This is a genomic window from Bernardetia sp. Wsw4-3y2, from assembly GCF_037126295.1.
Lineage (GTDB): Bacteria > Bacteroidota > Bacteroidia > Cytophagales > Bernardetiaceae > Bernardetia.
This window is the reverse complement of record NZ_CP147017.1, coordinates 1,566,542-1,681,884: the sequence shown is the minus strand read 5'-3', so window position 1 is coordinate 1,681,884 and position 115,343 is coordinate 1,566,542. Positions and strand designations below refer to the sequence as shown.

Annotated in this window: 93 protein-coding genes and 4 tRNA genes (2 of these 97 running past the window's edge); 42 read left to right on the top strand and 55 right to left on the bottom strand. The window is 31.7% G+C overall.

Annotated elements, in window-relative coordinates; all coding sequences use genetic code 11:
• Positions 1 to 235, bottom strand: partial view of a hypothetical protein gene (locus V9L05_RS06630; RefSeq protein ID WP_338793979.1) — the start only. It extends 1,433 nt beyond the left edge of the window; the window shows 235 of its 1,668 coding nt (coding positions 1–235); the start codon lies at positions 233 to 235; the stop codon falls past the left edge of the window.
• Positions 236 to 684: 449 nt separating this feature from the next.
• Between V9L05_RS06630 and V9L05_RS06625 the strand changes: the two genes are divergently transcribed.
• Both V9L05_RS06625 and V9L05_RS06620 read left to right on the top strand, forming a co-directional pair.
• The gene (locus V9L05_RS06625) at positions 685 to 1,542 is read left to right on the top strand and encodes a universal stress protein (protein WP_338814866.1); all 858 of its coding nucleotides are present in this window, start codon (positions 685 to 687) and stop codon (positions 1,540 to 1,542) included.
• A 65-nt stretch (positions 1,543 to 1,607) separates the two neighbouring features.
• A complete protein-coding gene (locus V9L05_RS06620) occupies positions 1,608 to 2,660 on the top strand; it encodes an ABC transporter permease (protein ID WP_338793981.1) in 1,053 nt (350 codons plus the stop codon).
• 224 nt (positions 2,661 to 2,884) lie between these two features.
• On the opposite strand, the gene V9L05_RS06615 is transcribed toward V9L05_RS06620, so the two are convergent.
• Positions 2,885 to 5,056 carry a prolyl oligopeptidase family serine peptidase gene (locus V9L05_RS06615; RefSeq protein ID WP_338814865.1) on the bottom strand — a complete coding sequence of 724 codons (2,172 nt, stop codon included), beginning with the start codon at positions 5,054 to 5,056 and terminating at the stop codon, positions 2,885 to 2,887.
• 215 nt (positions 5,057 to 5,271) lie between these two features.
• Between V9L05_RS06615 and V9L05_RS06610 the strand changes: the two genes are divergently transcribed.
• Positions 5,272 to 6,819, top strand: a complete 1,548-nt coding sequence (locus tag V9L05_RS06610; protein WP_338814864.1) for an oligosaccharide flippase family protein — start codon at positions 5,272 to 5,274, stop codon at positions 6,817 to 6,819.
• A gap of 308 nt (positions 6,820 to 7,127) precedes the next feature.
• Positions 7,128 to 8,834 (top strand): von Willebrand factor type A domain-containing protein, encoded by a 1,707-nt coding sequence (locus V9L05_RS06605; RefSeq protein ID WP_338814863.1) that lies wholly within the window; start codon positions 7,128 to 7,130, stop codon positions 8,832 to 8,834.
• Positions 8,835 to 9,033: 199 nt separating this feature from the next.
• On the opposite strand, the gene V9L05_RS06600 is transcribed toward V9L05_RS06605, so the two are convergent.
• The 6 genes from V9L05_RS06600 to V9L05_RS06575 all read right to left on the bottom strand — a co-directional run bounded on the left by V9L05_RS06600 (position 9,034) and on the right by V9L05_RS06575 (position 17,093).
• Positions 9,034 to 9,723, bottom strand: coding sequence for a hypothetical protein (locus V9L05_RS06600; protein WP_338814862.1), 690 nt, complete (start codon positions 9,721 to 9,723; stop codon positions 9,034 to 9,036).
• A 97-nt stretch (positions 9,724 to 9,820) separates the two neighbouring features.
• On the bottom strand, positions 9,821 to 10,399 hold the full coding sequence (locus V9L05_RS06595) for a Crp/Fnr family transcriptional regulator (protein WP_338814861.1): 579 nt from the start codon (positions 10,397 to 10,399) through the stop codon (positions 9,821 to 9,823).
• Positions 10,400 to 11,283: 884 nt separating this feature from the next.
• Positions 11,284 to 11,871 (bottom strand): transposase, encoded by a 588-nt coding sequence (locus V9L05_RS06590; protein ID WP_338793988.1) that lies wholly within the window; start codon positions 11,869 to 11,871, stop codon positions 11,284 to 11,286.
• 175 nt (positions 11,872 to 12,046) lie between these two features.
• The gene (gene metH, locus V9L05_RS06585; protein ID WP_338814860.1) at positions 12,047 to 15,775 is read right to left on the bottom strand and encodes a methionine synthase; all 3,729 of its coding nucleotides are present in this window, start codon (positions 15,773 to 15,775) and stop codon (positions 12,047 to 12,049) included.
• 197 nt (positions 15,776 to 15,972) lie between these two features.
• Complete coding sequence (locus V9L05_RS06580; RefSeq protein ID WP_338814859.1) at positions 15,973 to 16,326, bottom strand: hypothetical protein; 354 nt, start codon at positions 16,324 to 16,326, stop codon at positions 15,973 to 15,975.
• A 56-nt stretch (positions 16,327 to 16,382) separates the two neighbouring features.
• The gene (locus tag V9L05_RS06575) at positions 16,383 to 17,093 is read right to left on the bottom strand and encodes a NeuD/PglB/VioB family sugar acetyltransferase (protein ID WP_338814858.1); all 711 of its coding nucleotides are present in this window, start codon (positions 17,091 to 17,093) and stop codon (positions 16,383 to 16,385) included.
• A 187-nt stretch (positions 17,094 to 17,280) separates the two neighbouring features.
• On the opposite strand from V9L05_RS06575, the gene V9L05_RS06570 reads away from it, so the two are divergent.
• A complete protein-coding gene (locus tag V9L05_RS06570; RefSeq protein ID WP_338811837.1) occupies positions 17,281 to 18,081 on the top strand; it encodes an IS5 family transposase in 801 nt (266 codons plus the stop codon).
• A 201-nt stretch (positions 18,082 to 18,282) separates the two neighbouring features.
• Positions 18,283 to 19,038 (top strand): outer membrane beta-barrel protein, encoded by a 756-nt coding sequence (locus V9L05_RS06565; RefSeq protein WP_338814857.1) that lies wholly within the window; start codon positions 18,283 to 18,285, stop codon positions 19,036 to 19,038.
• 39 nt (positions 19,039 to 19,077) lie between these two features.
• Here the strand turns inward: V9L05_RS06565 and V9L05_RS06560 are convergent, their stop codons facing one another.
• Positions 19,078 to 19,539 (bottom strand): hypothetical protein, encoded by a 462-nt coding sequence (locus V9L05_RS06560; RefSeq protein ID WP_338814856.1) that lies wholly within the window; start codon positions 19,537 to 19,539, stop codon positions 19,078 to 19,080.
• 83 nt (positions 19,540 to 19,622) lie between these two features.
• On the opposite strand from V9L05_RS06560, the gene V9L05_RS06555 reads away from it, so the two are divergent.
• Positions 19,623 to 20,972 carry an NAD(P)/FAD-dependent oxidoreductase gene (locus tag V9L05_RS06555; protein WP_338814855.1) on the top strand — a complete coding sequence of 450 codons (1,350 nt, stop codon included), beginning with the start codon at positions 19,623 to 19,625 and terminating at the stop codon, positions 20,970 to 20,972.
• Between the two features lie 16 nt (positions 20,973 to 20,988).
• The gene (locus tag V9L05_RS06550) at positions 20,989 to 21,555 is read left to right on the top strand and encodes a hypothetical protein (RefSeq protein WP_338814854.1); all 567 of its coding nucleotides are present in this window, start codon (positions 20,989 to 20,991) and stop codon (positions 21,553 to 21,555) included.
• A 15-nt stretch (positions 21,556 to 21,570) separates the two neighbouring features.
• Here the strand turns inward: V9L05_RS06550 and V9L05_RS06545 are convergent, their stop codons facing one another.
• The 3 genes from V9L05_RS06545 to V9L05_RS06535 all read right to left on the bottom strand — a co-directional run bounded on the left by V9L05_RS06545 (position 21,571) and on the right by V9L05_RS06535 (position 25,068).
• The gene (locus V9L05_RS06545; RefSeq protein ID WP_338814853.1) at positions 21,571 to 22,434 is read right to left on the bottom strand and encodes a GNAT family N-acetyltransferase; all 864 of its coding nucleotides are present in this window, start codon (positions 22,432 to 22,434) and stop codon (positions 21,571 to 21,573) included.
• 90 nt (positions 22,435 to 22,524) lie between these two features.
• On the bottom strand, positions 22,525 to 24,153 hold the full coding sequence (locus tag V9L05_RS06540; protein WP_338814852.1) for an NAD(P)H-hydrate dehydratase: 1,629 nt from the start codon (positions 24,151 to 24,153) through the stop codon (positions 22,525 to 22,527).
• A gap of 90 nt (positions 24,154 to 24,243) precedes the next feature.
• Positions 24,244 to 25,068 carry an IS5 family transposase gene (locus tag V9L05_RS06535; protein WP_338812380.1) on the bottom strand — a complete coding sequence of 275 codons (825 nt, stop codon included), beginning with the start codon at positions 25,066 to 25,068 and terminating at the stop codon, positions 24,244 to 24,246.
• Between the two features lie 135 nt (positions 25,069 to 25,203).
• Here V9L05_RS06535 and V9L05_RS06530 point away from each other — a divergent pair, with 135 nt between their 5' ends.
• The gene (locus tag V9L05_RS06530) at positions 25,204 to 25,686 is read left to right on the top strand and encodes a GyrI-like domain-containing protein (protein ID WP_338793997.1); all 483 of its coding nucleotides are present in this window, start codon (positions 25,204 to 25,206) and stop codon (positions 25,684 to 25,686) included.
• A 172-nt stretch (positions 25,687 to 25,858) separates the two neighbouring features.
• Here V9L05_RS06530 and V9L05_RS06525 read toward each other — a convergent pair whose 3' ends face one another.
• The 12 genes from V9L05_RS06525 to V9L05_RS06470 all read right to left on the bottom strand — a co-directional run bounded on the left by V9L05_RS06525 (position 25,859) and on the right by V9L05_RS06470 (position 37,354).
• Positions 25,859 to 26,650, bottom strand: a complete 792-nt coding sequence (locus V9L05_RS06525; RefSeq protein ID WP_338814851.1) for a phosphodiester glycosidase family protein — start codon at positions 26,648 to 26,650, stop codon at positions 25,859 to 25,861.
• 95 nt (positions 26,651 to 26,745) lie between these two features.
• A complete protein-coding gene (locus V9L05_RS06520) occupies positions 26,746 to 27,249 on the bottom strand; it encodes a cytochrome c (RefSeq protein WP_338814850.1) in 504 nt (167 codons plus the stop codon).
• Between the two features lie 137 nt (positions 27,250 to 27,386).
• Positions 27,387 to 28,130, bottom strand: a complete 744-nt coding sequence (locus tag V9L05_RS06515; RefSeq protein WP_338794001.1) for a hypothetical protein — start codon at positions 28,128 to 28,130, stop codon at positions 27,387 to 27,389.
• A gap of 149 nt (positions 28,131 to 28,279) precedes the next feature.
• Positions 28,280 to 29,047, bottom strand: a complete 768-nt coding sequence (locus V9L05_RS06510) for a L,D-transpeptidase family protein (protein WP_338814849.1) — start codon at positions 29,045 to 29,047, stop codon at positions 28,280 to 28,282.
• A 97-nt stretch (positions 29,048 to 29,144) separates the two neighbouring features.
• Positions 29,145 to 33,203 carry a response regulator gene (locus tag V9L05_RS06505; protein ID WP_338794003.1) on the bottom strand — a complete coding sequence of 1,353 codons (4,059 nt, stop codon included), beginning with the start codon at positions 33,201 to 33,203 and terminating at the stop codon, positions 29,145 to 29,147.
• A 239-nt stretch (positions 33,204 to 33,442) separates the two neighbouring features.
• Entirely contained in the window at positions 33,443 to 33,901 is a 459-nt protein-coding gene (locus V9L05_RS06500; RefSeq protein WP_338814848.1) for a hypothetical protein, read from the bottom strand.
• Positions 33,902 to 33,913: 12 nt separating this feature from the next.
• Positions 33,914 to 34,303 (bottom strand): hypothetical protein, encoded by a 390-nt coding sequence (locus tag V9L05_RS06495; RefSeq protein ID WP_338814847.1) that lies wholly within the window; start codon positions 34,301 to 34,303, stop codon positions 33,914 to 33,916.
• A 35-nt stretch (positions 34,304 to 34,338) separates the two neighbouring features.
• A complete protein-coding gene (locus V9L05_RS06490) occupies positions 34,339 to 35,019 on the bottom strand; it encodes a hypothetical protein (RefSeq protein ID WP_338814846.1) in 681 nt (226 codons plus the stop codon).
• A 125-nt stretch (positions 35,020 to 35,144) separates the two neighbouring features.
• Positions 35,145 to 35,603, bottom strand: coding sequence for a GNAT family N-acetyltransferase (locus tag V9L05_RS06485; protein WP_338814845.1), 459 nt, complete (start codon positions 35,601 to 35,603; stop codon positions 35,145 to 35,147).
• 194 nt (positions 35,604 to 35,797) lie between these two features.
• Positions 35,798 to 36,430, bottom strand: a complete 633-nt coding sequence (locus V9L05_RS06480; RefSeq protein ID WP_338814844.1) for a nitroreductase family protein — start codon at positions 36,428 to 36,430, stop codon at positions 35,798 to 35,800.
• 49 nt (positions 36,431 to 36,479) lie between these two features.
• Positions 36,480 to 36,929 (bottom strand): MarR family transcriptional regulator, encoded by a 450-nt coding sequence (locus V9L05_RS06475; protein WP_338814843.1) that lies wholly within the window; start codon positions 36,927 to 36,929, stop codon positions 36,480 to 36,482.
• On the bottom strand, positions 36,929 to 37,354 hold the full coding sequence (locus V9L05_RS06470) for a hypothetical protein (RefSeq protein ID WP_338794011.1): 426 nt from the start codon (positions 37,352 to 37,354) through the stop codon (positions 36,929 to 36,931). Before V9L05_RS06470 ends, V9L05_RS06475 begins: the two co-directional genes overlap by 1 nt.
• Before the next feature lie 615 nt (positions 37,355 to 37,969).
• On the opposite strand from V9L05_RS06470, the gene V9L05_RS06465 reads away from it, so the two are divergent.
• The 9 genes from V9L05_RS06465 to V9L05_RS06425 all read left to right on the top strand — a co-directional run bounded on the left by V9L05_RS06465 (position 37,970) and on the right by V9L05_RS06425 (position 47,412).
• Positions 37,970 to 38,611, top strand: a complete 642-nt coding sequence (locus V9L05_RS06465) for an Ezrin/radixin/moesin family protein (RefSeq protein ID WP_338814842.1) — start codon at positions 37,970 to 37,972, stop codon at positions 38,609 to 38,611.
• 101 nt (positions 38,612 to 38,712) lie between these two features.
• A tRNA-Leu gene (locus tag V9L05_RS06460) sits at positions 38,713 to 38,794 on the top strand.
• Between the two features lie 75 nt (positions 38,795 to 38,869).
• Positions 38,870 to 39,499, top strand: a complete 630-nt coding sequence (locus tag V9L05_RS06455; protein WP_338814841.1) for a hypothetical protein — start codon at positions 38,870 to 38,872, stop codon at positions 39,497 to 39,499.
• 310 nt (positions 39,500 to 39,809) lie between these two features.
• Positions 39,810 to 42,794: a DEAD/DEAH box helicase gene (locus V9L05_RS06450; protein WP_338814840.1), complete on the top strand. Its 2,985-nt coding sequence runs from the start codon at positions 39,810 to 39,812 to the stop codon at positions 42,792 to 42,794.
• 156 nt (positions 42,795 to 42,950) lie between these two features.
• Positions 42,951 to 43,259, top strand: coding sequence for a hypothetical protein (locus tag V9L05_RS06445; RefSeq protein WP_338814839.1), 309 nt, complete (start codon positions 42,951 to 42,953; stop codon positions 43,257 to 43,259).
• 213 nt (positions 43,260 to 43,472) lie between these two features.
• Positions 43,473 to 44,480: a polyprenyl synthetase family protein gene (locus tag V9L05_RS06440; protein WP_338814838.1), complete on the top strand. Its 1,008-nt coding sequence runs from the start codon at positions 43,473 to 43,475 to the stop codon at positions 44,478 to 44,480.
• Positions 44,481 to 44,604: 124 nt separating this feature from the next.
• Entirely contained in the window at positions 44,605 to 44,826 is a 222-nt protein-coding gene (locus V9L05_RS06435) for a twin-arginine translocase TatA/TatE family subunit (RefSeq protein ID WP_338794019.1), read from the top strand.
• A 255-nt stretch (positions 44,827 to 45,081) separates the two neighbouring features.
• Entirely contained in the window at positions 45,082 to 46,512 is a 1,431-nt protein-coding gene (gene gatA, locus V9L05_RS06430) for an Asp-tRNA(Asn)/Glu-tRNA(Gln) amidotransferase subunit GatA (RefSeq protein ID WP_338814837.1), read from the top strand.
• Positions 46,513 to 46,638: 126 nt separating this feature from the next.
• Complete coding sequence (locus V9L05_RS06425) at positions 46,639 to 47,412, top strand: hypothetical protein (protein ID WP_338814836.1); 774 nt, start codon at positions 46,639 to 46,641, stop codon at positions 47,410 to 47,412.
• A 70-nt stretch (positions 47,413 to 47,482) separates the two neighbouring features.
• On the opposite strand, the gene V9L05_RS06420 is transcribed toward V9L05_RS06425, so the two are convergent.
• Positions 47,483 to 48,571 (bottom strand): complex I subunit 1 family protein, encoded by a 1,089-nt coding sequence (locus V9L05_RS06420; RefSeq protein WP_338814835.1) that lies wholly within the window; start codon positions 48,569 to 48,571, stop codon positions 47,483 to 47,485.
• A 231-nt stretch (positions 48,572 to 48,802) separates the two neighbouring features.
• Between V9L05_RS06420 and V9L05_RS06415 the strand changes: the two genes are divergently transcribed.
• Together V9L05_RS06415 and V9L05_RS06410 are read left to right on the top strand one after the other, a co-directional pair.
• Positions 48,803 to 49,909, top strand: coding sequence for a DUF6268 family outer membrane beta-barrel protein (locus V9L05_RS06415; RefSeq protein WP_338814834.1), 1,107 nt, complete (start codon positions 48,803 to 48,805; stop codon positions 49,907 to 49,909).
• Positions 49,910 to 50,096: 187 nt separating this feature from the next.
• Positions 50,097 to 50,618, top strand: coding sequence for a DUF2147 domain-containing protein (locus tag V9L05_RS06410; RefSeq protein WP_338794026.1), 522 nt, complete (start codon positions 50,097 to 50,099; stop codon positions 50,616 to 50,618).
• Between the two features lie 392 nt (positions 50,619 to 51,010).
• Here the strand turns inward: V9L05_RS06410 and V9L05_RS06405 are convergent, their stop codons facing one another.
• The 5 genes from V9L05_RS06405 to V9L05_RS06385 form a co-directional block, all read right to left on the bottom strand.
• Complete coding sequence (locus tag V9L05_RS06405; RefSeq protein ID WP_338794028.1) at positions 51,011 to 51,466, bottom strand: biopolymer transporter ExbD; 456 nt, start codon at positions 51,464 to 51,466, stop codon at positions 51,011 to 51,013.
• 58 nt (positions 51,467 to 51,524) lie between these two features.
• Positions 51,525 to 52,106, bottom strand: coding sequence for a biopolymer transporter ExbD (locus V9L05_RS06400; RefSeq protein ID WP_338794030.1), 582 nt, complete (start codon positions 52,104 to 52,106; stop codon positions 51,525 to 51,527).
• Positions 52,107 to 52,118: 12 nt separating this feature from the next.
• Positions 52,119 to 52,646: a hypothetical protein gene (locus tag V9L05_RS06395; protein WP_338794032.1), complete on the bottom strand. Its 528-nt coding sequence runs from the start codon at positions 52,644 to 52,646 to the stop codon at positions 52,119 to 52,121.
• A 183-nt stretch (positions 52,647 to 52,829) separates the two neighbouring features.
• A complete protein-coding gene (locus V9L05_RS06390) occupies positions 52,830 to 53,675 on the bottom strand; it encodes a MotA/TolQ/ExbB proton channel family protein (RefSeq protein WP_338794034.1) in 846 nt (281 codons plus the stop codon).
• Positions 53,676 to 54,136: 461 nt separating this feature from the next.
• A tRNA-Ser gene (locus tag V9L05_RS06385) sits at positions 54,137 to 54,224 on the bottom strand.
• A gap of 336 nt (positions 54,225 to 54,560) precedes the next feature.
• On the opposite strand from V9L05_RS06385, the gene V9L05_RS06380 reads away from it, so the two are divergent.
• The gene (locus V9L05_RS06380) at positions 54,561 to 56,051 is read left to right on the top strand and encodes an MFS transporter (protein WP_338814833.1); all 1,491 of its coding nucleotides are present in this window, start codon (positions 54,561 to 54,563) and stop codon (positions 56,049 to 56,051) included.
• Between the two features lie 154 nt (positions 56,052 to 56,205).
• Positions 56,206 to 57,747 (top strand): long-chain fatty acid--CoA ligase, encoded by a 1,542-nt coding sequence (locus V9L05_RS06375; RefSeq protein WP_338814831.1) that lies wholly within the window; start codon positions 56,206 to 56,208, stop codon positions 57,745 to 57,747.
• 79 nt (positions 57,748 to 57,826) lie between these two features.
• Here V9L05_RS06375 and V9L05_RS06370 read toward each other — a convergent pair.
• From V9L05_RS06370 to V9L05_RS06355, 4 genes are all read right to left on the bottom strand, one after another.
• Positions 57,827 to 57,897: transfer RNA gene (locus V9L05_RS06370), tRNA-Cys, on the bottom strand.
• A gap of 117 nt (positions 57,898 to 58,014) precedes the next feature.
• Positions 58,015 to 59,340 carry a 30S ribosomal protein S12 methylthiotransferase RimO gene (gene rimO / locus V9L05_RS06365; protein WP_338814830.1) on the bottom strand — a complete coding sequence of 442 codons (1,326 nt, stop codon included), beginning with the start codon at positions 59,338 to 59,340 and terminating at the stop codon, positions 58,015 to 58,017.
• Positions 59,341 to 59,654: 314 nt separating this feature from the next.
• Positions 59,655 to 60,350 carry a type 1 glutamine amidotransferase domain-containing protein gene (locus V9L05_RS06360; RefSeq protein WP_338814829.1) on the bottom strand — a complete coding sequence of 232 codons (696 nt, stop codon included), beginning with the start codon at positions 60,348 to 60,350 and terminating at the stop codon, positions 59,655 to 59,657.
• Between the two features lie 23 nt (positions 60,351 to 60,373).
• Positions 60,374 to 61,174 (bottom strand): IS5 family transposase, encoded by an 801-nt coding sequence (locus V9L05_RS06355; RefSeq protein ID WP_338811837.1) that lies wholly within the window; start codon positions 61,172 to 61,174, stop codon positions 60,374 to 60,376.
• A 338-nt stretch (positions 61,175 to 61,512) separates the two neighbouring features.
• On the opposite strand from V9L05_RS06355, the gene V9L05_RS06350 reads away from it, so the two are divergent.
• Entirely contained in the window at positions 61,513 to 62,205 is a 693-nt protein-coding gene (locus V9L05_RS06350; protein WP_338814828.1) for a hypothetical protein, read from the top strand.
• Between the two features lie 9 nt (positions 62,206 to 62,214).
• Positions 62,215 to 63,081: a lysophospholipid acyltransferase family protein gene (locus V9L05_RS06345; RefSeq protein WP_338814827.1), complete on the top strand. Its 867-nt coding sequence runs from the start codon at positions 62,215 to 62,217 to the stop codon at positions 63,079 to 63,081.
• 211 nt (positions 63,082 to 63,292) lie between these two features.
• On the opposite strand, the gene V9L05_RS06340 is transcribed toward V9L05_RS06345, so the two are convergent.
• The 5 genes from V9L05_RS06340 to V9L05_RS06320 all read right to left on the bottom strand — a co-directional run bounded on the left by V9L05_RS06340 (position 63,293) and on the right by V9L05_RS06320 (position 70,794).
• Positions 63,293 to 64,501: an efflux RND transporter periplasmic adaptor subunit gene (locus V9L05_RS06340; protein ID WP_338814826.1), complete on the bottom strand. Its 1,209-nt coding sequence runs from the start codon at positions 64,499 to 64,501 to the stop codon at positions 63,293 to 63,295.
• A 92-nt stretch (positions 64,502 to 64,593) separates the two neighbouring features.
• Positions 64,594 to 65,871: a TolC family protein gene (locus tag V9L05_RS06335; RefSeq protein WP_338814825.1), complete on the bottom strand. Its 1,278-nt coding sequence runs from the start codon at positions 65,869 to 65,871 to the stop codon at positions 64,594 to 64,596.
• A gap of 67 nt (positions 65,872 to 65,938) precedes the next feature.
• On the bottom strand, positions 65,939 to 69,103 hold the full coding sequence (locus tag V9L05_RS06330; protein WP_338814824.1) for a CusA/CzcA family heavy metal efflux RND transporter: 3,165 nt from the start codon (positions 69,101 to 69,103) through the stop codon (positions 65,939 to 65,941).
• A gap of 122 nt (positions 69,104 to 69,225) precedes the next feature.
• Positions 69,226 to 69,672, bottom strand: a complete 447-nt coding sequence (locus V9L05_RS06325; RefSeq protein ID WP_338814823.1) for a hypothetical protein — start codon at positions 69,670 to 69,672, stop codon at positions 69,226 to 69,228.
• Positions 69,673 to 69,864: 192 nt separating this feature from the next.
• The gene (locus V9L05_RS06320) at positions 69,865 to 70,794 is read right to left on the bottom strand and encodes an arginine deiminase-related protein (protein ID WP_338814822.1); all 930 of its coding nucleotides are present in this window, start codon (positions 70,792 to 70,794) and stop codon (positions 69,865 to 69,867) included.
• 98 nt (positions 70,795 to 70,892) lie between these two features.
• On the opposite strand from V9L05_RS06320, the gene V9L05_RS06315 reads away from it, so the two are divergent.
• Positions 70,893 to 71,510 (top strand): Crp/Fnr family transcriptional regulator, encoded by a 618-nt coding sequence (locus V9L05_RS06315; protein WP_338814821.1) that lies wholly within the window; start codon positions 70,893 to 70,895, stop codon positions 71,508 to 71,510.
• A 329-nt stretch (positions 71,511 to 71,839) separates the two neighbouring features.
• The gene (locus V9L05_RS06310; protein WP_338814820.1) at positions 71,840 to 72,664 is read left to right on the top strand and encodes a sulfite exporter TauE/SafE family protein; all 825 of its coding nucleotides are present in this window, start codon (positions 71,840 to 71,842) and stop codon (positions 72,662 to 72,664) included.
• 181 nt (positions 72,665 to 72,845) lie between these two features.
• Here the strand turns inward: V9L05_RS06310 and V9L05_RS06305 are convergent, their stop codons facing one another.
• From V9L05_RS06305 to V9L05_RS06275, 7 genes are all read right to left on the bottom strand, one after another.
• A complete protein-coding gene (locus tag V9L05_RS06305) occupies positions 72,846 to 73,091 on the bottom strand; it encodes a hypothetical protein (protein ID WP_338814819.1) in 246 nt (81 codons plus the stop codon).
• A 123-nt stretch (positions 73,092 to 73,214) separates the two neighbouring features.
• Complete coding sequence (locus V9L05_RS06300; RefSeq protein WP_338814818.1) at positions 73,215 to 74,516, bottom strand: amidohydrolase; 1,302 nt, start codon at positions 74,514 to 74,516, stop codon at positions 73,215 to 73,217.
• Between the two features lie 78 nt (positions 74,517 to 74,594).
• Positions 74,595 to 75,185, bottom strand: a complete 591-nt coding sequence (locus tag V9L05_RS06295) for a Crp/Fnr family transcriptional regulator (protein ID WP_338814817.1) — start codon at positions 75,183 to 75,185, stop codon at positions 74,595 to 74,597.
• Positions 75,186 to 75,237: 52 nt separating this feature from the next.
• Entirely contained in the window at positions 75,238 to 76,431 is a 1,194-nt protein-coding gene (locus V9L05_RS06290; RefSeq protein WP_338812543.1) for an ISL3 family transposase, read from the bottom strand.
• 139 nt (positions 76,432 to 76,570) lie between these two features.
• Positions 76,571 to 80,515: a two-component regulator propeller domain-containing protein gene (locus V9L05_RS06285; protein ID WP_338814816.1), complete on the bottom strand. Its 3,945-nt coding sequence runs from the start codon at positions 80,513 to 80,515 to the stop codon at positions 76,571 to 76,573.
• Between the two features lie 241 nt (positions 80,516 to 80,756).
• Positions 80,757 to 82,973, bottom strand: a complete 2,217-nt coding sequence (locus V9L05_RS06280) for an ABC transporter ATP-binding protein (RefSeq protein WP_338814815.1) — start codon at positions 82,971 to 82,973, stop codon at positions 80,757 to 80,759.
• 204 nt (positions 82,974 to 83,177) lie between these two features.
• Complete coding sequence (locus tag V9L05_RS06275) at positions 83,178 to 83,948, bottom strand: DUF4290 domain-containing protein (RefSeq protein WP_338814814.1); 771 nt, start codon at positions 83,946 to 83,948, stop codon at positions 83,178 to 83,180.
• Positions 83,949 to 84,231: 283 nt separating this feature from the next.
• On the opposite strand from V9L05_RS06275, the gene V9L05_RS06270 reads away from it, so the two are divergent.
• The 4 genes from V9L05_RS06270 to V9L05_RS06255 all read left to right on the top strand — a co-directional run bounded on the left by V9L05_RS06270 (position 84,232) and on the right by V9L05_RS06255 (position 88,343).
• The gene (locus V9L05_RS06270) at positions 84,232 to 84,639 is read left to right on the top strand and encodes a DUF3276 family protein (protein WP_338794070.1); all 408 of its coding nucleotides are present in this window, start codon (positions 84,232 to 84,234) and stop codon (positions 84,637 to 84,639) included.
• 206 nt (positions 84,640 to 84,845) lie between these two features.
• The gene (locus V9L05_RS06265; protein WP_338814813.1) at positions 84,846 to 87,005 is read left to right on the top strand and encodes a dihydrofolate reductase; all 2,160 of its coding nucleotides are present in this window, start codon (positions 84,846 to 84,848) and stop codon (positions 87,003 to 87,005) included.
• A 177-nt stretch (positions 87,006 to 87,182) separates the two neighbouring features.
• Complete coding sequence (locus V9L05_RS06260) at positions 87,183 to 87,926, top strand: hypothetical protein (protein WP_338814812.1); 744 nt, start codon at positions 87,183 to 87,185, stop codon at positions 87,924 to 87,926.
• Entirely contained in the window at positions 87,927 to 88,343 is a 417-nt protein-coding gene (locus tag V9L05_RS06255) for a type II toxin-antitoxin system VapC family toxin (RefSeq protein WP_338814811.1), read from the top strand. It begins immediately after the preceding gene.
• Positions 88,344 to 88,477: 134 nt separating this feature from the next.
• Here V9L05_RS06255 and V9L05_RS06250 read toward each other — a convergent pair whose 3' ends face one another.
• Complete coding sequence (locus V9L05_RS06250) at positions 88,478 to 88,825, bottom strand: zinc ribbon domain-containing protein YjdM (protein WP_338814810.1); 348 nt, start codon at positions 88,823 to 88,825, stop codon at positions 88,478 to 88,480.
• Between the two features lie 175 nt (positions 88,826 to 89,000).
• Here V9L05_RS06250 and V9L05_RS06245 point away from each other — a divergent pair, with 175 nt between their 5' ends.
• From V9L05_RS06245 to V9L05_RS06235, 3 genes are all read left to right on the top strand, one after another.
• Positions 89,001 to 89,609 (top strand): Maf family nucleotide pyrophosphatase, encoded by a 609-nt coding sequence (locus tag V9L05_RS06245; protein ID WP_338794081.1) that lies wholly within the window; start codon positions 89,001 to 89,003, stop codon positions 89,607 to 89,609.
• A gap of 342 nt (positions 89,610 to 89,951) precedes the next feature.
• Positions 89,952 to 92,915, top strand: a complete 2,964-nt coding sequence (locus tag V9L05_RS06240; protein ID WP_338814809.1) for a tetratricopeptide repeat protein — start codon at positions 89,952 to 89,954, stop codon at positions 92,913 to 92,915.
• A 103-nt stretch (positions 92,916 to 93,018) separates the two neighbouring features.
• On the top strand, positions 93,019 to 94,752 hold the full coding sequence (locus tag V9L05_RS06235) for a TonB-dependent receptor (protein WP_338814808.1): 1,734 nt from the start codon (positions 93,019 to 93,021) through the stop codon (positions 94,750 to 94,752).
• A gap of 46 nt (positions 94,753 to 94,798) precedes the next feature.
• On the opposite strand, the gene V9L05_RS06230 is transcribed toward V9L05_RS06235, so the two are convergent.
• Positions 94,799 to 95,215, bottom strand: coding sequence for a hypothetical protein (locus V9L05_RS06230; protein WP_338814807.1), 417 nt, complete (start codon positions 95,213 to 95,215; stop codon positions 94,799 to 94,801).
• Between the two features lie 115 nt (positions 95,216 to 95,330).
• Complete coding sequence (locus V9L05_RS06225) at positions 95,331 to 95,894, bottom strand: DUF1697 domain-containing protein (RefSeq protein ID WP_338814806.1); 564 nt, start codon at positions 95,892 to 95,894, stop codon at positions 95,331 to 95,333.
• A gap of 104 nt (positions 95,895 to 95,998) precedes the next feature.
• Between V9L05_RS06225 and V9L05_RS06220 the strand changes: the two genes are divergently transcribed.
• On the top strand, positions 95,999 to 96,598 hold the full coding sequence (locus V9L05_RS06220) for a carboxymuconolactone decarboxylase family protein (protein WP_338794089.1): 600 nt from the start codon (positions 95,999 to 96,001) through the stop codon (positions 96,596 to 96,598).
• 64 nt (positions 96,599 to 96,662) lie between these two features.
• Here V9L05_RS06220 and V9L05_RS06215 read toward each other — a convergent pair whose 3' ends face one another.
• Positions 96,663 to 97,562: a hypothetical protein gene (locus V9L05_RS06215; RefSeq protein WP_338814805.1), complete on the bottom strand. Its 900-nt coding sequence runs from the start codon at positions 97,560 to 97,562 to the stop codon at positions 96,663 to 96,665.
• A 217-nt stretch (positions 97,563 to 97,779) separates the two neighbouring features.
• Positions 97,780 to 98,724: an AraC family transcriptional regulator gene (locus tag V9L05_RS06210; protein ID WP_338794195.1), complete on the bottom strand. Its 945-nt coding sequence runs from the start codon at positions 98,722 to 98,724 to the stop codon at positions 97,780 to 97,782.
• 492 nt (positions 98,725 to 99,216) lie between these two features.
• Between V9L05_RS06210 and V9L05_RS06205 the strand changes: the two genes are divergently transcribed.
• The 5 genes from V9L05_RS06205 (at position 99,217) to V9L05_RS06185 (ending at position 108,250) form a co-directional block, all read left to right on the top strand.
• Positions 99,217 to 99,543, top strand: a complete 327-nt coding sequence (locus tag V9L05_RS06205; RefSeq protein ID WP_338794092.1) for a DUF3467 domain-containing protein — start codon at positions 99,217 to 99,219, stop codon at positions 99,541 to 99,543.
• A gap of 93 nt (positions 99,544 to 99,636) precedes the next feature.
• Positions 99,637 to 101,037 carry a hypothetical protein gene (locus V9L05_RS06200; RefSeq protein ID WP_338814804.1) on the top strand — a complete coding sequence of 467 codons (1,401 nt, stop codon included), beginning with the start codon at positions 99,637 to 99,639 and terminating at the stop codon, positions 101,035 to 101,037.
• Positions 101,038 to 101,052: 15 nt separating this feature from the next.
• The gene (locus tag V9L05_RS06195; protein ID WP_338814803.1) at positions 101,053 to 101,466 is read left to right on the top strand and encodes a VOC family protein; all 414 of its coding nucleotides are present in this window, start codon (positions 101,053 to 101,055) and stop codon (positions 101,464 to 101,466) included.
• A 125-nt stretch (positions 101,467 to 101,591) separates the two neighbouring features.
• On the top strand, positions 101,592 to 107,738 hold the full coding sequence (locus tag V9L05_RS06190; protein ID WP_338814802.1) for an alpha-2-macroglobulin family protein: 6,147 nt from the start codon (positions 101,592 to 101,594) through the stop codon (positions 107,736 to 107,738).
• 59 nt (positions 107,739 to 107,797) lie between these two features.
• On the top strand, positions 107,798 to 108,250 hold the full coding sequence (locus V9L05_RS06185) for a hypothetical protein (RefSeq protein ID WP_338794100.1): 453 nt from the start codon (positions 107,798 to 107,800) through the stop codon (positions 108,248 to 108,250).
• A gap of 182 nt (positions 108,251 to 108,432) precedes the next feature.
• Here the strand turns inward: V9L05_RS06185 and trmB are convergent, their stop codons facing one another.
• Entirely contained in the window at positions 108,433 to 109,089 is a 657-nt protein-coding gene (trmB, locus tag V9L05_RS06180; RefSeq protein WP_338814801.1) for a tRNA (guanosine(46)-N7)-methyltransferase TrmB, read from the bottom strand.
• Between the two features lie 171 nt (positions 109,090 to 109,260).
• Between trmB and V9L05_RS06175 the strand changes: the two genes are divergently transcribed.
• Entirely contained in the window at positions 109,261 to 109,809 is a 549-nt protein-coding gene (locus tag V9L05_RS06175) for a PH domain-containing protein (protein ID WP_338814800.1), read from the top strand.
• A gap of 77 nt (positions 109,810 to 109,886) precedes the next feature.
• On the opposite strand, the gene rimK is transcribed toward V9L05_RS06175, so the two are convergent.
• Positions 109,887 to 110,786 (bottom strand): 30S ribosomal protein S6--L-glutamate ligase, encoded by a 900-nt coding sequence (rimK, locus tag V9L05_RS06170; RefSeq protein WP_338794107.1) that lies wholly within the window; start codon positions 110,784 to 110,786, stop codon positions 109,887 to 109,889.
• A 563-nt stretch (positions 110,787 to 111,349) separates the two neighbouring features.
• On the opposite strand from rimK, the gene recJ reads away from it, so the two are divergent.
• The gene (gene recJ, locus V9L05_RS06165; protein ID WP_338814799.1) at positions 111,350 to 113,077 is read left to right on the top strand and encodes a single-stranded-DNA-specific exonuclease RecJ; all 1,728 of its coding nucleotides are present in this window, start codon (positions 111,350 to 111,352) and stop codon (positions 113,075 to 113,077) included.
• 227 nt (positions 113,078 to 113,304) lie between these two features.
• Here the strand turns inward: recJ and V9L05_RS06160 are convergent, their stop codons facing one another.
• Positions 113,305 to 114,204 carry a flavin reductase family protein gene (locus V9L05_RS06160; protein WP_338814798.1) on the bottom strand — a complete coding sequence of 300 codons (900 nt, stop codon included), beginning with the start codon at positions 114,202 to 114,204 and terminating at the stop codon, positions 113,305 to 113,307.
• Between the two features lie 216 nt (positions 114,205 to 114,420).
• A tRNA-Phe gene (locus tag V9L05_RS06155) sits at positions 114,421 to 114,493 on the bottom strand.
• A 420-nt stretch (positions 114,494 to 114,913) separates the two neighbouring features.
• On the opposite strand from V9L05_RS06155, the gene V9L05_RS06150 reads away from it, so the two are divergent.
• Positions 114,914 to 115,343: the 5' end (the start) of a hypothetical protein gene (locus V9L05_RS06150; RefSeq protein WP_338814797.1), read on the top strand. It continues 434 nt past the right edge of the window; only the first 430 of its 864 coding nucleotides appear in the window; the start codon lies at positions 114,914 to 114,916; the stop codon falls past the right edge of the window.

Below are 115,343 nucleotides of genomic sequence, written 5' to 3'. Positions count from 1 at the left end.
GATTTTTTTCTGTTGAGCTAAAAGCTGCACCTGTTGCAGACCAAACAAAAGTTTCTGCGTCTGTACTTGTGTTAGTAAAAGTTACTGTTTCGCCAACTTTAGGGCTTGTAGGACTAAATGTAAAAGAGGCTACTGGAGCTTTTTTTGTGTCATCTTCATCATCTTTACAGCTTACTAATACAAGAGCTGCAAATAGAAAAATGAATGCTAATTGAAAGAAATTTTGTAATTTCATTGGATTAAATTAATTTAGATTAATCTTAGTGAATTGATTTTGAACAATAATATTTGTTCGGAAAGTTTTTAGTGCTTTTGTCTAAACTTGATGCAAAAGAACAACCTTATCTTTACTATGAAATTGCTTCAATATTAACATTACGTTACGTAACAAACTGTTCACATTTAATTTACAATGAGGTCTTTTACTCTTAGTGATTAGGAGCGATTTGCTTATAATTAACTTATACTTTTAATATTAGAAATCTTGAAATTAAATGTTCTAACAAAATTGCACTAGTATAAAATCTAAAATAGAGAAGAGTAGTTAATTTTAAATTTATTCTATATAATAAACCGACTGAGTTTTTAATTTAGTTTTTTGCTACAAAAAAAGTATATTGCCTTATAAAACAAAGTCAGGTTATTTATTCCTGTATTCTATTCTCTTATTTTTATAGGTTGGTTATGCAAAAAATTCTAGTTCCAGTTGATTTTTCTAAGCCTTCAGAGGCTGCTCTAAATTACGCATTACATTTTGCCCAAGTAATTGGGGCTGAAATTATTTTACTTCATGTAGCTTGCGCTCCTTTACCTTCTGCTACTAATTATCATCTTCATGTAGGCTTATTAAAAGAAGAAGTAGAAAAAGGAAAGGCAAAATTAGAAGAGTATATAAATCAATTTTCTGAATTATCTTATCTAGATGGTAGTGGAAAGCTCAAAATCACATCTATTTTGGAGAGTGAGGATGGAATAATTCCTTCTATTGAAAAAGTTTCGAAAGAGCAGGGAGCTTTTTTAGTTGTTATGGGAACTCATGGCATGACACGAGCAGAAGAAATTTTGTTAGGAAGTGTAACAGCTGATATTATTGCTTCTAAAGAAACTCCTGCTGTATTAGCTATTCCTAGTAATGCAACATTTTCAAATTGGGAACGCATTGTTTATGCTGCTGATTTTTCTGAAAAAGATGAGAAAGTAATTGATATTCTTTTAGAACTGGCGAATTATTTTCCAAATTCGAAAGTAGATTATTTACATATCAGTAATGATAAAGAGCGTATTGAAGATATTGATAGACTTCATCGTTTGAAAGCAGCTTTTAAGAAAATACCTGTTTCTATGTTGGACTTTAGATTCAGAGAAAATGATGATTTAGATAAAGGAATAGATAGTTATCTAGAAAGTTATGAAACAAGTATTTTGGTTATGCTTACTCATCATCGCAATTTCTTTGAGAGTTTATGGCATAGAAGTAAAGCAAAGGAAATAAGTTTTCATACTGATGTGCCTTTATTGGTATTGAAGACAAATTCAATTTGAAAATAGATTTAGATAATTAGAAGTAAAAATTTAGAAAGAGATTTTCTAGAATATTAATTTGTCAAATGATTGCATATTTTTTAAAAAAATTGGGATATGGTTTTCTAGTCATTTTTGGAGTGACTGTAGTGGTGTTTTTTATATTTCATGCACTACCTGGTGATCCTACAAAGATGATTGCAGGACCTCGTTCTACACCTGAAACTATTGCCATAATCAAAACTGATTTAGGTTTGGATAAGCCTTTAAGCACTCAATTTGCCTATTATCTGAATGATTTGTCTATTGTTTCTGTTCATGAAGACACAAAAAGCAATCAAGTAAAATATGATTACATCAAACTTTTTAGTATTTCAGATAAAGCATTTGTAGTCAAAAAACCGTATCTAAGAAAATCTTATTATAGTGATAGCCGAGTAGATGAAATGCTCTTCGACAGAGTAAGTGCAACTCTTGTTTTGTCAGTGGCTGCAATGATTTTTGCTACTTTTTTTGGAGTAATTTTTGGAATTATTTGTGCGCTCAAGCAAAACTCTTTTTTAGACCATGCCTTAGTTTCAATTTCAGTCTTGGGTATTTCTACACCTTCTTTTGTAGCAGCCATTTTTATAGCTCTCATTTTTGGATATTATTTAAGTGAATACACAGGACTTGACATGACAGGTTCACTTTGGATAATGAGTGTCTTTGATGGAAAGCAATTAGCTCTAAAAAATATTATTTTACCTGCTTTTACACTTGGTTTGCGTCCCTTGGCAATTATTACTCAACTCACACGCTCTTCGATGATAGAAGAACTTTCTAAAGATTATGTCAGAACAGCACGAGCAAAAGGATTGCCTCAATATATTGTTATTTTCAAACATACGCTCAAAAATGCTATCAATCCTGTTGTAACAGCTATCTCAAACTGGCTTGCTACACTTATAGCAGGTGCTTTTTTTGTAGAATATGTATTTAGTTGGAAAGGATTGGGCTGGCTTACAATTGATGCCGTTCAAAAACTTGACCTTCCTGTTGTGATGGGGGCAACACTTGTGGTAGCTGTCATTTTTGTAATTATTACGCTTATTGTAGATTTATTATATGCGTTACTTGACCCTCGTGTTAGGGCATAAAAAAAACGCCTATAAATTTATAAGCGTTTTTTGAATAACATAAGAGTAATTTACTTTTTTGTTATAATAAACGTTATCACGGTTGTTTACAGGTCTAATAATTAGCAAGTTATAGAAAAACAAACCAGTCTTATTTTTCCATAGCGCAGGGTTTGCAAACCCTGCGCTATGGAAAAATGAACATTACTAATTTAACCGTGATAACGTTTAATAACAATAACAAGTTATTTTTTCTCACTTACTTCATTTTTAGGAAGCGTTTCGAATCCCATATTATAAAGTGTAAAAGCAAAAATATCAGCATTTTCTTCAATTGTTTTGCTAGTTGGTTTTCCTGCACCATGACCAGCATCTGTTTCAATACGAATCATTACAGGATTACTTCCTTTGTGTTTGTCTTGTAACTCGGCAGCAAATTTAAAGGAGTGAGCAGGAACAACTCTATCGTCATGGTCGCCAGTAACAACAAGTGTTGCAGGATAAGAAACTCCTTCTTTTACATTATGAACAGGAGAATACCCTTTTATATATTCAAACATTTCTTTGTTCTGTTCAGAAGTTCCATAATCATACGCCCAACCTGCACCAGCTGTAAAGGTATGATAACGAAGCATATCCAAAACACCAACAGCAGGAATAGCTACTTTCATAAGGTCTGGACGTTGAGTCATAACTGCACCTACCAAAAGTCCTCCATTCGAACCTCCTTTTATTGCTAAATATTCACTAGAAGTGTATTTTTCTTTGATTAAAAATTCAGCAGCAGCAATAAAATCATCAAAAACATTTTGTTTTTTGAGTTGAGTTCCTGCATCATGCCACTCTTTTCCATATTCTCCTCCACCTCTAAGATTTGCAACAGCATAAACGCCTCCTTGCTCCAACCACACTGAATTAATTACACTAAAACTAGGAGTAAGGCTAATATTAAATCCACCATAACCATACAAAATAGTTGGATTTTTACCATTTAATTCTGTTCCCTTTTTATAAGTAATAATCATAGGAATCTTTGTTCCATCTTTTGAGTTATAAAAAACTTGCTTTGATTCGTAATTATCTGAATTGAAATCAATAGCAGGTTTCCAGTACGATTCGTATTCTCCAGTTTCTGCATCAAATTTATAAATGCTACTTGGTGTATTATAATTGGTGAAAGAAAAATACATTTCCTTATCTTCTTTTTTTCCACCAAAACCACCAGCACTTCCTACCCCTGGTAATTTTATTTCTCTGATTTCTTTTCCATTCATATCATACTGAACAACTTTAGAAATAGCATCTACCATATATTCAGCAAACAAATATCCACCACCTGAAGAAGCACTCAAAACGTTTTCTGTATGAGGAATTACATCTTTCCAGTTTTCAGGAGTTGGCTTTGAAGCATCTGTCATCACTACTTTCTGATTTGGCGCATCTAGGTTTGTAACCAAATAAAGTTTTGAACCTTCATTATCCATTAAATATGTATCACTATCTTCATTATCTACAATAGTAACCAAAGGAGAATTTGCTTTTGATAAATCTTTGATAAAAAGTTTATTACCAGAGGTTGCATTACTTCCAGAGATGAGCAAATAGTTTTCATCTTCTGTAACAGAGCCACCTACATATCTGTGTTTCTGGTCTGCTGTTGCTCCAAAGATAACTTTGTCTTCACTTTGAGGAGTTCCTACTTTATGAAAGTATAATTTATGTTGGTCTGTTTTGGCTGAAAGTTCACTTCCCTCTGGTTTATCATAGCTAGAATAATAAAAACCGTCGTTTCCTTTCCAACTTATACCACTAAATTTCACATTTTTGAGTGTGTCTTCAATTGCTTCTTTACTTTCTGTATCAATTACAATTACTTTTCTCCAATCGCTTCCACCTTCTGAAATTTGGTAGGCTGCACGAGAACCATCTTTTGAAAAATCAAGTCCTGCCATTGAAACAGTTCCATCTTTTGAAAATGTATTTGGGTCAATAAAAACTTGGTCTTTTTCTTCGCCTTCTTTTTTTCTATAAACGACATATTGATTTTGCAATCCATCATTTTTGTAGAAATAAGTATAATTTCCTTCTTTAAATGGACTAGATATTTTCTCATAATTCCAGACCTTCTCTAACTGATTTTTGAGCTGCTCACGGTAAGGAATAGATTTTAGGTAATCGAAAGTAACTTTGTTTTGAGCTTTTACCCAGCTTTCTGTTTCTGTGCTTCGGTCGTCTTCTAACCAACGATAAGGATCTTTGATAACCGTTTCAAAGTAAGTATCTTCTACTGTTCCTTTTTTTGTTTCAGGATATTCAAATGTAACAGGCATTTTTTCTTCTTGGGTTTCTTTTTTTTCTGTTCCACAAGCTGAAAGCAAAGTTGCAGCAATGGATAATTGTAAGACTATTTTTTTCATTGTGTGTATTTTGATATAAAATGAAATAATTGTGGTAAGACCGATAACTAATTATTCTGATTTGTACGATAAAATACAGAATAATTACAGGTTATTGTTGTAAAATTAGTTAATCAATCAAGAAAAACAAGTTTAATACTTCAAAAACTACTTTTTGATAATCCTTCATTTTATAACTACTTTTGATTCCTTAAACAGAATGCACAAAAAACGAAATGTATAAAAAATTTCTTTCTCAAACAGCTATTTACGGACTTACTGGAATAGTTGGTAGATTGCTCAATTATTTACTTACACCTTTCTATACAGGAATTTTCCTTCCTGATGAATATGGTGGTATGTCGGTTTTTTATGCTTATGCTGCACTTCTGAATGTCATTTACACACATGGAATGGAAACGACTTATTTTCGTTTCATATCTAAAAATAATGAGGTAAATAGTGAAGAGCAGAATAATCCATCCTCTAAAAATGGGAAGCCTTACAATCTTTCTCTAAGTTCTGTCATGTTTACTTCGCTCATTCTGAGTAGTTTGATGTGGATTTTTGCAGAGCCAATAGCTGTTTTTTTAGAATATCCCAATAATGCACAGTTTGTAAAGTGGTTTGCTGGTATTATTGCCATTGATTCTATCGTTGCGATTCCGTATGCACGATTGAGAGCAGAAGAAAAAGCAATGAAATTTGCTTCTCTTCGAATGACAGTTATTGTTCTTACTCTTTTTCTAAACTTTTTCTTTCTTTATTTTTGTAAACACAGTGTAGAAGGAACACAGTTTTTATTTTTTCAAGAGTATGCAAAACTAATTTATGACCCAGAAATTGCTTTAGGTTATGTTTTTTTAGCCACCTTGATTGCAAACTCTTCTGTTATTCCACTGCTTTGGAAAGAATTTAAAGATTTTCGTTTTACATTCAATTGGAAAAAGAACTGGAAAGATTTCAAACCTATGCTTTTATATGCCTATCCGTTACTTTTTGCAGGAATTGCCTATGCGATTAATGAAGTAATTGATAGAAGTTTATTGCAAAAATGGCTTCCTGATAATTTTTATCCAAATAAATCTCCAATGGATGCAGTAGGAATTTATTCAGCCTGTTACAAACTTTCTATTTTTATTACTTTAGCTGTTCAAGCCTTTAAATATGGTGCAGAGCCGTTTTTTTTCTCACAAGCTAGTCAGAAAGATTCTCCCAAAACGTTTGCTACCATTACTCATTTTTTTACGATTGTCTGTGTTTTGATGATGCTAGGAGTGAGTTTGAATATGGAATGGATAGCAAATATTTTTATCACAAATAAAGAATATCACGAAGGACTTTTTATTGTTCCGATTCTACTTTTAGCAAATATTTGTTTGGGATTATATTATAATTTTTCGGTTTGGTTTAAGGTTTCTGACCGTACACATTTTGGACTTTGGATAAGCCTTGCAGGTGCAGCTATTACAATTAGTTTCAATTTTATTCTGATTCCATTTTTAGGATATTTTGGAAGTGCGATTGCGACACTTTCTTGTTATTTTACGATGGCAGCTATGTGTTATCTTTTGGGAAGAAAATACCAACCTATTCCTTATCCAATTCTGAAAATGATTTTGTATTTAGGAATTTCTACAACACTTATTTTTATTTGTTTGAATATAGAATGGACAGGGTTTTGGCAAAAACATTTGATTCAAAATGGATTGCTTGTTTTGTTCTTGGCTGTTACAGTTTTGGTAGAATATCGAACTTTTAGGAAATTGAAGAAGTTAGAATAATTAATTATCAATGATGATTTTTTTAGTAATTGCTAAAAAAAAAATTTCTAAAACTAAACTTTTTTAAAGTCAAATCCGTTATATGGGTGTACTTTAAATTTATACCTTTCTCATTACTTGCAAAAAAGTACCTTTTCTAATCAGTGATAGTTTTCGTTTAAGTACAGGAAACTTGAGATATAGAAAAGGTATTTTTTTTGTCTAAATTTTAAATGCAGAAAAAAATAAAAATTTTTGTGTGGAATTTTGGTAAGTCTTGCATCTACTTACCAAACAAACAAATTTACCTCACTCTAATTTTTATGATTATGGAATCTTTAAAGAAATTATCTTCAATTACGAAAGTCGCTTTAGTGGCTACTTCTGCTTTATTTATTGTTTCATGTAGCACAAATAAGAATGCAAATTATGAATCAACTGATAGTTCTACTGCTGATGCACAAGGAAATATAGCTTCTTCTCCTAACAGAACGAGCAGTAATAAAGAGAAAAGAGATATTTCATACAATAACAATCAAGATGCAGATTATTCTATCTCTCTAGAAAGTGAATTATATAGAACTGATGACCAAATCCAACAAAATACAGAAGAATATCAAAAACAGATAGAAAATAAATTCATTCAATCTCTCAAAGAACCTCTATCTACTTTTTCGATTGATGTTGATAATGCTTCTTATTCAAATGCTCGTCGTTTTATTCAATCTGGTCAGCTTCCCAATGCTGATGCTGTTCGTATCGAAGAATTTATCAATTATTTTGATTACGATTATCAAAAACCTACAGGAAAACATCCTTTTTCAGTCAGTACAGAAATTTCTACAGCTCCTTGGAATGAAAAACATAAATTAGTTCACGTCGGAATTCAAGGAAAAGATTTGGATTATGATAATCTTGCGCCTTCAAATTTAGTTTTTTTGATTGATGCTTCTGGTTCAATGGAGGCACAAAACAAATTACCTCTTCTTCGTTCTTCGCTCAAACTTCTTCTTACAAAATTAAGCAAAAACGACCGTATTGCGATTGTTGCTTATGCAGGTGCAGCAGGTTTGGTTTTGGAATCTACACCAGCTACAGAAACAGACAAAATTATGAACGCCTTAGAAGCCGTTTCGGCAGGTGGAAGCACAGCAGGTGGCGCAGGAATCCAACTTGCTTACAGTTTAGCAAAAGATAATTTGATAAAAGAAGGAAACAACCGAGTTATTTTGTGTACCGATGGCGATTTTAATGTAGGTGTAAATTCTCCAAAAGAATTAGTAACTATGATTGAAAGCAAAAGAAATGACGGAATTTATTTGACTGTTTGTGGTTTTGGAATGGGAAATTATAAAGACCATCAAATGGAAGATTTGAGTAATGCAGGAAACGGAAATTACTTTTATATCGACAATATTCAAGAAGCAAAAAAGGTTTTTGTAACACAAATGAGAGCCACACTCTTTACAATTGCTAAAGATGTCAAAATTCAAATTGAGTTTAATCCTACAAAAGTAGCAGCCTATCGTTTGATTGGTTACGAAAACAGAATGCTTGCAAAAGAAGACTTTAACGATGATAAAAAAGATGCTGGTGAACTTGGAGCAGGACACACTGTAACAGCTCTTTACGAAATTATTCCAGTTGGTGTAAAAAGCGAGTTTTTTCCTTCAGTAGATGATTTGCGTTATCAGAAAGAAGAAAATAAAATAAAAGCATCTTATACGGCTGCTGCCTCTTCTGACGAGTTATTAAACTTAAAATTGCGTTACAAAAAGCCAAATGAAGATACAAGTAATTTGATTGTCAATCCATTGAAAGATGATAATATTGCTTTAGAAAAAACGTCTGATAATTTCCGTTTTTCGGCTGCCGTAGCAGAATTTGGAATGATTCTGAAAAACTCTGAATTTAAGTCGAATGCTTCTTATAATCAAGTTATTACACTTGCAAAAGCTGCAAAAGGAAAAGATACAGAAGGCTACCGTACAGAGTTTTTGAAATTGGTAGAAAGCTGTCAACTTATGTCCAAATAAGGTCTAAGTAAAACAATAAAATGCACTTATGAAAAACTAAAATTAATCACCAAATTTATCTAAAAAAGCCATTTCTAATTTAATTTAGGAATGGCTTTTTTGCGTTATGTTCCCCTAAAGACTTGGTTTTGCTGAGTGAGGGCTGTGGAGTGAAACTAAATACATTTGTAGGTTCGTAGCACACTACGAACAAGTGTGTTTATACATTGTTAGGTGCTTTTTTTCTTACTACCAATTGTCTAATACTAGCTAAGTGTGAAAACAAAACTATCGGAACTATCACTGTTGGAAGCCATACAAAAGGAAAGTAAGTTACTCCAATATTGGGTTGATCAAATGCTAATTGTTGAAAGGGAGTTTGTGCACTTAATACAGCTATTACCAATATATTAATCAATAACCCTAAACACACAATATTCCATAGTAGAAGACCTTTTTGTCCTATTATTTTTTTAACAAATACGAAATAATATACTATTGGAGCTGTAATTCCTGATATGATGTCATAATTATAGCCTTCAAAGGTCATTAAATCAGGAATTAACCCACCTAAAAAGATATGATAAAGAGTTATTTCCACAGGAATACGTACACTATGCACTATGATTAAATATTTTAGGCTAAGGCTATCAATAAACTTTTTGCCCTTTTTATTGGTAAAAAGTATCAAAATAAATAAAATAGCTGGAGCAAGTAATAAAGTAAACCTTGGTGGAAATGTTCCCAATTTTTGGTAAAATCCATTTATTCCTAATACACCTACAATAAGCATCCATATAATAATGCCGTAAAGAGTTTTTTTATGATTAGAAGCTTTAAAAAATACCCAAACAGAGATTAGGGTTGTTAGAATTAGCCCAAGAGATGTGAAAATTGAAATATCTGCCATTTTTTAATCTTTAATTGTGAATAATCTTTATTGTGAAATTCAAAGTTAGGCAGTCAAAAATGTAATCCACTTGACAAAAGGCAAGAAAAAGCTAGGATTATTTTTTCTTTCGTATTCTACTTAGTGTACTATCTGTAACTCCTATGTAAGAAGCTATATATTTTAAGGGTACATATTTTACTATTTCAGGTCTTGAAGTCAGTAAGTGGTGGTAGCGTTGTTCGGCAGTTTGATTAATCATTGCATAGTTTCTCTTTTTGGAAGCGATGAATTCTTTAACTAAAATAGCTCTTCCGAAATCTCTAAAGGCAGGTTTATGATGAAACAGTGTGTTTAATTCTTCGTAAGAAATGCGATAGCCCATACAATCAGTTAGAGCTTGAATATTTGTTTCAGATTTAACTCTATTGAAAAAAGAGGTAATTTCAAAAACGATATTATTTTCTGTGAAAATATCTGTAGTGATTTCATTTCCTTCTAAATCATAAAGAAAAACTCTCATTAATCCTTTTTGAAGAAAAAAATAGTCGTCACTAACTTTATTCTCTTCTAAAAAAAGTGAGTTCTTTTCAATTTTTGTAAAATGAAATGCATTAGCAATTTCTTCAGCTTCAATTTCATTTATTGGAATAATTTGTTTAATGAAATTTATTAATGAAGATCGACTTTTATCCATATTTCAAATTGCATCTAATTTATTTATAAACGCAACTGCGTTCAGTTATTTAAAAACACCACCAATTCCAAAAAAAGAATTAATGGTGTTTACAATATACAGAAGATAATGATTTTTTCTACTAAGTTTAAATTTTGATTATGAAATAAAAATGCTTGAACAACAAATACATGCTACAAGCCGAATACATATAAATCCCTCATTAAAAACGAGCAATAGCCTGTGGAGTCAAAATTGTTATTATTTGTTGTTTCATAATTAACCACTGTTTAAGCAACTTAAACACATTAAAGAATGAAGTCTGTAACCCCAAAAAGTTAAAATCACAGCGAAAATCAAGAGTAAAATAAAAATTTTATGTTGCTTTTGCCGAACCAGTCCATTAAGACCAAACAAAAATATTAGTCCTGAAATGAAGTACAATATTATTCCGAAAAAATGTCCACTATTCATATGACTGTTTGCTGTCTTTTGTGCATATGGTAAAAGCAAAAAATAGATCAATAAGTTAACCACTATAATTGTCGTCAATATATATGTGTCCTTTTTTCTCACTTTATTTTAGTCTGTCGCCGTGTCGTCATAGGGGTGACACATAACTTATTTATAAATTCAACTGCATTTGGTATTTGCAATATACAAAAAAGAACGATTCTTAATTTTAATTACTACCTAACCATCTTTCTATTTGTACTCTCAAAACGCAAGTCTAAGACTTGCCAATTAATAAATCGTAGTGAAACACTACGCTTAACAGAGGGATAGATTTAATTGTCCGATACCTATGAAGGTGTACTGACAATCCGTTTTTGTCAGACACTTTAACTTCGTTGAGAGCTAAAGTCGTTCACAAGTGTCAGTCAGCACAGTTGAGGACAAAACTTTCAGAATATAAATTTTAGCTTTTCCTCTGGAATCATTTGATACGACTCTTTCAAAAAATTATCTTTGTCAAAATCTATAAACTGATTTGCTAATTCCTTATTACACAATGTTCCGTTTCTAAGTTTAGCATAATCTTGAAAAGAGCAAAACTCCCAATTTTCTAACTTTGTTACTAAACCTGCTTTCAAAGGATTTTGATGAATATAGTAGAAACAAGTATCAGCATAATTTGCACTTCCTTCCTCCAAACTCTTCGCTGTGGTTTTGGGTTTGAAAAGTACATTTTGCCTTCCTCTTTCTGCATTCGAACCTTTTGCATAACTACTCAAAACAATTCGAAAAGCGTTTGAAAGTTTATTTGTAGTAATGTTTCCTAATTTCATTTCCTGTACTGAATATTCTGTTGTGGAAATCAAAAAATGAAAATGATTAGGCATTAAACAATAATTTATTATCTCACAATAAGGAGCAACGTGCTTTTTCACAAATCGCAAGAAATACAAATAGTTCTCCCTATTGAAAAATAACTGTTGTTTATTATTTCCTCTATTGTAGATATGGTATAGTTGTTCAGATTGAAGGTACATTTCGTATTTTGATTGAACTGTCAGGACACCTCAAAGGTGTCGGACAGTTAGGGTTAAGTTGTGATAAAGTATGTAATAATTGTCTGACACTTATGAAAGTGTACCGACAATACATAAGTTTGTATTTAAACTGTCAGATACTTTCACAAGTGTCGGTACAGTTTACGCTGTAAAATCAATAATTCAAATTACTACCTAACCATTTTTCTATTTCTTCTACTGACATATTTTTTCGTTTTGCGTAATCTTCTATTTGGTCTTTGCTGATTCTTCCTACTCCAAAATAAATAGATTCTGGGTGTGAAAAATACAAACCTGAAACGGCTGCCGTTGGTAACATGGCTAAACTTTCGGTAAGTTCAATTCCTGTTTTTTCGGTGGCTTTTAGTAAGTCAAATAAAAGTGTTTTTTCGGTGTGGTCGGGGTTGGCAGGATAACCGGGAGCAGGACGAATACCTACATATTTTTCTCTTACAATATCTTCTTTTGTTAGGTTTTCGTCTTTTTGATAACCCCAATATTGTGTACGAGTTTGTTTGTGCAATAACTCTGCAAAGGCTTCGGCTAATCTATCAGCTAAAGCTTGTAACATGATTTTGCTATAATCGTCGTTTTTTGCTTCAAACTCGGCTAGTTTTTTCTCAATTCCGATTCCTGTCGTTACTGCAAAAAGACCGATATAATCCTTTAAACCTGTTTCTTTTGGTGCAACAAAATCCGAAATACAAAGATTTGGCGTTTTACCTGTTTTTTCTTGTTGCTGACGAAGGTTTCTAAAATAAGTCAAAACTTCTGTACGCTCATCATTCGTATAAACCTCAATATCATCATCATTGACAACATTGGCAGGATAAAAACCAATTGCAGCATTAGCAGTCAGCCAACGACCAGAAATGATTTTGTCTAGCATTTTTTGAGCATCATCAAATAATTTTTTTGCTTCATTTCCATGATGTTTGTGGTTAAAAATACGTGGATATGCGCCTGTAAGTCCCCACGTCATGAAAAATGGACTCCAATCAATAAATTCTCTGATTTCAGAAAGATTATAATTATTGAAATAACGATTTCCTAAAAATGTAGGTTCTGTAAGTGTCGTTTTATTCCAATCAATTTTGAGTTTATTGCGTCTTGCTTCTTGAATGGGAATATATTTTGCTTCTGACTGTCGTTTTTTGTGGTCTTCTGCCAGTAATGTATATTCATCTCTTACTGTTTTTGAATACTTCTCTTTTGCTTCATCATTCAATAAATTTGTCATGACAGGAACTGCCTTTGAAGCATCCACGACATGAACCACTGAACCCGAATAGCTAGGTGCAACTTTTACAGCCGTATGAATACGTGAAGTAGTCGCTCCACCAATCAAAAGAGGAAGTTTTAAGCCTTGTTTTTCCATTTGCTGCGCCACAAAAACCATTTCATCAAGCGATGGCGTAATAAGTCCACTAAGTCCAATTACATCAACACCATGATTGACAGCTTCTTGCAAAATTTTATCAGCAGGAACCATTACACCCAAATCAACAACATCATAATTGTTACACGCCAACACAACACCTACAATGTTTTTTCCAATATCATGAACATCACCTTTTACGGTGGCTAAAAGAATTTTACCGTTTTTCTTTACTTCCTGTCCAGAATCACGCAATTTTTGTTTTTCTATTTCCAAGAAAGGCACTAAATGAGCAACAGCTTGTTTCATCACACGAGCCGATTTTACAACTTGTGGTAAAAACATTTTTCCTTCTCCAAACAAATCTCCTACTACATTCATTCCGTCCATTAAAGCACCTTCAATGACGTGCAAAGGATGGTCTACTTTCAAACGTGCTTCTTCTGTATCTTCAATGATATATTCTGTAATTCCGTTTACTAACGAATATTCAAGACGCTTTTCGACAGAATTTTCTCTCCATGTTTCGTCTTTTACTCGTTTTTTTCCTTCTCCTCTGTATTTTTCAGCAATATCTACTAGAAGTTCTGTTCCGTTTTCAGGATTTTTATTCAAAACTACATCTTCAACGTACTTCAAAAGTTCCTTATCAACATTATCATACACTTCTAACATTCCAGCATTTACGATTCCCATATCCATTCCTGCTTTTACAGCATGGTACAAGAAAACAGCATGAATTGCTTCACGAACTACATCATTTCCACGAAACGAAAACGAAACATTACTTACTCCACCACTTACTTTAGCATGGGGTAGGTTTTCTTTAATCCATCTTGTCGCATTGATAAAATCGACAGCATAATTATTATGCTCATCAATTCCTGTGGCGATAGCAAAAATATTAGGGTCAAAAATTACGTCTTCAGCAGGAAAACCAAGTTCATCTACCCAAATATCATAACTCCGTTTACAAATTTCTATTTTTCTTTCAAACGTATCTGCTTGTCCTTCCTCATCAAAAGCCATAATAATAACGGCAGCACCATAACGACGAACGAGCCGAGCTTGTTCGATAAACTTTTCTTTTCCTTCTTTGAGTGAAATTGAGTTTACAATTCCTTTTCCTTGCACACATTTCAAACCTGCTTCTATGATTTCCCACTTTGAAGAATCTATCATAATTGGAAGTTTGGCAATGTCTGGCTCTGAACCTACCAAATTCAAGAAATGAACCATTGCATTTTTTGAATCCAACATTCCCTCATCCATGTTGATGTCGATAACTTGCGCTCCACCTTCAACTTGTTGTTTGGCTACGTCTAAGGCTTCTTGAAATTTGCCTTCTTTTATAAGTCTAGCAAACATTTTTGAACCAGTAACATTGGTACGTTCTCCAACATTTACAAAATTAGTGCTTTTATCAACCGTAAAGGCTTCTAATCCTGACAAACGCATTGCAATTTTGCGCTCTGGAATCTTGCGAGGTTCATGTTTTGCTGCTTCTTCTGCAATGGCTTGAATATGGTCTGGCGTAGTTCCACAACAACCACCAACAATATTAAATAATCCTTCACTTGCAAAATCCTCTAAAAGACGAGCCATTTGTGATGCCGTTTCGTCGTACTGACCAAATTCGTTTGGAAGTCCTGCATTTGGATAACACGAAACATAGCAATTTGCAACTCGTGAAAGTTCACGCATATACGGTTTCATGAGTGCAGCACCCAAAGCACAATTCAGACCAACAGAAATAATATTGGAATGCGCTATTGAGTTATAAAATGCTTCTGTTGTTTGTCCAGATAAAGTACGTCCACTTGCATCTGTAATTGTTCCCGAAACCATAATCGGCAAACGGTCTGCTTGTGGAATATTTCTATCATCAAAATATTTTTCTACTGCAAAAAGTGCAGCCTTACAGTTTAATGTATCAAAAACGGTTTCTATCAAAATCAAATCAACTCCACCATCAACCAAGCCACGAACTTGTTCGTAATAAGCCTCTACCAAATCATCAAATGTAACAGCTCTGTAAGCTGGGTCGTTTACATCTGGCGAAATAGATGCTGTTCTGTTTGTAGGTCCTATTGCACCAGCTACAAAACGAGGTTTTGTTTCGTGATAAATTCCTCCAAATTCGGCTGCTGCTTCTTTGGCAAGTTTGGCAGACTCATAATTGAGTTCATAAGCTAACTCTTCCATTCCATAATCAGCCATGGCAATGGTAGTAGCACTAAACGTATTCGTTTCTACAATATCAGAACCTGCTGCAAAATATTTTTTATGAATATCTCTGATAATTTCAGGTTGAGTAAGTGATAAAAGGTCATTATTTCCTTTTACATCTTGTTTCCAATTTTTAAAACGCTCACTTCTGAAATCTTCTTCTGTAAGTGTATGGCGTTGAATCATTGTTCCCATTGCACCATCCAAGACTAAAATACGTTCTTGAAGATGTTTGGTAATTAATTGATGTATATTTATGCTAGTTGCTGTATTCATATCTGTAGAAGACACTTTTCAAGTGCCCTATGTTTTTAAATTTATATTCAAAAACAGCTTGGAAGCTGTTTGCTACTCTAATTTCATAAAATTACGAAATTGTAAGGTAATTCATTGTTAATCAAAAGAGTTTGAGAGATGAAAAAGTAATAGATAAGATTTTGATGCAATTGGTTGGGCAAATAATCTTTACTTGCCTACTTAATTGGTGACCAATCAAAAATTAAGAATTCGTCTAAATGTTTTCCAGTTAAATCAGTCCACTCCTCATAATAACCTACTGGTATATCATAATTCACTCCATAGAGTTTTTTTGAATAGATGTTGATTTTTGTGACAATTCGACAGTTTTCATGTTTATTAATTTGGAATTCATATCTGCCAAATTCATAAATAAATTCAGATCTGTCTTGTCCATCCAAAAAATCTACGCCAACTTCTTTGTCTGCTTCAATACACGCATCCATCACTTTATCTATGTGAGCTAATGCTTTCTCTTTGAGAGAATATTCATTAGCAAAATTGATTATTTGTTTTTTTATATCTTCCATTAAAAAAATAATTTTAATTAATAGAGTTCCTAATATCTAGCTAATTAGAAAATTAGTTACAAAGAAACAGCCTTTGCTGGATTACCTAAAACGGTTTCTTTTGCTTTTATGTTACTCAAAACTACACTTCCTGCTCCAATTCGTGCGCCTTTTCCTATCGTAACTCCTGCAATAATGGTTACACCATTTCCTACAAAAACTTCTTCTTCTATTTTCACTCCAGCACCTATATTTGTTCCGATTCCTATTTGAGTGAAATTTCCTATTTCTACTTCATAATCCAAAGTAGAATTTGCATTGATGATGCAACTTGTTCCAATTTTTACATCTGCGCCTATCATTGTTCCCATTCCTATCAAAGTTCCATAGCCCATAGTTGCATCATCAGCAATGTGAGCTGTTGAGTGAACAGCCACAGCAGGATATTTTTTTCTTTGTTTATAGATTTTTTTGATAAGCCTTTTTCTATCAGCTACATTTTCTACAGCTACAAAATAATCACACTTGTCATTGATAAGATTGAGCATATCATCATCATCAGAACTTCCCATTATCGAAACGTGATTTATTTCGTTTGGAAAAGTAGCAGTTTCAGAAACAGCAGCTTCTTCTTTATAATCCTCATCAAGGAAGCAATAAATGATATTATCTGTACTTTGTAAAACCTCCAAGGCAACCTTTCCAAGACCTTTTGCGCCTAGAATAATGAGTGGAAGAATGGGAGGAAGCTGGTTAGAATCAGTAGGGAGAGAATGAATAGAATCCATAAAAATAAAATGAGTTTTTTTGATAGAAAAATGAAATACGTTTAAACTACAAAGGTACTTTATTTTTATATATCAATGATTGCTTAAGCTGAGAGCCTGTTCGAGTTTAGATACATAAAAAAGAACATCAGATTTTTTTATTAGTTAAGTTATTGATTTTCAGTTACTAATTAAAATATCAATGACTATGTTTACTAATGAATATTTATCTGATGCTCTTTGGCAATATATGAAAAAATTTATACCTTTTTCGTACTTGGAAAGAAAACGCAAACACAGTTTGTATAATATCTTTTCAGGACTATTTTACATCACTCGTTCTGGCAGTAGTTGGCGTTTACTTCCCAGTAGTTATGGTATTCCTTGGAGTAGTTTGTATGACTACTTTAGCAAATGGCAGAAGATGGGTTGGTACAAAAAACTTTTGGACAAGTTGGTCACAAGAGAACGGTTGGCTCAAGGTAGAAATGCTAAACCCTCTTTGGGTTCTATAGACTCTCAAAGTGTACAAAGTGTATATGGAGGGGAAGCTATAGGTGTAGATGGTTACAAGCTCAAAAAAGGACGTAAACGGCATATACTGGTAGATACGCAAGGAAATTTACTAGAATTAGAGATTAGTCCAGCCAATGAAGCTGACGTGAATCAACTTGCTTATCTAGCTTATTTAGCTCAATTTAGAGGAAGAAAATTCTTTAAAATTCTTGCTGATGCAGGCTATAGAAGTGCTAGTTTGGCTGCTGAAATATTTAGTCAAACAGGAGTACAAATTGAGATTGTCAATAGTCCAAGAAGAGAAAAAAAAGAGGATAAAGCATTTGTACCTCAACCCAAAAGGTGGGTAGTAGAAAGAACTTTTGCTTGGCTTAATCAAAACAGAAGACTAAAAGTAGATTATGAGAAAACTGTAGATTCTGCTAAAGCATTTGTGTATTTAGCTATGATTTTAAACCTCATAAATAAAGGGGCTAGAAGAAAGAAAAAATAAAAACTCGAACAGGCTCTGAAGTTGTTATTAGAGAATGTAAAATATGTATTTTATAAGTAAATAGAATGTGTTTATAGACTAAAGGTTTTTTGACTAAACAAAACTATTTCATAAAAGTTAATCAAGTAGAATTCTATATTAAATGGAATTCTATTTTTTTGTATTAAATAGTTCAATCTAATTTTTTAAACTGTATTAATTATGAAATTTATTTTTCGTCTAAGTGCTTTTTTTTACCTTCTATTTTTTATTTCATTTTGTGCTTCTGCTCAATTTATGGCTGATGTTGAGTTTGATATTATCAAAACAGGCTATAATAAAATTCAAGTTTCAGGAACAGAAGGAACTCGTTTTAATGTAGTAGATGGAGGAAATGGCAATTTTGATAATAAGGCTTCCTTTGCATACCGTCTGCGTGCAGGTTATCGTTTCAATAATCGTCATAATGTCTTTGGGCTTTTTGCGCCGTTACAAGTTTCTTACAATGGAAATTTTGATAAACCTACCCGTTTTTATGAAGAAAACTTTTTGCCTTTGGTAGATACAAAAGTCAATTATAAATTTAACTCCTACCGTCTTACGTATCGTTATGACTTTGTAGTAACAGATAAAGTGCGTTTGGGTGCAGGTCTGACAGGAAAAATTCGTGATGCTTATATTGAAGTTGAGCAAAATGGAATTTCTTCAAAAAAAACAGATTTGGGTATTGTACCTCTCATTAATATTTATGCTTCTGTCAATGCAACAGATAAAATTGGCTTTTTATTAGAAGGCGATGGACTGGCTTCTCCACAAGGACGAGCATTTGATTTTGAGTTAGCTGCTTTTTATAGAATTGCTGAAGATACAAACCTTCGTTTTGGTTATCGTATTTTAGAAGGTGGCTCTGATATTGACGAAGTTTATAATTTTACACTTGTTAATTATGGACTTATGGGATTGAGTTATAATTTCTAAGAATACAAACTCATTGTAGGTCAAAGACTTGTCTTTGACTTATTTTATTTTTTTGATTGTAAAAATGAAATAGAAGAAGAATGAAATTTGAATAAAAATATAGAAAGCTAAAAGGGCAGTAAATAAACCATAAAAATCAGCAAATAAAGGCTTATATTCTTCATGAGAAAAATATCGTTTGGGAAAGTCTGTATCAATAAATATAAGTAAGAAAGAAGATAAGCAAAGAGCTATGAAAGTAGTTAGATAATAATGGATTTTTGCTGCTTTAGAGTTTACGCTTCGATTAATCAAAAACAAAATAAAGTAGAATAAAGAATAGATAAAAAAGAATTGCAAAATAGAGGCTGATAAATCAAAAACTCCTACCACAAAGTAAGTGTCATGAAATTGCATATCCAAAGCAATTCCAGTAGGTGTAGCAGTTAAAATAATAATAGATATGATACTATTTATCAAAAAACCAATTAAAACTGCACGGTTTGGATGTTTATTTTTCATAAATAATTAAAATCTAGTTTTTTTGTTTCTACATACAAATAAAGCTATTTTTACATTAAACCTAAACTAAAATAGCTATTTCTATGGAAACTCCTTCTTCAAAAATTCCAAACATAACTACTAATAAAAAACAAATTATTGTTGTTGGTGCAGGTGCAGCAGGACTTTATGCAGCCAGTTTATTGATAGAACAAGGACACGAAGTAACTTTATTAGAAGCCTCAAACCGAACAGGAGGAAGGGTTTGGACAAAAACAGAACGCTTTCCCTACAAGCTAGAAATGGGTGCAGAATTTGTCCATGGAAAAGGTACACTGTTTCATAAAATGGCAAAGAAAGCAGACAAATTACACAAAGAAGGCGATTCGTCTTTTCTGTGGCGAGATGAGTTATTTTCTAATAAAAAAATCAAAAAACTTGAAGATGCAAAACAGTATTTTGCTGATTATGAAGAGTTTTATGAAGGTCATCATCACTATGAAGGTGAAGATATTCCGTTGAGTAATTTTTTAGAGCAGCACGATATTACGCCTACTCGTCAGCCTGATGCCTATCGTTGGTATGAAGCCTTTGCAGGTGCTTTGGGAACAAATTTGAAGAACTTAGGAATGAAAGCCTTAGCTGTTGAAGCCTACCGATGGGAAGCTGGAGAGCAAAATTATAGAATGTGTGTAGGTTTTGAGAGCCTTTTGGAAGAATGGAAAGAAAAAACAAAACCCTTTTTGCAACTTGAAAAACCTGTTATTATGGTGCGTTCGTTTGCAGAAGGAGTAGAAATTATCACAAAAGATTTTCAAAATTATAGAGCTGATGCTGTTTTGATAACTGTTCCTCTTACGCAGTTAAAGCAAAATAAAATTATTTTCTTGCCCGAATTATCTCCCAAAAAACAAGAAGCGATTGATAAAATAGGAATGGATAATTATGCGATTAAATTTTTTCTAAACTTCTCAGAGAATTTTTGGTCAAAAAAGTACAATGATGGCGAAGAAACCGAATATTTAGTAGGAATGGATGCTGCAAACGAATATTGGGAAACTGTTCCCTACATTAAAAATCCTTCTACGTTTGGTTTGACAGCATTTATTATGGGCGATAAAGCCAAAAATTACACAGAAAATGGCTTTTCAAAAGGACAGATTTTAGAAAAACTAATTGATGAACTAGACAAACATTTTGACGGTAATGCGTCAGCTACTATTTTAGATTTTGAATATTTAGATTGGTCAAAAGTAGAATATATTGAAGGTGCATATTCGTATCCGTCAGTAGGTTCTCACAAACTTAGAAAGCAGTTGGCTCGTCCGATTGAGGACAAAATTTTCTTTGCAGGAGAAGCTACACATTACAACGGACATTTTGCAACTGTTCATGGTGCACTTGAAACGGCTGAAAGAGCTGTGGAGGAAATTAATGAAATTTATCATCAGTAATTAAAATTAAAAACCAATGAAAATCTTAATTATATCTTGTTTATTAATTTTGAGTTTTACAAAAATGTCTTTTTCTCAAAATACAGAATCACAAGAAGAAGAAATTATAAAAAATATTCGTCAAGAATATAATACTATACAAGAAAATAAATCTACTTATGATACTACAACAGTTGATATTATGGGAGAATCAACTGAAGGAGGACAGTTAGTAGGTTATTATGATATAAAAAACAACAGAGAATTAAAGGTAATAAATATGACTTGGCTTGGAGAAGCAGGAAAACATATATTTACTTTCTACTTGAAGAATGATAAATTATTTTTCATTTTTGAGCAGCATTTTGAATACAACACTAGCATTTATATGACTAAAGAAGTTGCTAAAGAAAATGAAATAGCAGCCTTTGACATCAGAAAATCAAAAATAGAAGAAAATAGGTATTATTTTGATAATGGGAAATTATTTCGATGGATAAATCCAAAGAGAGAAAAGGTAGATTTACAAATAGAAGAAAATATCACTAAAGAAAAGGAGCTTAAAAAAGAGTTTGTTAGACTGAGTAAGAAACTCAAAAAGTAGAATAAGTTAGGCTGTTTATTTTATATTCATTTCCATTTCATATTGGTCAATTATATTTTCAATGCCTATTGAATTAAGAAAATGGATTTTATCTTCAAATTTTGTATCAATATTATTGATTTTGATGAAGGGAGAAATTTCTTTTATAGCAGAAAAAAGTCTTTGATAGGCGAGTTGTTTAGATTTTTCATCATTTATCAAAACTTCAAATTGTGTGATATATCCCTCGTGTCTATTGATGGGATTTATGACAAAGAAAGATTCTAGATTATTTCCTGAGCCGTTTTGATTCCAAACTTGATAATATTCATAATTTCCATTTTTTATAATCTTGAAATGATTGTCCCAAGAATAAGCGTTTTGATTAGGCATTTCTGACCAGTTTATATCTGAATAATTTATCTTTTTGAGTTCAAAATTAGTTGTATCTCTATTTTCTAGGTTTACTTCTCCTACAAAGCATTTGTAATGTTTTATTATCTCAAAACCCACATTTTGATAGACTTTTATAGCCTTTTCATTTTCTGTAATTACTTCTAAAACCGATTTATCAATTCCATGTTGCAGCAAATCTGAAATAGCATATTGATAGATAGAAGGAATAATTTTTTGTCTTCTGTGAGAAGGAATTACGCCTGTTCCTGTATTGTAAGCTACTAATTTTCCATCTCGTTTATCAATAGCATGAAGGATAAAACCAACTAATTTTTCATTATCAAACATTCCATAAGAAAGGCGATAATCTACTTTTGCCGTTTGCCACCTCTGTTTGTAATACGCTATGTCAGTAGGCATTTTGACAAAATAATTCTCAAAAGAAAGTAAAAAACATTCTATCAAACTATCAAAATTGATTTCACTTAAATTTCTGATTTCCATAGAAAAATGTTTAATAGTAAATTAATTAGTAATTATTGTTTTCAGTTGTATTATCCTGCATTTTATCATATAAATCACTCGCTAATCAAGTTACAAAATCATCTTAAAAACATTCCCTAATTCTTCAATCAAATCAGAAGGAAGCATCGATTCACTAGATTTGTTTTTGGCTGCCAATTCTCCAGCTTTTCCATGTAAAAAAATACCAAGTAACAGACTTTCTTCTGAACTATAACCTTGCGCCAAAAGGGAAGTAAGTATTCCTGTCAGAACATCGCCACTTCCACCCGTTGCCATTCCAATATCGCCAAAAGAGCTGTGATAAATATCTCCATTTGGCAAAGCTAAAGCTGAAAAAGAACCTTTGAGTAAAATACAAAGTTGATATTCTTTAGCTAAATTTCTCAAAAGTCGGTGTCTTTCTTCGGGTGTTTGTGTTTTTCCAAAAAGACGTTCAAATTCTTTTGGGTGTGGTGTCAAGATTGAATTTTTGGGAACAAAATCTAACCAATCTTTATTCTCATTTTCATAATTTCTGTTTTTAGCCAAAATATTCAGCGCATCAGCATCAATAACGATTGGATAATCAATAGTTTTCAGAATCTGTAAAAATAATTTTTGTGTTTTTTCTTCTGTACCCATTCCACAACCGATTCCGATAGTTTTATAATCTTTCATTTTTTCTAATAGCTCATCGGAAAAAGTAGATAAAAATGTCTTGTTTTCTTTTTTACGTTTCTTATTTTTTTTATCAAAATCATCTACCAAAATCATTGCTTCTGGAACTGCACTTTGTAATGGGACAATTCCACATTTTGGCGTTCGGATAGACAAAAGACCAATTCCACTTCGAAGAGCAGCCTTTGATGAAAGCTGTGCAGCTCCCATTTTTCCATAACTTCCCACAATCAGTAGCGCATGTCCGAAACTTCCTTTGTGTCCTGTTCGTGTACGTGGTTTGTAGATTTGTTTTATTTTTTGAGTGGTAAGCCAGTAGTTTTGAGTATCTAATTTTTTAATGAAATCCTTATCTAATCCAATATCCAATACCTCAAAATTTCCTACAAACTCACTATACTCATCGAAGAAAAACGATAATTTTGGACTTTGAAAAGTAAGTGTGTGTGTGGCGTATACGGTCAGATTTTTATCAAAATGATGTTCCTTGCTTTGGTTTTCATCAGCAAAAAGTCCCGAAGGAATATCTATTGAAATTATATTTTTATTAGAGTTTTGATTAATAAATTCAATCGTTTTGGCTGCAATCTTTTCAGGAACTCTATTTAATCCATATCCAAAAATTGCATCAATAATCCATTCGTTTTGATTGTTTTGAGAGATAGACAATTTTTTTAAATCTTCTTCTGTCTTTATTTCTACAATCTTTATATTCGAAATCGTTTTTATTCTTTCAAAATTAGCTTCAAAATCTTTACTTCGTTTATCTGAAAAAGCTACTATATACACATTTATTTGGAAAGCAAAGTTTGAGAGAAGTCTAGCAATTACAAGTCCATCGCCACCATTGTTTCCAATTCCACAAAAAATATGAAATTCAGTATTGATTAAACCACTATTAATATTTTGAGCAAAATAATTCTGAATCCAATAAAAAGCCTTCTGTGATGCTTTTTCCATTAAATCTAAAGAAGAAATAGGCTCATTTTTGATGGTTTCTTGGTCGGCTAAAGCCATTTGATTGGCTAATAGAATTTTCATTTTTTGATTAATTTGGCTGTATGGAGGAATAATTTTAGATACTTATTAGTAACTTGATTTATCGAATTGAGTTTTTGATATTGAAGTTGTTTAAGAATGTTTTTTTCTAGTTCTGGCAAATATTAAAGTAAAGGCTAAATAGTGTAAACTTTGCCACGTATGAATTTTAGTTTCGTACCTCATAATTAAGGCTTTGAAAGCATCTAACCACGCATTAGTTCTTTCAATAACGAATCTCAATTCATACATTTCTTCATCTTTAAATGGTTGATTATCAAGGTCTTTTTTATTTCTTTTATTAAAATCTATATTATCTACAATATCTAAATGATTACAAAAAGAACGAAAGGCTTGTGTATCAAAGGCTGCATCAGCATTGAGAAAAATTCCTCCTTCTCTAATTTGAGAAGCATTCAAATCATCTATCATAGATTGCATATTTTTTTCAAGTTCAAAAGCATCGTGATGATTGCCTGCTCTTGGAACAGACATCGCTACTGGAATACCATTTTTATCCGTTAGAAAAAGTGCATTGGTTGTTTTTCCTGCTTTTCTTTTGGAATATCCAATACCTTCTCCTCCTCGTTTAGCTGAAGTGTGGCTGCCGTCTAGCTGACAAATAGAAAAATCTAATTCTCCACGATAATCTTCTAAATACTTGATCCATAATTTCTTCCAACTTCCTAATTTTGACCATTTATTATAATGGTAATATACTGTATTCCAGCGAATTGATAAGTTTCCGAAAAATTGTTTCATAGGAAGTTCTCGCCATTGACTCCCTGATTTTAAGCGATACACAATGGCTTGGATAATACGCCAAAGAGCTACTTTTATACGACGACCTTTTGTAAATTGATGTAAATAAGGTAAAATATTTTCGGTTATAAATTTTTTTGATAAGTTTACGTACATAGAGGGAAAAATAGTTAGATTGAAAATGTGATGATTTACAAGTATAACTATTTTGACCTCTTTTTAAAAAAATAAATCACCATTCTTAAACAAGTTCATTAGAAAAAATAATAATAATCGTAATTTAAAGAATAAATGAATCCAGAAATCAAAATCCTTCCTTCAAAAAAGCTAATTGGTAACTCTTTAAAAATGTCTTTATCAAATAATAAGACAATGGAGTTATGGCAGAGTTTTATGCCTCAGAAAAAAACTATCAAACATACTATTGGAACAGATTTATATTCCATTCAAATTTATAATGAATCATTAGATTTTAAAGATTTTAATCCAAAAACAGAGTTTACAAAATGTGCCATGATTGAAGTAGATTCTTTTGAAGTTATTCCCCAAGGTATGGAAAAAAGAGTTTTGGAAGGTGGACTATACGCTGTATTTTTATATAAAGGTTTGCCCAAAGATTTTCCAAAAATGGCACAATATATTTTTGAAAAATGGTTACCAAACTCAGATTATCAATTAGATAAAAGAGAGCATTTTGAGATTTTGGGAGAAAAATATAATCCAACAGATGAAAGCTCAGAAGAAGAAATTTGGATTCCAATAAAGTTAAAATAATCTGGAAAATTACTTCTTAAAAAGCTGAAAACCCCAAGCAATTACTAAAAAACCAATTCCAGTAAGAGGTGGAGGAAGTATTTTTGAGATAATTCCAATTGTAATCATGGCAACAGCTAAAAGAATGAGAATAATACTGATGAGGTTAATTTTTTGATTGTGTTTCGTGTGATTATTTAGTTTTCGTTTCTGCTATAATTACCCCAAAAATTCCATCTGTTTGTTGCCAGTTTTGGGAAGGTAAATAGACTTTGGAAACAAAGCCATCTAAATAAAGAGCATTTTTACAGCCTTTTTGTTTGAAAAAAGTAGCCAAATCATAAAAATTAATCTCTTCTTTTGACATTGCAAAGAGTATATTTCCATTTGGTAATATTCCTACACCATTTCTGATATTGAGATTTGATGAGCCTTTTCGAAATTTTGAATGAATATTTCCATCAATCAAAAGCATTGGTCCTGACTGAGTAGCATATTTTATGTTTTGTTTATCGTTTGTTTTGAGAAATTTATTTGTAGTAGAAACAATAGCTTTATTATCTTTTGTCAAATAAAAAATTCCGTTGGGTTGCATATAAAAATTGCCATAGCCTTTTTGAACAGTATCAACCTCAAAACGAGTAATTCCATTATCAATAAATAATCCTTGTGGCGATAAATCTCTTTTAAACATTCCCCCATTCATGGCAAAAACTAATTCTTTATTTTGTTTTTGAAATGACTTTTTCAGAATTCCAAAGTTTTCATAGTTTTTTCCTGCTTCATCTTTCCAATAAAAATCTAGTTGTTGTTCTTTTGGATTGAGTTCATAAACCAATAATCTAGCTTCATTTATTTTATAATTTTCGTCATCTTGTATTATCTCGTATGTAGAAGTTGTATCAATTTTTATTTTTTGATAAATGATAAAACTTGCAAAAAGAAGAACAGCAAAAATAGTTGAAAGCAAGATTCGTTTTTTCATAATGAATAAATTTAAGAAGAATAGATTAAAAAATATCTCTACCAAAATGTAAAAATTCTGATAGAGATAGAATAGAGGAAATTTATATTTAATTTTTATTTCATAGCGATTTCTTCTCCAGATTCAAACTTGACATAAGTAAGAATAGATTGTATTTGTTGATCACTAAAAAAATCATGATTTGGCATCATTTGCCCGTATTCTTCATACAATTTTGATGCATAATTGTTTTTGCCTCCTGTAATTACTTTTTCAGGATATTTGATAAAATTAATGATTTCAGATTCGTTTTCCCAACGAGCAGTTACGCCTTTAAGTGCAGGACCAACTACTTTTTTATCAATAGCATGGCATTGTGCACAATTCCCTTGGAAAAGTTCATTTCCTTGCAAAACGATAGCTTTTTGAGGTTCAGCAAGAGAGGCTACTTTTGTATTTATATCTTCCACAGGAGCTGAATTTGTAGCTGTATTCTGAGTAGTTTTACTTGTTGTAGTTTGGGCAGAGCCATTAAAAAGCATCACTACTGTAATAATCAAAACAAGACCAACTCCTAGAATGAGTCCAGAGAGTGTAAGGATTTCATTATTAGAACTCATAGCATTAAAATTTATTTTAGTTGAAATAAAAAAACGTTATTCTGTCCATTAAAAAACGGATTGAATAACGTTTAGGTTCTACATTTTTTGAAATTTCAAGCTCTATTTTAACTATAAATTCTTAGCTGAAAAACAAGTTATTTATCATCTTCATTTTCCACTTCAGCTTCCAAATCTACAATCCCAACTTCTTTAATAGTTCCGTTTGGTTGTACTTGATGTATAACGCCTGACTTAACTGTCATTTCTTTTTCTTCTCCTTCGGCTGCATAAGTCATACAACTTACTGTTTTGTCTTCATTGAGTTTACAAGTTACTTTTTCTTCTTGTGTAAAACCATCTTGTGAACCTTTGATATAATATTGCATATTTTGTTCTGCAATTGGATGTCCTGTTTCATCAAAAGTAACTAATTTTGTAAACTGAAAAATAGATCCATCATAACCATAAAAAAGAAGTGCAGTAATTCCTTCAGGCATATCAGCTAATTTTCCAATTAAATACAAACGATTATTTCCTTTTGGTTCTACCATAACTCTTTCGCCCAAACCATTAATGATATTGAAATATTTTTCATAAGTAGTGGTCGAAACTGGAGAAAATGCTTTTGCATTTGATTTTTCACTCAAATCATAAGGCGTTTTTACTTCCTTTATTTTTCCTACAAATTCAGCAAAATCTTCAGCAGGAATTGTGTCTTTTAGATGCAAAACTTTTCTGTCTTTGTCTTTGCTGGCATCATAGACATTTTTTTCATCTATAGCAATCGTTTTTGATTTGTCTTTGTATGGGTTTTTATTTCGCTGTGCAAAAGAAACAGTTGAAAAAAGACAAAAAGCAAAAGTAAAGACTAGCAATGAGTAAATATTAATGTTTTTCATTGTATTGAAATTAAGGTAATGAGATTAAAAAATAGCTAAAACAAGTTTTAGGAAGGATGGTGAAATTTAAATTATCCTTTATTACTAAACTGTTTCAAAGCTACTCTTGTTTTGATAAAATGAGTAATAGAATAAAAATTGAGATAAAATTAGTCAAAAATATAATTACCTTTTGCATCTATCTGAAAAGATAAATGTTGTTTGTTTTTCTCAAATTTTTCATATCCTATCTTTATGTTGTCCCAAAATCCTACCAGTTTTTGATATTTTGGATAAAATATTTCCTTATTTTCTTTTGTAAAACGAAACGGAAAAATATAAATTGGAATTTTGCTTTGCCCATTTGCTCGTGCCTGTACAGCCAAAACATAGACTTCTTTTATCAATTCATCTGTAATGGGAATACATCCAATGGTTACACAAGAACCATGTAGATAAATCGCTCCTCCTAAATCTTTTATTTTTCTTGTTGGATTTCGTTTTTTATCGGCTTGATTGGGATAACTAATTCCTAAAGATAGAAAATAGCTACTCATTGGATTGAAATGGTTGATATAATAAAAACCTTCAGGAACTTGATAATCTCCTTGTTGATTTTTTGCGCCTAAGCTGCCCGAACTACTACAAATGTCATAAGTCAGAAATTTTTGATAGGATGTTGCCGTTTTTGCTTTGACATATATTTCTAGCTCTCCTTCATCTTTATAGGCAACCATCAAAATATTGAGATTTTGAAGAGATAGATTGTTGTCAGCTAATTTTTTAGTCAGATATTTTTCTTTTTCTTGATACGCTGTACGCACTTTTTTGTATTTTTTCTGCTCCGAAATAAAATCCTCATATTTTTGATAGGCTACAAAAGAGAAGCAAAAAAGAGCTATAAAAATAAGTGTTGAGTGATATAATTTAGTTTTCATAAGTGATAGTGGTTTATTGAAAGAAAAAATCCTTTCCATTCTGAATTAAACTCAAATTGAAAAGGATTTTTTTATTTTAATTCTGAGGTAAATAGTATTAAACTCGCTTACCAATCCATTTACAAACTGTATAGACTAGTTGGTCGTAATCTACAGGCTTAACAATATAATCGTTTGCTCCTGCATCAAAACACTCTTGTTTGTCTTCTTCTTGTGCTTTTCCAGTAATGGCAACAATTGGATAATGCTTCAAATCTTCATCTTGACGAATAATTCGCATAGCATCAAGTCCATTCATCTCAGGCATAACCGAGTCCATCAAAACCAAATCTATATCTTCTTCACGAAGCATATCAATAGCTTGCTGACCATTCATGGCTTCCAAAATCTGAGCTTCATAAGTCTCTAAAGCAGATGCGATTACAAAAATATTACGAATATCATCATCGACTACTAAGATAGTTTTGTTTTTGATGAGCTTAATTGCTTCTTCCTTGCTCACTTCTTTTATAGATTCATTAGCAGATTTGTACTCTTCTTCTTCCTCATCATCATTTCCATCCATTTCTTCATTGATAGAATTACGAGTGAGCGAACGAGGAGGAACATCACCTTCTAGTTTTTCAGCATTTTTATCTTTTTTGCCTTTGTTATTCTTATTAGAATTTCCTCTTTTTGGAAGCAATTCTTCTAATTCTTTATCTACTTGAAGTTCGGCTAATAGAGATTCAGCAAGTTCGGCTGTACGTGTTTTTTGTTCATTTTCTTCTTGTTTAGGGGTTTCTTTCTCAACCTCTTCTTCCATTCTATGTAAAAATAAAGCGACTTCTTCTCGCAATTTTTCACCTGTATCTCTAGTCTTTAAGATGATACTTTGAGCTGCTTTTCGCAGATTTGTTTCTTCTTCAGGTGATAGGGTTTTGCCAGTATAAATAATGACAGGAATATTTGGATGATTTTCATTGATGTATTTACACACCTCTTGTCCACTTCCATCTTTTAAACCCAAATCTACAATTGCACCATCAAAAGTTCCATTCTCAATGGCTTCAATAGCTTCTGTCTGATTTTTTACACCTTTTACTTTTACATCGTTGCCAATGATAAGCTCTTTGATAGCTTCCATTTGTGATTCGTCATCTTCCACAACTAATAAATCTTTGACTTTTTTATGAGAAAGACGAAGCATATCAGTCATTGCTTTTTTCAAGACATTTTCATCTATTGGTTTTTGAAGGAAACCAAATGCCCCTGTGGAAAGCAAATCATTATCTTTATCTCTAGCCGAAATAATTTCGATAGGAATATGACGCAACTCTTTATAGGATTTTAGTTTTTTCAAAACATCTGTTCCATCAATATCAGGCAAGCCCAAGTCTAAAATAATTCCACTTGGTTTGTATTGCATTGCCAAATCAATTCCTTCTTCTCCACTCTGAGCAATCAGGGCTTTTATATTTTGAGAATGCAGTACTTCTGCCATACTTTCAGCAAACTGAACTTCATCTTCAATAATGAGAATAACATTATCATTCTTGTTAATATCATTTCTATCATCTTCAACATCTTCTCTTATCAGTTTTCTAGGCAAATATCTCTGAGTAGAAGATTTGTTTCTTCCCGTTTCTAGATTTTTTACTACCACTGTTACACGGTCTTCTTTTTCAGCTAGTTCTTCATCTAATCGTTTTGGTAAAATAATTGAAAATGTACTTCCTTTTCCTGCTTCTGAATCTAGCTCAATTTGTCCTTGCAGTAGCTTTGTAAGCTCTCTAGCAATTGAAAGTCCTAAACCTGTTCCTCCATATTCTCTTGAAGTAGTTCCGTCGGCTTGTTTGAAGGCTTCAAAAATGATTTGTTGTTTGTCTTTCGGAATTCCAATTCCTGTATCTGTAATGCTGTATCTGTAATGGTCTTCATCATGTTCAGCAATTGACAATTTGACTTCTCCTTTTTTTGTAAATTTAAAGGCATTTGATAAGAAGTTTCGTAAAATCTGAGCGAGTCTTTCCTTATCACTATATATATATGACTTGGTTTTGTCTTCTGTAAGAAATTGAATTCCTTTTTCTTGAGCAATTCCTTGAAACAAATCATTCATATCTGTAACAATTTCTTTGTTGGCAAACTCTACAGGATTGATAACCATTTTTCCTGCTTCAATTTTAGAAAGGTCAAGAATATCATTTATTAATCTTAAAAGCTCTCCACCTGATTTATAGATAATCTTAGCTTTTTTGACATCTTTTTCTACTAATGTATCCTTTTCATTTTTAGAAAGCATTTTAGAAAGCATGATAATCGAATTGAGTGGTGTTCGAAGTTCATGCGACATATTTGCCAAAAACTCTGATTTGTATTTGTTTGATAATTCTAATTGTTCGGCTCTTCTGTCTAGCTCTTCTTTCGCTGAAATCAGACTTTCATTTCTACGACGCAATTCTTCTGATTTTTCTTGTAATTCTCCTTGTTGAACTTCTAATCTTTCATTGGCTTGCTCAATCTCTTGCGCTCTTGCTTGTGCGCTTCTTGTAGCTTCTTCTGAAGTAGCTAAAAGTCCTTTGATTCTGTCAGTTTGAAGAACAGAATAAATATAAGTTACGATGGTGTTGGCAGCCTGTTGTAAAAATTCTTGTTTGAGTTGTGTGAAAGGCTCAAAAGAAGCTAATTCGATAACTCCATACAGTTCGTATTCAAAAACAAGAGGAAAAGCATAAACATGAGTTGGTGGCTCTTCTACTGTTCCTGTTGTGAGCGACATGTCTTGTCTTCTGATATTTTTTAGCAAAATCGGACTACGCTCTAAACCTACTTGTCCGACCAAACCTTCTCCAATTTTGTATTCATTTGAAAGACCAGAACGCTCTGTAAAGGCATACGAAGCATTTAGTTTTAATTTAGAAGAGTAACTATCCACCAAATACATCACACCTTGAGCCGATTCGGTATAACGAGAAATAAAATTGATTGCTTTTCGACTAAGTTCTAATGAAAGAAGGTTTCCAGAAAGCTGTTGAGCAAGTTGATTGATACCATCTTTAATCCAGTTCTGTTCGAAAGTTTCAATTTTGTTTGTTCTCAAACTTTCAGTCATTCGTTGTAGAGCTGCACTAAGTTCGTCCTCTTCGCCTCTTTCTTTTACATTTACGGTATAATCTCCCTTTGCAATAACTTGTGCCTGATTGATAATATTTTTAAAATTCTCAATCATTTGATTAATTGAAATAGCTAAAAGGTCACTTGAGCTTTTTACTTCAATTTGTCTTGATAAATCTCCTTTTGCAATATTGTTAGTAATGTTGGAAACTTCCCTTAAATTTTCTACTACTTTTTTTACAGAAGAATAAATACTGTCTTCTGACTCTGTATTTGTAAACTTCATTGTTAAATCTCCTGCCGAAACTCTACGAGCTACTTCTGCAATGTCAGAAGGTTCTCCCCCAATTTGTTTACGAGTATTTCTGACAATAAATAAGGCTACCAAAATACTTACAATAATTGAAATTAGGGTAAAGCCAATAATCAAACGACTAGAGTCTGTATAAATTTCTTCACTTCGTTTTGCTGCTTCTCTTGCATTTTCGAAGTTATCAAAGATGATTTGATTGAGTGTTTGATTACTTGATTCGAAAGCTAAAAATGAACGCTCACGTAGTTTTTCTTTTGCTTCTTCTTTGTTATTATATCTTGATAATTGTTTTATTTTTTCACTTTCTTCTAAATATTTTTTATAATCATCTTGAAAGAGTTTGAAATTATTTGCATTCTGTCTTAAATCTTTCAAATCTGGATCATCTTCTTCTTTTTGGTCTGCAATTCTATTAGTTAGAATATCTTCTCTTTCTTGAAGCAATTTTTTGTAGTTTTTTTCACTACGAGTAATATTTTCTTTATCTAATCGCATCAAACCTTCATATTCTGACATTTCAATTTCTGAAAGGGCAAAAATATGTTGCTGCTGACGTATCATGTGGTCAGAAGTATTGGCACTAATGGTCGATATCTCATAGATACTCGGCATCCAATTTTCACTAATCTCAAGGGCTACATTTTGTACCTGTGAGAGTTTGATAATTGCAAACACATTGACTGCAATAGACAAGATAAGAATAAGGGAGAAACCTCCAATCAGTTTCGTGGTTAAACGCTCAAACATTCGGATTACTGTTTTTATGGAAAAGGCTATTATAACAATCTATTCGTTTCGCTATATAATTTCTAGCTATAATTTACTACTAATTTAATCAAAATAGCAAACATAAAGCCTTTTATAGTCAGAATAAGATTAAAATAGCTTGCCTTTCGACGAAATGGAATTTTTAATCGGTTGGTTTTTACCAAATTCTTTTATCAAAAACAGTAATTAGATTGTATCTTTTAATTATAGAACTATTTTTAGGTCATATCTAAACTAATTTCGTACTTTATTGAATCTGATTGTTTGGCTATTTGATAGGCTTGAGTATTTTTTATCTCTTGTTCCCACTCTTGAATATCTGTATAATCCATACTCCAAAAACCATCTTCATCAGTTTCTAAAAAAATAGTTTTGTCATAACTTAATTTGATTCTAAGTTGATAAAACTCCTCATCATTTTCTAGCAAAATTTGTCTAACAATGTCAAATTCAAATCTTTCTTCTTCTTCTTCATTCCAACTATATATTCCATATTCTGCTAATAACTCATCAGCATCATCGTCAGGCTCAGCTGAACAGTTTATTATTTCGTAATTAGATTTAAACTCTACCATAGCATCAAGAGCAGATTCTATTAATGAATTTGCTTCAGAAGCCATTTTATTTTCAACTATCTGAGTTAAGATAGCTACTGAGTCTTCAATTTTAATTTTCATAGCTTAATTTTTTCAAAAAACACAATACAAAACAAATCCCCCAAAAAGCACAGAAAAAGGAAATAACAAACGAATATAAAGAGGTTTCAAAATATTGGCTGCCTGAGTTGCATAATTGTGATGGTATTTTCGTGGTACAAAGTAAAGTACAACAGAAGTTCCGAGCATAAACCAACCTAATAGCTTAAAAAACTCTGGATAACGACAAAAATCTGCATACAAAATCATTGCTATTGCAGGAATCATGCGAATAGTAATTTCAGCATAATTTATAAAATTAGTGCTTCCTGCTTTTCGTAAAGTTGCTCTAGCTATTTTTGGAGCAAAAAGCATTAAAAACCCTACTGAAATCAAAAATATTCCGAAAGCTATCACTGTCCATTTTGCAATAATTGTAATCATTTGAAAGTAGTTTGGAGTTTTTTATATAAAGAGTTCTATTCTAGGCACTCCATATTTGCTGTTTGATTTTTATATTTCAAAACTAACTCATAATCTTTCATCAATTCTGTAAGGTCTGAACAATTTACTTCTTTATTGGCTACTGTTTCCGAAGTAGGATTGTTTTTAACAGATGAACGAATTGTAAATTCTTTTTCAAGACATTTTATTAATTGATTATCAATAATATAAAAGCGTTTTTCTGTTATTTTATCTTTAGTTTGACTTTCTCCATTCATTGTTGTTCCATCAAAACTCCATGCTAGGGTATTATCAAATATAAAAAAGGGTGTGTTATCTTTTAAAAAATATTCTTTTGTGACTCCACCATGCTCCCAACCTTCATCATGTTTTATCATTCGCAGTTGTCCGTTTTCTAAAAAATAAATGACTTTACCTGATGATTCTTCATAACAACTATATTCAAAAGAGGTAGAATCCATTTTTCCATTCGTTATTTTAGACATAATACTTTGATATTCGGCTCTAATATCTTCAACTGTTTTCAATTCTGTTATTTCTTGATTTGTTTGAGTGGATGTATTTTCTGTAACAGTTTCATTTTCAGATGAAGTAGAATTGTGTTCTAAATCAGAAGATTCGGCCGTTTTGGTTTCTGAATTTCCATTACAAGAAATAAATGAAAAAATGAGAAGGGAATAAAATAGGTTTTTCATGATTTGGAAGTTAATTATTGAGTTTTTATATAAAATTTATAGTTAGAGAAATATAACATTATTTTTTATAATAAGGATAAAATAATTCAGAATCTCTATCCTAATTATTTGCGCTAAACCTAATTTTAGAATTTTTTTTCCAAAACTTTTTCAAAACACTTGCTGTTTTCCACCCCAATATATTGTCCATAATTCGGAATTACATCATAACCATTTTTTTTATAAAGTGCTATGGCTTCAGGTTGTTTGAGTCCTGTTTCTAAGACACACCTTTTATAAGATAATTCTTTTGCCCATTTTTCTAGTTCTGAAAGAATTTTTGAAGCAATTCCTTTTCCACGATTTTGAGATAAAGTATACATTCTTTTTATTTCCATTGAATCAGTATCAAATTCTTTTATTGCTCCACAGGCTAATGGAATGTCATTTTCATAAAGAACAACAGCATGTTTTATGGTGTCAATTTTATTAAACTGTGCATAAAAAGAATGGTCTTCTCCATCTCTTTGAGCTAAATCAGCGTCAAGGAGTTTCACTAAATCAATAAAATCTTTATTTTCAGAATTGGTTCTTATTGTTTTCATTATTTGGATTGTTTTTTTAGGTTGTTTTGATGGTCGTCGGTGGGGACACCGACAACGGCTATAACCTGTCGTTTTTGGTGTGACAGATAGAGTTAAGCATAATGATAGCTAAAATACAAACCAAATATTTAAACACAAAAAAGGTCATAACAAGATGTTACAACCTTTTACAATACTATGAAACGATGAAAAAACTAGTCAACTAATGTAACTAGATCTTTTTTAGGTTTTCTTACTTTTTTCAAGTTTACCAACCAGTCATTTTCAGTTTTTCTGTAACCAACAGGAAGAAGTACACAACTTCTGAGACCTTTTTCTTTTAATCCTAAAATCTCATCTACTGCATTTGGATCAAAACCTTCCATTGGCGTACAGTCTACTTCTTCGAAAGCACAAGCTGTTAGAGCTTCTGTAAAAGCAATATAGGCTTGTCTAGCAGCATGTTGAAAGTTTTCTTCTGCATCTTTTTGTGGATAGCTACTCAATAACATTTGACGGTAGTTTTCCCAACCTTCATTTTTAAATCCACGAACTTCATTTACCAAATCAAACATTTTATTGATTCTGTCGGCTGTATATGTATCCCAAGCAGCAAAAACAAACAAATGCGAACAGTCTGAAACTACAGATTGATTCCAAGCAACAGACTTAATTTTGTCTTTAATTTCTTGATTGGTAATAACAAATACCTCAAAAGGCTGTAATCCACTTGAAGTAGGTGCAAGCGAAATTGCTTCGATGATGTTATCGATTTTTGCTTGTGGTACTTTTTCGCCATTCATTGCTTTAGCAGCATATCGCCAGTTGAGTCTATCTAATAATTCCATTTTGGTAGTTTTTAATTGATTTTTGTATATAAATTTTTTCTAGCACAAATTATTCTTTGTCTTCTGAAAGTATTTTTATCCATTCATTCAGAACCTCTTTTAGGTTTATAATATCTGAAACATGGACATTTTCATTTACTAATACTTGTGCAAGCTGTTCTGGAACACAGGTAGCTTGTTTTTTTAGTTCTTTTCCCTTTTCTGTCAATTTTATAATGACGCTTCGCTCATCTTCTTCTGAACGATTACGCTCAATAATTTCCATTTTCTCCATACGTTTTAGCATAGGCGAAAGTGTATTTGTATTGAGAAGTAACTTTTCAGTAATTTGATTTACTGTAATCTCATCTTTTTCCCAAAGTACCATCAATACTAAATATTGAGGGTAAGTAATTCCCATTTTATCCAAAAAAGGCTTATAAGCCTTTGTGATAAGACGAGAAACTGAGTAAAGAGGAAAACAAATTTGATTGCTCAGTTTTAATTTTGATTCTTCCATTAGTCATTCTTTTTTTGCTTTGCTCTCCAAGCCTGCCATGCTCCACTAGACCACAATGCCCAAGCAATCAGAACAGGTTGAAAAAATAATCGTATTAATCTAGCTCTATCCGAATTTAATGCTCCAAAGGCATCTCTTCCTTCAAGATACTGTGAAATATTACCAGGGAAAATCAATATATAAAATATTGCCAATGCCCAGCCAAATTCAGTCCGTTTAGATTTCCAAAAAGCCAGTCCCAAACCCAATATCATTTCTACAATTCCTGATAAAATGACTACCATATCTTTACTAAAAAACGGTATCCAGTCAGGCACTTGTGCTTGAAACTCAATTCTATTAAAAGTCAGATGGCTAAAACCTGCATATATCATAAAGAGAGCTAACAGGATTCTAAATACATTTTGTAACGTTGATGTTTTCATTTTATGAATTTTTAAGTCGTTTAAGATTTTATTTAATACGATTAAATCGTGTGCGACACAAATGTACTTCTTTTTTTCGGAAAAACTAATTTTTTTAGAAAAATAAGTAATAGAGGTTTGTCAGATACTTCAAATAAGGAAAAATTAAAAAATACGACCTGTTAAAGCAGCGAAGCTAATTTAATTTATTGATTATCAATCAATTGAATGTTTTAAAATAGTAGTTTATTTAATTCTTATTCCTTATTTTGTTGTGCATTCAGTTCCTCAGAACTGAATGTTTCGCTTCCTCAGAAGCGTGATTTATTTACCTGAATCAGGCTTCTGAGGAAGCATTTCGTTCAACTCTGGGGAGTTGAATGCATAAAAAAAATAAAGCAAATTCAAAAAGAATATTAGTCTATAAAAACAGAATACTTAACTATACTTTAAGAGTGAGTTATCGAAGAAAAGCAATTGGTCAATAAAAATATAATTTTTAGGATTAGAATTTGCCTTATTTGTTGAAATAAACTTATCAAAATTCTTCCAATAACTATCAAATTTCACTTTTACTGTTTCTGACACTAGAAGTGAAAACATCAATATTTACCGTTTATAAAAAAATATAAAGTTATGTTTCGTTTTATTTTAGCAAGTCTTTGTTTTATTTTTCTGCTTTCTACACATTCTGTTTTTGCTCAAAAAATGAGTAAAGAACAAAAAAAAGTTTGGAAGAAAAAACAAAAATCGATGTCTGTAGAAGACTTTAAGAAAAAAGTAGAGGGCTACGAAACAGCTGTTGAAGAGGCTAGTAAATTGGAAAAACAGGTTGTTTCGACAAGCCAAACTCTGATGGAAAAAGAACGAATGGTTGATAGTTTGCAGCAAGCTTTAGCAGATGCACAACAAGCAGCAAAGTCAGAAACAGAAAATGCTGATGCTTCTTCTTCGGATGGAAAAGATGATTATTCTAAAGGAACAGTTTATAGAGTACAAGTAGGAGCATTTAGAAACAAAGACTTAATGAAATTTGTCGGACACAGACGTTTCCATGCTGAAGAAGATGAAGACGGAGTAAAAAAATATACCATTGCAGCTTTTAGAGACTATTGGGAAGCTGACTTATTCAAAAAATATTTGCGTGAAATGGGTGTAAATGATGCATGGATTGTTTCTTATAAAGATGGCGTTCGTGTTCAGATAGAAAGCGTTTTGTCAGCAGAAGACCAAAATATGGTAAAATCAGGAGATAGCAAGAACAATGACATTGATTAAGATAAAAATTATTTCATTTTTCTAAAAAAATGCTTGTACTATAAAAAATAAGTTGTACATTTGTACTCTCAAAACGAGTAACTACCAGCCTTTAAAATCTTGCCCAGATGGCGGAATCGGTAGACGCGCTGGTCTCAAACACCAGTGGAGCAATCCGTGCCGGTTCGACCCCGGCTCTGGGTACATTTATTGAAAACCTCTTTTCTAATTTTTGAAAAGAGGTTTTTTTTTGTTTCATAAATTCTATATTTCTTCTTTATGTCTTCTTCAATTATAAAATTAAGTAGTATTACAAATCTTCATGATGCTCGTTTCGGTGCAGGAATGGGAACAGTTTTAGATATGATGATTGGTTTTTCATTAAATCCAACTAGTAAAAACTACGTTTCTGAACAAGATTTTGTACAGATTTCGGGTTGGATAACAGGCTGTAAAATTGTGGCAGAACTAGAAGATGATACAATCAGTGAAGAAGCTCATAAAATTCTTTCAAATACAGACTATAAGATTGATTTTGTACAGATTTCTCAAAAAGCTATTTTTTCAGAGTTAAAATCAAAAAGCTATAATTTTCCTATTATATTTTCTACCAATTTAGAAGAACTAGAAAGTTTGAACATAAAAGATTTTAAGGTAGATTATTTTTTAATAGAATCTAATGAAGAAAGTTTATCTGAAAGAGAAATTCAAGTTCTCCAAAAATTATCTAAAGAACATCCGATTATTTTAGGTTTTGGAATAACAAGTGAGAATGTAACAGGTTTACTTTCTCAAACAGAACTAAAAGGAATTGCTTTCAAAGGACAAACTGAAATAGAAGTTGGAATGGGTGGCTATACCGATTTTGATGAAATTTCAGATATTTTGGAAAAGGTAGAAGAGTTATAGAAGTTGTTTAAGAATGGGATTTGTGGATATATTTGTTGGTGTCGCTACGCTAAAACACCAACAAAGGCTTTGTTATTTTTCCTTAGAACTGGATTTGCAAACTCAGTTCTAAGGAAAAATGAGTATTCTTAAACAACTTCATAAATAACTATGAGGGAGAAATCAGTTTAATTGAAACATTTTAGTTTAACTTTTCTTACTTAGATGCAATTTCCAAACTCAAAAAAAATCCGTATTTTTGAAGTTGTCTTAAATCTAAAAGAGTAACTAATTTTTAGTTTGCTGTATATCGTTTTATTTCTTGTTACTTATGAATGTTTCGCCTAACGAATCTTTTAAAGTCGTTTATTCGCTGTATGAGCATCAATTTTTGGGTTGTTTGTTTGAGTCTTTTGTGGTGCAAGTTCGACAGGGAAAACTAACACTAAAATATCAAAATATTTCTTCTCGCAATGCTCATGAGTTTGATAATGGACTTTCAGAGTCAGATTATGAACTGATAAAACTAATGGATTCGATTCAGCAAGATGCCATTATCAAAAAATTTAGTAATGTTTCTTCCAAAGTAGGAAAGAGTGGCAAAAAACTAACTATTTTCGATTTTGCAGATAAAATTTATGACGAGGAAAAAGGAGATAAAGTCACTCAAAAACTTATTGAAGACTATGTAGAAGGTAAAAAAATAAAAATTCTGAATCTTCTTTTAGAGAAAAATAAGCTCGTCTATACGATGCAAAGAGATGGAACACCAACAGGAGAATTTATCGAAATCCCAAAAATCCCTGCAACTATTCTCTTTCATGTTTATAAAAATCCAGAGAATACACAATATTATCCGACCATTCGACACAATGAAAAAACGATAGAATTTCGTCAGTCAGATGCCAAAATTGTCTGTAATTCTCCTGCTTGGCTACTGCATAAAAATATTTTATATCATTTTGATAGACCTTTAGAAGGCGCAAAACTAAAGCCTTTTTTACGCAAAAAATTTATTTTAGTCAATAAAAGCGTTGAAGAAACGTATTATAAAAAATTTGTCGCTTCTTTAATTTCATCCTATCATGTGATTCCAGTAGGTTTTGAAATAATTACAAAAAGAAACGACCCACAAGCAGAATTGCATTTCAAAATTTTGTCTTCTTCTACACAATCGCTTTTTGATACGCCTGTTTCTACAAAAGCAAATCAGAATGAGAGCGAAAACACAGTCGTTTTCGAACTCAATTTTAGGTATAATGATGAAGTTTACAAAGTTTCAGAATTGAATGAAAATCAAAATAGTCATGTAGTCTTTGAGAATAATGAAGATAAATTTATTTTTACAAAATTTATTAGGCAAGTTTTGTTAGAAAAAGCTGTCGTTTCAAAACTCAAAGAGTTAGGTTTGCCTATTCAAAAAGGAAAAATTACGCTTCCTCGTTCAAAGGCTTTTTCTTGGATAACCAAAAATGAAACTATTTTACAAGAATTAGGAGTAGAATTAAAGCAGCACCAAAGCGAAGAAGGAAAAAATTATTTCATTGGAAAATCTCAAATTAGTATTGCAATCAATGAAAATAAAGATTGGTTTGATATTAATGCAAAAGTATTTTTCGGAGAATATCAAATTCCGTTTATGCAAATTCGTCAGTATATTTTGAAAAGTCAACGTGAATTTACACTTCCTAATGGTGAAATTGCCGTTATTCCTGAAGAATGGTTTACAGAATATAGTGAGCTTTTTGAATTTATGCAGTCGAAAGATGAAAAATTTGCACTTAAAAAACATCATTTGGCATTAGTTCAAAACTTAGAACAAGGAAATCTTGCCAACGTAACAATGAACCGAAAACTTCAAAAATTATACGATGCTGATAATTTTGGAGAAATAGAAGACTTTGAACTTCCAAAAGGCTTTAAAGGACAACTTCGTCCCTATCAAAAGGCTGGTTATAATTGGCTTCGTTTTTTGCAAGAATTTAATTTTGGAGGTTGTTTGGCTGATGATATGGGACTTGGAAAAACGGTTCAAACACTCGCTTTGCTTCAAGCACAAAAGGAAAAAGAGGGAGAAGTTGCTCCTTCATTATTAATAATGCCGACTTCACTTTTGTACAACTGGGCAGTTGAAGCTAAAAAATTTGCGCCTGATTTGAAGGTTTGGCGTTATACAGGAACAGACCGAAATAAAGATATTACGACTTATTTTCCAAAGTATGATGTAATTCTGACTTCTTATGGAACAATGAGAATTGATGCTAATATTTTGAATGAATTTTATTTTAATTATGTAATCTTAGACGAGTCTCAAGCCATAAAAAATCCAAGTTCAGCAATTTCAAAGGCTGTCAAAACACTAAAATCTCGTTTCAAACTTATCTTGACAGGAACGCCAATTGAAAACTCTACGCTTGATTTGTGGTCGCAAATGTCCTTTGTAAATGGTGGACTTTTGGGCAATCAAAAATTCTTCAAAACGCATTATCAAATTCCGATAGAAAAGCAAAGTGATGTCGATAAAGCGAGAAAATTACAGACTATTATAAAACCGTTTATTCTTCGAAGAACCAAAAATCAAGTCGCAACAGAATTGCCACCAAAAGTAGAAAATATCATTTATGTAGAAATGAGTAAATCGCAAGAAAAAGTCTATGAAGAAGCAAAATCATATTACAGAAATGAAATTTTGAAGCATATCGAATTGCAAGGAATGGCAAAATCTCAAATTATGCTTTTGCAAGGTTTGACTAGGTTGCGACAACTTGCCAACCATCCCAAAATGGTTGATCCAGATTATGAAGGTGATTCAGGTAAATTTTCTGATTTGTGGGAAAAACTAAAATCTGTTTTGAGTGAAGGACACAAAGTTCTCATTTTTAGTCAGTTTGTAAGGCATTTGACTTTAGTTAGAAAAGAGTTAGACAAAGAAAAAGTTAAGTATTCGTATCTTGATGGAGGAACAAAAGACCGAAAAGCAGAAGTTGAGAATTTTCAAAACAATGAGAATATCAAAGTGTTTTTGTTGTCTTTAAAAGCTGGAGGTGTTGGTTTAAATTTGACGGCTGCCGATTATGTATTTATGTTAGACCCTTGGTGGAATCCTGCCATTGAAGCACAAGCTGTTGATAGAGCGCACCGAATTGGACAAGAAAACAAAGTTTTTATTTATAAATTCATTACTCAGAATTCAGTTGAAGAAAAAATATTAGCTTTACAACAACAAAAAATTGCGCTTTCACAAGATTTGATTACAACAGAATCTAGCTTTGTTAAAACGCTTTCTAAAAATGATATCGCTGATATTTTGAAGTAATCTTATTGTAGGGAAAAGACACACCTTTTCATAGATTAGTATTTTGGGTTCATAAATAAATGCTAACTTAATTAGCAAAATTAAAACAATATTTGCAATTTTTGGTTTATTTGTTAAAGAAAGATTAAAAAACATCTACTAAAACAAATAAAAAATATGGATTCGATAAACCAACTTATAGAATATATGAATGATTTTGTTCTTTTGAGTAAAGAAGAAATGGAAAGTCTATCAGACGAACAGCGTTCTTTATACCAAGAAAAAGAGAAAATTTATAAAGACAATAAACATTTTGTTGATTTTGCACAAGAACAATCAAAAGAAAAAACGAAATTTGGAAATGATATTTCAAGAGAGATTGCTAAAAACTTTCTTTTAGATGACCTTTCAGTTGAAATGGTAGCTAAGAATACAAAACTTTCTAGCGAAGAAGTACAACAAATAGCAGATTCTTTAGTAGAATAAATTTATGAAAAATTTTGTCATTTAACTTATTTCAAAAAGTTGAAAAAATAGTATAGAATTTCAATTATTTTGAAATTCTATATTATTCTTTTAGGTGTATAATTACAAAATTGGGAAACTCAAATTTACTTATCTATATTTGATTATTAAAAACTCTCCTCTGTTGTTGATGTTTTAGAGTAGCGACACTGACAACAAAATAAATTACCATTTATGCCACAAGAAACTACTATCAATCCTACATTCTCACTACAAGAAGCTCAAAAAGCTCTTGAAACTCATATCAAAAACCTAAATACAGAAGGCAAACCAGCCGATTTGTACGCACCTATCAAATATATTATGTCTTTGGGTGGAAAAAGAATGCGTCCTTTGCTTGTTCTTTTGGGGTATTCGTTGTATGATTCGGAATGGAAAAATGCTGTTTCTCCTGCAATTGTAACAGAGGTTTTTCATAATTTCACTTTGTTGCATGATGATATTATGGACAATGCTCCAATTCGTAGAGGACAACCTACAGCACACGAAAAATGGAATGAAAACACAGCACTTTTGTCAGGTGATTTGATGCTTATCAAAACCTATCAATGGTTTGGAGAATCTATTCCTTCTGATAAATTTCATTCTGTTTTGCAACTTTTCAATGCTTGTGCAATTGGAGTTTGTGAAGGACAACAGTTTGATATGGAATTTGAAAGTCGTAATGATGTAGAGATAAAAGAATATTTGGAAATGATAAAACTCAAAACAGCCGTTTTGTTAGGATTTTCATTAGAATTAGGAGCAATTTTGGGAGGTGCAAAACCTTATGAAGCACAGCAACTTAGAGAAGTAGGCATTTCGGCAGGAATTGGTTTTCAACTTCACGATGATATTTTGGATGTCTATGCAGACCCAAAAACATTTGGAAAACGAGTAGGAGGAGATATTATAGAAAATAAAAAAACTTATTTGATGCTGACAGCTTTACAAAAAGAAAAAGAAGCTGGAAAGAATGACCTTCAAAATTGGATTAATAAAACAGATTTTGATGAAGCCGAAAAAGTAAAATTAGTTACTCAAATTTATAACAATCTGAATATAAGACAGTTTGCAGAAGATAAAATGAATGAATATTTTGAAAAATCCTATCAAACCTTAGAAAATCTTTCTGTCAGACATGAAAATCAAAAACAGTTTTTAAAACAGTTTTTGATGCAAATACAGGAAAGGCAGAAGTAGAGAAAATAAATAAAACTTCTCTTAAATATTTGTATCAAAGTCATCAGAAATTCTTTTTTTATCAAAAAAACTGTATTTTTGCAGTATCAAATCTGTTTATCAGAACCTTTTAAATCAATCAACTATGTTAAATACACTTCTTTTCATCGGTGGACTTGGAGCTTGGGAAATTGCTCTTATTATGCTTATCGTCCTTGTCTTCTTTGGCGCAAAGCGCATTCCTGAACTTGCTCGTGGAGTAGGTCGTGGAATTCGTGAGTTTAAAGATGCAACCAGCGAAGTAAAAAATTCAATCGAAGCAGAAAGTAAAAAAGAAGATGTTTCTACAACTAAAAGAGAAGCATAATAAATAATTACGAATTACGAATTAAAAATTACGATTGTAAATTGCTCATTATTAGTAATTTATGTTTTCAAATTGTTTGATTCAATCAAATTCGTTTTTATTGAAAAATCAGAATATAAATTAATACGAAGGAAAATACAGAGTTTACAAAATTCTTATAATTTTCTTTCGTATTTTTGTTTTTATAAAAGCTATTAATTCAAGAGTTAAATCTTGAACAATAACGTAATTCGTAATTTTTAATTCGTAATTAAATTGAAAACTCATATAGATTCCTTTGCTTCTGTCCAAAAAGCCATTCAAAACAAAACGCTTACTTGTGTAGAGTTGGTAGAACATTATTTGAAAGTCATCCATGAAAAAAATCCTTCTTTGAATGCTTTTTTAGAAGTTTATGATGAAGAAGCTAAAGCACAGGCAAAACTTGTCGATGAAAAAATCCAAAACGGAACAGCAGGAAAACTAGCTGGAATGATTGTCGGATTGAAAGATGTTTTGTGTCATAAAGACCACAAATTAGGCGCAGCATCAAAAATGCTAGAAGGTTTTGAATCTCAATTTGATGGAACAGCTGTAGAACGTCTTTTGAAAGAAGATGCTATCGTTATTGGTCGCCAAAACTGTGACGAATTTGCGATGGGTTCTTCCAATGAAAATTCTGCTTTTGGAGCTGTAAAAAATGAAATTGGCACAAACCGAGTTCCGGGGGGAAGTTCTGGAGGTTCTGCTGTGGCAGTTCAGGCAGGAATGTGTATGGTTTCATTGGGTTCTGATACAGGTGGGTCTGTGCGTCAGCCTGCTGCTTTTTGTGGAATTGTTGGTTTGAAACCAACCTATTCACGTATTTCTCGTTATGGTTTGATTGCCTTTGCATCATCTTTTGATAGCATCGGAATTTTTGCAAATAATGCTGCTGATGTTGCTATTACGCTAGAAGTTATTGCTGGAAAAGATGATAATGACAGTACAGTTTCTCAAAGAGAAGTGCCAAAGTATTCAGAGTTATTAAATAAAAAATTAGATAGAAAGCCAAAAATAGCTTATATCAAAGAAACTTTGCATTCTGAAGGGTTAAGCGAAGAAATAAAAGCTGCAACAATTGCTAAAATAGAACAACTTAAAAGTGAAGGCTATGAAGTAGAAGAAGTAGATTTTTCTCTTCTCAAATATGCTTTACCTACTTATTATATTTTGATTACGGCAGAAGCAAGTACCAATCTTTCAAGATATGATGGTGTGCGTTATGGTTTCCGTAGTCCGAATGTTACCGATTTGGAATCGATGTATAAAAAAACACGTACAGAAGGATTTGGTAAGGAAGTCAAGCGCAGAATTATGTTAGGAACGTTTGTTTTGAGTGCAAGTTATTACGATGCTTATTTTACGAAAGCACAAAAAGTAAGACGTAAAATACAAGAAGCAATGAAGGAATTATTCTCCAACTATGATTTCATTATCTCTCCAACAACGCCTACAACAGCCTTTGAAATTGGAAAATATGAAGGCGAAACGGTAGAACTTTATTTAGCTGATTTGTTTACTGTTCCTGCTTCTGTGGTCGGAATTCCTGCGATTTCTATTCCAAACGGAACAGACAAAGAAGGTTTGCCTATTGGGTTACAAATAATGGGAAATTATTTTTCAGAAGATAAATTATTGGCTTTTGCTGATGAAATGATGAAGTAAATTTATAAATCCTCGTTGACGGTTCAGACCTCAACGACGGTTTACATATAATAGAATTTCTAAAAAATCGTTTGAGTAATTACTTGAACGATTTTTTTTACAATAGAATTGTCTAAAACCAAATAAATGAAAAATATATTTGTGCTTATAGTTTTCTTTTTTGTATGTGTTTCATCTTGCTTTGCTTGTTTAGAAACAAACCAACTCAAATTATTTCCTATTGGAATTTATAATAATTCCGTTATATCAATCGATATTCAAATACAAAGAAGAGATAGACTTGGAACAGAAGAAGAAGAGATGAATGAAGATTTTGAACCTGTAAGTTGGATAATACAGACTCGTTTATCTGTTTATGATTTGCATCAAAATCTGATTTCTTCAAAATTGATTGATTCTACAAATGCTATTGGAAGAAGTTATTTAAAGGAATTAAGTAAAAGTCATGACAAAACAGTAAAGTTGATTTTAGAAAAATATTCTACCATCGAACTTTTTGAGGTGAAATATCTTTCCTTTTGTGATTTTCAAGAAGAATGTAATAATTTGACAACTCAATATGATGAAAATACACAAACTAAAAAATTGACTTATGAAAATAAAGAGTTTGATTTAGCCGTATTTAAAGACAAAACCAACTATTTTCTAAAAGATGGTTATTTAGAAAACTCTGTGGTTTCTCTATCCATCAGCTCAATTAGAGTTTATGAAACCAAAAAAGTAAAATTAGTAATTGCTCACTTAGGAACGGGAGAATATTTACCTGTCTTAGCAAATCTTCCTAGAAAAGAATATAAAAATGAAGAAATTGATTATTCTTCTATCAAAAGATTTGTTTATCAAGAACCTGTCAATCATCATGGAAAAGGACTTGACGTATTTTTTTCTATTGTAAAATAATTTTATTTTTTATCATTATCTTGCCATTATCGGTGTCTCACCGATGACATAGAGCAACACACACAGAAATTTATGATAAGAAAACCTTCCAAAAAGCTGTCAAAACAAGCATACCTAAAGAAAAAGGAAGTAAATATTTCCAACACATTGTCATTAGTTGGTCGACACGAAGGCGAGGAAAACTCCAACGAATCCACATCTGAATAAGCATAAAAATAATAGTTTTGCTCATCAGCCAAAAGAAAGACCATAGATAAGACGAAAAATGTCCAATTTCTCCACTTGTATAATTAGCTAACTCAAAACTCCCAATATTAGGAAAAGGACTATTCCAACCTCCAAAAAATAAAATACTTGTCAGAAGTCCTATCAAAAGCATCATTCCATATTCTGCCAACATCAAAAATGCCCAACGCATTCCTGAATATTCCGTTTGAAAACCTGCTACGAGTTCAGATTCTGCTTCTGGAATGTCAAAAGGTGTTCGGTTGGCTTGTGCAAGTCCAGAAATAAAGAAAATCAGAAAGACAATAAAGAAAAATGGCATTGAAATGATATTCCAAGACAAAATTCCTCCAATAGTTTGAGTTTCTATATTTAAAAATGAAATACCAAATAAATAGGTCGTTTTTTCTGCAAAAATTCCTTGTGCCTGACTAATTTCTTGTAAATCTAAAGAACCATTCCAAACTACCACACACAAAATAGAAAGTCCTAGAGGAAGTTCATACGAAACCATTTGAGCCAACGAACGAACAGATCCATACAATGAAAATTTATTGCTAGAAGCCCAACCAGCCATCAAAATTCCTATTACATCTAAGGCTACAATACCTAGCCAAATCAAAATACCTAAAGGCATTTCAGTTTCAGAATTTGCTGTAAAGGGAACAAGCGCAAAACCTGCAAAAACAGCTATAAAAACTAGAACAGGGGCAAATTTGAATAAGAATTTATTTGTAGAAGAGGGAATAATATCTTCTTTAAAAAGTAGTTTGACTACATCAGCAAACGTTTGTAAAAGACCGTATTTTCCTGTTTCAGTAGGACCAATACGGTCTTGTATGAAAGCAGAAACTTTACGTTCTATATACACACCAACAAGTGTATTAAATAAAATTAGAGAAAGTGTAAGAAATATTAGGAAAGTAATAGTCATACTATTATATTTGATAGTAATATAAAGAAAGTGAATTGATTTATCTATATTTAGGTGATAATGTATATAATCAAAACTTTATTTCAAAAACGCTGTGTTTATCAGAATTTTATTCTTAGTAGTAGGTTTTTAAAGAAATGTTAATATATTAGTGATTCATTTATAAAATTATCAATTCTTATTTTACAGTAACTACAAAATTACACACAAACCTCCAAAAACTTTTATTTTATGAACAAAAGATACCGTTTATTTGCGATTGCCTTTTTATTTTGCTTTTGTCTTTTTGGTAATCTCTTCCTAGCCAAAGCACAAGTAGATACAGGTGATGTCATTGCACCTGATGAAGAAGAAGAATTTAGTATGGATGGCTTTGAAGAAGCTGATGATACAGTCATTAAAAAATATTGTAATAATAAAATCAATAACTTAAATCCTACTACACTTATTGGTTTGAGCTATGATTTTATGTTTGGCTCAGAACTAGAATCTATAAACCCAGATGATAGTGATAGCACTTTTAGTTACAAATCTCCTATCAGTCTAAATCATGGTATTCGTTTGGATGCTAATATTCCTTTAGTATCTAAGAGTAATATTATTTTCAATGCTACTTTTTCATATTGGGAAAGTCGTTATAATTTTGATCAAGTAGATACTAGAGATGCTTTAGCTCTTTCATTAAATAACAATCCACTTCGTACAGCTACATTAGGAATTTTAGCTTTCAAGCCTCTTGATGAAAAACATTTTCTTATATTTCAAGCTGCTACTTCACTCAATGGAAATTATAGTATTGGAACATATGATGCTGGAGAAGTAGAGCCAGATTTTGGAAAGATGAAATATACTGCTTCTCTACTTTATGGTTGGAAGAAAAGTGATAATCAAAACTTAGCTATTGGTGTTACTCGTACATATCGTGGTGGTAAACTTTTACATGTGCCTATCTTCATGTGGAATAAAACGTTTAATAATAAATGGGGAATGGAATTATTATTACCTGCTCGTGGCTCTCTACGTTATAATTTTTCTGCAAAATCGTCACTTAATTTTGGTTATGAGTTAGAGGGACAAAGCTATCTCTTACAAAATTCGCCTAACAATGATATATTTGCTACCAATAATTATGAACTAAGTAAATCTGAAATTCGTGGGCGTATCGAACTCAATAAAGCACTTTCTAGTTTTATTCGTCTGAATCTTCAAGCTGGTGTAGCTCCTGCATATCGTTTTGATTTGGCAAATGGAGCAAGTAATGATGCAAATGAAGTATCAATAGGAAGTCTTGGTTTGCCAATGTATTTTCGTATTGGACTTAATTTTGTAAGTCCTTAATTGCTAGATGATTAAACTCAAAAAAACTCTTGAAAATATATTTCATCGAAAAGGCATAGTTTTTGAATTTTTACTATATAAATAGTAAAACTATTGCTTTAAATAGCAAAACAATCTCTTGTATATAAAAGATTAATTGCAATTTTATTAAAACCTATTCAGACAACACTTTAATTTAAACTTCATTATGAAAACACTTCATATCTTATTTGTAGCTCTTTTTGCTTCTTTATTTGTTTTGACAAGCTGGACAGCAGCCGAATTTTACTCTCCTACACAAGATAGCCCAGGAGATATTTTGATAGGTGATTGGCAGCCAAGCGATAAACGTTCTGTTATTCGTATTTCTAAAGGAGAAGCTAGTAAAGGACAAGACGTAAATAAATACTATGGTCGCATTGTATGGCTAAAAGAAAAAGATAATCCAGACGGAACACCTCGTTTAGACATCAATAATCCAGATGAATCAAAGCATTCTGATAAAATATTAGGAATGACAAACATGAGAGATTTGGAATTTGTAGGTGATAAAGATGATTTAGTTTGGGAAAATGGAAATATCTATGATCCTAAAAATGGTTCTGATTACAGCTTTGAAATGACAATGAGTAAGAAAAATACAAATCTTGTCGATGGACGTGGTTATATTGGTGTTTCTATGTTTGGTCGTACTGATACATGGAAACGTTTAGTTAAGAAAGGAAAATAATTTTTTTATTGTCTAAGACAAAAAACTCTTTCTATATCGCTTAGAAAGAGTTTTTTTTGATTATATTAAAATAATAATTATTTTCCCTTAAACTTATTGTTCAAGCATTTTGCTTGGAGATGCCTTTTTGCCAGCATATGCTGATAGATAGATATAATATACAATCTTATGCCAGTATAAGGAAAATTCAATATCTCTATTGGTAGTATCTAAACTATAATCGAGACATTTATTGTGAATAAGAGTATTGAATTTGTAGTGAAACTCTTATCTCAAAATATATTTATACATTTTCAGGCAAGATAGCATAACAGTACAATATATTTTATATAAAAAAAGCCATTCTCAATAAATTGAAAATGGCTTTTTCTTTTGTATAAATTTCTCTGATATTATTCTTCTCCTTTAGAGGCTGCATAATAGATTTTGAGAGCTTCTGTTTCACGAAGTTCTTCACGAATATCTATTACAACTCCCATATCCAAACCAACATCGCCTTTTATAGCTACACGAAAACGATTTTTATCTACTTCGGGTACGTTTGCCATAGATTCCACTGCAAACTGTTGAATTTGATCTAAATTGATGAATACATCATTTACTTGAATACGAGGTGCTGTACCAAATTGATCTGCTTCTTTTGGTTTACCAATATAAATATTAGCTACCAAATTGGCTTTTTCCATTTTCTGCACTTGGTTTGCTTGTGGCAAAAGTACGTTTACTTTAAGCGTATTTTCTCTCATTACAGTCGAAACCATAAAGAAGAAAAGTAACATAAAGATAATGTCTGGCAGAGCAGAAGTAGGTATCTCTGGATTCGGTTTCGGTTTCTTTTTAAAAGGCATGCTATTTCTAGTTTAGAAATGGTATTTCTGTGTATTCTTTGGTTATTTATTAAGCTAGTTATTGTGCTCCTCCACTACCTGTTGGCTCTGCATCAGATACATTAAGAGGATACTTGTCTTTAGCTAATTTATAACGGTCTTTATTTACTTGTGTATCCTGTCTTGAAATTTCTAAGAAATCATCAACAGTAATTTTTTCACCTAATTCTTTGGTCAAATATTCTGCTCTAAGTTCATTATAGCCTTGTAAAATTTCATCCAAAACAGTTAAGTAAGTTGTATAATCTGTACCTCTGTCTGTTTTGATTGAGATAATGGCATCTTTTGGACTTACAGAAAGTTCAGGATCAACACCATAATTATTTACATGTGCTTTTATTTCCTTTTTTATCTGACTCATTTTGCCTTCTTCTCCTTCAATAAGCAATTCATTGCTAGAGTTAATAATAACTTTATATACATTTCGCTTATTGAGTTCAACTGGAGGAACTTCTCCTTCAGGCTTAGGTGCTAAATCTCTATAAACTCCTTTTTCGGAAGCAATACGTGTAGTTACTAAGAAAAAGATAAGTAATAGAAAGGCTATATCTGCCATCGAACTGGCATTTACGCCTACATCGTCACGTTTTTTCTTTCCCATAATAAAATTTTCTTATTTAAATGAACGGCTTACTTCTCCAAAAATAGCTCCTATAAAAGCGACTGCAATCATAACATAGGTCATAATGAGTACGCCTCCAATATATTTTGCACCTTCTGCACTCATTTCTTCATCTGTTGTTTTTACGGCTGTTGCATCAGCAAAAGCATAACAAATAAAGAATACAACGACTAAAACTCCTAATGAAATAGCAATTTTAACAAGTGCTTTTGGGTCTTGAGTAACTGTATAAACTAAAGGAAGTACAATAGCTGCAATCATTGCAAAACCAACAAGTACATAAGAGAGAGGAATAAACCAATCTGCAACTGCATTACCTGTAATTTGTTCTTCTACCTTTGTAGGTAGTTGTACTTTGTCCATAAGGTCATCAGTAATGTCTGTATAACCTTTTTCTTCTACAGCTTGCTTCTTTGCTAATTCTTTTTGTGCAGGATAGCCCGAACAGCCATATACACCAAAAGCAACAAATAAAACGACAACGATACCGTAGATGATTAAAGAAAGATATTTTTGCATAATTCTTTTTATCTAATTTTTATCTGAGTATTCTAGTAAATTGTTAATAAATTGATTTCTAAGTGATTTGATAGTTTTAAAAACTATTTATACAAAACCTTAAAATAGAATAGGTGTATTAGTTGTACAGAATATATACTAATAGTAACACACCTATTTTTACTTTAATTCTTTCTTAACTAATTACTTAGAAAGGTCATGTTTGATAAGCAAATCTACAAGAGAAATAGAAGCATCTTCCATATCTGTAACAATTGAGTCAATTTTAGAAACACAATAATTATAAAAGATTTGAAGAATTACGGCTACAATAAGACCACCTACTGTTGTAAGAAGTGCTACCTTGATACCACCTGCTACTAGTGAAGGTTGAATATCACCTGCTGCTTGGATAGCATCAAATGCACCAATCATACCGATTACTGTACCCATAAATCCAAGCATTGGAGCAAGAGCAATAAAGAGTGAAATCCAGATAAGTCCTTTTTCTAACTTGCTCATTTCTACTGAACCAGAAGACATAACTGTTTTTTCTACGATTTCAATACCACGATTAGCACTCATAAGACCTTGTGCAAAAATGTCAGCAATAGGACCACGAGTAGCAGCACAAACTTCTTGCGCTCTAGAAACACCACCTTCACGGAGAGCATCTTCTACTTTAGCCAATAATTTGTCTTTATTTGTACTAGCAAGGTTAAGAACAATAATACGTTCAATAGCAACTGCAAGACCAATAATTAAACAGATAAGTACCAATGACATAAATTGCCATCCACCTTCAATAAACTTTTCTTTGATAGCTTCGTGAGTTGTTTGTTCTGGAACAAGGGCAGCAGCAGCAGCGTCAGCATCTGCTTTTACTTTTGCAGCAGCAGCTTCTTCTTCCATTTTTTGCACATTGGCAATAGAATCATTTACTCTATCTATAGAGTCTTGATTTACCATCATTTCGCTGTCATCTTGAGCGTGCGTTGTACCAATAGCGAAAAAGCAGATTAGGGCAAGCAGAGAAAATAATTTTTTCATATTAGTCTGAGTGATTTACGGAGTAAATAATCTTATAGGTTAAGATATTAGGTTTAGCAGTTTGGGCTAAGGGTGTAAAATTAAAATTGACAATAAATTAAACTAAAATTAAATAGACTTTATTATTCATTTAGAATAGTGAGTGATTCAATTTTAACTTATTAATAAAACAATATTTGACAAAGTAATAAAATTTCAATCAAAAAAAATAATGTTTTCAGTGTCAACAAAGATTTTTGCTGAAAAATTATTTTAGAATTAACACAAACCATAAAATTCTATTACTACAAATGTTTCAGCGTTTTGTAATTTCACAAAATACAATTGAAACTAGCAATAGTAGATTAAGAATACATTTTATGTCCTAAAAGTAACATTTTAGTTTGAGATAATCAAAAAAAAATAATTCAAGTATAAATTAGTGTTCCTAATACGTCTATTCTATAGATTTTTTGTTTTTGCAGAGAGGAAGGGATTCGAACCCCCGATGCCCTTTTGGGGCATACTCGCTTTCCAAGCGAGCTCCTTAAGCCACTCGGACACCTCTCTAAAGTTTATCTATTTTTGAGTAAAGTATCTTTTATTCTTTATTCTATCTACAAATAAATTAAGAAAAAACACGTTATGCAAATTTTATTTCATTTTTTTTGATAATATATCCAAACTTATTTTAATAATATGCGTATAAGCATTTTTTATCTTCAAAAAATGTTCAAAATCAAAACTTTATCAAAAAAAATATCAATACATCTATATTTGCTGTTCTTTGAAGAGATACAAGGTTTGAGAATCTATCAAAATCATGTATTTTGTGCTTAATTAGGCTTTTCTACAAATCTATCAACACTTAGGAAATGATTTTATTTTCCTTTATATCAACTGCACTTGGAGAACAACTTAGATATACAAACCAACAAAATAGAAGATTCGATTAAGATTGATTTGAACACTTCGAAAAGTGGACAAGGCTCAAAGAGAATCTACAAACGCCCTGAACTTCCTATTACGGCTGTTTTGGGAAGTGCTTTTCTTATATACGGTATTCTTTACCATGCTGCTGCATTTGCTGTTTTGGGAGCTGTCTTTTCGTATGATAGAAGTAGTAGTGAAACAACTATTTTGATGAATATTCGGGATATTAGTTACATTGTTTTTACAATTGTAGGAGCTATCATTGTTCCTCGTTGGTCTGCTCGTAATATAATTGTTGCTTGTTTGTCATTAATGGCAATTTGTGCTATTGCTGTATCTTTCCAAACTCACAACTTTGCATTAGCTGAATTTTTATTTTTCTTAACAGGAGGCTCTTTTGCACTTGTTCGTTTGGCTGCATACTGGCTTCTTAGTTTAGAATCAAAGAAGAAAGGACAACATGCAAGGCGAATAATGCACTTAGAAGGAATGTACTTACTGGGAGTTGCTCTTAGTTATATTCTCTTTTTACCTTATATTCAAGATATTGATTCTTCTTGGACTCAAGCCTATTGGATTCTTTTGCCTTTTTTGGTTATTGCTATTGGTTTTCAGTTTTTACATTATCATTATCCTTTACGTTCTATTCCTGAGTCTTGGAAAAATGAGTTTCGTCATGCTCGTAAATCACTGAATGGTTTATTAATTAATTCTATTCTCTTACTTTCCATTTTTTGTGTATTTATTGCTTCTATTATTTATGTTCATTTTGAAGAATGGGCAAATGTTTTTGCAGTCAAACTTATAGATTTAAAAAACAGACAATTTTATGATTTAGGTGCTTTAGCTATTATTTTCTTAGTGATGGCAATTAGTCGTTTACTTATTGGGACTCTTTTACAACGAGCAGGGCGTTTTATGATTTTTGTTTTTTGTGTTGTAGGGTTTATATGTTTAGTGCTTTGGAATGGAGATATTTTTAGTAGTCAGACTATTTATCCTGCGTCTGTTTTCAATGATATTTCACCTTATTCATTGCTTCTCCCTGCAACAGCCTTTTTCTTAGCCCCTATTTTGCCTTTGATTTATGCTGTAGTGATTACACAAGCTTCAGAAAGACAGCAACCTCTTGTAATTGGACTTTTATTAGGAGTAACAATGTTAGGCAAACTTTTATTTACTTCTCTTTCTGCTAAATCGTATAAATATTTTGTAGATTATACAGCTTTTTATTTGATACTAATTCCTCTTGCATTGCTTTTAGTTTTGTTTTTCTTGGCATATTCGGATTTAAGTAGAGACTCAAGACTATTCCATAGAAAAAAAAGAAAATCAAATAAATCTAAAAAGACTAGAAGGACAATAAAACGTAGATTTAAAACTATCAAAAAGGAAGAAAAGAAAAATGAAGGTTTAGATGAAGATTTGGAATGGATAGATGAAGAAGAGAATGAAGATATATGATAATGTTCTCAATTTATTATGATACTATTTTTATAAAAAATGAGATTATTGTTAAAATTATTGTCTGGGGTATTTGTTATCTTGAAAGATATTTTTATTAAATATTAATTCGACAACATCAACATTCTTTCTTAAAGACCTAAATATATAAACTATGATTAACCTTTCTGTTATTTTAGAAGATAGTGCTAGAAAGTTTCCTAACAAGGACGCTTTTATTTTTATGGACAAACATTTCAGTTATAGCCAAATAAATGCTGCTGCTAATCAAGTGGCAAATGGTTTGGTGAGAAATGGAATAAAAAAAGGAGATAGAATAGCTCTAAGTTGTTTGAATTTACCTTTTTTTCCTATTGCTTATTTTGGTATTCTTAAAGCTGGAGCTATTGTAGTTCCACTTTCAGTGTTATTAAAAAGAGATGAAATTGAGTATCATTTGAAAGATTCTGGAGCGAAAGCCTATTTCTGTTTTGAAGGCACTGCTGAGCTACCTATGGCTGTTGAAGGTAAAACAGGATTTGATGCTACCACTAGTTGTGAACAATTCTATGTAATTACTGGAAATCCAGCTGCTCCTTCTCCTATTGAAAATACAAAAACTCTAGGTTCATTAATGGCTAATCAGTCACCGATTTTTGAAAACATACAAACTTTAGCAGATGATACAGCTTTAATTATTTATACTTCTGGTACTACTGGAAAGCCCAAAGGTGCTGAATTATCGCACTCCAATCTGATACATAATGCTATGCTTTCTTCAGATATTACAGACTTAAATCGTGATGACAAACAACTTATTGTTCTTCCATTGTTCCACATTTTTGCTATGACAGTATTGATGAATGCTGGATTGTATAAAGGGGCTACTAGCGTACTCTTACCTAGATTTGATGCCGAAACTGTATTAGAATTAATGCAGAAACATACTGTAACCGTTTTTGCAGGAGTTCCGACTATGTATTGGGGATTACTCAATTATGAAAATACTAACTTTGACTTAAAGGCAATAGCTAAAAATCTCAAAACATGTGTTTCTGGTGGTGCTGCATTACCAGTAAATGTATTAGAGGAATTTGAGGCAAAATTTGAAGTGCCAATATTAGAAGGGTATGGAATGTCAGAAGGTTCTCCAGTTGTTACTTTTAACCAAAAAACTGTTGGTAAAAAAGCTGGTTCTGTTGGTACTCCTGTCTGGGGTGTGGAAGTGAAAATAGTAGATGAAAATGATAACGAAATGCCAATCGGAGAAAAAGGAGAGCTTATTTACCGAGGACACAATGTAATGAAAGGTTATTTTAATAGACCTGAAGAAAATAAAGTAACACTGAAAAATGGTTGGTTATATTCTGGGGATGTTGCAATAAAAGATGAAGATGGCTTTTTCTTTATTGTTGATCGGACAAAAGAAATGATTATTCGCAAGGGACTAAATGTATATCCTAGAGAAGTTGAAGAGGTAATAATGAAACATCAGGCAGTATCAATGGTAGCAGTAATAGGTGTGCCAAATGATGAATCAGGAGAAGAGATAAAGGCATGTGTAGTAGTGCATAAAGGAAAAGAAGTTTCAGAAGAAGAACTAATAGCTTATACTAAAGAGCATATTGCAGCGTACAAATATCCACGCATTATTGAGTTTATGGAAACACTACCTATGAGTGCCACAGGAAAAATATTAAAGAAAGAATTGAGTTAATATTCACTATTCTAGGACTAAAATATTTTCCATAAAAAAAGACTTGCCAAACTGACAAGTCTTTTTTACAAGTGTTATGAGGTTGCGAGCGGATTCGAACCGCTGTACACGCTTTTGCAGAGCGTTGCCTAGCCGCTCGGCCACGCAACCTTTTTATTTTGCACTCTCTAAAGTTTGTGTTTTAGAGAGTGCAAACTTACGAATCTTAATTGATTTTGCAAAGTAAAAGTTCATTTTTATAGAAAAATCTAATAAAATTTTTTTTTCTTACTTGACTATTTCTCCAAACAAATCAAATTCTTCTACTTTATCTATCTTAACATTAGCAAAATCGCCTATTCGTAGATATACTTTTCTTGCATCTACCAAAACCTCATTATCTACTTCTGGCGAATCAAATTCAGTTCTGCCAATAAAATAATTGCCTTCTTTTCTATCAATAAGGGTTTTATAAATCTTGCCTATTTTTTCTTGATTGAGTTCTAAAGAAATGCCTTGTTGGATTTCCATAATCTCAGCAACACGTTCTTGTTTTTCTTCTTCACTTAAAGTATCAGGCATTGAATGCGAATGTGTGTCTTCTTCATGAGAATAAGAAAATACGCCCAATCTATCAAAACGCATTTTTTCTACAAAATCTAATGTTTCTTCGTGGTCTTCTTGTTCTTCATGGGGGTGTCCTGCAATAAGTGTTGTACGAATAGCAATTTCAGGCAATTTCTGACGGATAGAATCAATTAACTCCTCTGTTTTTTCTCTTTTAATTCCTCTACGCATTGCTTTCAAAACTTTGTTCGAACCACTTTGCAAAGGAATATCTAAATAATTACAGATTTTTTCATGCGCTTTCATTGTATCAATGATTTCTATCGGAAAGCCTGTTGGATATGCATAATGCAAACGAATCCATTCAATTCCTTCAATATCAGCTAATTTTTCTAAAAGCTCAGATAAAGCTCTTTTTCTATAAATATCAATTCCGTAATAGGTTAATTCTTGTGCAATCAACATAATTTCTTTTGTACCTCTTGCAGCCAAGTTTTTAGCTTCTTGTACTAATTCTTCCATCGGACGAGAAACATGTTTTCCACGCATCAAAGGAATGGCACAAAACGAACACGCTCTATCACAACCTTCTGAAATTTTGAGATAAGCAAAATGCTGAGATGTTGTGGTAAGGCGTTGCCCCAAAAGTTCGTGCTTATAATCGACATTGAATCTGTTGAGGATTAAAGGCATATCTAACGTACCAAACCAATCATCAACTTCTCCAATTTCGCTAGAAAGTTCGTCTTTATAACGATGCGACAAACAACCCATAACATATAATTTATCAATTTCGCCTCTTCCTTTTGCTGCTGCGTAATCTAAAATTGTATTGATAGATTCTTCTTTTGCTTTTTCTATAAAACCACACGTATTGATAATAATAACATTTGGCTCTTCAACTTTCTTTTTGGTTTCTAACTGATGATGAGCATCAATTTCATTTGCACGAAGTTGAGTAAGTATATTTTCAGAATCAACAAGATTTTTTGAGCAACCTAATGTGATTATATTTACTTTATCTTTTTTGATTGTACCCGTTTTCATTTACTGTTATATTTTGGAAGCTAGTTTTATTTTTAAAAATAAAAAAGCTAATGGATTTGTCTTCTTTAGAAATAAGGATGCAAAATTACACAAAAAATAACAGAAAACATAAGTTATAAATTTTAAAACAAAATAATAAACACTTGATTTTCAGTAAGATAAATTATCTCTTTATGAAGAGACTTTCTTAAAAGCTTTTTAGTAGTTTGTACAGTAAATGAACAAAATAATACTTCAGCAAATAATTTATTGAAAGAAAAAAGGCAGGACAAAATGCCCTGCCCCTTAGTTTTCTTTAAACGATCTTTCATAACTTAGACAACTTCAACTTCTTTGAGTTCTCTTTTTAGTGTTTGTCCAAGAGGAGTTGCTGAAGCTGGATTTTGTCCTGTAATCAGTCTTCCATCAACTACTACTTTTGCTTCACTATTTGCAGCCTGATGAAACTTTGCGCCACGCTCACGAAGTTTTGATTCTACCAAAAATGGAACTACATCTTCTAATCCTTGTTCTTTTTCTTCTGAATCAGTAAATGAATTGACATCTTTTCCATCTACTAAATAAGAGCCATCACTTAATTTTAGATTTACAAGAGCTGCTGCACCATGACAAATTGAAGAAACAATTCCTCCACTTTCATAAATAGTAGCTGCAATTTTTTGAAGTTCTTTGTTTTCTGGAAAATCCCAAACTGTTCCATGTCCACCTGCAAAAAATATTGCTTTGTAATCAGATGGTTTTATTTCAGACGGTTTTTTTGTGTTTTCTACTCGGTTTCGGTATTTTTCATTGTGCCAAAACTCTTTATTTATTTCGTCATCTAAATCAAAAGCTGTCACAGGTGCATGTCCACCTTTCGGACTTACAAAATTGATTTCATAACCTGCATCATGCAATACCTTCCAAGGATGTGATACTTCGCTCAAATGATAACCTGTTTCTTTTCCTGTATCGCCAAGTTTGTTGTGGCTAGTAAGGACAAATAAAATTTTTTCTTTTTGCTCTGCCATAATCTAAGAGCCTGTTCGAGTTTTTATTTTTTCTTTCTTCTAGCCCCTTTATTTATGAGGTTTAAAATCATAGCTAAATACACAAATGCTTTAGCAGAATCTACAGTTTTCTCATAATCTACTTTTAGTCTTCTGTTTTGATTAAGCCAAGCAAAAGTTCTTTCTACTACCCACCTTTTGGGTTGAGGTACAAATGCTTTATCCTCTTTTTTTTCTCTTCTTGGACTATTGACAATCTCAATTTGTACTCCTGTTTGACTAAATATTTCAGCAGCCAAACTAGCACTTCTATAGCCTGCATCAGCAAGAATTTTAAAGAATTTTCTTCCTCTAAATTGAGCTAAATAAGCTAGATAAGCAAGTTGATTCACGTCAGCTTCATTGGCTGGACTAATCTCTAATTCTAGTAAATTTCCTTGCGTATCTACCAGTATATGCCGTTTACGTCCTTTTTTGAGCTTGTAACCATCTACACCTATAGCTTCCCCTCCATATACACTTTGTACACTTTGAGAGTCTATAGAACCCAAAGAGGGTTTAGCATTTCTACCTTGAGCCAACCGTTCTCTTGTGACCAACTTGTCCAAAAGTTTTTTGTACCAACCCATCTTCTGCCATTTGCTAAAGTAGTCATACAAACTACTCCAAGGAATACCATAACTACTGGGAAGTAAACGCCAACTACTGCCAGAACGAGTGATGTAAAATAGTCCTGAAAAGATATTATACAAACTGTGTTTGCGTTTTCTTTCCAAGTACGAAAAAGGTATAAATTTTTTCATATATTGCCAAAGAGCATCAGATAAATATTCATTAGTAAACATAGTCATTGATATTTTAATTAGTAACTGAAAATCAATAACTTAACTAATAAAAAAATCTGATGTTCTTTTTTATGTATCTAAACTCGAACAGGCTCTAATAAGTTGTTTAAAAAATGAATATTAAAAAATAGTTTAGATAAAAATAAATATTTTATGAATCATAAAACAAGTTCTAAACTGCATTATAAAACACCTTTCTTATTGAATTGTTTAGATTTTTTAAATATTGAATATAATCTTATCATTTTTTAAAATTTATCATCTTTACCAAAAAACTGCTCTTATTTATGTAATTTTGAATATCCTTTTGATATAAACCTACAAACTAACTAGCCCCAATGAAAAAAAAACTACAAAAATTTACTTTAGTGCTACTTTCTGTTTTTACTCTAACTTCTTGTTTTGAGCTTCGTGAAGAAGTGTATATAAAGAAAGATGGTTCAGGAACTTACTCACTTACTGTCGATTTAAGTGGACGCAAACAAGAAATTGCTATCACTACTTCGCTTACAGATTCCACACAAGAAGAAAAAAACTTTGTTGCCAATATTGAAAATGTAATTCAGAAAAGTAGTGAGAGTTTTTCTGAGATTGGAGGAATTACACACGTTGAATATACAACTGATTATGAAAATTATTTGACAGGTTTTAGCTTTGATTTTGATAACGTAGAATCACTTACGGCAGCACTTAATCAACTCAATACCGAACCTGCTCCTTCAAAACCTGCTTTTGAATTCTCTAAGAGAACTTTTGAAAGAAATAATACACATTATCTCCAACCTCTTTTGGATAGAGCAAAAGAGAGACAGCAAACACCAGAAGACGAAGCAACAAAACGTTTCCAAGATTATGTCTTTGAGTCTGCTAACTATGTTTTTATTGTCAGAACAGAAGGTAAAATCAAAAAGTATTCGAATAAAAAAGCAATATATTCATCTGATGATAAAAATGAAGTAGTTCTTAATTACAGCTTTTCAGACCTTCTTTCTGGAAGAGCTAATTTGGATAATAAAATGAAAATTAGATAAAAACTTACTATGATTCCATTTTTTATAAAATTTCTTGCTCGTTTTCCTTTTTGGTTTTTATATAGAATTTCAGATATTCTTTTTGTGGTCGTTTATTATGGAAAATTATATCGAAAGCAAGTAGTTTTGGATAATCTGTATCGTGCATTTCCTGAAAAAACACAGAAAGAGAGAGAACAAATTGCACGAGCTTTTTATAGAAATTTTTGTGATTTTATTATCGAAACGCTAAAATCTTTTCATATTTCAAAAGAGCAAGTTGTTAGGCGAACTCGTCCGACTCCTGAGTCTTTAGAAATAGCTAAAACAGTTGCTAAAGACAAACAATCTATTATTGTTTTGGCAACACATCACTTGAGTTGGGAGTGGGTCAGTTTGTCGTGTTCAGTAGAATTGGAAACAATTGTGAAGCCTATTTATAAAAAATTAACCAATAAAAAGATGGATGAACTGATTTATGAAATGCGTTCACAGTTTGGAGCAGTTCCATTAGAAATGAGAATTTCAAATAGAGAGATTATTAAGCCAACAGATGTTTCGGTAGGTTATGTTTTGGTAGGAGATCAAACACCAGCAGGAAATAATAGACAGTATTGGACTACTTTTTTTGGAAAGGAAGTGCCTTTTTTCGTGGGTGTGGCTCGTCTTGCTCCCCAATCTAATTTGCCAGTTTATTTTTTGAGAATAACAAAGCCAAAACGAGGACATTATTTATATTCCTTAGAACTCATGCGAGAACCTCCTTATAATACTGATGAGAGTGGGACAGATTTTTCTATTTTGGATGAGTATTCACAAAGAATAGAAGAAGCTGTTCGCAATTCTCCTGAAAATTGGCTCTGGACGCATAAGCGTTGGAAGAGAGTGAAGGAATAAAGTATGAATCTTTATAAATCAAATTACCACAAGATTTTGTAGCAATACAGTGTAACATAAGTTTGTTTGTGTTTTACTATCGTCGGTGGGGACACCGACAATGGCAGAATTATAAATTGAACAGGGTTTTAACTCTGTTTTACATGCAAAGAAATACAAAATAATTTATGTTACACAGTAGTAATTTGATTTATCAAATTTAGTTACATTTTTAATGCGAATGCCCAACAGTTTCAGCCGAAGAAGCATTCAAATAATATGCTCCTTTACTTACAAAAAGAAGTTCATAAATTGATTTTTGAATTGAATTATCTTTAATTAAAAATTGAAATTCATTTTCATTTTGTGCATAGACTTCAATTTCTACTTTATCAAACTCAATTCCTTTTTCTACTTTTTCTTTTTGAATGAATACAAAAAACTGTTCTCCTTCTTGAATTAAGGCATCTTTTGGCAAAGTAGGACGGTCTTGTCCTTCACTTTCAATCGTTATTTTACCAAGTGTTCCATCTCTAAGAATGGTAGAGAGTTTTTGTTTGATTTCTGCGTGTATGCTTACCGTTTTGGTAACTGCATCAATCGTATTCGAAATGGAATAAACAACTGCTTCAACAGGTTTTGAATTGGGAGAATTGTAAGGAATAAAATTTACTTTTTGTCCTTCTTTAATAGCATCAATATCTTTTTCATAGACCAAAATTTCGATATGCAAATGCTCTTCGTTCAAAATTTCTACCATTGATTTATTTGCATCTATAAACTCCCCAAGCTGTCCGACAATATTGTGGGTCATTCCTGAAATAGGCGCAAGAACAGAAAAGGTAGAATGAATAGAATTAGCAGAAAGTGACTTAGTAGATAAATTAATGAGATTTAGTTGAGCTTGTAAACTTGCTTTTTGAGCCTTTGCCATGTCTAATTCTGCTTGAGCTTGTTGTACAATTTTTTGAGTAGTGGCATCTTGACTTTGTAGATTTTTTTGGCGTTCCAAATCAGCTTCCAACATTATCAGACGAGCCGAAACAGTCAAATATTCTTGTTGCATCTTTAATGCTTCTGGATTTTCAAGAATAGCAATTATTTGTCCTTTTTTGACATAATCGCCTTCATGAATCATAATTTGTTTTATTTTTCCTCCTAAAACGCTCCCTACTAAAGCCTTGTTTTGTGGTGGCAAATGTATTGTTCCTGTTGCTTCAATTATTGTTGGAATTGATTTGAGAGAAGATTTATTTATTTCAATTCCTAATTTTTTGATTTGCTCACCTGTAAAAATAGGATGAGTTTGTTCGTTTGATTGGTGTTCATTGGTTGTGCTTTTTTCAGTATGGTCGTGTGCATGTGTTGCATCTTTTTCACAACTCCAAAAAAGAAGAATAAAACAAGCAAGCAAGGCTGAATATATGATTTTAGTTTTCATTTTTTTTATATTTATATTTTGCACCACAGACTTCCCAGTCTGTGAAGAATATTTTATTTTTTGCACAGACTGGGAAGTCTGTGATACATTTTTTAATTATTGAGAAATTCCCACATCGCTAATGTGCTATTGAAATTTTCTTGCGTTTCAAGATAAGAAAGTGAAGTTTGCAGCGTCTGTTGTTGAATTTGAACAAGTTGCAAAACTGATATTTCACCTTCTTTATATCTAATTTGAGCTAAATTAGTAAGTTCTTCAGCTTGTGGAAGTTGCTGTTTCTGATAGCTTTCTAAAATCGTTTGAAGGTTTTGTAATTTCATCAAAACTGCCTTTTTTTTTTCTGAAATTGCATTTTTTTGATAAGAGAGTTCATTTTGAGCTTGTACTTCTTTGATTTTGGCAACTTGAATTTTTGAATTATATTCTCTCCAAACCAAAGGCACAGAAAATCCTGCTTGAAAAGCATTATAAACACCAACTTCGCCATCAAAAGTTGGAGAAGAGTAACCCAAATGTAATTCTGGCATTGCTTTACTGCGTTCGACTGCAATTTGTCTTTGAGCTAGATTTGTTTGTGCTTCAAAGTAAGTAAGCATTGAATTGGAAGAATCAGAATTAGCTAAATTCAACATTGATTTATCTAAAGATTCAGAATTTACATTCTGACTAACATTTTCTAAAAAAAACAGTTCATTTTGAGCTAATTTTTGTAAATCATGAAAAGTCATTTTTAACTCGTTTTCATTAATAGATTTTTGTTGTAGCAGTTGTAAACGCTGATTTTGTGCTGTCAGAAGTTCCATTTTATTAGTTTGTCCTGCCTGTGTTTGTGCTTTTGTGATTCTTTCAACTGTTTTCCACAAGCTATCTTGTTTTTGTAAAAGAGCATTTTTTTGAGAAAAAAAGACAAATTTGTAATACAACTGACTAATCTGATTTTTGAGTGCATTTTTTTGATACTTCAGATTTGCTTCTGCACTCATTTCTTGTGCTTGAAAGGCTTTTTTAGTTGCCGAAATTGAACCAATAGGATTAAAATTTTGAGTAATAGTAATCATTACATCCCGATTATAACTACTCTGAACATTTCCGTATTGAAGGGAAATATTCGTTTTGGGAACAGAAAAAGCTCCTTTTTGCTGACTAATTGCACTTTCAATGTCTAGTTTATTATTTTGTAATAAGCCATTGTTTGAAAAGGCAATTTCAATGATTTTATCTAAAGTAGATGTTTCTGAAATATTTTCTAAGGAATCCGTTTGTGAAAAAACAGGAAATTGAATCAGTAGAAAAAATAGAACTAGAAAGAGTTGTTGGTATCGTTTCACTAAAACACCAATAACGGCATTTATTATTTTTGATGGTTTCATTTTTTTGAGAATTTATGTATGTATTTACCTCAACGACGGCAAAGCCTCGTTGACGGTTGTGATAGAATTATTTACGTTTTTCCAAAAATCCATACAAAATAGGAAGAACAATAAGTGTCAAAACAGTTGCTGTTATAAGTCCACCAATCACAACAGTTGCAAGAGGTTTCTGAACTTCTGCACCTGCTGCTGTGGAAATTGCCATTGGTAAAAAGCCCAATGCAGCCGTTAGGGCAGTCATCAAAACAGGTCTTAAACGGTCTTTTGTGCCTTGAATGATTCGTGTTTTTATGCGTTCTTTTAATGATAAATTGTTTGTTGTTTCCTCCTTTTTCAAGTCATTAAAACGAGCTATCAATACAATTCCATTCAAAACAGCTACACCAAAAAGAGCAATAAAACCTACTCCAGCCGAAATACTGAACGGCATATCACGCAAGTACAACGCCCAAACACCACCAATGGCAGAAAGTGGAATGGCAGTAAAAATCAAAGTGGCTTGCTGAAACGAACCAAACGTAATAAAAAGAAGAGCAAAAATAAGAAGCAACGCCACAGGGACAGCAATTTGCAGACGAGCTTTTGCAGCTTGTAGGTTTTCAAATTGTCCTCCATACGTAACCAAATAACCAGTCGGTAATTTGATTTGAGTATCAATTTTTTCAGAAAGTTCATTCACTAATGATTCTACATCTCGTCCTCTGACATTGATTCCTACAGTAAGTTTTCGCTGTGTATTTTCTCTTGAAATCTGTGCTGCGCCTTCAATTCGCTTGATTTTGGCAACTGTATTTAATGGAATTTGTTGATTTGTAAGGTTTATAGTAGAAGGAATTGCAATGAAAAGATTTTCCAACGTCGAAGGGTCATTTCTATCTTTTTCAGACAAACGCACCACCAAATCAAAACGCTTTTCTCCTTCGTAAATCGTACCTGCATATCCACCTGCAAAAGCCGTTTCGACTAGCTTATTTGCTTCATCAATCGTAATTCCGTACTGTGCTAATTTTTGTCTATCGTACTCAACAACAAATTGAGGAAGTCCGACAATTTGCTCTACTCTTACATCTCCAACACCTTCTATATTTTCGGAAAGTACGCCTATTTGTTGTCCATATTTGAAAAGTGTATCCAAATTTTCCCCAAAAATACGAATGGCAATATCTGATTTATCGCCTGTAATAAGTTCATTAAAACGAAGTTGAATAGGCTGTGAAAACTCAAATTGTGCATGAGGTAAAATCTCTAAAGCCGTTTTCATTTTTTCTACTAATTCTTCTTGGTCTTGTGTTGTTGTCCATTCTGATTTTGGGTGTAATAAAATCATAATATCGCCAGTTTCGATAGACATTGGGTCAGTCGGAATTTCTGCTGTTCCAATTTTTGAAACTACATCACGCACTTCATTAGGGAAGTTTTTTATCAAAATTTGTTCGGCTGCCGTAGTGGTTTTTATGCTTTCTTCCAAAGAGCTTCCTGCTGGAAGAGTGAGTTGCATTGCAAAATCGCCTTCTTCTAAAGTAGGAATAAATTCGCCTCCCATTTGTAAAAAAACATACAAACTCACTCCAAAAACAAGCACAAAAATACCTACAATACTTTTTCCGAATTGCAATGATTTTTCAAGAATAGGAATGTAAAAATTTTCGGCAGCTTCCATAATTGCATTTGAAATTCGTTCTGCAAAACTGTGTTTTTCTTTAATATTCTTAGATAAAAGCCAAGCCGACATCATCGGAACATACGTCAATGACAAAATAAATGCTCCCAAAATGGCAAAAATAACGGTTTCTGCCATCGGTTTAAACATTTTTCCCTCAACGCCTGTAAGTGCCAAAATTGGTAAGTAAACCATCAAAATAATGATTTCTCCAAAGGCTGCCGATTGTCGGATTTGGAGAGAAGAATCCAAAACGGCATTATCCATTTGCTGCGCTGTCAGTTTCTGACCTTTATACTTTTTGTATAATTGATGGACAACATTTTCAACAATAATAACCGAACCATCTACAATCAAACCAAAATCAATCGCTCCCAAACTCATCAGATTTGCCGAAACTCCAAAAAGATTCATCATTCCAAAAGCAAACATCAATGCCAACGGAATTACAGAAGCGACAATAAAACCAGCTCTAAAATTGCCTAAAAGCAAAACCAAAACAAAAATTACAATTAATGCGCCTTCTGCTAAGTTTTTCGAAACGGTATCAATCGCTCTTCCAATCAAATCGGAACGCTCTAAATAGGGAACAATACTGATTCCTTCGGGCAATGCTTTTTGAACTAATTTTACACGCTCTTCGATATTTGCGATGACTTCTGAAGAATTTGCACCTTTTAACATCAAGACAATTCCACCGACTGATTCGCCTGTTCCTGCTTGTGTCATTGCACCTAATCGTGGTGCATAGCCTTCTTTTACTTCGGCAATTTCTCCAATCAAAATAGGTTTTGAATTTCTGACTTTGATAGGAATTTGACGAATTTGTTCTAATGAATTTTCAGCATTAATCAATCCTTCCGTTCTTACATAATATCTATAATGCGTTTTTTCGATATAACTTCCTCCTCCATTGGCATTATTTGAAGCCAAAGCATCATAAATATCATTCAATGTAATTCCCAAACCTTGCAACGTTGCAGGATTGACAGAAACTTCATATTGTTTGAGATTTCCACCAAAAGAACTCACTTCGACAATTCCTTCCACGCCTGCCATTTGCCTTTTTACAATCCAATCTTGAATAGTTCGTAGGTCAGTAATGGAATATTTATTTTTGAATTTTTCTTCTACTTTGAGTGTATATTGATACACCTCGCCCAACCCTGTTGTAATGGGCATTAAAGAAGGCGTTCCCAAATGAGAAGGAATTTCGGCAGAAATAGCCGTTAATTGTTCGCTAACAAGCTGACGAGCATTCAAAAGTTCAGTTTCTTCTTTGAAAACAATCGTAACCACCGAAAGACCATATTTTGAAACCGAACGCACCTCAACAACATTTGGCAAATTTGCCATAGAGAGTTCGACAGGCGTAGTGATAAAACGCTCCACTTCTTGAGGAGCTAAAGTAGGCGATTGCGTAACAATCTGAACTTGATTATTTGTAATATCAGGGACGGCATCTAAAGGCAAATTGAGGAGAGAATATGTTCCCCAGCCAATAAGAGCCAAAACTCCCATAAAGACAATGAATTTATTACGGATAGAAAATCCGATTAGGTTGTCTAACATAAAATTTTTGATTTGACCTCCCCCAGACCCTCTGAAGAAGGGTAGGAATACGGTATAATGTATTAACTAGTTCAAGCGTCGACGCTTGAACTAGTAATTTCAAGAAAAAATAAATCGAAAGATTATGCTAAAATTGGGGGCGCACGAAGAGGAATATTCTTAAAAAGAATATCTTGTATAGTATGAGCAAAAAAACAAATGTATGTATTTTTGCTAGAAACTACTGCTTGTTTTGTGTGATTTTGAGCAGTAGAAAAATCTGTCAAAATAGCCTTAAAATTAGATTTTATATCTTGTTTGACTATTTTTTGAAGCTGAGTAGAAACAGAGTTACCTTCTTCTGTAAAATTATGCAAATGTTCTTCTCCAACGTTAGGAGAATATAGTAAAGCAAAAAAGTTTGAAGGTGTTGCTTTGTGTGTATGAATTGTATTTGATTTACAAACTACATGCTGATGATGACAGTGAGGCGTAAATGAATGTCCGACAAGCAAAAACAAACTCATGGTTATCCAAAAAAATGGAAAACGAGTTTTTATGTTTTGTGATATATTTGGAAAATTATTCATTTTTATTTTAAACCTCGTTGACGGCTTCATTTGAGTCTCAACGACGGTTCATTGTTTTGAATTTAACCGTCAACGAGGCTAAAGCCGTCGTTTAGGTTTTTTATACTTACTACAAAAGTGAGAAATTTGTTGTCATTTTTCCAAATAAACTTTCTTAAAAGGCTAATTTGGAAAGATTTTAATTTAAAAGAATTAAAAAACTTCACAAAGCATACAACGAACACTTCCACCACCATATTTTTCAATGGTAGGGATAGGACTAGAAATAATCTTACTTTCTTTTTGTAAAATATCTATCTGATTTTGAGAAAGAATTTTGTGAGCAGCTTCTGACATAACCCAAAATTTTTCATCTTTTGTATTTTTGACTTGCAACATATTGCCTGCAAAGTGATGTTTTTGTTCAAGACTTATTTCTAAAATGTTTTTTCCTGCTTCTTCTAGTTTTTGAATTAAATAAGCCCTTTCTACTTTATCTCTAATGGAATCTAGACAGACAACAGCTATATTTTCACCTATTGACATCATTACGTTGGTGTGATAAATTAATTTCCAACCTTCACTAGTTTCTTGTTCAGAATAAAAAAAGACAGATTCATAATCCATTTTTTTACAAAATAAATAAATTAAATCTTTATCTGTTCGCTGTGAAAGACAGGCATAAACCATTCGATTTTTTCTATCTAAAACAAGACTTCCTGTACCTTCTAAGAAATTATTTTGATTCTCAAAGTTAGTCAAGTCTATAATTTCATCAATCTGAAAACCTAATTTCTGTGCTTCTTCAATGGCATCGTTTCTGCGTTCTTGTCTTCTGTTTTCTCCACACATAGGATATAAAATAGCCTTTTTATGTGTATCAGAATGAAAAGAAATCCAGTTATTTGGAAAAAGTGCATCTGGTGTAATGGGTTCTTTTCCATCTTTTCTTTTTGCTGGTAAAACGATTGTTTTTATGTCGTTTTTTTGGAGTTCTTTTACTAACAAATCAAATTCTTGTTTGGCAAGTTTTTGAGTGTCAATATTATCTGTTATTTTTTCTTGATAAAAATTTGTAGCAATCGTATCAGGATTTGCTGTAAAATGATTGGGTTCTATTAAAAGGAGTGTATCTGTAAGCATAGGTTTTCAATTAAGTATTTTCATATTTCAAACAAAGATAACAGGATTTGACTTTACTACTTGCAAAATAATAGTTGTCATTTATCAATTAAAAAATAATGCTTCAAACCTTCACAGAATTCAAAACTTCGCCAGAGCTGACTCAAAAACTTTACGATAATAGTATCATCAAAAACTATAAAGCAGGTGATGTTATTTTGGAAGAAGAATCTTCTATTCGTTCTATTCCAATTATTGCAAAGGGAAGTATTAGAGTTCTTCGAACAGAAGAAGATGGCAGAGAAATTTTCCTTTATTACATCAAATCTGGTGAAAGTTGTATTATGTCTTTTTTGGGTGGAATGCACAATGAAGCCAGTAAAGTGCGTGCAGAAGTAGAAGAAGATGCAGAGATTTTATTTTTGCCAATTGATAAAGTAATGCTCTTCATAAAAGAATATCCCGAATGGTTAGATTATATTTTTAGGTTGTATCACAAGCGTTTTGAAGAGCTTTTAGATGTCGTCAATGCGATGGCGTTTAAGAAAGTAGATGAAAGGCTTTTGCATCTTTTACAGAAAAAAGTAGAACTGACAGGCTCAAAAACTATTTCTATTACTCACGAACAACTCGCTAACGAACTCGCTACAGCTAGAGTAGTCGTTTCAAGACTTTTAAAACAGCTTGAAAATAATGGAGTAGTAGAATTAGGCAGAAATAAAATTACGATTCTGTAACAAAAGTAGCTGATAAGTTATTTTAAAATCCTCATTTTTGTAAGAAAAAATATATTGTTAGAACAAGAATTAAATAAGTTACTATTTTTGATTTAATAATTAATTGAAAAATCGGTGGTGTTGTAAAAAGTATGATAAGTTATTTGGTTGTTGGTGTCGCTTCGCTAAAACACCAACAACGGCATTGTGGGCAATTTTTAGTTACATAATTTTGCTATTCTAAAACACTTTTAAAAAATCATACTTTGTGTAACACCAGCGAAAAATCAATATAATTTGAAATCGTAATTCGTAATTTTTAATTCGTAATTGTTACTTATTTTACAATGATGATAGAATTTATAGGTTATTTTGCTGCCATTTTTATTGGAATTTCACTTGGACTTATTGGAGGAGGTGGAAGTATTCTGACTGTTCCTGTTTTGGTTTATTTGTTTAGTATTGAGCCTATTGTGGCGACGGCTTACTCGCTTTTTGTAGTTGGTCTGACGAGTAGTGTAGGTGCGTTTACGTATTTCAAACAAGGTTTGGTCAGAATGAAAACGGCTTTAGTTTTTGGGATTCCGTCTATTTTTTCGGTTTTCTTGACTAGACAATATTTAGTTCCTTTTATTCCTGATGAGATTTTTAGTGTAGGAAATTTTGTTCTTACAAAAGGAATTTTCTTAATGGCTTTATTTGCCATTTTGATGATTTTAGCTTCTTATAAGATGATAAACTCGGGTTCTACATCTGTCGTTGGTGAGGACACCGACAATGGCTTAGATGTAGACGCAGAAAAAAAATCGTTCAATTATCCAATGGTAATTTTACAAGGTTTGGTAGTTGGTCTTATTACAGGTCTTGTGGGTGCTGGAGGTGGATTTATTATTATTCCTGCTTTAGTTTTTCTCTTGGGTTTGGAAATGAAAGAAGCCATTGGTACTTCGCTTACTATTATTACACTCAATTCTTTCTTTGGTTTTTTGGTTTCTCAAAATCAAATGCAAACCGATTGGAAACTCCTTTTGATTCTTTCTACTATGTCTATTTTAGGAATTTTTATAGGAATGGCACTTTCAAAACGCATAGATGGAAAAAAACTCAAACCTCTTTTTGGGTGGTTTGTGCTGATAATGGGAAGTTATATTTTGATGAAGGAATTGTTTTTTTGAAATGAGTCGTCGGTGGGGACACCGACAATGGTCTAGAGATTATTAGTAAACCAAACTACATAATCATATAAGGCTTGATTTTTTGGTGTGATAGTTACAGGTTCTACTTCGCATAATGGAAAATTAATAGTTTGACGATTAAATTTCCCAGCTCCTATTACACCATAATGCTCCTCACTATCTACAAAATCATTTCTGTTCCTGATTTCAATTCATCTCTAGAATATCCATTATAAATTACTTTACAAGGTAACTCTACATTATTTTCTAAATATTCTAGCCATATTTCTATCAATTCAAAATTATCTTCACATTCAGAAATTACAGATTCAATTCTTTTTTCTTGTTCTTCCAAATTTGTCAAATTTGAGTCTGTAATCTCTTTTTCCACTTTATTGTTATCTTCAGTTTGAATTTTCTTTTTCATTATTTTTTTAAGTTGTTTAATATTTAAAACAAATTTCCAATTTATAGAAATCGGATAATTTTGTTTTTTTGTCTTCAAGAATAGAAACTCATTCTCTAACCTCTTTTTGGGGAATAATGGCTTTTATTCTTTCAATCTTTCTATAATCATGGATGAAAAATAGTTTACTCCAGTTTTTATGCTGTTTTCGTCTGCTGCAAAGTTGGGTGAGTGAGGCATAGAAATTACACCATTTTTATAATCTGAAGCACCTATTAAAAAATAAACACTAGGAGCATACTCTTTATAATAGGCAAAATCATCACTACGTCCATCTGGTATTACACCTTGTAATGAGATTGCACTTTGCTTTCCATAAATATCGCTAATACTATTGGTAACTAAAGGGGTTAATTTCTCATCGTTTAGAACAAGGGCTATTTCATAAGAATAGGCAATATCAACTAAATTTTTTGAGTAGTTAGACAGTAAGAATTTTTGCTTTAGACTTGATAAAACTGAATCTAATTTGTATTCATTACTAGCACTTAGATAAGCTTTTATCACAATTTCATTCTCTTTTTCTTCAATACGAAAATTTGAATTTACTGTAACATAGTCTTTAAAGATAGTTTTTGGATTTGCTAAACCTATCTCCTCATCCATTAAATTTCTAACATCCCAAAATTTACTATCAGGGGCAACATTTTGAAAACTAGATATTAGTTCTTTTGTGTAGTTAATTATTTCATCTTTGTCTTCTGTCTTTTTAAGAACAACTTTTAAATCTTTATAATCTGCAAACAAATTTCTACTTCTGGCAGCAATAACTCCTTGAGGCATAGGGGAAACGTGTAAGGCATATATTTCATCTGGATTGATAATATCAAATAAACCATCATCAATCATTGCCTTTGCACCTTTCCAATTTTCTTCTGAAGGTTGAAATACAAAATAAATAGTACCTGTAAGACTGTCTTTCAAATTTGTCAATATATTAGCAATCCCAAGACCTATGGTTGTGTGTATATCGTGTCCACAAATATGTCTTACCCCTTTATTTTTTGATGAAAACTCTACTACATCAGGAAATTCTGATGAGAGAGCATCAATGTCTGCTCGCCAAGCAATTCGTTTTCCTTTTTTATTTATTTTGAGAATTCCAACGACTCCATATCCACCAATATTTGTATGAACTTCTAACCCAAGCGATTTTAAGTAATGTGCTATTTTTTGGGAAGTTCTTTTTTCTTGCTCAGCTAATTCGGGATAAGTATGCAAATCTCTACGTACTTTGATTAGACTATCAAAAATTTTATCAGTGTGTTGTTGTACAGCTTTATGAATTGTGTGGTCAGTCTTTGAGTTTTGTCCGAATAAGGAAAACGAAAGAAAGATAAATTGTACTGATAATGCTATTGTAATAAGTTTATTATTTGAAATCATTTTTACGATATTTAGTTGGTTATTTCTTACAAAGATGCAGAATAACAATACTATCTACCTGACACATTTGTGACAAAATCATTTTTTGCTCATTTTATTTCTTATTCTACTCAAAGATTGCCTTTTAATACCTAAAAAAGAAGATAAATCTGTCAAACTCACTCTCTGCATAAGATCAGGATTTTCAGCTATAAATTTTAGATACCTTTCTTCTGCTGTATTGAATAAAAAACTCTCAACTCTATCACTCAAAACTGTCAAAACCATTTCTGCAATAAATCGCCCCTGCATTTCACTATTTTTAAATTTCTTATAACTTTCCTGAATCGTATTGTAAGGTAGTTTGATAATAATGCAAGGCTCTAAACATTGTAAAAAATACTTGGTAGGTTTCTGTCTGATAAAAGCTGGGTAGTCAGTAATATATTGATTTTCCTTGGTAAAACCTGTTGTTATTTCATTACCCTGGTCATTTATAAAATATCTGCGTATAAGTCCTTGACAAATAAAACCCATTTCTTTTTGAATTTCTCCACTTTCTAAAAAGAATTCTCCTTTATCTAATTTTTGTATTGTCAAATGGTTTTTAATGAAATTTTTCTCTTCAGAAGTTGAATGGCTAAGTTGTTCTAAATATAATGCGTAATATTTTTTGTTTTCTATGGTCATCTTAGACTAAAAACTAGAGATATATTTATGGTTGTCTGACAATTTTTGTGTTTTAGTTTGAAATAGCTAATGCTCTCCATCTTAGATGCTCAAAGTTAGGCATTCCGAATGCGACTCTTCTTATACTTCTAATTAGATTATTTAATCCCTCTGTTACAGCATTTGATAATGAATTTTTGACATAATTGGCTACATATTCCATTGTACTATTTAAAGTATTTGTAAACGATTTAAAGATGTTTTTCAGCTCCTCATTCATACTTCCTACCCATTCCTCTATTTTTTGTAGTACTATTTCTATTTTTTGGTTATTATCAAGAATATGATGAAACTGTTCTCTTTTCCAATAGACTTCTTTTAACAAGGGACAATCTTCAAAACAAAGTTGTAAGTTAATTAATTCCTTGTCTGATAAGTTATGATATTGTTTATATAAAATCCACTTTAAACGGCGATAATTTAGGTTATCAGTTTCTGACTTTCTGAGCAGTTTACGAAATTTATCAACACAACTATTGAGTAAGTTAGTCACATGAAATCTATCTAAAACGATAGTTGCACTAGGAAAACAGTGTTGAGCTACACTAATATAACCTCTCCAATAATCACAAGAAACATCTGTAATTTGCTCACAGAAGGAACTACCTAACGACTCAAAATGAGCAATCAAATCTTCTTTTTTGCGACTTTTTAGTATATCTACTAGTGTTCCTCTATCTAAATCTGTTAAAACACATAGATAATCTTTCTTACCTTTTCTATGGCTTTGTTCATCAATTCCTAAACGTTTTACTTGAGCATAACGTTGGGCTAAATCAACTCGTTCTTTACAAAGAGACAAAACTGTACGCTCAACCGTTTTAGGATGAACATTTAAAATGACTGCACTTTCTGAATAGCTTTGTTTCCGAGCCACCATAAACATAAAATCTTCTTGACGATGAGTATGAGATTTATTCGCATCTGCAAAATCAAGTGACTCAGTAAAATAACTAGTACAGGTTTTACAGTAAAATTGACGTATTTTTATGGATAAATAAACCTCTCTTGAAATTAAATTTAAATCACGAACAATGCGTTTATAACTCTGATGAACTTGAGAACTAACTTGACCACAAGTAGGACAAATACAAGAACTCGTTGATAATTTACAAGAAATAGTAACTTTGTCTTTTGTCAATTCAACAGCTTCTACTTTTACAGAAGACAAATTGAGTAAGTGTTCATATAATTCTAAATTTTCCATTGCTAAATATAAATACTTTTTGTGTTTCCACAAAAATTGTCAGACAACCATATTTATTTTGATATTTTACACATAAAAACTCATTTATTAAAAATAAACTAAAACCTCTCTTTGGTTGGTTTGCGTTTAGTATGAGGAGTTACATTTTAAGACCAATAAGTGTTATATCGTCACGCTGTTCTTCTTCTCCCATGTGATTTCTCATTTCTTCTAATAGAACTTCTTTTTGGTCGTGTAAAGACATTCCTGTAAAAGAAGCTAATACTTTTTTGAAACGAAGTGTACCATATTTTACACGGTCAAAGTCGTTTTGATCAACATAGCCATCAGTGGTAAGATAAAGAATATCTCCAGGGTGTAATAAAAGCTGACGTTGTTCGTAATCTGCATCTGTTTTTTGTCTTCCTCCAATAGATTTTCTACTTCCTTTGACTTCTATAAGTTTATCATTCTTTAGGATAAATAGAGGTCTCTTTGCTCCTGCAAAATTTACTACACGCATGTTAAGTTCGTCTGCATCTTGTATTACACACAAACAAATATCCATTCCGTCTAAGTTTTGATAATCTTCTTGATGGAGTGCTTCCCAAATGCCTTGATTTAAGTTTTCTAAGATTTGTGCTGGTTCTGTTACATTTTGTAATGTAACAATCTCATTCAAGATTGTATTTCCTATCATAGACATAAATGCACCAGGAACACCATGTCCTGTACAATCCACAACAGCTACAAAGGTTTTATTTCCTGTACGAATAGACCAATAAAAATCTCCTGAAACTACTGCTTGAGGCTTAAAAATAATAAAGTGATCTTCAAAATTTCTAATAAAATCTTGAGGGTCTGGAAGAATAGCATGTTGAATAGTTTCTCCATAACGGATACTATCCATAATAGCTTGATTTTTGGTCTTGATAAGATCATTTGCTCCTTCTAATTGTGTATAAGTACGAGCATTATCTAAAGCAATTGAAATATAAGAAGCTAAAGTACGAAGAATAGTAAGGTCATTTCTAGAATAAGCATTTGTAGAATGACTTTGTACAGTCAGCACACCTACAATTTTTCCTTCTAAAAGTAGAGGTAAATAAATGATAGATTGATATGTATCTCCTACTCTATCTAAGGAAACTTCGCTGATATATTGAGTATGTTCTTTTGCAAAATCATTAATGATAATATCTTCATTACGAGTAAGACAAACTACTGATAGTTTATTTTCATTTGTAATCTTATCAAAACTATCTGGAATACGCTGACCATTTTCTATGAAACCTCTAAAATCTATACGCTCCTTTTCAGCATTGTAAATACCAATACCAAAAGCTGTTGCATCAGTAAGTTCATTTACATATTCATAAACAGCACTAATAACAGCATCTAAGTCAAGAATAGAAGTAATTTTTTGTCCAATTTCACTAAGCACACGAATATTACTATACGAACGCTCAATTTCTGTTTTTTGATTTTCTAGTAATACATTTTGCTGACCTATTTCAGCAGTTCTTTCTCCTACTAAACGTTCTAGCTTATCATTTTGGCGTTTTACTACATTCATTCTATTAGTATAAAAACCTATCGATGCTCCAACAACAAATATACTAGCAATAGTCAGAAACCACCAAGATTTCCACCAAGGAGGTAACACTTTTATTGTTATAGTTATGGCTTCATTATTTTCGATTCCATCACTATTAGAAGCCTTTACTTTGAATGTATAATTTCCTGCTGGAAGATTACTATAGGTAGCAAAACGACGATTTCCAACTTCATTCCATTCTTTATCAAAGCCTTCTAAAATATAAGAGTAATTAGTTTTTTCAGGTCTCCTATAATTAATTGCAGCAAATTCAAAAGTAATTACTTTATCTTCGTAAGTAAGAGTTATTTCTTTAGTTTGAGAAATATCAACAGTTAAAGGAGATTCTGGATTACCCAAGTTTTTGATACCTACAGAACGGTTAAGTATTTTGAAATCTGTCATAACAACAGGTGGAACATAAATACTAGGTCTGATGTCTTGAGGATAGAAAGCATTTAAGCCCTGAATACCTCCAAAAAACATTTCTCCATCTTCTGCTTTAAAAAATGCTCCTGAATTAAATTCACTACTTTGTAAACCATCTTTTGGATTATAGTTAGTCATTCGTTTAGAATCATCTATACTATCATCTCCTAAAAGACGCATGAGTCCAAAGTTTGTACTTATCCAAAGGTTATCTTTTTCATCTACCAAAATTCCATAAATAGCATAATTAGCAAGTTCGTTTCTTTCTCCCCAATGTTCAAACTCTCCTGTTTCACGATTCATTAAGTTCAGACCATTTGTCGTTCCTACCCAAAAATTACCTTTTGAATCTTCTGCAAGAGCTCGTATAGTATTATGACTAACTGATTTTAGATTTTCAGGGTCATTTTTATAGTATTTAAAATCAATAGGGGTATTGTTTTCATCTCGGGTTACTTTTATGAGTCCTTGATTTGATCCTAACCAAAGAATTCCATTTTTATCTTCGTAGCTAGTCCAGATTGCAACTTCCTTTAGGAAGCGTTCTCCTTCATATCCAAATTCTTTTTTAAAAGAAGGGTTCATTTTATAGATACCACTAAAAGTACCTATCCAAATACTTCCTTGTTTATCTTGTAATATATTTAAAGTAGGAGATTGAAGTGTAGTAGAGTCATTACTATCACGTTTTAAACTTACAAATTTAGCTCCTTTTTCTTTTGAAAAACTTGTCATACGAGAAAGTGTATAACCACCAGCTACCCATAATTCTCCTTCTCTTGTCTGAAAAACTTCTGTAACACTTTCTATTGGAAAATCATATTTACCCTCTCCTTTTTTGATATGATAATATTCAGAAATAGCTCCCGTTCTATCTATACGAGAAAGTCCTTCATCTGTACCTACCCATACAATACCTTGTGCATCTTTTATGGCAGTCCAGACATTTCTATGAGGAAGAGAGTTTTTGTTACCAACTTCAGTATAATAATATTTGAATTGACTTGTCAGAGGATCATACTTTAAAGCTCCTAAATTACGAGAAGATATCCAAATAACCCCTTCTTTAGTTCTGACAATAGAAGGCATAGAACCCAAGTCATCTAAAGAGGTTCTGTAACGAATAACATTTTTTGAGTCAACTTCTAATTTATATATATAGTCATTTCCTGCCCCCCACAAAATGCCATTAGAACCTTCTGTAAGAGACTCAATGTACATTGGTCTCTTATTATAAATAAAACGTTCAAAGTTATCTGTTTGTGGTTTGTAGAGATTGAATCCTCCTGCTGTACCTATCCATACATCTCCACTTTGTGTTACATGTATATCTGATATATTGTCTCCAAATAATTTGGTTGAATCAGTATAATAAGTATAGTAATAACGATATAATTGCTGTGGTTTGCGTTCGCTATTCCATTTATTTAACCCTTTAGTAGTACCTATCCATAAATTATTATTGTTATCTACCTCTAAAGCATTTATAGTATTGCTTCCCAATACAAGACTATCATTTTCAGATGCTACATAGTTAGTAAATGAATTGTTATTGTAATCATACCTACTCAATCCATTTTCAGTACCTAACCAAATAAAACCTTCCTTATCTTCTTTTATGGCTGTGACCTTATTATCTACTAATGTATTTTTTTTATTTTCTTTTTTATAAAAAGACTTGAATGTTTGAGTTTTTCTATCAAAAATGGAGACACCTGCTATTGTTCCTACCCAAATATTATGATTGGTATCTTCATAGATAGATTCTATCTGATTATCTATAATAGAAAGTGAGTCCTCTCTTTTATGTCTAAAAGTTGTAATGTCGTATGCATTGTATCGATTAAGTCCATCATCAGTTCCTATCCACAAATAACCTTCACTATCTTGTAACATAGCTTTTATACTATTTTGGGACAGACCTTGTTCTATACTAAGCTGCTCAACTATTAACTTAGGTAATTTTAGTTCATCATTTTCTTGAGCAAATACAAAAACAGTATTACTTACTATAAAAAGTAAGAATAGAGTAGATAAAAAGAAACCTCTAAACAAGGTGTTTATTATTTTGTATTGCATTTATGCGAGGCTGATTTAATAAATTACTGTTGGTTTGCTAATTTGTGTAATTATTTATCGTGAATTTTGCTTTCTAGCTATGATAATATTTTTCACTACGATTCAAAAATACAATAAAAAAACAAATTATTCTACTATCGGAAATGTTAATTATCACTTTTAGCAACATTTTTTACAAAAAAAAGAGTGGTATTGCTTTCTAAGCTACTCTATTTTCTTGTTTTCTGATTAATTAGAATATTTATTTTTCAAAAATACCTGCAATCAAATCATCAAAATACTCATCTTTCAAAAGGTCATTAAAAGTACCTTCTTTAATAATTGTTCCATCTTTCATTAAATAAATCTTGTCCATTTTTTCTAATAAAATAGGGTCATGACTAGCTGCAAAAATAGACCAAGGATATTTATCTTTTTGTAAGATTTTATCTAAAACTCTACGTTTATAGCTACCTTCTAGGTTGTAGAAAAAATCATCAAAAACAATTAAGTTGGGATGTGTTAGCATACTTCTTGCAAAAACTACTTTCTTTTGGAAGGTAGAAGAAAAACCTTGTCCAGAAGGTAACATCTGTGTTTGTAGACCATCTTTAAGAGATTGAATGTCATCAATTAGTTCTACTATATCCAAAACGTGATTGAGATATTCCATATTAAAACCTTCTCTTCCTACTGTGATATTTTCTAAAAGTGTTCCTTCAAAAACATCTTCATGAGAAAGATTGTCTCCAATGTAATCTTGTAAATTTTTGATATTTAAATCTCGCAGTGTAAAACCATTGAAAGTAATATGTCCTTTGTATTCGTCATAAAGTCCAGTAATGATTTTCATTAGAGTAGATTTTCCAGCCCCTTCGTTTCCAATAATTCCTACATATTCTTGAGGTTTTATTTCTAAATCTACATTTTTGAGAGTTGGAGTATCATTTCCTTGATAAGTATAAGAAACTCCATGTGCTTTGATATGAAAACCTTTTCTATTAAAATTATCAAACGTATTTGTTTTTTCTAATTTCAAATCAGTTACATTCCCAATTTTTTCTACTGCTGTAAGTGTGTCATAAATTACATCTAAATTCAAAATCATTTTTTCTACTGCTGTAATAACTGAAATGATTACAATTTCAGAAGCTACAAATTGACCTAAAGTAATATCTCTTTCGATAACCAAAAGGCTACCCAAAATCAAAACACCTCCAGTAATAATTGTTTTAAAGGCTACAAAAGCTGAATATTGAATTACTAAAATACGGAAATGTGATTTTCTTTTATATAAATACCCTGTAAGTAGCTTTTGCATTTTCTTTAAAGGAAGAAGTGTATTTCCTGCTATTTTAAAAACACTCTGATTTCTACCCAATTCTTCTAACCAATATGCTACTTTATACTTATATTTTGATTCATAAAGACTTGTATCTAAACCTCTTTTTCCTGTAAAGTAAAATATCAGACCCAAAACAGCCACTAAAAACAAACCAAAAAATACAAAAAATGGATGATAAAAAGCCAAAAGCATCAACCCAAAAAGAACTTGTAAAAGAGCTGTAATAACACTAGTAAGTAATTTAGCTAAACCTTTTTGAAGTGTTAGAATATCAAAAAAACGATTGGCAAGTTCTGGAGCATATTGCGTAAGGATCGATTCTAAACGAATACGAGGAATGCGATAAGCAAACTCAAAGGCTGCACGAGTAAAAAGTCGTTGTTGAAGTGTCTCTACAATACTCATCTGCATAATTTGCATGATTCCACTAATAAGTGTACCTGCTACCACAAAGGCAATCAAAACAACAATGGAATTGATAATAAGACCACCTGAAATAAGTCCGATAATAGCTTGAACACCTAAAGGTAAGGTAAGACTAAGCAAACCTACAATCATTGCATAAATATAGGTGTAAGAAATATCACGTTTTTCAGTCAGGAGTAAATGCCACAAACGCTGTGCAGGAGTTCGGTCTTTACCTTTTGTCTCTTCTGGTGTAGCAATAGGATCAATAAGCATCGGAACAAGACAATAAATAGTGTTGGGCTGGCATAATTCACTATCTCCATACAAATCAGCTTTACAAGCAAGCGTACTGATGAGTTCATTATGATTGACAATATCATTTTCTTTCCAGTTCTCACCATCTTCTTGCATAGTATGGATGGTATCCTTTTTTCCATGCCAGGCCAAAATAGGGTTCGCATTTCCTTCATTAGATTGAAAAAGAACTAAAGGAAGCGCAGTAACAGAAAGAACTTCATCTAACTCTTCTCTTGAAATTTCTTTTTCAATGAAATGTAAATGTGCTTCACGTCCAACATCTTGTAAATGTCCGACCCATTGACGCATTTCTCTTCTGCTAGAAATTCCTTCTGATGTAGCAACAGGAGAAAATTTATAGTGTGCTTCGTCTGGTTTCCAACGTTTTATGATTTGAAAGACAATGTTTCTAGCTATTTCGTACTGCATAAGTGATGATAATTTCTTTTTGGCTTTTTGTAGACTTAAAAACTACAAAACGTATTGGCTATTTTTTGACAAAGTTATGAACTAATAAAGTTGAAAAAGGTTTACTAACTTTTTTAATAGCTTTACTTTTAATATTTTTTAAAATAAAATCACTATTTGAAATAAAGGTTGGATAGTGATTTTAATTTATAGTTGATAAGAAGATTATTTTCTTCTTTTCTTGTTTCTTCTATTTTTCTTAGCTCCTTGCGTTCTTCTTCTATTGCTTGCATTATTTGAAGCAGTAGGACGTGAAGAGTTAGAGTTGCGATTAGAGCGAGAACGATTATCACTAGAACTTTGTCTTTGAGGACGTTGTCGTGGTGCGCTTCCGAGTTCAAAAAGATTATCTTCTTTAATGATTTCTATATCAATATCTATTTTTCCACCAGAAAGGCGTTTAATGTCTTTTAAAATTACTTCATCTTCTACACTATCTCTATTCCAAGTAAGGTAAAAAGATTTCATTAATTTTCCAATATCAGCGACAGCATCAATGATTTCTTGCTCATCTTCTAATTCAGCTGCTTTTGCAATTACTAATTCTACATTTCTACCATAATGACGATACTTAACAGGAGTTTCGGTGTAACCAATATGGTCAGGTTTTTTGGTGCGTTCTTCTTCTGTTTGTGGCAAAAACTCATTATTAAACTCAATTTCTCCATCAGCCATAATATATAAGTGATCCCAAATTCGATGGATATTATCACTATTTTCTCTTACACTTGGGTTGAGCTGCTTCATCAAATTGATGAGTGTTTCGGCTGCACGAGTACGTTCCTCTACATCTTCAATGGTTTTGAGATGACGCACCATATTTTGCATATTTCTTCCATACTCTTTCAAAACAAGAGCATCTCTTTGTGTATTGTAATCTAAATTTTTGAGTTTGGCTGAACTTTGTGTGCCATCTGGATTTTCTATTTGTTCCAAGTCTATATTTAATTTATATGTTTTTTTAGGCTATTTTCTAGTTGAGAATATTTTACAAAGAACTTGAATGCTATCCCAACTTCTTTATTCTAATGTAAAATTTGGTTGTAAATATAGCAAATCTTTACTTGAAAATGGAACTCTGATTTGCTAAACCCTTATTTTTCAGGTCTTGATTTTTCAAAAAGAAATAGTTTTTAATATATTTGAAGTCTTAAAGCGTATTTCTATTCTAAAGATTTAATCAAAAAGAGTTTCATAACCATTTAAAAAATAAATAAAAATGAGCGAGTATTTTGACGATGAGCAGGAAAAAAACAACGATTATTCCAAGCCTAACTATCACAATGAAACCGTTTTTTCAAAAAAAGTCCGTGCTGGAAAACGTACTTATTTTATAGACGTAAAGCCTACTCGTTGGGAAGAAGATTATTATATTACACTAACAGAGAGCAAAAAAGTATTCCGTAATAATGGAAGTCATTTTTTTGAAAAACATAAAGTTTTCTTATATAAAGAAGATTTTAATAAAATAATAGCAGGACTTACAGAAGTTGTTGAACATGTAAAAAGCGATTTGATGCCAAATTATGACTTTACACAGTTTGATAGAGAAGAAGACGACGAAAACCTTATCAAAAAAACTAATTCAGAAGATGACGAAGTCAGAAGTCATTTGAAATGGGATTAAATTGATAACATACTGATAACCTAAAAAACGCTTTATTATAAGAAATGAAGCGTTTTTTTATGTAAAGTTTTTTAAGGCACTTATATTTTTTCAAAAAATACAGAAAAACACTAACTTACCTCAAATTTAAAGCTCATTTGATTTATTAAATAGCTATACAACAACGGCTTTAGCCCTCAGCGAAGCTAAACTAACCCTTATAAAAAATGAATTTAGTCCAATTAAAATCCAAAATTTCCTATTATGGACTTTTGGCAGCCTTTTGTACAGGCGTAGTGTTTTTGCCTGCTTGTGGTGATAAAAAACCAACTGACACAACAGAAGTAAAAGCAGATTCTGTTGCTACAACTACTGAAAAAGAAGAAATTCCTCCTTATGATGGGGAGCGTTTTGCTGATATAAAAATCTTGCGTTACGAAGTAAAAGGTTTTGATGAGCTTCCTCTTTCTCAAAAGAAACTTCTTTATTATCTTTCAGAAGCTGGGCGTAGTGGACGTGATATTACGTATGACCAAAATTACAAACACAATCTTTTGGTCAGAAAAACATTAGAGAATATCTATAAAACTTACAACGGAGATAAATCTGGCGAAGAGTGGCAACAATTCGAAACCTATTTAAAAAGAGTTTGGTTTTCTAACGGAATTCACCATCATTATTCAGAAAAAAAATTAATGCCTGAATTTTCGTATGAGTTTTTTGAAAATTTAGTTACTAACTCAGAAGAAGCTGGTTTTGAAATGAAAGAAGGACAAGATGTAACGGCATTTTTAGCCATGTTAAAGCCTGTTATTTTTGATGCAAACGTCGATGGAAAGAAAGTAAACAAAACGAAAGGACAAGATTTAGTCAAAACTTCGGCAGCTAATTTCTATGAAAATCTTTCTCAAAAAGAAGTAGAAAATTTCTATAAAAGTTTTGCCAATCCGAATGATGAAACGCCTATTTCGTATGGTCTGAATTCTCAACTTATAAAAGGAACTACTCCTGATAATGCACTTGTAGGACTACAAAAAGACGGCGTTTACGAATACAAATATGGAATCGGAACAGCCGAAAAACGTGGACAATACGCAGCAGCATTAGAAAAAATGGTTTATTGGTTAGAAAAAGCCTCAACAGTTGCCGAATCTGCTAACCAAAAGAAAGTAATTGATTTGCTTGTTCAGTATTACAAAACAGGTGATTTGAAAACATTTGATGAAATGTCTATCGCTTGGGTAGAAACAACAGACACAAATATTGATTTTATTAATGGATTTATTGAAGTCTATGGAGACCCACTTGGCTATCGTGCAAATTACGAATCTGTGATTTTTATGGATGATAAAGAAGCCTCAAAACGTATGGCTGTTTTGTCAGAAAATGCACAATATTTTGAAGATAATTCTTCCATTATGGACGAACACAAAAAGAAAGAAGTAAAAGGTGTTACATATAGAATCATTACAGTTGTCAATGAAGCTGGAGATGCTGCCCCTTCTACGCCTATCGGAATCAATCTTCCAAATGCAAACTGGATTAGAAAACAGTATGGTTCGAAGTCGGTTTCTTTAGGAAATATTGAAGATGCCTATAATCACGCATCGGGAGGAAAAACGACTGCCGAATTTTATCCAACCGAAGAACTACAAAATCGTCAGAAAGAATATGGAGATGTAGGTGGAAAAATGCACACAGCACTTCACGAAGTAATCGGACACGCTTCTGGACAAATCAATAAAGGAGTAGGAACACCAAAAGAAACACTCAAAAACTACTCTTCTACTTTGGAAGAAGCTCGTGCTGATTTGGTGGCTTTGTATTATCTTTTAGACCCAAAATTAGTTGAGCTAGGTCTTTTGCCTTCTGTTGAAGCTGGAAAAGCTGAGTACGATTCTTATATCATGAATGGAATGATGTTACAACTTCGTCGTCTTGATGAAGGTGCAGATATTGAAGAAGACCACATGCGTAACCGTCAATTAGTTGCAAAATGGGCATTCGAAAAAGGACAAGCCGAAAACGTAATTGAGAAAAAAGTAATCGATGGCAAAACGTATTTCTTAGTCAATGATTATGATAAATTACGTGTTATTTTTGGAGAGCTTTTGAGAGAAATTCAGCGACTCAAATCAGAAGGTGATTATGCATCAGCCGAAAAATTAGTAGAAGGATATGGCGTAAAAGTAGATGCAGCAATGCTTAAAGAAGTAAAAGAGCGTTATGCACAGTTTGATCTAGCACCTTATTCTGGATTTTTACAACCTGTTCTTGAGCCTGTCATGGAAGGTGATGAAATCACAGATGTAAAGATTCGCTATTCCACTTCTTTTGCAGAACAAATGATAAACTTTAGCGAAAATTATAGCTTTTTGAAACCATAATAAATGTAGCTTATTTTTCAGAATAAGAAGCAATTTATTTTTTATAAACTCAAAAAACCTATTTAGATTAATCTGAATAGGTTTCTTCTTTTTATAAATTATTGTGATTGATTTGTTACTTTGAATTAACTATTTTTCTAATTAGATTGCTATCTATTCACACTTAACTTTCTTACTATGAAAAATTTTAAGCTACTCTTTTTTGTTACATTTCTGTTTTTGGGAGCTTGTCAATCTGTCAAAATAGTTGATGGTAAAATTACTTATGATAGAGAATTTGGATGGTATCAAGAATCAATCGAAAACTCTATGTCGCCTTCTGTGGAAAAAGTCTATACTAATTTAGTTTCTATTACTCCTCAAAATACTAATTTGATTCGAAAAACAATTAATGATGAAGAGTATATCTTAATGGTTACTTGGAAACAAAATGTTTCATACTATGAAAAATATTTAGATTCTGCTCATTATAATACTGGAAATTATCCAATATGGGTTACAACTGCGCCAGAGTTGGTAGAGAGAATGAAAAAAGAAAAGACTAAAAATGTGAATCTAAGACTCAAACAATTATTAGGATTGCCCCCAAATGCTACTTATAGTTATTTTGTCGAACTTTGGGTAAAGCCTCAAGATTTATTTCGCCCTTGCCCTGATAGTGAAATTACAGATAATAAATGTGATTTATGCTTCCCTGAAAATACAGATACTTCGTATATGAGTTGGGTAAACGAGAATAGAGTTAGTCGTTATTATCAATGCCGAATAGATGAAAAATATCCTTGGACACAGCTCGGTTATACGTATGATTGGAATCCTAAAAACAAATCTCATGTCGGATTGAGTGAGTTTGTAATAGGCGAAAATAAAAATATTGTAATTAATGCAATTTATACAACAGAAGACTATTTAAAAAAATAGATGAAACCTATTTTATTAGACACCGATACACTGTCCTTTTTTTTGAGAAATGAGAAAAAGAATGAAAAAAAAGTAACTCAAAAAGTAAATGAATACTTGAAAGAACATCAAAAAATCAACATCAGTATTATTACCTATTATGAGCTTTTGAATGGACTTTATTTTGGAGATACAAAAGAACGAACAGCCGAAATTGAAGTGTTTTTGAATAATCATACTATTCTACCAATCAGCAAAAAAGTAGCACAGAAAGCAGCACAAATTTATACACAACTAAGAAGTGAAGGAAATAGTATTGCTCACAACGATATTTTGATTGCTGCAACAGCTATCGTTGAAAATTTTGTTCTGATAACCAATAACAACAAGCATTTTGGTAGAATAGATGAATTAAAAACAGAGAACTGGACGAAGTAGGTATTGGATATTATTTGGTTGTTGGTGTCGCTTCGCTAAAATACCAACAACGGCATTGGAAAAAAGAAATTTGAAGTTATCTTCATCAATCATATAAATTATTTACCAATCCTACCCTACCATAATTCAAAAACCTAAGCCTTTTTTACAAATTCAGATTTGAGAGCCATACTTCCAAATCCTGTAATTTTACAATCAATATTATGGTCGCCATCTGTAATTCTGATATTTTTGACTTTTGTACCCGCTTTTATAGGTTTGGGTGCGCCTTTTACGGGTAAATCTTTTACAATGACAACATCATCACCATCTTGTAGAGGATTTCCATTTGCATCGATAACTATATTTTCTTCACTACTTTCTTCATTTTTTGCTGTTTCTGTGTCATTCGGATTCCATTCAAACGAACATTCAGGACAGTTGTATAAATCATCACTTACAGCATATCCATACGGACAATCACAACTTGGACATTTTTGCATATTTTGAGGCTTTTAAAAAGTTAACTAATTTTTAATAAACCCAAATGTACGCCATTTTTAAGGTTAAAGGTAACAAACCTATCAAAAATTCATAGACTCAAGTTTTTATTTTCACTAAAATTTATTTCCTTTGAGTTGATTAACTCCTTGAGTATAACATTCTATTCCAAAAAATATGCTTCTAAATCATCTTTTACATCACTATAAAATCATTTTGGGTTCGCAGTCGCCACGTCGCAAACAACTTTTATCTTCTATGGATATAGAGTTTGAACAGCGTGTAAAAGACGTAAACGAGGATATTTTACCCAGTTGGAAGACAAAAGAGGTAGCCCAAAAACTAGCTGAACGAAAAGCAGTAGCACAACAAGAAGAATTAAAAGAAAATGATGTAGATTTTCTGAATGAAGTCTTAATTACTTCTGATACAATTGTAGTAATTGAAGATAAGATTTTAAATAAACCTCAAAATGTAGTTGAAGCTAGAGAAATGCTTAATCTTCTTTCAGGAAAAAAACATTTAGTAATTACAGGGGTTTGCATTTGTACAAAATCCAAATTACATAGCTTTTCAGATGAAACAGAAGTGTTTTTTAAAGAATTAAGCCAAAATGAAATAGACTATTATATCCAAAAATACAAACCTTTTGATAAAGCAGGTTCGTATGGAGCGCAAGAATGGCTTGGAATGATAGGTATAGAAAAAATAAATGGAAGTTATTTTAATGTAATGGGGCTACCTGTGCAGAAACTATACAAAGAATGGATAGATTTCTTAACTTAAGTGATAAGTAACTTTATTTTTTTTCTGTTTTTCTTAATTAGTTAGTATATTCATAAATTTTAACATCAAATTAATGGTTAAGATTATTCATTATTTCGTATAAAAAAACATTATTATTACTTAACTAGATTTGAATAAAAAAATATTTTATATATTTAAAATTATTTAAATAGCATTTTTGTTAAATAATAAATTTCTTATAATTAAAATTTTATCTACATCAAATAAATAAATAAGATTTGCAAAAATTAAGAAAATAGACGAATTTGCAGTATAAAGAACTGTCCCAAATACGACATTCTTAAAAATATCCTATTCCTGTTACTTTATAATAATTCAAATATGCCTTTCCAAAACCTACTAAAAAGTGTGGTAGGAATGTGTGTGTCCCTTTTTTTAGTATTCTTTTTGCCATGTTCGTATGTTTTTCCCCAACATCATACAGGTATCGGTTCAAACCCACTAGAAAACACCTTCCAAAATGCACTTAATCTCTTTGAACAGCAACATTATGAAGCTGCACAAAAAACTTTTTCGTCTTATCTCACCTCTGAGAATTCTTCTGTTGTCCCCCAGACCGAATCTACTAAAACAGTAGAAGCTATTTATTATCTACGATTGTGTGAACTCTACCTCAAAAAATCATATTCAGAGGCAAATAGTATTGAGTTTATCAATCAATATGAACAAACTCTGTATGCTGATAATCTTAAACTCGCTTTAGCAAACTCTTTTTATGAAGAAGGAAATTATCGACGAGCAGTTTATTATTTTGCCCCTTTAGAAAAATCTCGCCCTACTGAAAAAGAAGAACTAGAAATTAATTTCCGTTTGGCATATTCTTATTTCAAAATTAGAAGAAAAAGAGAAGCCTTACAGACATTTTCATCTCTACAATCTAAAAATAATGAGTATTATGCTCAAGCTAGTTATTATATAGGGTTTATAAATTATGAGTTAGGAAGTTTTGAACAAGCTATAAAATACCTAAATCAAGCAAAATTAGATGCAAAATATACAGAAAGTGCAAACAAGCTGATTGCTAAATCTTATTATAGCTTAGAAGAATGTCAAGGTTTGAGTGATTTTCTTTCTTCTATTGCAAACGAAAAACATGATATAGAACTTTTTTATTATGCTGCTCAATGTGCATATCTCAATAAGGAATTTGACTTGGCTTATGAATGGTTTGGACGTTATAAACGCAATAGTAAACAGCTTTCAGATTCAGTAGCTTATCAATATCTCAATACACTTTATGAGACAGAAAAATATGACGAATTTTTAGATTATCAAACTTCTTCTCTTGCTGGTGGTACTTTTTATTCGCCCATTTTACTTATGAAAGCAAGCATTTATGAGAAACAAAATAATTATAAAAAAGCAGCTTCTACTTATGATGAGTTAGCTGCCTACAATCCGTCTGATGCTGAAAAAGCATATTACTCTAAACTAAAGAATCTCTATTTATCAGAAGAGTATGATTTCTTGATTACAGAAAGTGCAAAATTTGAAAAGAAATTTTCTCAAAGTATTTATTTGCCAGAAGTAGTTCTATTTACAGCTAATGCTTTAGCAGCTATGCAGAGTTCTACAACAGCTATGGCATACTTGAAAGACAAAAAAACTACTGTAAACCAAGAGCAAATTAAAGAAATGTATGTTCATTTGGCTTTACAATCTATCAAAGAACTTTTCAATCAGTCTTCTTATAATGAGATGAATGAAATGATGAATCAGTTCAAAAATGAGGTACAACTCAATGATTCTCTTCAAAACTTTATTGATTTTTATACAGCAGAAGCTTTTTTACATACTCAAAAAGTAAGTGAAGCTGAATCTTATTACAAAAAAATTCCTTCTTCAAGTCGTTTTTATGCTGATGCAAAATACGGAATGGGAGTTATCAATTTTAATAAAGCAAGTTATAGTAGTGCAGCCAAACAACAATCACTTGTTTTGTTGGAAGAATATTTGTCTACTCCGACAGGAATTGTAAAAGAAAAAGCTGTAGATGCACTTACTCGTGTAGCAACTATTTATGCTGCCAATAAACATTATAAAGAAGCAGAAATTAATTTTATGAAAGCTCTAAATTTGGGCGATTCTGAAACAGAGTATATTAATTTTTCTTTAGGTCAGATTTATTTTGTTCAAAACGATTATTCAAAAGCAATGCATCAGTTTGATAAAGTAATGCAAACACCTAACTCTTTATATGCCCAATATTCACAGATTATGAAGGCTAAAATGTATGAAAGCCAAGGAAAGCGTGAAGAAGTGATAGCTCTTCTGAACGATTTTATTAAACGTTATCCTCAAAGTGAAAAATTAAGTGAAGCTTTATTTAGTCGTGGAAATGCACAAGCAGAACTCAAAAGGTATAAAAATGCAATTAATGATTATACCACATTGATTACAAACTATCCTACTACTAAAGATGCAAATTCTGCTTTGAGTTCTTTAGGAAATTTTCCAGAATTTTATGGAGTTGAAGTTGCAAATTTGCAAGAACTTAGAAATATCTATGCAAGCCATAATCCCAATTATAATCCTAATACTACAACAAATACTATTTCTAACCCTACCAACTCAAATGCTACTGCTGCCCTTGAGAAAGAGTTTGATACAGGGTTTAAACTTTATGAAAATAATCAGTTATCAGCTGCCATAGCTCAATTTAGAAGTATTGTTAGTAATAACGAAATTGCAGGAACGGTTTATTATGATCGTATTTATTATTATTTAGGTAAAAGTTACCAAAAATATGGCGATAATCCTCAAGCGATAAGTAATTTGCAAAGAGTAGGAGGAAAGCTTCAAACAGGTGCGCTTTCTGATATAGGAGATATTGAGTTTGAAAGAGAAAACTACAATAGTGCTATCACAAATTATAAAAGTTTGGCAAAAATAGCTCCTACTGATGCGATACGGGTAATGGCATGGGAAAAACTAACCAAAACGTATTGTATGCAAGAAGACTACGCAACAGCAAATGATTATTTGGCTATTATTCGTAATAAAAAAGCAAATGCAAATGGTGACTTTATTCGTTTGTATGAAAACAAAATTTTGGCAGGACAACAGCAAGTAGATGAGGCTATTGAAGGTTTTTCAAAATTAGGAAACGATAGGCAAGCAAGTCCAAAATATGCTTCTGAAGCTCTCTATGAACTAGCAAAACTGATGCACACGATTGGAGATAATCAAAGCGCAAAATCAATTTTGAAAGATTTGAGAAATCAATTTGCAGAACAGAAAGAAACACAACAGAAAGCAAATAAACTAGCTTTGTTATTGAACTAAAAATACCCTACAATAATAATTAAATAATTTGTTGTTGGTGTTATAACTAACAACAAATTAACTTGAAAATTCTATCCCAACCAAAAAATAGCTTAATTCCAGCATGAAAAAAACAGCTACAAAAATATTTACCGTTTACTTTTTTATTCCTTTACTGACCGTTTTTTCATTGATTTTTGGTCAAGAAGTTTTGGCTCAAGGTCAAGCTGAACTAGAGGAAGAAAATGTTGAGGTGCGTAAAACCAATGAATTCGAATTGATTGCAAAACCTCCTATCAAAACAAATGCTGAAATTACTCCTCTTCCAACTCTACAAGTTTCGAAGGATGCAGAGATTGATTTTAGCGAGACAATGACTTTTAATAGACTTACTTTTAGAGAAATTCCGAACGAACTTGCACCAACAATTCCGAAAGAGCTTTTGGGAAACTATGTAAAGGCTGGTTTGGGAAATTATATAACCCCTTATTTTGAAGGATTTTATAGTCATGATTTTAATGAGAGGAATAAATTAGGCGTTTTTGCTCATCATCTTTCATCTATGAATGGCGTTGTTGATGGTCAAAATTCAGGTTATGGAAATACAAACCTATTGCTTTTTTCAGAACATAAAAAAGAGAAATTTGTCTTAGCTTCTTCTATCAATTATAATTTGGAAAGAGTGCATTATTATGGTTATGACCAAAATATAGAAGCTCCAGACAAAAGAGATATTAGACAAACTTATCACAGACTAGAAACTAAAATTGATGTGTCATCGCTTCCCAAAAAAGATGAATTTGGAGATTCTAGTGCTGATAAATTAGCTTATAAAGTTTCTGTAGGATTTAATTATTTTGCTGCAAGAGATAATGTAAGCGAATGGCAAATACCTATTTTAGGTAAAGTTTTGTATTCTATTTCTGAAAAATCAAAATTAAAGATAGAAGCAGAGTTTCATCAAACTGGGCAAAAAAGCAATTTTTTAAACATAGACAATCAGACTATCAAACTAAAGAATGATAGAACACTAGTTAGTTTTGTGCCTTCTTATAATTTTTCTGTTGAAAATTTGACATTAAATGTAGGGGCTGGAATAGCATATAGTTCAGATTCTTTACTGGAAAACTCAACTGGAAATACTCTTTTTTTCTATCCAAACATTGATTTTTCTTATCAAATTACTAAAGATAAACTTTGGGTTTTAGGGGAGATAAGTGGAGGTGTGAAACCTCAATTTTTGCGAATGCTAACTGTTCAAAATCCTTTTTTAGCTTCTGTTCAACCACTTAGTCATACTTTTTCGCAAATTGATGCAAACTTAGCCATTCAAGCAAAAATCAATAAAAATCTAAAAGCAAATGCAGAAATTGGTTTTGCCCTGTATGATAATATGCCATTTTTTGCACCTTCTGTATCAGATTCTTCACAATTTGGTTTGTTGTATGATAAAGTAAATGTTTTACGTTTGGGAGTTTCGTCTGAATATCAAAAAAATAGTTTGAATGCTCGTTTGTCAGCTAATTATTTTGGTTACTCACTTACTGATTTGGATGTTGCTCATCACCGTCCTAGTTTTCAAACAAGTTTGAGTGTGGGTTATACGTTTATAGAAAAACTCAAAACAGAGCTTACATTACAACAGCTGTTTGGAATCAAAACTCAAAACCCTGTTTCTGAAACAACTTATGATTTGAAACCAATAAATGATTTGAGTATTTCGGTTTCTTATAAATTTACTGACCAAATTTCTGCTTTTGCAAATGGATATAATTTGATTGGACAGAATTATCAACGCTTTGTTTATTATCCAAATAACGGAATTACAGTTGTTGTGGGAGGAAAGTATATCTTCTAGAAATAAATTGAACGGTTTGTTCTAAACTAACCGTTCAATATTTTATTTAGTCTTTCTTAATTTTAGAATTAGCACGAACACGAAAGAATATATAAATAGGAACTAATAAAAGAATTGTATAGACTTGCCAACCCAAATCAGCTCCTCCACTTCCTAAATTAGCAAAAATATAAGTTGCTCCACCTAACAAGACAATCAAAACAGCTACTGACATGTTGCCAAAAAGTGTTTTGCGTTTTTCTTTTGCTCTCCCAAAAGAACCTCTCAATACAGAGTTCTCTTGATTGTAGTTGCTTAATTCTTCTACTTCTTGTTGTGCTTCCTCTTTTTCTAATTTTTTTAGTCTTTCTTCTGCTTCTGTCCAGCGTTTGCGTTTCTCAAAATCTTCTTTATCTGGATTATAAAAGCGAGGCTGAAACTCAAATTTTTTATGTTTGGGAAGACGTGCTGATTTTTTGAACATACTATTTCGGATTTTAATTAATCATTCTACTACAAAACACTTTTAAACCTAAAAAGTAACAGAATATTGTAAAATTACTAGATTTTTGATAAAATTGAAAGAATATGACATCCTCTCATTTATCACTTATCATTAATTCAGTTAGTTTCTCTATTGTCTTCCAGTTTCTTGTTGTGGCTTTTGTTTTTAATTTTTTCTCAAAGAAATTATTTGTCAGTTTTGAAGTATGGTATTTTCCTTCACAAAAAATAAAGATATTATTTTCTACAATCTCAAATTTATCATCTGTTTTTGCTTCAATTTCCTTTGTCTTTTCTATATTTTGGGTTGTCGGTACTTCTTCTAAAAAAGTCAGGTGAAGATTATTTATGATTTTCTCTTTATTTCTATTTTCCTTTGATTCAATAAATGGATTTGAAGACTGAATGTTTTGTAATTCTTCTTTTGTTCTGATAATTACAGGAACTTCAAAGCCATACTTTTCAAAGACAGCTTTTTCTATTTGTATAGAAATTTCGTTTTTATCTAGACTTGAATTAAAGATTACATTTCCACTTTGGATATACGTTTGAACATTTTCAAATCCCAAACTCTGATATAACTCTTTTAAATCACTCATCAGAATTTTTCGTTTTCCTCCTACATTTATTCCTCTCAAAATAGAAATATACTTCTGCATCTTTATTTGTGTTAAAAATAGACTAAAATTATGGTTTTGTAAAAGCGTTTTTGGTTATATTGGAATTCAATTTATCAAAATATAATTCTCAAAACAACTTAAAAATGAAACAACCCTTAGTTCATCCAAAATCATCAGAAGGTGATGCACAACTTCAAGAACTCATCGAATTTTATGAAGAAACACTAGGTTTTTGTCCCAACAGTGTTAAAACTATGCACATCAGACCACGTATTGCTTATGCTTTTATAGAAATGAATAAAGCTGTAATGGAAAATCAAGGCAGAGTTACGAGTGCTTTAAAACGACTTATTGGTTATATCAGTAGCCACGCAGCAGGTTGTCGTTATTGCCAAGCTCATACTATTCGTGCAGCCGAAAGATATGGTGCAGAACAAGCTCAACTAGAAAATATTTGGAGTTATAGAACACACAAAGCCTTTTCAGAAGCTGAAAGAGCAGCCTTAGACTTTGCTTTGGCAAGTTCACAGATTCCAAATGCAGTAACTGATGAAGTAGCTGATAATCTGAGAAAATATTGGAACGAGGGCGAAATTGTAGAAATGTTAGGTGTAGTTGCTCTCTTTGGTTATCTCAATCGTTGGAATGATTCTATGGGAACAGAAATGGAAAGTCCAGCAGTAGAATCAGGAGAACAGTATCTAAAAAGTGATGGCTGGAATGTAGGAAAACACAAGTATTGAATTGTGAATTATGAGTTATGAATTGTGAAAGAATAAAATTCACAATTCATAACTCATAATTTCATTAGAAGAAGCTCGTTTTAGAAAGAATAGCTAAATATTTACTTTCCCAAAACTTCTCAGAATTAGTAATTTCTAAATATACATTTCCACCTCTTTCTTCCACTCTAAAAGAACCAGAAGGGCGTAAAGGTAATAGTTTTACATTCTTTACTTTTACATCGCTTGTACTTCCAATTACAATAGAACTTGTAGTACGGATGTCGATAGCTGTAAATTTACTTTTTGTACGTCCATCTGGCTCAAAACCTTTTTTATCATTTATGATAATATCTTGTTTTTTGAGTTCTTTTTCAGTTCCAATTACGTAGTATGCTGTATTTGCAGCTGTGCGAGTATCTTCCAAAACAACATTTGTAGAGTCAAGCTCGTCAATTTTTCCAGAATAACGAGACTTCCATCCTTCTACTTCTGTTTCAAGTTGAGCAATTTGCCCTCTCATTTGTGTAATTTGAGCCTCTTTATCTTCTAAAGAACTCTTCAACATAGCAATAGTATTTGCAAGCGCAGAGTTTTGTTGCCCTGATTCTTTCAATTTACGTTCTAATTCTGCTACTTTAGCACGGTTGGCTTGCATCTGACGCTCAATCTGTTGCATTCCTTGGTCGATGCTCATTCCACCTGTTGATGGGTCAATGTCACCTCCACGCATATCTGAAGTCAAGCGACGAATTTTGTCTTCTACTTGACGCATAGAATCCAAACGAACATAAATAACATTCATTTCTTGCTGTAAATCAGCTTGATACAAACTATCTTTTTCTCTAGCACGGCGTAAGTCCTCTACTTCCATAGCTAATTTTTTCTCATTTTCACTAGGTCCTTTATCACATGAGGATATAAAAAGAACACTAAAAAAGAGTGTAGCACAAAGAACTACATTATTAAGATTCGATGTAAACATAATTTAAAGGTTTTTTAGGGTTGATAATTGTTCTATTTTAAATAAACAATAAAAAAATTCCAAACAAAATTAACATAAAATTGGACTAAAAGCATTTTTCAGAATTTATTTTTTTGATGGTTTGTAAAAATAGTTATAAAAGACAAAACCAAATGAAATTAATTGAACTTCATTTGGTTTTGATTAAGCACTAGTTCTTTACTAAAAAAGTTATGTTTTATAAGGCTTCTTGTTCTGCTTCTTGTTGCTGTACATTTAAGAGAGAATCACGTTTACGCATCTTTCCAGCAGGAATACCAAACATCATTTTGAAACGACGACAGAAATAAGCTGTATCTTTATAACCTACTTCAACACCAATACTACGAACACTCTTTTTAGAAGTACGAAGAAGCTCAACAGCTTTATCCATACGCTGATATTCGATATAATCTTGTGGATTGATTCCTGTCAAGAGTTTAAAATACTGACCTACATAATCTTCTGAAACATTAGCAATACTTGCCAAAACTTTGTTTGAAAGATCTGTATCTAAATTTTCTCTAATATAAGTAAACAAATGAATAAGACGAGGGTCTTTGAAATAGGTGCTATTTGTAGCTAATTTTTCTACAAACAAACGCTCTGTCAAAACAAAACGAATCATTTCTACTACTAATTTTTCTGTATTCAAGACAAGCATTCTTGAGCTACCTATATTTTCTTTTATTTCCTCCTCTACAATTTCTTGAATCAAATCATTGATTTTTGTTGCCTTTTTAAATACAAAAGGAGGTAAATCAAGCGAAGTAAAAAAACTTACAGAACCAAAAACACGAGCATCTAAAACAACTTGAGAAAAAATAGCTTCGCCTTCTTGATTGTGATAGGTTTGAAGGTGAACAGCATTTTTTTGTAAAAGATCATCTGGAGAAATAATATCATACTTTTCAGCTTCTCCAAAGGTAATTGTTGTATAATTACCTGCTGGTAAGAAAAGTGTTTCTCCTTCTTTTACTAACTCATTTTTAGCTCCAAAACGCATAATTCCTTTATGAAGGAAAATTAATGAATTATCAATATCATAAAAATGCTTGATACGCATCGGAATTGTAGCGACCGTTTTTTTGGCACGTACATATCGAATACTAAGCGATTCGATAATTTTGTTATAATCTTCCATTAACATAAGTAAAGAGGTTTGTAAATGTTAGTCCGTTAAATAAGAAAACCTAAACTGGACATAAATGATTAAAATGTAATTATAATTAATTCTTTGATTAAATGTATAAAAAAGCTAAGATATAGTTGTCTAATTTAAAGTAACTTTAAACTAATTAATTAACTAAAAATAGTATTTTGCTTTTTAAAAATAGGAATAAATCAGTAACTTTCAAAATTTGATACTGCAATATACTATAATATTTCTGTAAATAATCAAATTTTAAGCCTAAAAATTGGATTTTTCTGTGAGTATGTACTTTGTTTAGTTGTTTTTTTTGTTTTCTGGCAAAACCTCTTGGCTTTTCTATTTGTGTCTAAGTTTCTTAGAGACTTTTGATTTAGGTAGATTTAGTAGTATTTTTATCAAAAAATTCATTTAGGCTAGATTTATATTTTGCAAATCAAAAATTTATATCAAAAAAAAACTATTATTTAAAACAACTCAAAAATTATGGATAATCCAACAAACAAAAATAATCAAGAACAACAGATAAACATAGAATTGACAGAAGAAATGGCAGAGGGAACTTATGCCAACTTGGTTATGATAGCACATTCTCAGAGTGAGTTTTTTTTAGATTTTGTAAGACTTGTTCCAGGTGCGCCAAAAGCAAAGGTTCAGTCAAGAATTATTCTTACTCCTGACCATGCCAAACGCTTGTTACACGTTTTGAAAGATAGTGTTGAGAAATTTGAGGCTAATGTAGGCAAAATTTCGGTTCAAGAAGAAGCCAATCACTTTCCCCTAAATTTTGGTGGAACAGTAGGAGAAGCGTAAAGTTAAACTTAGAATTAAGAACTCAGAATTACACAATAAACTACTGTCTGATTACTATTTTCCATTTCCTAATCTCTATTTTCCCTATAAGTTGTGCTTCAATTTTTTCGTACTTACGACCCTTTTCGTCTTTTGACGGTACTTCTTTTTTTATTAGCACTTCGCTTGCCTTTACTTTTGAATGTCTTTTTTACAGATGTTCCACTATTGAGTCCAATCTTGGATTTTATGTTGATAGGTGAGCGTGTCGCTGATGGAAATGCTATTTATAAAGAAGTTTTTGCAGGAATTGCACCTTTTTCAGCTTGGTTTTATGCAGGTTTGGATCTGCTTTTTGGTCGTTCTACTTTTGGGTATGCGCTTGTCGGAACTGGACTTTTGTTTGTACAGGCAATTATCTTTAATACTTTACTTTTAAGAAGAGATTTTTTATTAGATAGAGGCTATGTTCCTGCAATGCTGTATGTTTTTTTTGGTTCGATTAGCTTTGATTATCTGAATATTTCGCCTGTACTTTTATCGCTTACTTTTTTGCTTCTCGTATTACGTGAAATATTTACACTTACTGAAAATACACATGACCAAACTCTTTTTACGATTGGTTTTTATTTGGGGATAGCCACTCTTTTTCATTTGCCTTCTAGCATTTTTCTTTTTTGGGTAAGTGTTGGTTTGGGAGTTTTTCGTTCTACTTCATTTCGTCAGCATTTGCTTGTTTTGTTTGGTTTTGCATTTCCTATTTTACTGCTTTCTTTGTATTTCTTTTGGAATGAAAGTCTGATTGATTTTGTAGTACAATATATCAATTCGATTTCTTTTGCCCCCAAATTTTATCTTTCTATTCAGGATTTTATTATCATCTTGGCTTTTCCTATTCTATTTTTGGTATTGTCTATTCTGAATATGTTTTCTGGTCGTAGTCTTACCAATTATCAATCTTACTGTCGTCAGATGATGATTTTTTGGCTTGTAGCTTCTAGTTTTAGTTTGTTATTATGTAAATATTGGCTTCCTTTTCAGTTTGCGTTTTTCTTGCCACCCCTTGCTTTTTTTGGAACTTATTATCTATTTTCTATTCAAAGAAAATGGATATCTGAACTTCTTTTTTTGTCTGTTTTGGGTGGAATAGCTTTACAACTTTGGGCTACTCGCACAACCATTTTTTATCCATTAGATTACACAAAAGCCATTGTAGAAAAACCTTCTGGTTTTGATTTGAAAAATGAAAAAATTTGGGTCTTTGGAGAAAATCATAGTTATTATATCGATAACAAACCTGTTACGCCTTACTTAGATTGGAAATTGACACAAAATAGAATTGAAGAATTAGATAACTACCAAGCACTTCTATTATTCTATAATCAAATCGAAAAGGATAAACCTCATTTTATTATTGATAATGAAAAACAACTTCCACCACTTTTTGAACGTATTCCGTTGTTATCTGAAAAGTATTCTACCAAAGACTCTTTAATTTACGAATTGAAAGAGTAGTTTAATTCTACAAACATGAGTAAACAAGAATTTGAAATTGATTTTTTAGACCATGTCGCAATTCGTGTAAAAGATATTGAAGCATCCATTAAATGGTATGAAAAAGTATTAGGATTAAAAAAATATCAACTAAAAGAATGGGGAGGTTTTCCTGTTTTTATGTTGGCTAATAAATCTGGTATAGCTCTATTTCCTGCCAATACAAAAGATAGTTTACTAGATTCTGAATCAAAAAATGTGAAAATTGACCATTTTGCATTTAATGTAACCACTGAAAATTTTGAAAAGGCAAAAGTTAGGTATCAAAACTTAGGTTTGGATTTTACTATTGAAGACCATCATTATTTTCACTCTATTTATACTCAAGATATTGATGGACATACTGTTGAACTAACTACCCTAGTTGTCAATCCTAGAGAGTTTTACTAACCACTCCCTAGTATTATCAAACAGTAGCAAAGTAATTTTTTATAGTTTAGAACTTTTTGCAACACTTTCTTACTTTTTTACGAATAGAGAGTAATTCAAATAAAAGTTAAAATTACTCAAAGACTATGAAAAAAATCTACTTCTTACTACTTTTCTTTTGCATTTCTGTTTCTTCTACTTTTTCTCAAAACAATCCAACTACAAAAAATACCTATCTCCCAACTAGCTCAACAGAAAGTCAGGTTGCACTCATTTACAAACTCAAAGAGAGTAAAAAAATATTCCAAAATGAGGATATTATAGAGCTTTTAGACAAAAATAAAACTGACTTGACTAGTTTTATTACTCTTGTCGATTCTGTCGAAACGAATAAATTAAATGAATTTAATTTTTCTAATTCTATGGAATATGGCTATTACTTGACTGTCTGGACAGAAAAAGAAATTTTGAAAGTAAAACTTACAACTATTGCTCCTCTCAATGTGGTTTTACAAAGCAATGCAAAACGGGCTTGGCTGATTGTCTATGATTCGTTAGGAAATGAACTTCCACATCTAAAAATAAAGCTAGACAACCAAATACTTTCCTACAATAAAAAATTAAAAAGCTACACACTTCCAAACCGAAAAAAAACAGCAAATATAGAAATTGAATATGCAGAACAAACGTGGCATTTACTTGCTCAAAGACAAAATAATAATAAAAGAAAACGCTCTTTCATCAAAAAAATAGTATATAGTTTTCCTGTCAAATATTTTTGGATAGTTCCATATCGTCAAGCCAAAAAAATAATAAGAACCATCGATTATGGAGAACCTGAAGATTTAGGGCTTATTCGTTTTTTTATCAAAATTTTTACAAAAGATGACGAAGATGATAATTACTCAAATTATGCTAATTTTAACGGATACCCAAGTGAAAATGGTTATATCGTAACAGATAAATTAAAATATCGTCCATTAGATACACTTCGTTTCAAAACTTATTTAGTCAATAAAAAAGGAAAACCGATTTCAGATAATGAAATTGATATTTTTATTGCTACTGATAGAAATACATATAAAAAACTGCATGCTGTAAAAGCCTATAGAAAAGGAGGTTTTGAGAGTGAATTTATTTTGGCTGATTCTCTAAAACTCAAGCTAGGAAATTTTGCAGGAATAATTTTAAAAGATAAAAAAGGAAAAATTCTTGTTTCACAGCGCATCAATTATCAAGATTATATTTTACCAGAAATAAAGAGTTTTGAAGTAGAAAGTTCAGATGAAAGTCACTTTAGAAATACACCTTTTTCGCTACGAATTACAGCAAAAGATTTTAATAATCTCAATGTTTTAGATGGAAAAATTAAGATAGAATTAGAAACAAAACACCTCAAAACTACTTATGAACCTTCTATTACTCAAAATCAAATTACTTGGAAACACGAGCAGAACTTAGAGCCTTTTGGAGAAACAATTATTCATATTCCAGATTCTATTTTTCCTGCTGCTGACTTACTCTATGATGTAAAAGCCGTTTTACATAACTCTAATAACGAAAGATTAGAAGAAACGCTTTCTATTAATTATGAGTATTTTACCAAAAAACCAAATTTAGAAGCTCGTTTTGAAGATGGTTTTGTGTATGCCGTTTATAGAGAAGGAAAAGATACGGTTTCTAAAAAAGGTTTCGTTTATAGGTATTTTACAGATAATTTTGGTCATCAAACCATAAAAAAAGATAGCATAGAATTTCCATTTAAAGAAAAAGTGAATGCAATTTATAGTCGTTTTAATTTTTTGGTAAATATATCAGAATACAAATCTGATGGATATAATTTTCTGACACAAGATGTCAGTATTCCAAATAGTCTATCAATGAGTGGTTATTATTTACAAGATTCTTTGATTATGACCATTCAAAATCCCTTCAAAACGATGGTGCGTTATAGTCTTTTTTGTAAAAATAATTTGATAAACAAAAAGGCAGATTCTTCTTCAATTATTCGAATTGCCATCAAAGACAAACATAAAAAAATCTATACACTGCAAACTACTTATACATTTGCAGGTCAGACAAAATATGACAAACAAGTTTTTTTACGCAACAGAAAACAGCTTTTTGTTTCACTTGACGCACCTTTATTGACTTCGCCTTCTTTCAAAGAAAAAATAAATGTAACCGTTACAGATTACAAAAAACGTCCTGTCAAAAATGCTGACCTTACCGTTTTGGCTACCAATGGAAAGTTTGATGATTATACAAAAGTAAATATTTCCAATACTCTAACAAGTCGTTTTAGATTTAAGAAAAAGAAAAAATTAGCAGACATATATTTGAAAAATCAAGGTGTCAGAACTAAAAATTTGGGATATTATCCAAATTGGCAAAATCGTTTTGGTTTAGATTCTATTGCCTATTATAATTTTATTTTTCCCAAAAAAAAAGGTTTTAGATTTTCTGTTTCCTACCAAAAACTACAAGATTCTTTATTAACCAAACTAAAAAACGTAAATGCAGAAAAGTATAGAATTAATCTTTTGAAGGAATCTTTTGATATAAATCATAATCCAAATACAGGTGCATTATTTCCATTTTTCTTTACCCAAAAAGGATATGAAGATATTGCTTGGATAAAAATTGATGATAGTTTGGCGTATTTGTCAAATGCAAATGTGTATCAAGACCATCTAATCACGCTTTCAGAAGGTATTCATAAACTAGAAGTTCGTTTGAGATATAGCATCATTACGATTGATACTATTTCTGTTCCGATAGGAAGTGAAACTATTCTATCTTTTGATTTGGATAATTTGCCGAGTTATCTACACAAAAAAAATGCAGGTTTGGAAGTATCTAATGAAGAAAAATTAATGCTTGGTTCACACGCTTTTTTTGGAATTACGTATGGAGATAGTCGTTTGAATGAAGGAATGACAATCCAACAAGGAGCAAACCCACCACAAAGAATTTCTTCAAAATATAAATCTATACGAAATGATTCTGTAAATACATATCATTATGAATGGCACTTTCCTCTTCTTAATAAAGGCGAATTTAGAGTTTTGAGAGACAGACGAACAAAATGGGATACACTTTATTTTGAGCCTTTTGTAGGATATAATTTTGAAGAAGGTAAGTATATTGAGGTTGATTCGATTTTATTAAAAGAATATCAAAAAGTAAGAAGTACAACAGAGAAAATTACTTTTTATTATGAGGGAGGAGAAATTACTAAAATCGATACACTTTCTAAATCTTTTTTTTCTTCTCAAAAATATGTTTCTGCAAATACTGATAAGAGTTTATTTTACAATAATTATGTTTTTCCATTTTTCGATTATTCAGCTTATAAAATACAAAAGTCTGCACCTTATTTGTATGAATGGACAACCCCACAATTTCAAGTAATTTCTAGGCATTGGAACAAACTCACCTTCAAAAATATAGATTCTTTGAGTGAGAATTTTGAGAAAGAATATTTTTTTAGAAACCTAATTCCATTTAAAGGAAAACTACCTGCTGGAACATATCAAATTTTTGTCTTTTACAATAGCTATGGAGGAAATAAATGTCAGAAAATTAATAATTTCAAAATGGATGATAAAAATCCATCTGTTAAAATCATTGACTTCGAAAAAATGGGCATCAACTGTTATGAGCGAGAAAGAAATCAAGATTCTACTCAGTTGCAAGAAATTGAAGAAATAGAAACCTCATACCAATCACAAACAATAACCGATTACTATAATGATTATGATTTTGTAAGAAATGGAAAATTGTATAGAGGAAAAGTATTTGATGGTATAGGAGAAACCCTCCCTGGGGCGACTGTCATAATAAAAGGAACAAATCGTGGAACAGTTACAGACATGGAAGGCAATTATTCAATTATTGCTCCTGTGGGAAGTATATTGGTTTTTCAATATATTGGTTTTGAATCCGTAGAAAAAACTACTACTCCTTATGATGTTTGGCTTGATGTAAATATGAATGAATCATCACAACTTCTTGAATCTGTTGTAGTTGCGTCTTATTCTCCATCAAGAACTAGAAATTCAGCATCTTATTCTGTTTCTGTGGTAGATGCTTTGAGTGGTAGTGCAAGTGGCGTACAGCTTTCAAATAATAGACTCCAACTGTCAAATTCATTAAATCTTGAAACTAAAAGCCTTGATTTAGAGGATTCTGTTACCCAACAGAAAAAGAAAAATATCCGAAATTATTTTACAGATAATGCAATCTGGCAGCCAACTTTAAGAACAGATGAAAATGGAAAAGCAAGTTTTGAAGCTACCTATCCAGATGATATTACAAGTTGGAAAACACTCGCCATTGCTTATGGAAAGAAGAATAAAAACGGTCAAGCACTCGTTCAGACCAATTCTTTTCTGACACTTTCGGCACAGCTTTCACTTCCTCGTTTTTTGATAGAAGGCGATTCGGTCAGAATTATTGGAAAAATAGCTTCCTACAGTAGTGATTCTGTAAAAGTGAATACTTTTTTTGACCTAAAAGAAAATAAAATACAAAAAGGAGAGCGAAATGTCTTGTTTTCAAGTGTAGATTCTTTGCGTTTTAGTGTGGCTGATAATTCTGAAAAAACTCAAAATTTTTCTATTGATTCTCTGAATAATTTACAAGATTCTCTGACAGTTCAATATGTGATGAATGCTGATATTTCTGAAAAACAAATTTATACAGATGGCGAAGAGCGAAAGATTCCGATTTTCAAGAAAGGATTGACACAATCAAGAGGTTTTTTTGCTGTCTTGGAAGGCGATACTACACTAGATTTGAGAGCTTTTAAAGATTCTCTTTCTACTCAAAACCCTGTCAGACTTTATGTAAAAGATAATATTTTGGAAGCAATGGTTTCAGAATTGGAACACATTCAAAATTATGCTTATGCCTGTAACGAACAAAAAGCCTCAAAAATTCGTGCTTATATACTTGAAAAAGACATAAAAACGGCTTTGGATTTACCTTTTGAAAAGAAAAAACAGAAAGAATTAGATGAGTTAATCAAAAAACTTGTTGAAGCGCAATATGAAGACGGCTGGTGGGGTTGGTGGGCTACTTCTGCGCCAAATGCTCACATGACAGCATACATTTATGGTGTTCTGTTTGATGCAAAAGAAAAAGACTATGAAATTCCTAGCGAAACTTTATCAAAGGCTGAAAAGGTTTTGAGAGATGATTTGTCTATACGAATGGACAATGAGCAAGTGGAAATTTATACAGCTCTTTCAAAAAACAAAACCTATCAAAAAATATACAAAAGTAGTGTCGAAAGACTGGCAATTGCTCTGCAAATTCAAGAAGACACAGCTAAGTATCATTCATTTTATAATCAACTTTCTATTTTGCGTTTGAGGCAGTTGTACGACTTGCCTATTTCGCTTCGTATCTTGGAAGTAAAGCAGAAAAAAACACTTTTTGGAGGAATTTTTTGGCAAGAATACGATTACAAAGGATATTATTCTTTGTTTCAAAATAATGTACAAACAAATCTTTTGGCATATCAAATTTTGAGAGATGCAAAAGGAAAAAATACGCCTTCTATTGATTTAGCAAAGGTTAGGCAGTATTTTCTTGAAAGCCGTAATCAAAATGGATATTGGAGAAGTACGCACGAATCGGCAAGTATTTTATCAACTATTTTACCAGATTTTGAATCAAAAAGTAAAAATCCGTCTAATATAGAAATAACTGCAAATAATAAAACGATAAATACAGAAAGTGATTATCTTTTTTCTAGAGAAAATCTACCAAATCAGTTAGTCAAAAAAGGACTTGCACCTGTTTTTGTTAGTTTGTCGCAACAATATTTTTTACCTCAAGTAACTCAAAAGACAAGTGATAATTTTCATATCAAAACCTATTTTAAAAATGAAAAATCTAAAAAAATAACGGAGTTGAAATCAGATTCTATTTATATTACAGCAGGAAAGCCTATCATTCTGACCATAGAAGTAACAGCTCAAAAAGAATCTGAATATGTATCGATAGAAGTTCCAATTCCTGCAAGTTGCGTATATGGAAAAAATCCATATTCATTTAGGCAAAACTATTACTACTATTACAGAGGAATCGAAACCTATAGAGAAGAGTTTAAACACAAAACAGCTATTTTCTGCACAAAAATGCCTATCGGAACACATACTTTTGAGATTATCTTAGAACCTCGTTATTCGGGAGTTTTTACGCTCAATCCTGCAAGTGTAGAACTGATGTATTTTCCAAGTGTTAAGGGAAATGAAGGAACAAAGAAGGTTTTTGTGAAGTAATATAAATAATAATATTTATTTTTTATATTTGACAAAATTATCATTAATCAAATTAAAAGATGAATATAAAAGAATCTATTGAAAGACTTTTTGATGAAGTAACAGAAAATAAAAATAATGAACTAAAGATAATTGACTTAGGAAAAATAGAAAAGGAGTTTCATCAAAAAATAATACAAGATACAAAAGAGGATTTGAATAATTTTTTAATTTCAATAGATTCGTATAGTATTCGTCATAGTCTAAACCGACATGGAAAGGATAATGAGTTGAACAACTCACAATTACCCATTGAAAAATCTGATTTTACAAAAATAATAGAAGTTGTTTTTGAAGCAGATTTAATTTCGGCAGATGAGAAAAAAGGAAAAAAATCTGTTTTGTTTCACAAAAAAACAGAAACTACTCTAATAGCTATTTTTGAAATTAGGCGCATTACAAGCAAGAAAAAAAGTAAAGTAAGTCGAATAATGTTACAAACTCTCTACAAAAAAAAGCCTTCTACTAAATAAAAAATATTTAAAGAAGGCTATAATAAAAACCTCACCGACGTAATCATGCAATAAAGCCCAACTACTCACGTCTAAAAACGACTTCGGTTACTGTCTTTACTACAAATATACGAAATAGGTATAGTAAAAGTTTAGAATTGCAAAATATTTTTCTCTGAACTTATTTCAAAATATTGGTATTATTATTCAAACTCAAAACGCAAATAATTAATTTTCAAACCTTGTTTTTGCGCTCGTTTTTCGTAGCGTGTAAGTATCCCGTGATGTTCTGGATAGAGCGGCGAATTATGTAAATCTCGTGTTACTAAAAGGTTTTTGATTTTATACTTTGCTATTTCTTCTAATGTATAATCATAAAGAGGGTCATCATCAGTTTTGATATGAACAGTTCCTCCTTTTTTTAATATTTTTTTATACATATCCAAAAAACGAGAGTTTGTCAATCTGCGTTTTCTATCTCTTTTTCTTGGACGTGGGTCTGGATGAATTACCCAAATTTCACTTACTTCATTTTCTTCAAAAAACTCATCTAACTTTTGAATTTCGGCACGTAAAAAGGCTACATTAAAAGAATCATTTGCTAAAGCATCTGTGCTTCCTCTCCATAATCTATCTCCTTTTACATCTACACCAACAAAATTTTTGTTTGGATAAACTTTTCCTAGTCCTACGCTATATTCACCATATCCACAAGCAAGTTCTAAAACGATAGGTTGTGATGAGGGAAAATGAGTTTTGTTCCAATTTCCTTTTAATTTTGTATAGGCTTTATCTTCCATTTGTAATACATTATAACGTTCTAAGTTTTCTTCAAAACGCATCATTTTTTTTCTAGCCATCTTTTCTTGTGTTTTAAACGTATATCTAAAGACTGATTTTTGAAGAGATTAATCTTCTAAATATTCTTATTTTTGTAAGTGATGTATAATTTGAATGCAAATATATTTCATTCTATCTTATCTTGCTTCATTGCAAGCCATAATTCTAACTAATTTAAAGCCTTTTTTGAAATGAATACACCAAATCCATCAGATAATTTAAATAATTCTACTACTGAGCAAACCCTTTGGAGTGGCTCGCCTTCTTGGCTTTTGCACCTTGGAAATGTCATTTTTTGGGCAATTTTAGGAATTGTTCTTCCTACTATTATTATTTATTTATGGACAAAAGGAATTGAAAATCCCAAATTAGATACATTCTTTTGGGTAGTTTTGCTTGCTAGTATTATTATTCCTTTTTCGATTATTTTTCTAAGAATATTTGATACTCGTTTTATCAATTATACACTTACAAGCGAACGACTTATCATAAAAAAAGGAATGCTGACACGTACGACTGATGAAATAGAATTATATAGAGTAAAAGATATTCGTTTGGTAGAACCTTTTTTACAACGTTTGGTAGGTCTTTCGGTCATTGAAATAACATCATCAGATAGAAGTAATCCTAATCTTTCTTTGTCTGGAATACGAAAAGGTGATGAGCTTCGAAATAACTTAAGAAATCAAGTAGAACGACTCAGAACAAATAAAAATGTTAGAGAAGTCGACTTTGAGTAACTCAAATTATCTATGTATGACTTTGAATTTATATAGAAGCAGGGTTAAAATATTGTTTAATTGATAAAAATAAAATATCATTCTTCTTTTTGTTTTGCAGTGCTAATACGTTCTATATATTCTACTATTTTTGTAGCAATATCTACTTGTGTAGCTGTTTCTATTCCTTGCAAACCTGGAGAAGAATTGACTTCCAAAACTAAAGGCCCACGAGAAGAAACTAAAATATCTACACCTGCTACACACAAACCCATTGCTTGAGCAGCTTTTATAGCTGTTTGAGATTCTATTTCTGAAAGCTCAATAATTGTACTTGCTCCTCCTCTATGAAGATTTGAGCGAAATTCACCTTCTTTTCCCTGTCTTTTCATTGAACCAACCACTTTACCATCTACTACAAATGCACGAATATCAGCACCACCTGATTCTTCAATGAACTCCTGAATCAAAATATTTTGCTTTATGCCTGAAAAGGCTTCAATAGTAGATTTAGCTGCTTGGTCAGTCTCTGCCAAAACAACACCTAAGCCTTGTGTTCCTTCCAAGACTTTTATAATAACAGGTGTACCTCCTACCTCTTTGATAAGCATATCAACTTCGTTGTTTTTTGGAAAACTAGCAAAAACAGTCTTTGGAATTCCTACACCTATTTTTGATAATAATTGAAGACTACGAAGTTTGTCTCTAGATTGTGAAATACTTTCTGAACTATTAGCACAAAGAGTACCTTGCATTTCGAATTGGCGAACTACTGCTGTTCCAATATAGGTAACTGATGCACCAATTCTAGGAATAATAGCATCAAAATAAGGAAGTAATTTTCCTTTATGAAAAATGGTTGGATGTCCTTCTTCCATTTCAAAATGACATTTTGTATGATTAATGAGCATAGCTTCATGTCCTTTGTTTTCAATGGCTTCAATCAACCTTTTGGTGGAGTACAAATTTTTATTTGTAGATAGAACGGCAATTTTCATTTCTTTTTGTTAGATAGAGACAATAAATAATTTTGTGAGTAATCTACCAAAAAATATTTGCTTACTAATTTTTGACTAAAAATTAAGATTGAGTAATACATATTTTTTCCGATTGGTAATAAAAACTATACTATATATAAATCTGCTTTTCTATTAAGATTTAGATTTATTACTTCTTTGTAAAAATTCTCAATATTATAATCTATCAGTTACTGATTTGTTTAGCTTTAAACAAACTTAATCTTAAAGGAATTACTAAAAAGTAAAACAGAATTCGCTAAATAGAATAATATAGAATTAAAAAATAATTTGAAAGTAAAAGTTTAGTCTTTCAATATTTTTTTTAAAATATTAGACAAATTCTAATGAATCTACAAATGATTCTGTTCACTTAACTGATTCAGAAATAAATAGAAATATAGTCAAATTTAGAAGGAACAAAAAAAATATAAAACAATCTAAATATTGATTGTATGACTTTTATTTAGTAGGTTTAATCAAGTAAAAAATATCCTTGATTATAAACCTAATTTTTGTTTTCATTCTATCTACGTCTTTTTAATATGCAAACCAAACGTTGGCTTTTTGAACCTTTACCTTCTGATGAAAAAATTTCAAACCTATCCAAAGAAGTCAATGTCAGTAGCATTCCTGCAACTTTACTTTTGCAGCGTGGCGTAAGTGATTTTGAAAGCGCAAAGTCATTTTTTCGTCCCTCTCTATCTCATTTGCATTCTCCTTTTTTGATGAAAGGAATGGATACAGCCATAAATCGCTTAAAAGAAGCGATACAAAATCAAGAAAAAATACTTGTTTATGGAGATTACGATGTAGATGGAATTACTTCAGTAGCTATTGTTTATGGTTTTTTGAAAAAATTATATGCAGATGTTACTGATGAAAAAAATGTACAGTTTTATATTCCAAACCGAAATACAGAAGGTTACGGAATTACCAAGGAAGGATTAGCTTTTGCAAAAAAAGAAAATATAAACTTAATTATTTGTTTGGATTGTGGTGTAAAAGCAAATGAACAAATCCAACAAGCTAAAGATTGGGGAATTGATTTTGTAGTTTGTGACCATCACTTACCAGATGAAGAACTACCTGTTAGTTTTGCTATGCTCAATCCAAAACAAAAAGGGTGTAATTATCCATTTAAAGACCTTTCTGCTTGTGCTATTGGTTATAAGTTTCTACAAGGTTTTTGTATAAGAACAGGTACTTCTGAGCGAAATTTGCACTATTATTTGGATTTGGTAGCCTTGAGTATTGCTGCTGATTTAGTTCCAATGGTAGGGGAAAACAGAATTTTGAGTTATTTTGGATTAGAAAAAATAAATATTGACCCACTACCAGGCGTAAAAGCACTTTTGAATTTGATAAATAGTTATGGACGAAAAATAGGTGTTCGTGATATTGTTTTTTCGGTTGCCCCTCGTCTTAATGCAGCAGGAAGAATTACAGATGCTTATAATTCCTTAAATTTACTTTTGGCTTCTTCGGACAAAGAGGCAAATGAATTAGCCAGAACATTAAATCAAAAAAATGATTTGCGCCGAGACATGGAGCGTAAAATGATGATTGAAATTGATGAAATTCTGAAAAAATCTGTGCCTACACGCAAAACAAATGTTCTGTTTAGTAAAAATTGGCATAAAGGCTTGGTCGGAATTGCAGCAGCAAAATGTGTAGAAAAAACGTATCGACCTACTGTAATTTTGACACACTCAGAATCTGAAAAGGGAGATTTGGCTGTTGGTTCGGCTCGTTCTATTTCTGATTTTGATATTTATAAAGCTGTTGAGAGTTGTTCGGATTTACTGACACAATTTGGAGGGCATAAATTTGCTTCGGGAATGTCTATGCCTATCGAAAATGTAGAAAAATTTCAAGAGCGTTTTGAAAATGCTGTCACTGATACTTTAGAAAAAGAACAACTTGTTCCTCCTGTTCGGGTAGATATGGAAATTGATTTATCACAGGTTACTCAAAAAATGTTTGCTATCATCAAACAAATGTCACCTTTTGGTCCTCAGAATATGCGTCCTGTTTTTGTGGCTCGTAGTGTCCAGCTTTTTTCTCCTAAAATCGTAAAAGAAACTCACCTCAAAGTACAAGTTAGGCAAGGCACGTCTCTTTTTTCTGCTATTTCTTTCGGAAAAGCTCATTTTTTTAAACAAATCAATACTACATCTAGGTATGATATTGCTTTTTTGATAAGTGAAAATCATTTTAGAGATAAAAGCTATTTACAGCTTGAAATTAGGGATATTTTGAAAGTAGATTGAAAATGAATTTTAATTCTTTAAGAATGGGATTTGTGGATATATTTGTTGGTATCGCTACGCTAAAACACCAACAAAGGCTTTGTTATTTTTCCTTAGAACTGGATTTGCAAACTCAGTTCTAAGGAAAAATGAGTATTCTTAAACAACTTCAATTTTAATTCTTTAAGAAAACTAATAAACCCACAAATTTATTCGTGGGTTTATTTATTAGTTCAATACTTACTAGATTAAACAGACTGTAAAAGAACTGCCCACGCTTTCATAACTTCTCCTTTTTGAGCATATTCTTCTGCTGTTTTGTGTTGTGCTTCTTCATTTGGAAAACTACTTCTGACCATTTCTTTTTCTTCTTCGTTCAAATCTGCAAATTCTTGTTCTTCTATTTCTTCAATGGTTGGAAGTTGTTCTACATTTCCTAGTTTTCCTAAAGTATTTCCAGATAAAAATTTACTGTTTTTGATAGCATCAGGAAGCGCATCAACACCAATTCCTTTTGTAGATAATGGTTTGGCTACCTCAAAAACAGCGTCTCCACTCGCTCTAGCATAATAATTTCCTCCCATACGAGCAACTAAATCTATAAGGTGTGGATCAATTTTTCCCTCTTTATCCAAAACAGCTTTATTGATGTGCATTTTTTTTACTTCACAAATAATCAAATTTCCTGCGCCTCCTTCTGTTCCTGTTTCAATAATCTGTTTTACTACGCATTCAAATTGTGCAGGAGATTCCAAAACACGAGGTGGAGCGATTGTTTCAGATGCAATCGGTGTAAAGCCAGATTTAGTAAATTCGTTTACTCCTTTATCGTATTCTGTGCTTGAAAGCGACATCTGTTCTACCATCGCATACGAAACCATATTAATAACGACTTCTCCGACCTCTTTTACATTTTCTAAAGTATGTTTTATAGTATTATCTCTCACTCTCCTAGCAGGGGAAAAAATAAGCGTAGGAGGATTTGCACCAAAGACATTAAAGAAACTAAAAGGAGAAAGATTGACATTTCCGTCTTTGTCTATCGTACTGGCAAAGGCAATCGGACGAGGTGAAATTGCGCCCAAAAGTAAGCCGTGAAAAGCTGGAACAGGTAAATCAGAAGGAAGATAAGAATTGAAATCAGACATAAAGAGTGATTAAGGGTAAATGATTAATGATAAATTTTCTGCTATTTTAAATCCTCGTTGACGACTTCATTTGAGTCTCAACGACGGTTATTTCTATTTCTTAACCGTCAACGAGACTTTGTCGTCGTTGAGGATAAAAAAATAAAGGACTTAATAATCTAAGACAACAAAAAAAACCCAAAAAAAGTTATTACTTAATTTGGGTTTTTACTACGGTGGTGATGAGTGGGCTCGAACCACCGACACACGGATTTTCAGTCCGACGCTCTACCAGCTGAGCTACATCACCGTATTTATGAAATTGATTCTGATAAACCAATTACACTTTTGATAAACTTTTAGTTCAAAATTTCAAAACTTATTTAAAAATTTTTACTTTTTGATGTTTTTGTTTCCCTTAGTGCGATGCAAAGGTACGTTCTTTTTCTTAATATCCAAACACTATCCTAAACTTTTTTCAAAAAAAATAAACAAAAACTATCAACACACTACTAAGCGATTGATTTTCAGAAAGATAGTTTGGAATAAATTTTTAAAATAGTTTGAAGTTTTTTTAGATGCTAGAGAAAATATTGGGGGATTTGTTTTTTGATAATTATATTGTGCTGTTTGAAGAACAATTAAAAATTCTTGCTAATTATTTCAATATTTTATATATTTAAAAGTTTTTTCATTTAAAAAAAGCTACAAGTAATTAAAACAATAAATAATGGAGATAGATATTAAAAAATTTTATTTTGAAGACTCACTTTATTTTAAAACTAAAGTTTCAGAAGAAGATTTAGAAACTTTATTTAGAACTATATTTTTTTCTGGTAAAATAGATACTTATTGTCCATATTGTGAAAAAGAAACTGTTTTTCAAGGAGACCCAGTAAGAGTAAAAAAGAAAAATCCTGAGTCACATGGTTATGGTTCTTATAATGACATTTTTAAATTTGAAGATTTTACTAAAGATTATGGTTTTGATTATTTCAGAAACACAGATTTCAAATTGACTTTTAAATGTTTACGAGAAGATTATATGCACAGAGTATATTTTTATATTCGTGTAGATTCAGATTCAATTTTTAAGGTTGGACAAAATCCGTCCTTAGCTGAATTGACAGATAGTTTTGTAACTCGAAAATATAACAAAA

Bases quoted from the DNA above. Each gene is read 5' to 3' on its own strand.
- V9L05_RS06625 (WP_338814866.1), top strand. From the start codon at position 685: ATGCAAAAAATTCTAGTTCCAGTTGATTTTTCTAAGCCTTCAGAGGCT.
- V9L05_RS06620 (WP_338793981.1), top strand. From the start codon at position 1,608: ATGATTGCATATTTTTTAAAAAAATTGGGATATGGTTTTCTAGTCATT.
- V9L05_RS06615 (WP_338814865.1), bottom strand. From the start codon at position 5,056: ATGAAAAAAATAGTCTTACAATTATCCATTGCTGCAACTTTGCTTTCA.
- V9L05_RS06610 (WP_338814864.1), top strand. From the start codon at position 5,272: ATGTATAAAAAATTTCTTTCTCAAACAGCTATTTACGGACTTACTGGA.
- V9L05_RS06605 (WP_338814863.1), top strand. From the start codon at position 7,128: ATGGAATCTTTAAAGAAATTATCTTCAATTACGAAAGTCGCTTTAGTG.
- V9L05_RS06600 (WP_338814862.1), bottom strand. From the start codon at position 9,723: ATGGCAGATATTTCAATTTTCACATCTCTTGGGCTAATTCTAACAACC.
- V9L05_RS06595 (WP_338814861.1), bottom strand. From the start codon at position 10,399: ATGGATAAAAGTCGATCTTCATTAATAAATTTCATTAAACAAATTATT.
- V9L05_RS06590 (WP_338793988.1), bottom strand. From the start codon at position 11,871: ATGTACCTTCAATCTGAACAACTATACCATATCTACAATAGAGGAAAT.
- metH (WP_338814860.1), bottom strand. From the start codon at position 15,775: ATGAATACAGCAACTAGCATAAATATACATCAATTAATTACCAAACAT.
- V9L05_RS06580 (WP_338814859.1), bottom strand. From the start codon at position 16,326: ATGGAAGATATAAAAAAACAAATAATCAATTTTGCTAATGAATATTCT.
- V9L05_RS06575 (WP_338814858.1), bottom strand. From the start codon at position 17,093: ATGGATTCTATTCATTCTCTCCCTACTGATTCTAACCAGCTTCCTCCC.
- V9L05_RS06570 (WP_338811837.1), top strand. From the start codon at position 17,281: ATGTTTACTAATGAATATTTATCTGATGCTCTTTGGCAATATATGAAA.
- V9L05_RS06565 (WP_338814857.1), top strand. From the start codon at position 18,283: ATGAAATTTATTTTTCGTCTAAGTGCTTTTTTTTACCTTCTATTTTTT.
- V9L05_RS06560 (WP_338814856.1), bottom strand. From the start codon at position 19,539: ATGAAAAATAAACATCCAAACCGTGCAGTTTTAATTGGTTTTTTGATA.
- V9L05_RS06555 (WP_338814855.1), top strand. From the start codon at position 19,623: ATGGAAACTCCTTCTTCAAAAATTCCAAACATAACTACTAATAAAAAA.
- V9L05_RS06550 (WP_338814854.1), top strand. From the start codon at position 20,989: ATGAAAATCTTAATTATATCTTGTTTATTAATTTTGAGTTTTACAAAA.
- V9L05_RS06545 (WP_338814853.1), bottom strand. From the start codon at position 22,434: ATGGAAATCAGAAATTTAAGTGAAATCAATTTTGATAGTTTGATAGAA.
- V9L05_RS06540 (WP_338814852.1), bottom strand. From the start codon at position 24,153: ATGAAAATTCTATTAGCCAATCAAATGGCTTTAGCCGACCAAGAAACC.
- V9L05_RS06535 (WP_338812380.1), bottom strand. From the start codon at position 25,068: ATGTACGTAAACTTATCAAAAAAATTTATAACCGAAAATATTTTACCT.
- V9L05_RS06530 (WP_338793997.1), top strand. From the start codon at position 25,204: ATGAATCCAGAAATCAAAATCCTTCCTTCAAAAAAGCTAATTGGTAAC.
- V9L05_RS06525 (WP_338814851.1), bottom strand. From the start codon at position 26,650: ATGAAAAAACGAATCTTGCTTTCAACTATTTTTGCTGTTCTTCTTTTT.
- V9L05_RS06520 (WP_338814850.1), bottom strand. From the start codon at position 27,249: ATGAGTTCTAATAATGAAATCCTTACACTCTCTGGACTCATTCTAGGA.
- V9L05_RS06515 (WP_338794001.1), bottom strand. From the start codon at position 28,130: ATGAAAAACATTAATATTTACTCATTGCTAGTCTTTACTTTTGCTTTT.
- V9L05_RS06510 (WP_338814849.1), bottom strand. From the start codon at position 29,047: ATGAAAACTAAATTATATCACTCAACACTTATTTTTATAGCTCTTTTT.
- V9L05_RS06505 (WP_338794003.1), bottom strand. From the start codon at position 33,203: ATGTTTGAGCGTTTAACCACGAAACTGATTGGAGGTTTCTCCCTTATT.
- V9L05_RS06500 (WP_338814848.1), bottom strand. From the start codon at position 33,901: ATGAAAATTAAAATTGAAGACTCAGTAGCTATCTTAACTCAGATAGTT.
- V9L05_RS06495 (WP_338814847.1), bottom strand. From the start codon at position 34,303: ATGATTACAATTATTGCAAAATGGACAGTGATAGCTTTCGGAATATTT.
- V9L05_RS06490 (WP_338814846.1), bottom strand. From the start codon at position 35,019: ATGAAAAACCTATTTTATTCCCTTCTCATTTTTTCATTTATTTCTTGT.
- V9L05_RS06485 (WP_338814845.1), bottom strand. From the start codon at position 35,603: ATGAAAACAATAAGAACCAATTCTGAAAATAAAGATTTTATTGATTTA.
- V9L05_RS06480 (WP_338814844.1), bottom strand. From the start codon at position 36,430: ATGGAATTATTAGATAGACTCAACTGGCGATATGCTGCTAAAGCAATG.
- V9L05_RS06475 (WP_338814843.1), bottom strand. From the start codon at position 36,929: ATGGAAGAATCAAAATTAAAACTGAGCAATCAAATTTGTTTTCCTCTT.
- V9L05_RS06470 (WP_338794011.1), bottom strand. From the start codon at position 37,354: ATGAAAACATCAACGTTACAAAATGTATTTAGAATCCTGTTAGCTCTC.
- V9L05_RS06465 (WP_338814842.1), top strand. From the start codon at position 37,970: ATGTTTCGTTTTATTTTAGCAAGTCTTTGTTTTATTTTTCTGCTTTCT.
- V9L05_RS06455 (WP_338814841.1), top strand. From the start codon at position 38,870: ATGTCTTCTTCAATTATAAAATTAAGTAGTATTACAAATCTTCATGAT.
- V9L05_RS06450 (WP_338814840.1), top strand. From the start codon at position 39,810: ATGAATGTTTCGCCTAACGAATCTTTTAAAGTCGTTTATTCGCTGTAT.
- V9L05_RS06445 (WP_338814839.1), top strand. From the start codon at position 42,951: ATGGATTCGATAAACCAACTTATAGAATATATGAATGATTTTGTTCTT.
- V9L05_RS06440 (WP_338814838.1), top strand. From the start codon at position 43,473: ATGCCACAAGAAACTACTATCAATCCTACATTCTCACTACAAGAAGCT.
- V9L05_RS06435 (WP_338794019.1), top strand. From the start codon at position 44,605: ATGTTAAATACACTTCTTTTCATCGGTGGACTTGGAGCTTGGGAAATT.
- V9L05_RS06425 (WP_338814836.1), top strand. From the start codon at position 46,639: ATGAAAAATATATTTGTGCTTATAGTTTTCTTTTTTGTATGTGTTTCA.
- V9L05_RS06420 (WP_338814835.1), bottom strand. From the start codon at position 48,571: ATGACTATTACTTTCCTAATATTTCTTACACTTTCTCTAATTTTATTT.
- V9L05_RS06415 (WP_338814834.1), top strand. From the start codon at position 48,803: ATGAACAAAAGATACCGTTTATTTGCGATTGCCTTTTTATTTTGCTTT.
- V9L05_RS06410 (WP_338794026.1), top strand. From the start codon at position 50,097: ATGAAAACACTTCATATCTTATTTGTAGCTCTTTTTGCTTCTTTATTT.
- V9L05_RS06405 (WP_338794028.1), bottom strand. From the start codon at position 51,466: ATGCCTTTTAAAAAGAAACCGAAACCGAATCCAGAGATACCTACTTCT.
- V9L05_RS06400 (WP_338794030.1), bottom strand. From the start codon at position 52,106: ATGGGAAAGAAAAAACGTGACGATGTAGGCGTAAATGCCAGTTCGATG.
- V9L05_RS06395 (WP_338794032.1), bottom strand. From the start codon at position 52,646: ATGCAAAAATATCTTTCTTTAATCATCTACGGTATCGTTGTCGTTTTA.
- V9L05_RS06390 (WP_338794034.1), bottom strand. From the start codon at position 53,675: ATGAAAAAATTATTTTCTCTGCTTGCCCTAATCTGCTTTTTCGCTATT.
- V9L05_RS06375 (WP_338814831.1), top strand. From the start codon at position 56,206: ATGATTAACCTTTCTGTTATTTTAGAAGATAGTGCTAGAAAGTTTCCT.
- rimO (WP_338814830.1), bottom strand. From the start codon at position 59,340: ATGAAAACGGGTACAATCAAAAAAGATAAAGTAAATATAATCACATTA.
- V9L05_RS06360 (WP_338814829.1), bottom strand. From the start codon at position 60,350: ATGGCAGAGCAAAAAGAAAAAATTTTATTTGTCCTTACTAGCCACAAC.
- V9L05_RS06355 (WP_338811837.1), bottom strand. From the start codon at position 61,174: ATGTTTACTAATGAATATTTATCTGATGCTCTTTGGCAATATATGAAA.
- V9L05_RS06350 (WP_338814828.1), top strand. From the start codon at position 61,513: ATGAAAAAAAAACTACAAAAATTTACTTTAGTGCTACTTTCTGTTTTT.
- V9L05_RS06345 (WP_338814827.1), top strand. From the start codon at position 62,215: ATGATTCCATTTTTTATAAAATTTCTTGCTCGTTTTCCTTTTTGGTTT.
- V9L05_RS06340 (WP_338814826.1), bottom strand. From the start codon at position 64,501: ATGAAAACTAAAATCATATATTCAGCCTTGCTTGCTTGTTTTATTCTT.
- V9L05_RS06335 (WP_338814825.1), bottom strand. From the start codon at position 65,871: ATGAAACCATCAAAAATAATAAATGCCGTTATTGGTGTTTTAGTGAAA.
- V9L05_RS06330 (WP_338814824.1), bottom strand. From the start codon at position 69,103: ATGTTAGACAACCTAATCGGATTTTCTATCCGTAATAAATTCATTGTC.
- V9L05_RS06325 (WP_338814823.1), bottom strand. From the start codon at position 69,672: ATGAATAATTTTCCAAATATATCACAAAACATAAAAACTCGTTTTCCA.
- V9L05_RS06320 (WP_338814822.1), bottom strand. From the start codon at position 70,794: ATGCTTACAGATACACTCCTTTTAATAGAACCCAATCATTTTACAGCA.
- V9L05_RS06315 (WP_338814821.1), top strand. From the start codon at position 70,893: ATGCTTCAAACCTTCACAGAATTCAAAACTTCGCCAGAGCTGACTCAA.
- V9L05_RS06310 (WP_338814820.1), top strand. From the start codon at position 71,840: ATGATAGAATTTATAGGTTATTTTGCTGCCATTTTTATTGGAATTTCA.
- V9L05_RS06305 (WP_338814819.1), bottom strand. From the start codon at position 73,091: ATGAAAAAGAAAATTCAAACTGAAGATAACAATAAAGTGGAAAAAGAG.
- V9L05_RS06300 (WP_338814818.1), bottom strand. From the start codon at position 74,516: ATGATTTCAAATAATAAACTTATTACAATAGCATTATCAGTACAATTT.
- V9L05_RS06295 (WP_338814817.1), bottom strand. From the start codon at position 75,185: ATGACCATAGAAAACAAAAAATATTACGCATTATATTTAGAACAACTT.
- V9L05_RS06290 (WP_338812543.1), bottom strand. From the start codon at position 76,431: ATGGAAAATTTAGAATTATATGAACACTTACTCAATTTGTCTTCTGTA.
- V9L05_RS06285 (WP_338814816.1), bottom strand. From the start codon at position 80,515: ATGCAATACAAAATAATAAACACCTTGTTTAGAGGTTTCTTTTTATCT.
- V9L05_RS06280 (WP_338814815.1), bottom strand. From the start codon at position 82,973: ATGCAGTACGAAATAGCTAGAAACATTGTCTTTCAAATCATAAAACGT.
- V9L05_RS06270 (WP_338794070.1), top strand. From the start codon at position 84,232: ATGAGCGAGTATTTTGACGATGAGCAGGAAAAAAACAACGATTATTCC.
- V9L05_RS06265 (WP_338814813.1), top strand. From the start codon at position 84,846: ATGAATTTAGTCCAATTAAAATCCAAAATTTCCTATTATGGACTTTTG.
- V9L05_RS06260 (WP_338814812.1), top strand. From the start codon at position 87,183: ATGAAAAATTTTAAGCTACTCTTTTTTGTTACATTTCTGTTTTTGGGA.
- V9L05_RS06255 (WP_338814811.1), top strand. From the start codon at position 87,927: ATGAAACCTATTTTATTAGACACCGATACACTGTCCTTTTTTTTGAGA.
- V9L05_RS06250 (WP_338814810.1), bottom strand. From the start codon at position 88,825: ATGCAAAAATGTCCAAGTTGTGATTGTCCGTATGGATATGCTGTAAGT.
- V9L05_RS06245 (WP_338794081.1), top strand. From the start codon at position 89,001: ATGCTTCTAAATCATCTTTTACATCACTATAAAATCATTTTGGGTTCG.
- V9L05_RS06240 (WP_338814809.1), top strand. From the start codon at position 89,952: ATGCCTTTCCAAAACCTACTAAAAAGTGTGGTAGGAATGTGTGTGTCC.
- V9L05_RS06235 (WP_338814808.1), top strand. From the start codon at position 93,019: ATGAAAAAAACAGCTACAAAAATATTTACCGTTTACTTTTTTATTCCT.
- V9L05_RS06230 (WP_338814807.1), bottom strand. From the start codon at position 95,215: ATGTTCAAAAAATCAGCACGTCTTCCCAAACATAAAAAATTTGAGTTT.
- V9L05_RS06225 (WP_338814806.1), bottom strand. From the start codon at position 95,894: ATGCAGAAGTATATTTCTATTTTGAGAGGAATAAATGTAGGAGGAAAA.
- V9L05_RS06220 (WP_338794089.1), top strand. From the start codon at position 95,999: ATGAAACAACCCTTAGTTCATCCAAAATCATCAGAAGGTGATGCACAA.
- V9L05_RS06215 (WP_338814805.1), bottom strand. From the start codon at position 97,562: ATGTTTACATCGAATCTTAATAATGTAGTTCTTTGTGCTACACTCTTT.
- V9L05_RS06210 (WP_338794195.1), bottom strand. From the start codon at position 98,724: ATGGAAGATTATAACAAAATTATCGAATCGCTTAGTATTCGATATGTA.
- V9L05_RS06205 (WP_338794092.1), top strand. From the start codon at position 99,217: ATGGATAATCCAACAAACAAAAATAATCAAGAACAACAGATAAACATA.
- V9L05_RS06195 (WP_338814803.1), top strand. From the start codon at position 101,053: ATGAGTAAACAAGAATTTGAAATTGATTTTTTAGACCATGTCGCAATT.
- V9L05_RS06190 (WP_338814802.1), top strand. From the start codon at position 101,592: ATGAAAAAAATCTACTTCTTACTACTTTTCTTTTGCATTTCTGTTTCT.
- V9L05_RS06185 (WP_338794100.1), top strand. From the start codon at position 107,798: ATGAATATAAAAGAATCTATTGAAAGACTTTTTGATGAAGTAACAGAA.
- trmB (WP_338814801.1), bottom strand. From the start codon at position 109,089: ATGGCTAGAAAAAAAATGATGCGTTTTGAAGAAAACTTAGAACGTTAT.
- V9L05_RS06175 (WP_338814800.1), top strand. From the start codon at position 109,261: ATGAATACACCAAATCCATCAGATAATTTAAATAATTCTACTACTGAG.
- rimK (WP_338794107.1), bottom strand. From the start codon at position 110,786: ATGAAAATTGCCGTTCTATCTACAAATAAAAATTTGTACTCCACCAAA.
- recJ (WP_338814799.1), top strand. From the start codon at position 111,350: ATGCAAACCAAACGTTGGCTTTTTGAACCTTTACCTTCTGATGAAAAA.
- V9L05_RS06160 (WP_338814798.1), bottom strand. From the start codon at position 114,204: ATGTCTGATTTCAATTCTTATCTTCCTTCTGATTTACCTGTTCCAGCT.